Origin of the sequence: Prevotella sp. P4-98 (assembly GCF_002251405.1) — a bacterium.
GTDB lineage: Bacteria > Bacteroidota > Bacteroidia > Bacteroidales > Bacteroidaceae > Prevotella.
This window is the reverse complement of the sequence record NZ_NPJC01000001.1, coordinates 1-115,343: the sequence shown is the minus strand read 5'-3', so window position 1 is coordinate 115,343 and position 115,343 is coordinate 1. Positions and strand designations below refer to the sequence as shown.

At 47.0% G+C, this 115,343-nt stretch carries 105 protein-coding genes, 3 tRNA genes and 2 riboswitches; of the genes, 45 read left to right on the top strand and 63 right to left on the bottom strand.

All coding sequences use genetic code 11. The features are described from left to right. Nucleotides 1–117 precede the first annotated feature (117 nt). Complete coding sequence (locus CIK96_RS00530) at nt 118–4,143, bottom strand: non-ribosomal peptide synthetase (RefSeq protein ID WP_094435294.1); 4,026 nt, start codon at nt 4,141–4,143, stop codon at nt 118–120. A gap of 12 nt (nt 4,144–4,155) precedes the next feature. Next, nucleotides 4,156–4,350, bottom strand: coding sequence for a hypothetical protein (locus CIK96_RS00525; protein WP_144007460.1), 195 nt, complete (start codon nt 4,348–4,350; stop codon nt 4,156–4,158). Between the two features lie 697 nt (nt 4,351–5,047). On the opposite strand from CIK96_RS00525, the gene CIK96_RS00520 reads away from it, so the two are divergent. Continuing rightward, entirely contained in the window at nt 5,048–6,199 is a 1,152-nt protein-coding gene (locus tag CIK96_RS00520) for an IS110 family transposase (RefSeq protein WP_094438981.1), read from the top strand. A 386-nt stretch (nt 6,200–6,585) separates the two neighbouring features. Here CIK96_RS00520 and CIK96_RS00515 read toward each other — a convergent pair whose 3' ends face one another. The 4 genes from CIK96_RS00515 to rpsF all read right to left on the bottom strand — a co-directional run bounded on the left by CIK96_RS00515 (nt 6,586) and on the right by rpsF (nt 8,327). After that, on the bottom strand, nt 6,586–6,873 hold the full coding sequence (locus CIK96_RS00515; protein ID WP_094446698.1) for a hypothetical protein: 288 nt from the start codon (nt 6,871–6,873) through the stop codon (nt 6,586–6,588). Between the two features lie 285 nt (nt 6,874–7,158). Next, nucleotides 7,159–7,692: a 50S ribosomal protein L9 gene (gene rplI / locus CIK96_RS00510; RefSeq protein WP_094390756.1), complete on the bottom strand. Its 534-nt coding sequence runs from the start codon at nt 7,690–7,692 to the stop codon at nt 7,159–7,161. Between the two features lie 20 nt (nt 7,693–7,712). Beyond that, the gene (rpsR, locus tag CIK96_RS00505) at nt 7,713–7,979 is read right to left on the bottom strand and encodes a 30S ribosomal protein S18 (protein WP_094390757.1); all 267 of its coding nucleotides are present in this window, start codon (nt 7,977–7,979) and stop codon (nt 7,713–7,715) included. Between the two features lie 3 nt (nt 7,980–7,982). Then, nucleotides 7,983–8,327 carry a 30S ribosomal protein S6 gene (rpsF, locus tag CIK96_RS00500; protein ID WP_094390758.1) on the bottom strand — a complete coding sequence of 115 codons (345 nt, stop codon included), beginning with the start codon at nt 8,325–8,327 and terminating at the stop codon, nt 7,983–7,985. Between the two features lie 146 nt (nt 8,328–8,473). Here rpsF and CIK96_RS13135 point away from each other — a divergent pair, with 146 nt between their 5' ends. Further along, a complete protein-coding gene (locus CIK96_RS13135) occupies nt 8,474–8,650 on the top strand; it encodes a hypothetical protein (protein ID WP_158214810.1) in 177 nt (58 codons plus the stop codon). Here CIK96_RS13135 and CIK96_RS00495 read toward each other — a convergent pair. From CIK96_RS00495 to CIK96_RS00440, 12 genes are all read right to left on the bottom strand, one after another. Then, complete coding sequence (locus tag CIK96_RS00495; RefSeq protein WP_094438977.1) at nt 8,644–9,333, bottom strand: SGNH/GDSL hydrolase family protein; 690 nt, start codon at nt 9,331–9,333, stop codon at nt 8,644–8,646. The genes CIK96_RS13135 and CIK96_RS00495 overlap by 7 nt on opposite strands. 104 nt (nt 9,334–9,437) lie before the next feature. Then, nucleotides 9,438–9,511: transfer RNA gene (locus tag CIK96_RS00490), tRNA-Asp, on the bottom strand. A gap of 21 nt (nt 9,512–9,532) precedes the next feature. Continuing rightward, a tRNA-Asp gene (locus CIK96_RS00485) sits at nt 9,533–9,609 on the bottom strand. 71 nt (nt 9,610–9,680) lie between these two features. After that, nucleotides 9,681–10,193, bottom strand: coding sequence for a GNAT family N-acetyltransferase (locus CIK96_RS00480; RefSeq protein ID WP_094390760.1), 513 nt, complete (start codon nt 10,191–10,193; stop codon nt 9,681–9,683). Beyond that, a complete protein-coding gene (locus tag CIK96_RS00475; RefSeq protein WP_094438975.1) occupies nt 10,190–11,098 on the bottom strand; it encodes a glycosyltransferase family 2 protein in 909 nt (302 codons plus the stop codon). The genes CIK96_RS00480 and CIK96_RS00475 overlap by 4 nt, the downstream gene beginning before the upstream one ends. Next, nucleotides 11,095–11,529 carry a hypothetical protein gene (locus CIK96_RS00470; protein WP_094438973.1) on the bottom strand — a complete coding sequence of 145 codons (435 nt, stop codon included), beginning with the start codon at nt 11,527–11,529 and terminating at the stop codon, nt 11,095–11,097. The genes CIK96_RS00475 and CIK96_RS00470 overlap by 4 nt, the downstream gene beginning before the upstream one ends. 78 nt (nt 11,530–11,607) lie before the next feature. Then, entirely contained in the window at nt 11,608–12,225 is a 618-nt protein-coding gene (gene recR / locus CIK96_RS00465; protein ID WP_173839784.1) for a recombination mediator RecR, read from the bottom strand. Between the two features lie 27 nt (nt 12,226–12,252). Beyond that, nucleotides 12,253–14,046, bottom strand: coding sequence for an ABC-F family ATP-binding cassette domain-containing protein (locus CIK96_RS00460; protein WP_094438971.1), 1,794 nt, complete (start codon nt 14,044–14,046; stop codon nt 12,253–12,255). A gap of 1 nt (nt 14,047) precedes the next feature. Continuing rightward, a complete protein-coding gene (gene yihA, locus CIK96_RS00455; protein ID WP_094390764.1) occupies nt 14,048–14,650 on the bottom strand; it encodes a ribosome biogenesis GTP-binding protein YihA/YsxC in 603 nt (200 codons plus the stop codon). A 101-nt stretch (nt 14,651–14,751) separates the two neighbouring features. After that, complete coding sequence (locus tag CIK96_RS00450; protein ID WP_094390828.1) at nt 14,752–15,450, bottom strand: response regulator transcription factor; 699 nt, start codon at nt 15,448–15,450, stop codon at nt 14,752–14,754. Nucleotides 15,451–15,497: 47 nt separating this feature from the next. Further along, nucleotides 15,498–17,054, bottom strand: coding sequence for a sensor histidine kinase KdpD (locus CIK96_RS00445; protein ID WP_094390765.1), 1,557 nt, complete (start codon nt 17,052–17,054; stop codon nt 15,498–15,500). Nucleotides 17,055–17,230: 176 nt separating this feature from the next. Then, nucleotides 17,231–19,621 carry a TonB-dependent receptor gene (locus CIK96_RS00440; RefSeq protein WP_094438969.1) on the bottom strand — a complete coding sequence of 797 codons (2,391 nt, stop codon included), beginning with the start codon at nt 19,619–19,621 and terminating at the stop codon, nt 17,231–17,233. A gap of 342 nt (nt 19,622–19,963) precedes the next feature. Here CIK96_RS00440 and CIK96_RS00435 point away from each other — a divergent pair. Beyond that, nucleotides 19,964–20,038, top strand: a tRNA-Arg gene (locus tag CIK96_RS00435). A gap of 480 nt (nt 20,039–20,518) precedes the next feature. On the opposite strand, the gene CIK96_RS00430 is transcribed toward CIK96_RS00435, so the two are convergent. Both CIK96_RS00430 and feoB read right to left on the bottom strand, forming a co-directional pair. Beyond that, nucleotides 20,519–21,238: a DUF5715 family protein gene (locus tag CIK96_RS00430; protein WP_094390767.1), complete on the bottom strand. Its 720-nt coding sequence runs from the start codon at nt 21,236–21,238 to the stop codon at nt 20,519–20,521. Nucleotides 21,239–21,256: 18 nt separating this feature from the next. Next, complete coding sequence (gene feoB / locus CIK96_RS00425) at nt 21,257–23,638, bottom strand: ferrous iron transport protein B (RefSeq protein WP_094438967.1); 2,382 nt, start codon at nt 23,636–23,638, stop codon at nt 21,257–21,259. Between the two features lie 386 nt (nt 23,639–24,024). Between feoB and CIK96_RS00420 the strand changes: the two genes are divergently transcribed. Then, a complete protein-coding gene (locus tag CIK96_RS00420; protein WP_094390769.1) occupies nt 24,025–25,464 on the top strand; it encodes a tagaturonate reductase in 1,440 nt (479 codons plus the stop codon). 103 nt (nt 25,465–25,567) lie between these two features. Here the strand turns inward: CIK96_RS00420 and CIK96_RS00415 are convergent, their stop codons facing one another. From CIK96_RS00415 to CIK96_RS00385, 7 genes are all read right to left on the bottom strand, one after another. Continuing rightward, nucleotides 25,568–26,578, bottom strand: coding sequence for an iron ABC transporter permease (locus CIK96_RS00415; protein ID WP_094390770.1), 1,011 nt, complete (start codon nt 26,576–26,578; stop codon nt 25,568–25,570). Beyond that, nucleotides 26,575–27,711 (bottom strand): ABC transporter substrate-binding protein, encoded by a 1,137-nt coding sequence (locus tag CIK96_RS00410; RefSeq protein WP_094435306.1) that lies wholly within the window; start codon nt 27,709–27,711, stop codon nt 26,575–26,577. The genes CIK96_RS00415 and CIK96_RS00410 overlap by 4 nt, the downstream gene beginning before the upstream one ends. Nucleotides 27,712–27,721: 10 nt before the next feature. Further along, nucleotides 27,722–28,912 (bottom strand): YncE family protein, encoded by a 1,191-nt coding sequence (locus CIK96_RS00405; protein WP_094438965.1) that lies wholly within the window; start codon nt 28,910–28,912, stop codon nt 27,722–27,724. Between the two features lie 39 nt (nt 28,913–28,951). Continuing rightward, nucleotides 28,952–30,970, bottom strand: a complete 2,019-nt coding sequence (locus CIK96_RS00400) for a TonB-dependent receptor (protein ID WP_094438963.1) — start codon at nt 30,968–30,970, stop codon at nt 28,952–28,954. Nucleotides 30,971–31,012: 42 nt separating this feature from the next. Next, a riboswitch (cobalamin riboswitch) is annotated at nt 31,013–31,203 on the bottom strand. A gap of 69 nt (nt 31,204–31,272) precedes the next feature. Then, nucleotides 31,273–32,793: a cobyric acid synthase gene (locus CIK96_RS00395; protein ID WP_094438961.1), complete on the bottom strand. Its 1,521-nt coding sequence runs from the start codon at nt 32,791–32,793 to the stop codon at nt 31,273–31,275. Between the two features lie 57 nt (nt 32,794–32,850). Then, nucleotides 32,851–33,792: an adenosylcobinamide-phosphate synthase CbiB gene (cbiB, locus tag CIK96_RS00390; protein WP_094438959.1), complete on the bottom strand. Its 942-nt coding sequence runs from the start codon at nt 33,790–33,792 to the stop codon at nt 32,851–32,853. A 15-nt stretch (nt 33,793–33,807) separates the two neighbouring features. Then, a complete protein-coding gene (locus CIK96_RS00385; RefSeq protein ID WP_094438957.1) occupies nt 33,808–34,869 on the bottom strand; it encodes a UDP-N-acetyl glucosamine 2-epimerase in 1,062 nt (353 codons plus the stop codon). A gap of 189 nt (nt 34,870–35,058) precedes the next feature. Here CIK96_RS00385 and CIK96_RS00380 point away from each other — a divergent pair, with 189 nt between their 5' ends. From CIK96_RS00380 to CIK96_RS00365, 4 genes are read left to right on the top strand one after another with little or no spacing between them, the layout of a single operon-like run. Next, the gene (locus tag CIK96_RS00380; RefSeq protein WP_094435316.1) at nt 35,059–35,682 is read left to right on the top strand and encodes a flavodoxin family protein; all 624 of its coding nucleotides are present in this window, start codon (nt 35,059–35,061) and stop codon (nt 35,680–35,682) included. 4 nt (nt 35,683–35,686) lie between these two features. Then, entirely contained in the window at nt 35,687–36,589 is a 903-nt protein-coding gene (locus tag CIK96_RS00375) for an AraC family transcriptional regulator (RefSeq protein WP_094438955.1), read from the top strand. 53 nt (nt 36,590–36,642) lie between these two features. Beyond that, a complete protein-coding gene (locus tag CIK96_RS00370) occupies nt 36,643–37,260 on the top strand; it encodes a formate/nitrite transporter family protein (RefSeq protein WP_094438953.1) in 618 nt (205 codons plus the stop codon). Between the two features lie 38 nt (nt 37,261–37,298). Further along, nucleotides 37,299–37,703, top strand: a complete 405-nt coding sequence (locus tag CIK96_RS00365; protein WP_144007459.1) for a hypothetical protein — start codon at nt 37,299–37,301, stop codon at nt 37,701–37,703. 61 nt (nt 37,704–37,764) lie between these two features. Here CIK96_RS00365 and CIK96_RS00360 read toward each other — a convergent pair whose 3' ends face one another. From CIK96_RS00360 to CIK96_RS13130, 11 genes are all read right to left on the bottom strand, one after another. Next, nucleotides 37,765–38,223, bottom strand: a complete 459-nt coding sequence (locus CIK96_RS00360) for a DUF5675 family protein (RefSeq protein WP_094438949.1) — start codon at nt 38,221–38,223, stop codon at nt 37,765–37,767. A 52-nt stretch (nt 38,224–38,275) separates the two neighbouring features. Continuing rightward, entirely contained in the window at nt 38,276–40,744 is a 2,469-nt protein-coding gene (locus CIK96_RS13405; protein ID WP_254046860.1) for a hypothetical protein, read from the bottom strand. After that, on the bottom strand, nt 40,729–41,166 hold the full coding sequence (locus CIK96_RS00350) for a hypothetical protein (protein ID WP_094390781.1): 438 nt from the start codon (nt 41,164–41,166) through the stop codon (nt 40,729–40,731). The genes CIK96_RS13405 and CIK96_RS00350 overlap by 16 nt, the downstream gene beginning before the upstream one ends. A gap of 88 nt (nt 41,167–41,254) precedes the next feature. Further along, nucleotides 41,255–41,536, bottom strand: coding sequence for a DUF3127 domain-containing protein (locus tag CIK96_RS00345; protein ID WP_094390830.1), 282 nt, complete (start codon nt 41,534–41,536; stop codon nt 41,255–41,257). 154 nt (nt 41,537–41,690) lie between these two features. After that, a complete protein-coding gene (locus CIK96_RS00340; RefSeq protein ID WP_094438945.1) occupies nt 41,691–42,221 on the bottom strand; it encodes a hypothetical protein in 531 nt (176 codons plus the stop codon). Between the two features lie 5 nt (nt 42,222–42,226). After that, nucleotides 42,227–42,988 carry a hypothetical protein gene (locus tag CIK96_RS00335; protein WP_144007377.1) on the bottom strand — a complete coding sequence of 254 codons (762 nt, stop codon included), beginning with the start codon at nt 42,986–42,988 and terminating at the stop codon, nt 42,227–42,229. Continuing rightward, entirely contained in the window at nt 42,985–43,974 is a 990-nt protein-coding gene (locus CIK96_RS00330; RefSeq protein WP_094390784.1) for a hypothetical protein, read from the bottom strand. The genes CIK96_RS00335 and CIK96_RS00330 overlap by 4 nt, the downstream gene beginning before the upstream one ends. A gap of 122 nt (nt 43,975–44,096) precedes the next feature. Then, nucleotides 44,097–45,293 (bottom strand): type II restriction endonuclease, encoded by a 1,197-nt coding sequence (locus CIK96_RS00325; RefSeq protein ID WP_094390785.1) that lies wholly within the window; start codon nt 45,291–45,293, stop codon nt 44,097–44,099. Further along, entirely contained in the window at nt 45,277–46,608 is a 1,332-nt protein-coding gene (gene dcm, locus CIK96_RS00320; protein ID WP_094390786.1) for a DNA (cytosine-5-)-methyltransferase, read from the bottom strand. Before dcm ends, CIK96_RS00325 begins: the two co-directional genes overlap by 17 nt. A 40-nt stretch (nt 46,609–46,648) precedes the next feature. Beyond that, entirely contained in the window at nt 46,649–47,026 is a 378-nt protein-coding gene (locus CIK96_RS00315) for a hypothetical protein (RefSeq protein WP_094390787.1), read from the bottom strand. 21 nt (nt 47,027–47,047) lie between these two features. After that, nucleotides 47,048–47,191 (bottom strand): hypothetical protein, encoded by a 144-nt coding sequence (locus tag CIK96_RS13130; RefSeq protein ID WP_158214653.1) that lies wholly within the window; start codon nt 47,189–47,191, stop codon nt 47,048–47,050. 535 nt (nt 47,192–47,726) lie between these two features. On the opposite strand from CIK96_RS13130, the gene CIK96_RS00310 reads away from it, so the two are divergent. From CIK96_RS00310 to CIK96_RS00300, 4 genes are all read left to right on the top strand, one after another. Then, a complete protein-coding gene (locus CIK96_RS00310; protein WP_094438943.1) occupies nt 47,727–48,314 on the top strand; it encodes a hypothetical protein in 588 nt (195 codons plus the stop codon). Between the two features lie 56 nt (nt 48,315–48,370). Next, nucleotides 48,371–48,559 (top strand): hypothetical protein, encoded by a 189-nt coding sequence (locus tag CIK96_RS00305; RefSeq protein ID WP_094390789.1) that lies wholly within the window; start codon nt 48,371–48,373, stop codon nt 48,557–48,559. After that, nucleotides 48,556–48,654 (top strand): smalltalk protein, encoded by a 99-nt coding sequence (locus tag CIK96_RS13125; RefSeq protein ID WP_158214619.1) that lies wholly within the window; start codon nt 48,556–48,558, stop codon nt 48,652–48,654. Before CIK96_RS00305 ends, CIK96_RS13125 begins: the two co-directional genes overlap by 4 nt. 267 nt (nt 48,655–48,921) lie before the next feature. After that, nucleotides 48,922–50,922, top strand: a complete 2,001-nt coding sequence (locus CIK96_RS00300; protein WP_094435324.1) for a glycoside hydrolase family 97 protein — start codon at nt 48,922–48,924, stop codon at nt 50,920–50,922. Nucleotides 50,923–51,016: 94 nt separating this feature from the next. Here the strand turns inward: CIK96_RS00300 and CIK96_RS00295 are convergent, their stop codons facing one another. From CIK96_RS00295 to CIK96_RS00260, 8 genes are read right to left on the bottom strand one after another with little or no spacing between them, the layout of a single operon-like run. Beyond that, nucleotides 51,017–51,289: a TIGR03905 family TSCPD domain-containing protein gene (locus tag CIK96_RS00295; protein WP_094438941.1), complete on the bottom strand. Its 273-nt coding sequence runs from the start codon at nt 51,287–51,289 to the stop codon at nt 51,017–51,019. A 13-nt stretch (nt 51,290–51,302) separates the two neighbouring features. Beyond that, nucleotides 51,303–52,040 (bottom strand): YebC/PmpR family DNA-binding transcriptional regulator, encoded by a 738-nt coding sequence (locus CIK96_RS00290; protein ID WP_094390792.1) that lies wholly within the window; start codon nt 52,038–52,040, stop codon nt 51,303–51,305. A 33-nt stretch (nt 52,041–52,073) separates the two neighbouring features. Next, nucleotides 52,074–54,524, bottom strand: a complete 2,451-nt coding sequence (gene pheT, locus CIK96_RS00285) for a phenylalanine--tRNA ligase subunit beta (protein WP_094438939.1) — start codon at nt 54,522–54,524, stop codon at nt 52,074–52,076. Nucleotides 54,525–54,570: 46 nt separating this feature from the next. Next, nucleotides 54,571–56,139, bottom strand: coding sequence for an NAD(P)/FAD-dependent oxidoreductase (locus CIK96_RS00280; protein WP_094390794.1), 1,569 nt, complete (start codon nt 56,137–56,139; stop codon nt 54,571–54,573). After that, on the bottom strand, nt 56,136–56,528 hold the full coding sequence (locus tag CIK96_RS00275; protein ID WP_173839783.1) for a YkvA family protein: 393 nt from the start codon (nt 56,526–56,528) through the stop codon (nt 56,136–56,138). Before CIK96_RS00275 ends, CIK96_RS00280 begins: the two co-directional genes overlap by 4 nt. A gap of 27 nt (nt 56,529–56,555) precedes the next feature. Continuing rightward, nucleotides 56,556–57,401 (bottom strand): N-acetylmuramoyl-L-alanine amidase-like domain-containing protein, encoded by an 846-nt coding sequence (locus CIK96_RS00270; protein WP_094438935.1) that lies wholly within the window; start codon nt 57,399–57,401, stop codon nt 56,556–56,558. Beyond that, nucleotides 57,401–58,573 carry a DUF4421 domain-containing protein gene (locus tag CIK96_RS00265; protein ID WP_094390797.1) on the bottom strand — a complete coding sequence of 391 codons (1,173 nt, stop codon included), beginning with the start codon at nt 58,571–58,573 and terminating at the stop codon, nt 57,401–57,403. The genes CIK96_RS00270 and CIK96_RS00265 overlap by 1 nt, the downstream gene beginning before the upstream one ends. Nucleotides 58,574–58,580: 7 nt before the next feature. After that, nucleotides 58,581–59,567, bottom strand: coding sequence for a Gfo/Idh/MocA family protein (locus CIK96_RS00260; RefSeq protein ID WP_094390798.1), 987 nt, complete (start codon nt 59,565–59,567; stop codon nt 58,581–58,583). Between the two features lie 121 nt (nt 59,568–59,688). On the opposite strand from CIK96_RS00260, the gene CIK96_RS00255 reads away from it, so the two are divergent. Both CIK96_RS00255 and hisB read left to right on the top strand, forming a co-directional pair. Next, nucleotides 59,689–60,669, top strand: coding sequence for a hypothetical protein (locus tag CIK96_RS00255; protein ID WP_094438933.1), 981 nt, complete (start codon nt 59,689–59,691; stop codon nt 60,667–60,669). Nucleotides 60,670–60,943: 274 nt separating this feature from the next. After that, a complete protein-coding gene (hisB, locus tag CIK96_RS00250) occupies nt 60,944–62,002 on the top strand; it encodes a bifunctional histidinol-phosphatase/imidazoleglycerol-phosphate dehydratase HisB (protein WP_094435338.1) in 1,059 nt (352 codons plus the stop codon). 154 nt (nt 62,003–62,156) lie between these two features. Here the strand turns inward: hisB and CIK96_RS00245 are convergent, their stop codons facing one another. Together CIK96_RS00245 and thrS are read right to left on the bottom strand one after the other, a co-directional pair. Then, nucleotides 62,157–63,065, bottom strand: a complete 909-nt coding sequence (locus CIK96_RS00245) for an alkaline phosphatase (protein ID WP_094439057.1) — start codon at nt 63,063–63,065, stop codon at nt 62,157–62,159. A 283-nt stretch (nt 63,066–63,348) separates the two neighbouring features. Further along, on the bottom strand, nt 63,349–65,292 hold the full coding sequence (gene thrS, locus CIK96_RS00240) for a threonine--tRNA ligase (protein WP_094390801.1): 1,944 nt from the start codon (nt 65,290–65,292) through the stop codon (nt 63,349–63,351). A gap of 164 nt (nt 65,293–65,456) precedes the next feature. Here thrS and ligA point away from each other — a divergent pair, with 164 nt between their 5' ends. Both ligA and CIK96_RS00230 read left to right on the top strand, forming a co-directional pair. Further along, on the top strand, nt 65,457–67,475 hold the full coding sequence (gene ligA, locus CIK96_RS00235; RefSeq protein ID WP_254046235.1) for an NAD-dependent DNA ligase LigA: 2,019 nt from the start codon (nt 65,457–65,459) through the stop codon (nt 67,473–67,475). Nucleotides 67,476–67,509: 34 nt separating this feature from the next. Beyond that, the gene (locus tag CIK96_RS00230; protein WP_094390802.1) at nt 67,510–67,812 is read left to right on the top strand and encodes a DUF4491 family protein; all 303 of its coding nucleotides are present in this window, start codon (nt 67,510–67,512) and stop codon (nt 67,810–67,812) included. A gap of 94 nt (nt 67,813–67,906) precedes the next feature. Here CIK96_RS00230 and CIK96_RS00225 read toward each other — a convergent pair whose 3' ends face one another. The 3 genes from CIK96_RS00225 to CIK96_RS00215 form a co-directional block, all read right to left on the bottom strand. After that, on the bottom strand, nt 67,907–70,333 hold the full coding sequence (locus tag CIK96_RS00225; protein WP_094439055.1) for an ATP-dependent helicase: 2,427 nt from the start codon (nt 70,331–70,333) through the stop codon (nt 67,907–67,909). 137 nt (nt 70,334–70,470) lie between these two features. Continuing rightward, nucleotides 70,471–71,508 carry a UDP-glucose 4-epimerase GalE gene (galE, locus tag CIK96_RS00220; RefSeq protein WP_094438931.1) on the bottom strand — a complete coding sequence of 346 codons (1,038 nt, stop codon included), beginning with the start codon at nt 71,506–71,508 and terminating at the stop codon, nt 70,471–70,473. Nucleotides 71,509–71,586: 78 nt separating this feature from the next. Beyond that, nucleotides 71,587–72,711 carry a transglycosylase SLT domain-containing protein gene (locus CIK96_RS00215; protein ID WP_158214654.1) on the bottom strand — a complete coding sequence of 375 codons (1,125 nt, stop codon included), beginning with the start codon at nt 72,709–72,711 and terminating at the stop codon, nt 71,587–71,589. Nucleotides 72,712–72,810: 99 nt separating this feature from the next. Between CIK96_RS00215 and hisG the strand changes: the two genes are divergently transcribed. The 7 genes from hisG to CIK96_RS00180 all read left to right on the top strand — a co-directional run bounded on the left by hisG (nt 72,811) and on the right by CIK96_RS00180 (nt 81,695). Continuing rightward, a complete protein-coding gene (gene hisG, locus CIK96_RS00210) occupies nt 72,811–73,662 on the top strand; it encodes an ATP phosphoribosyltransferase (protein ID WP_094390806.1) in 852 nt (283 codons plus the stop codon). Between the two features lie 130 nt (nt 73,663–73,792). Then, nucleotides 73,793–75,079, top strand: coding sequence for a histidinol dehydrogenase (hisD, locus tag CIK96_RS00205; protein WP_094390807.1), 1,287 nt, complete (start codon nt 73,793–73,795; stop codon nt 75,077–75,079). Continuing rightward, nucleotides 75,076–76,119 (top strand): histidinol-phosphate transaminase, encoded by a 1,044-nt coding sequence (hisC, locus tag CIK96_RS00200; protein ID WP_094438929.1) that lies wholly within the window; start codon nt 75,076–75,078, stop codon nt 76,117–76,119. Before hisD ends, hisC begins: the two co-directional genes overlap by 4 nt. An 11-nt stretch (nt 76,120–76,130) precedes the next feature. Beyond that, the gene (locus CIK96_RS00195) at nt 76,131–77,318 is read left to right on the top strand and encodes an MFS transporter (RefSeq protein ID WP_371592249.1); all 1,188 of its coding nucleotides are present in this window, start codon (nt 76,131–76,133) and stop codon (nt 77,316–77,318) included. Nucleotides 77,319–77,361: 43 nt separating this feature from the next. Then, a complete protein-coding gene (locus CIK96_RS00190) occupies nt 77,362–78,831 on the top strand; it encodes a Na+/H+ antiporter NhaC family protein (RefSeq protein WP_254047041.1) in 1,470 nt (489 codons plus the stop codon). Beyond that, nucleotides 78,828–79,241, top strand: coding sequence for a secondary thiamine-phosphate synthase enzyme YjbQ (locus CIK96_RS00185; protein WP_094438925.1), 414 nt, complete (start codon nt 78,828–78,830; stop codon nt 79,239–79,241). Before CIK96_RS00190 ends, CIK96_RS00185 begins: the two co-directional genes overlap by 4 nt. 63 nt (nt 79,242–79,304) lie before the next feature. Further along, nucleotides 79,305–81,695 carry a glycoside hydrolase family 2 TIM barrel-domain containing protein gene (locus CIK96_RS00180; protein WP_254047040.1) on the top strand — a complete coding sequence of 797 codons (2,391 nt, stop codon included), beginning with the start codon at nt 79,305–79,307 and terminating at the stop codon, nt 81,693–81,695. A gap of 1,027 nt (nt 81,696–82,722) precedes the next feature. On the opposite strand, the gene CIK96_RS00170 is transcribed toward CIK96_RS00180, so the two are convergent. Continuing rightward, the gene (locus CIK96_RS00170; protein WP_144007210.1) at nt 82,723–83,373 is read right to left on the bottom strand and encodes a vWA domain-containing protein; all 651 of its coding nucleotides are present in this window, start codon (nt 83,371–83,373) and stop codon (nt 82,723–82,725) included. An 856-nt stretch (nt 83,374–84,229) separates the two neighbouring features. Between CIK96_RS00170 and CIK96_RS00165 the strand changes: the two genes are divergently transcribed. Continuing rightward, the gene (locus tag CIK96_RS00165) at nt 84,230–84,619 is read left to right on the top strand and encodes a hypothetical protein (RefSeq protein ID WP_371592272.1); all 390 of its coding nucleotides are present in this window, start codon (nt 84,230–84,232) and stop codon (nt 84,617–84,619) included. Between the two features lie 388 nt (nt 84,620–85,007). Here the strand turns inward: CIK96_RS00165 and CIK96_RS00160 are convergent, their stop codons facing one another. The 9 genes from CIK96_RS00160 to CIK96_RS00120 all read right to left on the bottom strand — a co-directional run bounded on the left by CIK96_RS00160 (nt 85,008) and on the right by CIK96_RS00120 (nt 92,899). Further along, nucleotides 85,008–85,583 (bottom strand): Maf-like protein, encoded by a 576-nt coding sequence (locus tag CIK96_RS00160; RefSeq protein ID WP_094439047.1) that lies wholly within the window; start codon nt 85,581–85,583, stop codon nt 85,008–85,010. Between the two features lie 91 nt (nt 85,584–85,674). Next, nucleotides 85,675–86,193: an HAD family hydrolase gene (locus CIK96_RS00155; RefSeq protein ID WP_094438921.1), complete on the bottom strand. Its 519-nt coding sequence runs from the start codon at nt 86,191–86,193 to the stop codon at nt 85,675–85,677. Beyond that, the gene (locus CIK96_RS00150; RefSeq protein WP_094391047.1) at nt 86,190–86,963 is read right to left on the bottom strand and encodes a Rossmann-like and DUF2520 domain-containing protein; all 774 of its coding nucleotides are present in this window, start codon (nt 86,961–86,963) and stop codon (nt 86,190–86,192) included. The genes CIK96_RS00155 and CIK96_RS00150 overlap by 4 nt, the downstream gene beginning before the upstream one ends. Then, nucleotides 86,963–87,487 (bottom strand): nitroreductase family protein, encoded by a 525-nt coding sequence (locus tag CIK96_RS00145; RefSeq protein WP_094391048.1) that lies wholly within the window; start codon nt 87,485–87,487, stop codon nt 86,963–86,965. Before CIK96_RS00145 ends, CIK96_RS00150 begins: the two co-directional genes overlap by 1 nt. 52 nt (nt 87,488–87,539) lie before the next feature. Beyond that, nucleotides 87,540–88,517 (bottom strand): 6-phosphofructokinase, encoded by a 978-nt coding sequence (gene pfkA, locus CIK96_RS00140; protein ID WP_094391049.1) that lies wholly within the window; start codon nt 88,515–88,517, stop codon nt 87,540–87,542. Nucleotides 88,518–88,552: 35 nt separating this feature from the next. Beyond that, complete coding sequence (locus CIK96_RS00135) at nt 88,553–89,923, bottom strand: SLC13 family permease (RefSeq protein ID WP_094438919.1); 1,371 nt, start codon at nt 89,921–89,923, stop codon at nt 88,553–88,555. 78 nt (nt 89,924–90,001) lie between these two features. Next, nucleotides 90,002–90,760 (bottom strand): nitrilase-related carbon-nitrogen hydrolase, encoded by a 759-nt coding sequence (locus tag CIK96_RS00130; RefSeq protein ID WP_094391051.1) that lies wholly within the window; start codon nt 90,758–90,760, stop codon nt 90,002–90,004. A gap of 15 nt (nt 90,761–90,775) precedes the next feature. Next, the gene (locus CIK96_RS00125) at nt 90,776–91,582 is read right to left on the bottom strand and encodes a DUF4738 domain-containing protein (RefSeq protein ID WP_094438917.1); all 807 of its coding nucleotides are present in this window, start codon (nt 91,580–91,582) and stop codon (nt 90,776–90,778) included. Then, a complete protein-coding gene (locus tag CIK96_RS00120; protein WP_094438915.1) occupies nt 91,583–92,899 on the bottom strand; it encodes a UDP-glucose/GDP-mannose dehydrogenase family protein in 1,317 nt (438 codons plus the stop codon). It abuts the gene before it with no gap. Between the two features lie 163 nt (nt 92,900–93,062). On the opposite strand from CIK96_RS00120, the gene CIK96_RS00115 reads away from it, so the two are divergent. From CIK96_RS00115 to CIK96_RS00020, 20 genes are all read left to right on the top strand, one after another. Then, nucleotides 93,063–94,232 carry an SPOR domain-containing protein gene (locus CIK96_RS00115; protein WP_094438912.1) on the top strand — a complete coding sequence of 390 codons (1,170 nt, stop codon included), beginning with the start codon at nt 93,063–93,065 and terminating at the stop codon, nt 94,230–94,232. Then, complete coding sequence (locus CIK96_RS00110) at nt 94,229–94,774, top strand: FHA domain-containing protein (RefSeq protein ID WP_094438910.1); 546 nt, start codon at nt 94,229–94,231, stop codon at nt 94,772–94,774. Before CIK96_RS00115 ends, CIK96_RS00110 begins: the two co-directional genes overlap by 4 nt. A gap of 422 nt (nt 94,775–95,196) precedes the next feature. Further along, nucleotides 95,197–96,063 carry a formyltetrahydrofolate deformylase gene (gene purU / locus CIK96_RS00105; RefSeq protein ID WP_094391056.1) on the top strand — a complete coding sequence of 289 codons (867 nt, stop codon included), beginning with the start codon at nt 95,197–95,199 and terminating at the stop codon, nt 96,061–96,063. 1 nt (nt 96,064) lies between these two features. Further along, the gene (hisH, locus tag CIK96_RS00100; protein WP_094438907.1) at nt 96,065–96,700 is read left to right on the top strand and encodes an imidazole glycerol phosphate synthase subunit HisH; all 636 of its coding nucleotides are present in this window, start codon (nt 96,065–96,067) and stop codon (nt 96,698–96,700) included. After that, the gene (hisA, locus tag CIK96_RS00095; protein WP_094391058.1) at nt 96,697–97,431 is read left to right on the top strand and encodes a 1-(5-phosphoribosyl)-5-[(5-phosphoribosylamino)methylideneamino]imidazole-4-carboxamide isomerase; all 735 of its coding nucleotides are present in this window, start codon (nt 96,697–96,699) and stop codon (nt 97,429–97,431) included. The genes hisH and hisA overlap by 4 nt, the downstream gene beginning before the upstream one ends. A 33-nt stretch (nt 97,432–97,464) precedes the next feature. Beyond that, on the top strand, nt 97,465–98,223 hold the full coding sequence (hisF, locus tag CIK96_RS00090) for an imidazole glycerol phosphate synthase subunit HisF (RefSeq protein WP_094391059.1): 759 nt from the start codon (nt 97,465–97,467) through the stop codon (nt 98,221–98,223). Further along, entirely contained in the window at nt 98,220–98,867 is a 648-nt protein-coding gene (gene hisIE, locus CIK96_RS00085; RefSeq protein WP_094391060.1) for a bifunctional phosphoribosyl-AMP cyclohydrolase/phosphoribosyl-ATP diphosphatase HisIE, read from the top strand. The genes hisF and hisIE overlap by 4 nt, the downstream gene beginning before the upstream one ends. 21 nt (nt 98,868–98,888) lie before the next feature. Further along, entirely contained in the window at nt 98,889–99,653 is a 765-nt protein-coding gene (locus CIK96_RS00080; RefSeq protein ID WP_094438905.1) for a cell division ATP-binding protein FtsE, read from the top strand. A gap of 42 nt (nt 99,654–99,695) precedes the next feature. After that, nucleotides 99,696–101,015, top strand: coding sequence for an aspartate kinase (locus CIK96_RS00075; RefSeq protein ID WP_094438903.1), 1,320 nt, complete (start codon nt 99,696–99,698; stop codon nt 101,013–101,015). Nucleotides 101,016–101,089: 74 nt separating this feature from the next. Beyond that, entirely contained in the window at nt 101,090–102,250 is a 1,161-nt protein-coding gene (gene lysA / locus CIK96_RS00070; RefSeq protein ID WP_094391063.1) for a diaminopimelate decarboxylase, read from the top strand. 30 nt (nt 102,251–102,280) lie between these two features. After that, on the top strand, nt 102,281–103,510 hold the full coding sequence (locus CIK96_RS00065) for a glycosyltransferase (RefSeq protein WP_094438901.1): 1,230 nt from the start codon (nt 102,281–102,283) through the stop codon (nt 103,508–103,510). 62 nt (nt 103,511–103,572) lie between these two features. Further along, the gene (locus CIK96_RS00060) at nt 103,573–104,676 is read left to right on the top strand and encodes a hypothetical protein (protein WP_094438899.1); all 1,104 of its coding nucleotides are present in this window, start codon (nt 103,573–103,575) and stop codon (nt 104,674–104,676) included. Then, nucleotides 104,673–106,667 carry a fructose-1,6-bisphosphatase gene (locus CIK96_RS00055; protein ID WP_094391066.1) on the top strand — a complete coding sequence of 665 codons (1,995 nt, stop codon included), beginning with the start codon at nt 104,673–104,675 and terminating at the stop codon, nt 106,665–106,667. Before CIK96_RS00060 ends, CIK96_RS00055 begins: the two co-directional genes overlap by 4 nt. An 11-nt stretch (nt 106,668–106,678) precedes the next feature. After that, entirely contained in the window at nt 106,679–107,029 is a 351-nt protein-coding gene (locus CIK96_RS00050; RefSeq protein ID WP_094433969.1) for a 2-amino-4-hydroxy-6-hydroxymethyldihydropteridine diphosphokinase, read from the top strand. Continuing rightward, the gene (locus tag CIK96_RS00045) at nt 107,026–108,255 is read left to right on the top strand and encodes a M64 family metallopeptidase (protein WP_094438897.1); all 1,230 of its coding nucleotides are present in this window, start codon (nt 107,026–107,028) and stop codon (nt 108,253–108,255) included. The genes CIK96_RS00050 and CIK96_RS00045 overlap by 4 nt, the downstream gene beginning before the upstream one ends. Nucleotides 108,256–108,384: 129 nt before the next feature. Then, nucleotides 108,385–108,483: riboswitch (TPP riboswitch) on the top strand. A 94-nt stretch (nt 108,484–108,577) separates the two neighbouring features. Continuing rightward, nucleotides 108,578–109,393, top strand: coding sequence for a bifunctional hydroxymethylpyrimidine kinase/phosphomethylpyrimidine kinase (gene thiD, locus CIK96_RS00040; protein ID WP_094439045.1), 816 nt, complete (start codon nt 108,578–108,580; stop codon nt 109,391–109,393). After that, nucleotides 109,390–110,019 (top strand): thiamine phosphate synthase, encoded by a 630-nt coding sequence (locus tag CIK96_RS00035; protein WP_094438894.1) that lies wholly within the window; start codon nt 109,390–109,392, stop codon nt 110,017–110,019. The genes thiD and CIK96_RS00035 overlap by 4 nt, the downstream gene beginning before the upstream one ends. A 15-nt stretch (nt 110,020–110,034) precedes the next feature. Further along, a complete protein-coding gene (thiC, locus tag CIK96_RS00030) occupies nt 110,035–111,618 on the top strand; it encodes a phosphomethylpyrimidine synthase ThiC (protein ID WP_094391070.1) in 1,584 nt (527 codons plus the stop codon). A 32-nt stretch (nt 111,619–111,650) separates the two neighbouring features. Further along, nucleotides 111,651–112,424 (top strand): sulfide-dependent adenosine diphosphate thiazole synthase, encoded by a 774-nt coding sequence (locus CIK96_RS00025; RefSeq protein WP_094391071.1) that lies wholly within the window; start codon nt 111,651–111,653, stop codon nt 112,422–112,424. Between the two features lie 24 nt (nt 112,425–112,448). Continuing rightward, nucleotides 112,449–113,036: a thiamine phosphate synthase gene (locus tag CIK96_RS00020; protein ID WP_094438892.1), complete on the top strand. Its 588-nt coding sequence runs from the start codon at nt 112,449–112,451 to the stop codon at nt 113,034–113,036. 92 nt (nt 113,037–113,128) lie between these two features. Here CIK96_RS00020 and CIK96_RS00015 read toward each other — a convergent pair whose 3' ends face one another. Continuing rightward, entirely contained in the window at nt 113,129–114,025 is an 897-nt protein-coding gene (locus CIK96_RS00015; protein WP_158214809.1) for a DMT family transporter, read from the bottom strand. Nucleotides 114,026–114,241: 216 nt separating this feature from the next. Between CIK96_RS00015 and CIK96_RS00010 the strand changes: the two genes are divergently transcribed. Then, a complete protein-coding gene (locus CIK96_RS00010) occupies nt 114,242–115,150 on the top strand; it encodes a cation diffusion facilitator family transporter (protein ID WP_094439043.1) in 909 nt (302 codons plus the stop codon). Nucleotides 115,151–115,248: 98 nt separating this feature from the next. On the opposite strand, the gene CIK96_RS00005 is transcribed toward CIK96_RS00010, so the two are convergent. Then, the coding region (locus tag CIK96_RS00005) for an IS3 family transposase (RefSeq protein ID WP_144007458.1) at nt 115,249–115,343 on the bottom strand (95 nt) is incomplete at its 5' end.

Genomic DNA, 115,343 nt, shown 5'->3' with positions numbered 1-115,343 from the left:
GTTTCCGTCATCCTATTTACGCCCTACAAATCCCCTCCTTACCTCGTTTAAGGTATTAAAAGTGGCGGCAGTATCGTACTGAAGACATCAGTATTAAAACTTTTGCGACTATGATTATCAAAACGAGAAACTATTTAATACAATGTCCTGTATTCTGTCGAGAATGTCTTTCCGGTCTCGTACTTCCATATGGTTGCAGTCGAGAAGATGGCAGGGAGAAGCGGGATAATGGGAGTTCCAATTGTCTATGTTCCCCTTCCACGATTTTCTCATCTTTTCGTTTTCTTCTCTGGTCTTTCCCTCGTCATTGGCTTGGTTCTCATGCAGGATGGGCTTGTTGACCATAATGTTCACTACGGTGCCATCGTAGTTTAATTCGGGCATATCGGCATATACCTTGTCGAAGATTTCAAGGCGACGGTCGTTAGACTTCTGAGTGGTATCAAGGTTCAGGAAGTAATAGTTCTTGCGGTCATATACGGCTTCGATGTTCACCACACTGAGATTAATGCCGGGATGACGCTGACTCATAAACTTGGCAAATGCGATGGCTATTTCGGCTCCGATGCAATAACCGGTCAAGAAAAGGACTTGCTTGTCTCTCAATGCCACCATCATAAGGTCTTCGTATGTTTCAAACAAAACTTGGAGGGAGACATCCTTGCCGCCAATGAAGAAATTGTATATCGACTCGATGTTAAAGACCGAGAAGTTCTTCTCGAAACTGGAAATGACAGGCATGTTATAAGGGTATGACTCCACAAAACCGTTGAAATAAATAATCACCGGCTTTCTCTCGTCGGTACCCTCGCCCCAAGAGTATAGGTTCCTGTCGATGTTGTCTGTTAAGTTCTTCACACTCTTGAACTTCAAAACGTCGAAAGTGGTGAAGAAGACATAGGCTTTGGATGCCGACATATGAACAAAATCATCCAATAGAGCCTTGTTCATTCCCGCCTCAAAGAGGTCGGTATCGGCATCAATTCCTTCTGTGCCCATCACCTCCCTGGCTATGGAAAGGAGTTTAAGGCAAGCGTTGTCGTCGGTGTTGTCAAGCATTGTGTCGATAAGCCGTGCCATGCCTTCGAGAGTGGGATTCTCGTAGATGTTGGACGCGTTGACGGAGATACCGAAATGCTTGTGAATTCCATATACGAGTTGAATGACCATTATCGAATCGCCACCCAAAGAGAGGAAACTGTCGTTACTGTCTATAAAATCCTTGTTTAGCAGGTCGCCCCAAATCTTTACAAGACGTCTTTCCGTCAAAGTGGTTGGCGCATTGTAGTTGGCAAGGTCTGTCTCGGAAACTGGCATAGGGAGTTTTTGCCTGTCGATTTTACCGCTCGTGTTGTATGGAAATGCCGTAAGCGGCACAATAGCCGACGGAACCATATAAGAAGGGAGACGGTTGAGGACATGGGCTTTAAGGTCATCAACAGGGAATTTTTCCGCGTCAGGAACGAGGAGATAAGCCACAAGCATTTTGTTTCCGTTGTTTTCCCTTATCATTGCCAAGACATTCTTGATGCCATTGCCAAATTCCGAGATTATCGTCTCCACCTCGCCCAACTCTATTCGGAAGCCGTTCAGCTTCACCTGATGGTCGGTGCGTCCGAGGAACAACAGATGCCCGTTGCGGTCACGCATCACAAGGTCGCCGCTCTTGTAGAGTACGAGATTACGGTGGTTTTTCCTGTCGTCGTCGGATGCAAAGGGATTGGATATGAACTTGGTTTGGTTAAGGTCGGGCCTGTTGATGTATCCGTCAGACAACTTTACTCCACCGATGTATAGCTCTCCCACGGCATAGTCGGGCACCATGTTCTGATGGCTGTCGAGCACATAGGAAGCTACACCTGGCATGCTGGTGCCAATATCGTTGACGGCAGATCGAGGCGTAACGATGTTGTATGTTACATCGACACAGTTTTCCGTAGGTCCATAGGCATTGATAAACAACCTGTCCTTGCTCCAAAATTCTATTACATTATTATTCGTCAAATCGCCTCCTACCACTATAGTCTTCAAGGCTGGCAAATCCGTATGGGGCAAGGTGACAAGAAGCACTGGCGGAATGTTTATGAGCGAAATCTTGTGACGAGTGAGGAAACCAAGCAGCAGGCTCGTGTCCCTTCTCTCTTCCTCCAAGGGCAGATAGAGTGTAGCTCCGATGGCAAGAGATGGAAAGATTTCCACCACGGAGGCGTCGAAAACAATGTTGGCAAACTGCATTACCCTCGACTCTTCGGTCATCTTCTGCAAGGCAATGTTGTTGACAATAGTTTGGCTAAGCATTGAGTGCCTAATTGGAACGCCCTTCGGCTTGCCCGTTGTCCCGGAGGTGTAGATGATGTAGGCGACATCGTCTGGAAGAACCTGGGGCAAAGCCACAGATTCGTCGTCGGCAATGATGTCAGCTGCACTTGGGTCAAGACACGGTAGAGTGCCGAACATATCACGTGTTTCCCTATGGGTGAACACAAGCCGTAGGGAAGCGTCGTTGACGATAAATGCGATGCGGTCCTTCGGATGGTGGATGTCGATGGGCACATAGGTGTTGCCTGATTTCAGTGTGGCGAGTATTGCCACAATCATATCGATGGTCTTGGGCAATGCAATGCCGATATTGGACCGTGCAATGCCCATGGCATGCAGTTTGCGGGCAAGGACATCGCTCCGTTTGTCAAGTTCAGAATAAGTGATTTCTTGTTCCTGATGCACCACTGCAATGTGGTTGGCATGTTCCATCGCCTGTTTTTTGAACATACAGGTGAAGGGATCGTGGTTGGAGGCAAGTTGTAGGTTTGCCTGCTCAATCTCTATGAGTTCTTGCTGTCTTTGAGGGTCGATGAGCCTTATCTGCGACAACAAGACTTTGGGATTGTCCGTCACCTGTCGGAGGATGTATCCGAAGGTGTGGCCCAGCATCTTCACATATTCCAATGATATGGTTTGCTTATAGCGCAAGTCACAAGTCAGTTGTTTGTCGGCGTCGATGACAAGAAGCAGTTCGGCAGACACGTTGGTGTTGACGTGTCGCCAATCCAACACCTCGCAATCTTTGAAATCAACGGTTAACTCATCCAGTTTCAGAGGATAGTTAATGCTGAAATTAAAAGAGTCCCTTATGGCGTTGTGGGTCTTTGGCAGATAGTCGCCATAGATGGCAAAAATATGCTGTTGCTCTGCCATACGATTGGAGTTGGAGTATTCCAGAAGGTCGGTGAAAGACTTGTCGGAAAATTCGCTGAAAGGGTATTTGATGGGGAAATTATTTACAAACACGCCTAAAAGCGGACAACCCTTGGGACGCATGTTCAAGGCGTGGTCCAAGGCTATGGCACTGGTGTTAAGCACCTTAGACAGTGTAAGAGTCCAAACGGCGGAATAGACTCGAAAATGGGTGGTGTTGCATTGCTTGCATAGCCCGCTGACCTTAGAGTCCATCTCCTCTCCAAGGCGGAAACGCCAGGTGTTGGGCGCATCTGTGGTCTTGGTGTTGTCATACACTGTCTGAGGCAGTATCACCTTCACCGGCACATCTTTGATATATTGCTTCCAATATGCGGTGTCGGCGGCATTGTTTGTCTTGAACTGACTGTCGAGCACCTTGTTGAACTGCAAGAGTTGTTCAATTTGGTTTTCAGCGACATACCTGTTGTCCATCAGCTGATTGTAGATGGTTGTCAGGCGGTCGAAGAATGTCCTTATCGACATACCGTCCATAACCAAATGATGGAACGAATGGAGCAGATAGTGGAGTTCTCCCTTCCTTATGCAGCAGAAACGGCAAGGCAGCTCACGACCAAGGTCGAAGGGCACATTGACAAGGTCAGACAGCATCTTTTCAACGTGTTCAGCATCAGTGTCTTTGTCAATGGTGAGGAGCTTGAACGGCAGTTCAAAATTCTCCTGTGGAACGAAATAGGGATTGCCGTTATCGACCTCGACGATGGAAGAAAACGGCGGATATTCAACCATTATCTTCCTGTATGCCTCCTTCAGGACAGGCAACGACAGATTTCCCTTGATGATAAAGGTATGGTTAGGGTCGTTATATTCTGTGGACGGCGATTTCAACAAATCGTCCATCCAGAATTTTTCTTGAATAACATTTAATCTTATCCTTATTCGTGTCATTGTGTAATCTCATTAAAAGACATAAGAAACCTTGGCAAGGAAGTTAAACTTCTGCTGTGGTATTGGCAATATGAAACTCCCGCCTTGGTAATAGTCTTTGTTCAACATGTTGTAGAAATCTACCGATGCCTTAATCTTCGAGTACTGACAGTCGATGCCCGAATTGACAATCACCCTTCCGTCGATTTGATATTCAGGATTCATCACATTATTCTATCCTATGAACACTGTTGGCAGCGAGATAGGTGAATACTGTTTTGAGAGAACCTGGACATTTGCACGCAGGTTCATGCGCCAACCATTTCGCCGTTCACTTCTTCTCGACTAAGACCAGCTTCAATCTGTTTAAGTCTTTACTTCCCATAATTAATCAATTAAATTTTATGGCTAAGTTATTTCCTTTTTTCGAGATAAACGAAGGAAAATCGGAAAAACTCCATTTCTGAGTGTAAGATTTAACTTTTCATGCGCAATTTGCTACTTGGATTTATGATTCATTTACACAATCATCCGCATAACAATTGTAAGGAATGGCTGTATGAAAATTGGGGGTAGAAATCGAAAGGCGGTCAAATTCTTAATAGTGTATGAATATAATACTGAAATATAATAAAGAAGTTTTATATTTAATTTATGGTGGTAGAGGCGAAAGCCATTGGATAAACAAACTTTCATATAACAATGACTTAACTGCGCACGGAGGACTACCACCTTAGCAAATTTACATAAAACCCCCGAATTATAAGCCAGTCGGGATAAAAAACCTAATGTCATTTCCCCGAATCGGGCAGTGTTTGAGAGAAAAAATGTCAAGTCCGCCACAGATTCTTGTCCTATATACGTGCTCTTTCGTCACAATTTTGTATATTTGGGGCCTATTGTTTAATCCTCTAAAGTTAGGCTTATGAGAATAGTATGCGGACTTGACGTGCACAAAGATAGCATATTTCTTTGTATTATGAGCAGCACGGGTGAGATTTTTGAGAAAAAGTATGGTGTTTTAACAAATCAGCTTGAGGAAATGCGTGATTTGATGCTCACGTATCACGTGCAGGAGGTTGGTATGGAAAGCACAAGTGTCTATTGGATTCCTGTATGGCGCATACTGGAACCTCATTTCAAGCTGAAACTTATCAACCCCTATTTCATCAAGCAGCTTCCCGGTCACAAGAGCGACGTGAAAGATGCACAGTGGATAGCCGAGTGCATGATGAAGGAACTGGTGCGCGGCAGTTTCGTTCCCCCTGAGCGCATCCAGCAGCTCCGTCTGTACGACCGTCGCATTTACGACCTTGATGATGAGATCATCCGTAAGCTGGCCAAGCTGGATGCGGCGGTGCAGCGGTGTAATATCCGTCTGAGCAATTATGTGTCAAACACGGATTCCGTAAGTTACAAGAGCGTGATAGACAAGATATGCGAGGGCGTGACATCCCCCGAGGAACTGGTTATGGAAGTGCACGGGCGTATCATAAACCGTCATGGCAGGGAAACCATAATCGCATCGCTCAAAGGGTGCGTCACGGAGGCCGACATAGACATCATGGCCCAGCTCAAGGCTGAAATTGACATGGCAGAGGCGCACAAGCAGAAGTGCATGGACAAGATGCAGGAGATTTGCGAGAAAGAATACTCCGAGCAGCTGAGGAACCTTCAGACCGTTCCGGGGGTGAAGATGAGAGCCGCCACATCATTAATCGCAGAGATTGGCACAGACATGAGCCACTTCGAGACGGCAAACCATCTTTCATCATGGGCGGGACTGAAGCCTCGCAACGACCAGTCAAACAAGACTATCAAGTCACGGCGCATCACGCATGGAAACCGTTACCTGAGACGGACAATCATCCAGTGCGCATGGGGCGCAAGCCGAACCAAGGGCTGCTTCTTCAGCCGTTTCTCCTACCATCAGACACAAGTCAGAAAAAAGAACAAGATGAAAGTGGTGGTGGCCATATCACGCAAAATGCTCGTCTGCGCCTGGCACATCCTTAAAGAAGGAGTCGTCTACAAGGACTTTGACAATATGATTTTGACACCCTGCACTAAAGGGTGACAAGATATACCAGCTGTGCCAAGGCTACTACCTTTGTGGTGGTGACACCCCGTGATTGCAAATTAACCGATGGTACGGCTGGCGATGGAACCCAGTCTGAGTAAAACTCGAAGAGGAAAGTATCTGATTATCACAGACCTGACGAGGGGCTGTGATGAATAGCCATGCCCCACTATTATGAATTCTTGTGGGTTTTATTACCCTTGCGGGGAAATCCCATTAGGTTTTATAGAGGAAGGTACGACAATTACGCTGATAAACGATAAATTTATTTGTTTTTTAGATTATGATGACTGTTGCTGCGAGAATGATGATTGCTATGGCGATAATTGCGGTTGGTAGTCACCTTCTGAAAATGGAAATCAGAAAAAAATCCGTGTGCCGTGCTACTCTACTTCGGTGGCAAACATACGGTCGAGGTCTTGTTGGGTGAAGGGACAGGGTTCTTGACGCAGTTTCGCCAAACGGAACTGCTGGCAGGCGTTGAGGACTGACTGCGCTTCAAAACACTTGAAAAGCATGTCTTTCAGTTCGTCAAGGCGGAGGGCATCTTCCTCGGAGAACCGACCACAGGTCTTGTAACTCATGTGCTGCTCTGGCAGGAGGTCGTGGTAGTAGTACGACCAGACCAGGAATTTCATACACACATCGGGGGTCATGAGAATCTCTTGCATAGCATCGTATTTTATGGAAAGATTAGCATTTTTTGTGAGATAACAATTGTGACGGATTAGAAATCACAATAGAGCCACCAGGCGCAACTGGTATGGCGCGCGGGAGCGTCGTCATCATGATTTTTAGACACGTCGCACGATGCATCAGGGGAGCTGTTTTCACTGTCGCCAACTTCCCCTCCCCCGAATTGCGCACCGAGATGCTGGGCTGTTAGCTGAAAAAAGGGCGCACATACGTATGCGCACCCTCTTATGTTAATAACTTATGTATTGATTTACAGAATATTACTCTTCTGTAGCAGCTGAGGTCTCCTCAACAGCGGGAGCTTCTTCAACAGCGGGAGTAGCCTCTTCAGCCTTTACCTCCTCAACGGGAGCTGCCTCAGAAACAACCTTTACAGGAATCACAACCTCAACCTCCTTGTGGAAGTGGATGGTAGCAACGTAATCACCAACCATCTTAGCATCGCGCATGGTGATGATCTTGCGATCGATGTCGTGACCCTGCTTCTTGAGTTCATCAGCAACGATGTTAGCATTGACAGAACCATAGAGCTGTCCGGTAGCACTCACCTTAGCAGTGATAGTCAACTCAACACCATTGAGAGCTTCAGCTTTCTTCTCTGCCTCAGCCTTGATAGCTGCGAGCTTGTGAGCCTGCTGCTTGAGGTTCTCAGCGAGAATCTTCTTAGCAGAGGGAGAAGCGATAACGCCCTTACCCTGAGGAATCAGATAGTTGCGGCCGTAGCCAGACTTTACATTTACGATATCGTTCTTATAACCCAGACCGATAATATCTTCTTTCAGTATAATTTCCATATTGTCGTCCTCCTCCTTATTTATTTCATCATATCAGTTACGTAAGGAAGCAGTGCAATCTGGCGAGCACGCTTAACAGCCTGAGCCACGCGGCGCTGATACTTCAGTGAGGTACCAGTGATACGACGGGGCAGGATTTTGCCTTGCTCGTTCAGGAACTTCTTCAGGAACTCGGGATCTTTGTAGTCGATGTACTTGATGCCGCTCTTCTTGAAACGGCAATACTTCTTCTTCTTAGTGTCGATAGAAGGAGCTGTCAAATAACGGATTTCTGATTGTTCTGCCATAACTTAAGCCTCCTCTTTTTTACCGGTTTTGTTGCGACGCTTCTCAGCATATTCGATAGCGTGCTTTTCAAGTTTAACTGTCTGGAAACGGATAACTTTCTCGTCACGACGGAAAGCTGTTTCGAGCTTCTTGATCACATTGGGCTCAGCCTTGAACTCTACCAGGTAGTAGAAACCTGTAGATTTCTTCTGAATGGCGTAAGCCATCTTCTTCATACCCCAGGCCTCTTCGTTCACAACCTCTGCGCCGTTGTCGGCAAGGAGTTTGGTGAATTTAGCGACCGTTTCCTTTGTCTGCTCATCAGACAAAACGGGAGTCAAAATGAAAACGGTTTCGTATTGATTCATACTGTTTAAAATAAAAAATTGTGTTACTTTTGCAAAATTGCGGGTACAAAGGTACTGATTTTTTTGTTAATTCTGTCATTTATCGGCAATTATTTTGTATCTTTGCACTAATTTTTAACGAATTACAACACAGAAATGCCTTTTCTATGAATAAAAAAATTGCCTCCATAGGAATTTTGCTGATTCTATCTGGCGTGATAACTCTTGCCACGGCATATTTCCTGCACCATACCACCAATGGTTTGCTGACCACAGGACTACTGCTGATTGTGGGGGGCATCGTCCTTTATGTGGGTGGCATCAAGCATGGCGGACGCTATTGACGGCACACCGCTTTTGCCACCTGCGCAGCAATCTGTTTCATGCCTTTCTGTGAGGGGTGTCCCCATTGTTTGTCGATGCATTCCAATTGGATGTATTTCACCTGATAATGGTCGCAGACGGTCTTCATCGACGTGGTGATCTCGTCGGTCAAGCCATCGTTGATGATGACATAGACCGTGGTGCCGGGATAGCGTTTCAGGATGCCGTCAAGAAGATATGCCATGGCGGGGCGGAACTGATAGAGATCCCGGTTGCTCCAACCGCCGTACTGGTAGTTGCCGATAGGCGATTTCGCCCAACTGTCGTTCGTGCCTCCGAAAACGAAGATGAGGTCTGCGGGCAATAGGTTGTTTAGGCGGGTGACATACGACCGGTCGCTATAGTCTGCCTCATCATAGCCTGTATGACAGATGGTTGCTCCTGAAAACGAATTGTTCTGACTGAGGCGGAAACCGTTGTCGCAGATGAACTGATACCACCAGAGCTGGGTGATATCTTGCACATCGTTGTTTTTTACATCAGACTGTGGGTACCAAACGGCATTGGTATCGGGTTGCACATAGCCTTTGAAGGTGCTGTAGGAATCTCCAAGGATGGCAACGGACGGTTTTGCCTGTGCCATCAGCGACGCTGCGCAACAGAGCATCGCGCCAACGAGTATTATCAGTTGTTTTGTTTTCATTATTATTGTTGTTTATGTCAGCATCTACAATAGCGTTACTGCCCGTTTCGGCAGCCGACAAATAAAAAAGCTCACTGAATATTCTTCAATGAGCTTTGTTTCAGCGGTGCGTACGAGACTCGAACTCGTGACCTCCTGCGTGACAGGCAGGCATTCTAACCAACTGAACTAACGCACCTTTGCTATGCGTTGAAAAGAGTGGCGGTGCGTACGAGACTCGAACTCGTGACCTCCTGCGTGACAGGCAGGCATTCTAACCAACTGAACTAACGCACCAGTCTTTTCTTGTTTAGCGGGTGCAAAGGTAGTGAGAATTTTTGAAACCACCAAACCTTTTTAAAGAAAAGTTATAAAATTCTTTGAAAAAAGCTGGCATCATGGTATTTTTCTCCGTCAAATAGCCAATCTTTGAGGGTCCTGCCTGCTATAAAACAGTATTTACGGAAGATTTGCAAGGCAGCTTCGTTGCGCTGGTCGATGATGACATAGAGCTGATGGAGATGCAGGATATGACGGGCATAATCGAGGACCTGTACCACGGCAGCTTCGGCATATCCCCGGCGCTGGTATTGGCGAAGTACCACCAGTCCGAGTTCGGCACGGAGGTGCTGTGGGTCGAAATTGGCAAGGTCGGCAAGTCCCACTACCTGGTGTTCGCTGTTTTCTATGACCAGCCGCACCTGCCGATCGACATAGATATCATTACTGGCATGAACGATGTAGTCGCGGAGTGAATAGCGGGAATACGGCACATTGGAGGTTCCCATGTCCCACAGGGAACGATCGTTCTCGATGGTATAGAGCACTTCAAGGTCTTCGGGTTCCATGGCACGGAGGGTGATAACGGGTAATTGTTTCATGTGAGTAAGTCTTGAGGGGTGATAATGGTTTTGACGCGTGTTCTGACCAGTCGTGAGGGCAGGATGCCTATCATGGCCAACAATGCACGAATCCAGATGGCGAGTTCCACGAGTTTTCTGATGCAGAAATTGGTCTGTGCATGATGTTTCCGATAATAGATGATCATGGCTTTATAGAACACACGGACGTAACTGACGGTGGTCTTGTCGCTGCATCCTCCCTTATAGTGTACGATCTTACAGGGCAGATAGCAGTTGTGCCACCCTGCATCGAGGAGGCGACAGGAGAGGTCGATATCTTCGCCGTACATGAAGAAATCTTCGTCGAGCAGTCCCACCTGGTCGAGTGCCTTCCGGCGCAACATGGCGAAGGCTCCGCTGATCACATCGATCTCCGCCGGTTCTGACCATGACAGCCAACTCATGTAATAGCGTGCGAAGCGGTGGCTGTTGGGAAAGAGGCGTGCCAGTCCACACATTTTATATAGAGCGACAAGGGCTGTGGGGCGTCCTCGCCGTGATTCCGGTGCGCGTGTTCCGTCGGCATTGAGCATCTGGACTCCTGCTGCTCCCACCTGCGGATGCTGTTCCATGAAATCGACGGTCTGACGGAGTGTATTGGCGCCCACCACGGTATCGGGATTGAGGAGCAGCACATAGGGGCTGTGGCTCAACCGTATGCCGATGTTGTTGGCTTTTGCGAAACCTATATTTCCCCCACTCTCCACCACCTGCACCTGCGGGAAATGGGCCTTGAGGTCTTCGACGGTGCCGTCGGACGACTGGTTATCGACGACGATGATTTCTCCGTCAATACCTTGCATCGCCTGTTCTACGCTACGGATACAGGGTCCGAGATACTGGCGTGCATTATAGCTTACGATGACGACAGAGAGTTTTTTCATTCCGTTTCGCTTTTGCTTGTCTCTGCCTCACAGCGTTTTTGCGAGGGATAGACGAATACCATTGCCAACAGTGAGATGATGGCGAGATAGAAATAGGATGCCTTATCGAAGAGTCCGTAACATACCGCATCGATGGCAAATACCGACTGGAGCAGCAACTGGCGTGTCCATGCCCAACGGGCATACTTCTCGGGCAACTTGCGGCGTACGGACTGGCAATACATGAGTCGTAAGGCAAGGGGTACGAGTGCGATAGTGAGGCATACTGCTACCATATCGACTACATATTCCACGACAGGATTGGAGATCACCTGCAGAGTTGCGCAGCAATCGGTGGTGCGCAGCAGTACGGTGATTAGCAGGGTAAGTGTCAGGATGGTCCAGAAGGTCATCATCAGCCGGTGTTGCAGATAGGATATTGTCTTAGCCATTTCGTTTGTTGTTTATTCGTTTGCTATATGCTACAGAGATTATTACCGTTTCTTATAGATATAAATAATTTGTAGCGGTCATTTGCCCTCAAACGGCGTGCGGTTGACGATAGACCTTCCGAGGGTCACCTCATCGGTATACTCCAGTTCGTTGCCTACAGACACACCCCGTGCGATGATAGAGATGCTGACATCATAGGGAGCGAGTTTGCGGAAGATATAGAAATTGGTGGTGTCACCTTCCATGGTCGGGCTGAGTGCGAGAATTACCTCCCTGACTCTCCCTTCTTCCACCCGCTTGACCAACGAATCGATTTCAAGGTCGGAGGGTCCAATGCCGTCCATGGGCGAGATGACTCCGCCCAACACATGATACAATCCCTGATACTGCTGAGTGTTTTCCACCGCCATGACATCCTGGATGTTCTCCACGACACAGACCGTAGTGGCGTCGCGCCTTGGGTCTGCACAGATTGGGCATCGCTCAGCATCTGAGATGTTGTGACAGGTTTTGCAATAGCAGACATCGTGCTTCAGGCGACTGACGGCCTCCACAAAAGCCTGTACGTCCTGATCTTCTTGTCGCAACAGATGAAGCACGAGGCGAAGTGCTGTCTTACGGCCCACGCCAGGGAGTTTGGAAAACTCCTGCACGGCTCTTTCGAGCAACTGCGACGGATATTGCTGACTGATCATTTCTTTGGTATTATTTTCCCGATTCGTTTATTTCCTCGATTCGTCTTTTATCTCTGAAAGTTCAAGCCACCGCATCGACTTCTCATCGAGTTCGCTTTGAAGCACTGGCAGGCGCTTGCTCTTCTCGGTGAGTTCATCGACAGACAGCGTACCGCTGCATAGGGCATCTTCTATCAGGTGCTGTTCCTCTTCGAGTTGTGCGATTTCCTTTTCGAGTTTCTCAAACTCCAACCGCTCTTTGTAAGTCATTCGCCGCCGGTCATCATGCCGGTAGGACTTGGCAGTCTTTCCCCTCGGTTCCTTGTTATCCTTGACCGTTGCCGCTTCTTCCATGGCGAGCCACTGGCGGTACTGGCTGTAGTTGCCGGGGAAGTCTTTCACCTCGCCCTGTCCCTTGAAAACCAGGAGATGATCGACCACCTTATCCATGAAATAGCGGTCGTGGCTGACGACAATCACGCAACCGGGGAAATCCTGTAGATACTCTTCGAGGATCTGCATGGTCACAATATCGAGATCGTTGGTGGGCTCGTCGAGTACCAGGAAGTTGGGATTCTTCATCAGCACGGTACAGAGGTAGAGTTTGCGTCGCTCGCCACCGCTCAACTTATACACGTAGTTGTGCTGCTGTTCGGGTGTAAACAGGAAATACTGCAAGAGCTGGGACGCTGTCAGGCGCTTTCCGCTACCCAGGTCAACATAATCGGCAATGGCAGTGATGACATCGATGACCTTCATCTGTTCGTCAAACTGCAAGCCTTCCTGCGAGAAATAGCCAAAGCGCACCGTTTCGCCGATGACGATACGTCCTTCGTCAGGTTGCACCTGAGACAGTAGCATTTTGATGAAGGTGGATTTTCCCGTGCCGTTGTTGCCCACAATACCCATCTTCTCGAAGCGTGAGAAGTTATAGTAGAAATCCTTGAGGATGACCACATCGTCAAAGCGCTTGGAGATGTACTGACACTCAAAGATCTTACTGCCGATATATACATTGCTCGCCTTGAGGCGGAGCTGGCGCTCTTCCATGCGCTGCTTAGCCACCTTCTCCAACTCATAGAAAGCCTCTTCGCGGTAGCGTGCCTTATGGCCTCGCGCCTGTGGCATTCTGCGCATCCATTCCAGTTCGGTGCGATAGAGATTGTTGGCACGGGCAATTTCTGCGCGTCTCGCATCAATACGCTCCTGTCGCTTTTCGAGGTAATAGGCGTAGTTGCCACGATAGGTATAGACCGTACGGTCGTCGAGTTCGAGGATGACCGAACAGACGCGGTCCAGGAAGAATCGGTCGTGGGTGACCATGAGCAAGGTGCGGTTGCCACGCGAGAGGTAGCCTTCGAGCCATTCTATCATCTCTAGGTCGAGATGGTTGGTGGGTTCGTCGAGAATCAGCAGATCGGGTTCGGTGAGCAGCACGTTGGCGAGTGCGACACGTTTCTGCTGTCCGCCACTCAACTGCCGCATGGGTTGGTTGAGGTCGCGAATCTTCAACTGCGTCAACACCTGTTTGGCTTTCAACACCTTATCGGAATCGCCCTGGTGGTTGAAGCAGGCATCGAGCACACTCTCGTCAGGGTCGAAACGTGGAGACTGTTCCAGGAATCCAACCCTCAGGTCGCGACGGAAGACGATGTCGCCGCTGTCGCATCCCTCTTTGCCCGCAAGGACAGCGAGAAGTGTGGATTTTCCCGTACCGTTCTTGGCAACAAGTCCCACGCGTTGTCCTTCGGCTATGGAGAAACTGATGTTGTCGAACAGCTGAAGTGCTCCAAACGATTTGGAGAGGTTTTGCACATCAACATACGGAGTGTCCTTCGCCATACTAGCCCTTCAGTTGTTGATTGATACTATCAATATAATCCAGGAGTTCGTCCCTACCCTGCCGACTTTCGGAGGATGTCAGGAACATCGGCGGGAGTTCCTCCCATGTTTCCTGCAACTTCTTCTTATAATTGGCAATATTCTGACTGGCCTTGCCTCCGCTCAACTTATCGGTTTTGGTAAACACGATGGCGAAAGGCACTCCTGACTGTCCGAGCCAATCAATAAACTCCAGGTCTATCGCCTGCGGTTCGTGTCGCGAATCCACCAATACAAAAACATTGACCATCTGCTCCCGTTGCAGAATATATCCTCTGATCATCTGATCGAGTTTTGCCACCTCTTTCTTGGAGCGCTTCGCATAGCCGTAGCCCGGCAGATCGACGAGATACCACTCTTTGTTGATGATGAAATGGTTGATAAGCAAGGTCTTGCCAGGTGTTGCTGAAGTCTTTGCTAACTTGCGTCGGTTGGTCAGCATATTGATCAGGCTCGACTTGCCCACATTGGACCTGCCGATGAAGGCATATTCTGGTTTTGTGTCGTTGGGACACATGCTTACCATTGGTGCGCTCAAACTAAATTCAGCACTTTTTATATCCATGCAATAAAATCTTGTCGGTATGTTATATTACTGAAACCAGCGGATTACACTTCGTAAGGCAACCCGCCAGTCTATACTTGGTTCACAAAGGTAACAGCGGTTTAGTCTTCTTCTGGAGAAATCAACTTATAACCCTTGCCGTGAATGTTGATGATTTCTATCTGCGGATCGTCTTTCAAGTGTTTACGCAACTTGGTGATATAAACGTCCATAGAGCGTGCATTGAAATAGTTGTCGTCAATCCAGATGGTCTTCAATGCGAAATCACGCTGCAGAATCTCGTTGGCATGGCTGCAAAGCAAGCCCAGAAGATCGTTCTCCTTCGTAGTCAGCTTAGACACCTTGTCGCCGATGGTCAAGGTCTGCTTCTGGGTGTCGAACACAAACTTACCGATGCGATAGACCGAGCTCTCCTTGTTTTTCTTGCCACGTACACGGCGCAGGATGGCCTCGATACGTGAAACGAGTTCCTCCATGGAGAAAGGCTTGGTAATATAATCGTCTGCACCGATTTTGAAACCTTGCAGGATGTCCTCTTTGAGGGTCTTTGCAGTAAGGAAGATGATGGGGATCTCTGCGTTGGCACTACGGATTTCCTGTGCCAAAGTAAAACCGTCTTTCTTCGGCATCATGACATCGAGTACACAAATATCGAATTTGGTCTTAAGGAATGCTTTGTAGCCTACCTCTCCATCGGGGCAGAGTTCTGCCTGGTAACCTTTAGCTGCCAGATACTCACGCAAAAGCATTCCGAGGTTTTCATCGTCTTCGCAAAGAAGAATTTTCAGTTTGTCGTCCATAATCATGAATGTTTAGATGTTATTATTCTATTTTTGTTTATTCTTGTTTATTGTTCGTGGAGCACGGGGAGGGAGATGGTAAACTTAGTACCCTTGCCCAGTTCGCTCTCACATTTGATTTCGCCTTGATGCAGGTCGATGACCTTCTTGACATACGCCAGTCCCAAACCGAAGCCTTTCACATCGTGTTTGTTGCCCGTATGCACGCGGTAGAACTTCTCAAAAACTTTTTTGATATTCTCGCGCTTGATGCCCTGTCCGTTGTCGCGTATGGAGAGGTACAGACGGTCGTTATCGTTCCATGTGCGGATGAAGATATTGATCGGCTCTTCGGGTTTGCGGTATTTCACGGCATTATCCATCAGGTTGGTAATGGCATTCTGGAAATGCAGTTCATCCACATAGATGGCTGAATCCACCGCTTCTATCTCGGTAAATATCTTTCCTCCTGTATGTTCCACTCGCAATGAGAAGGTAGAGGCGATATTCTCAACCATCTCGTTGAGGTCGAGTTCTTTCTTCTTGAACACGATGCTCTTCTTGTCGAACATTGACATCTGCAATACTTTTTCTACCAAAAAACGCAAGCGTTTCGACTCATCGGCAATCACCCCACCGAGATGTTTGGTCATGGCTTCTGTCTTGGTCACGGTATTGTCGTTCATCATCTGCGCAGCCAGTGAGATGGAAGCAATAGGTGTCTTCAACTCATGGGTCATATTGTTGATGAAATCGTTTTTGATTTCAGTATAGCGTTTCTGTCGGAAGATCACCACCACGGTAAAGATAAAGGTGATGAGCAATACGATGGTAAAGATGATGGACGGGATCATGAAGCGCACCGATGAAAAGATGTAGCTGTTCATCTCAGGGAAGTGGATTCTCACCAGGCCCATCTTCGACTGCGGGTCGTTGCGGAAGAGCAACTGCGAATAGTTGTACTCTTCTCCCTCGTCAGTATAGTCAGGACAGCGATAGACCTCACGGCCGTCGGTGGTAGAGACGGTGAAATGATAGGGAATATTCACTCCGTTGTTGAGGAGCTCGGCACGGATGTCCTGGTCGAGCATCTTGAAATTCACACGTTCCTTGAGGGATTTGTCGCTGGCGGTATAAAGGATATTATAGACCACCTCGTCCAACAGTGCTTTCTGATAAACATAGCGCTTGCGCACAATCTCCTGCATGGATTTGGCAGCTTCGGAGATGGAACTCTTGTCTTTGCGGATGATCATGCCTTTGGGTACGCTAGCGGGTTTCATCTCAAACGATTTCATCTGGAAGGAAGAATAGACTGTTCCGTCGTCGGTAGCTACCGAGAACTGATGTGAGTGCTTGATGGTTCCGTCCAGTCCATCGACCATCACCGAATCCTGTCGGAATGCCCGGCGCTCGGTCTCGTTGACATCCTTTTCCAAATACCTCAGCGTCTCGTTCATCTCTAAGTTGCGCGAGGCTTGGTAGAGACTTCGGTTGACACTCTCGTCAAACTGCTCCTTCTTCATCTTGATCATCTCTTCTGCATAAGAGAACTGAAGGAAGAGCAGCACCAGGAACGAGAGTCCCATGATAATGGCTATTGCCCAGATTGTGGATTTCTTCATGTCTGCAAAGTTAGCGATATTACAAACATGGGGGTACTTATTCGTTAATTATCTTCGTTAATTTTAACAATATTAACATAAATACCGATTTTTAGTATCACATTTGCAACTAAGCACAATCAGTCCTTAGGTCATCGGTGTGTTTAATCACCTTTTTCCCTAAGGACCGATTGAGATTAAAAGTTCCAACCGAAATCGATTCCGAGTTGGAAGGGGTTACCGCGCTGTGCAAAATACAGCGATTCTCCCGTCGCTTTGCTTTGGAATGCGAAGGTATTGTAATGGGTATTGGTGAGATTGCGAGCCCACAGATTGACATGACAGCATTCCAGTTGCACGCCGATATGAGCCCCCAGCAGCGCATAGACTTGCTGTTGGTAAGTATTCATTTCATCCCAATAGATGCTGCCGAGTCCGTTGAGGTCGGCTCCGAAGATGATGGCCTTAAAATTGTCGTGATGAAGGTCAACACGATAGTCTGCAAGCAATGAGAAGGAATGTTCGGGAACAAAAGGCACGCGTTTGCCGCAATAGTCAACAGCTTCGCCTGTCGCATTATCAATGGTGGTGTAATCTTTGAACGCGGCATGGGTATAGGCATAAGTGGCAGCCCAAGACAAATGGTCGGACAGCGCCTGACCGCGTACTGCCAGTTCGAGTCCACAACTGTAACTGCGTCCTGCATTGACCATTTTTCGTCCATAGCCATAATCGCTGCTAAACACAGAGAGTTGTTGGTTGCGGATCTGCATGTAGTATGCAGCTAAATCAGCCTGAACGGTGTTACCAAAGAGATTGAGGTGGGCACCTGCCTCGTAGTTCCAACTCTCCTCTGGTTTGAAGCGGATGCCTTCGAGCAACGTGGCATATTCCTCATCAGTATGGCTGATATTGACCTCAATATCCTTGCGTGCCTCCATGGCTTGTTGCAAAGCACCGCGCAGATTGTTCTGCACATCGGTCTGAATAATGTCGCTAAAGAGTTGGATATTAAATCCTCCACTACGATAACCTTTTGTCACAGTGGTATATATATTACTTCCGTTAGACCATCGATAGAGCAGTCCGAACTTAGGCAACAGCTGTTGGAACGAGGAATGTTCCTGATTGACAAATGGAGAAACCATCTTGACTTTCGCTGCCGAACCCATGATACTGAAGTCCATGTTGGCCTGTCCGCTCGTATCATAGGAAATACTGTTGCGGCTGTAATTGTATCGCAAACCGACGGTAGCGGTGAGGTGTTCGGCTATTTCAATATTCGACTCATGGAAAATGCCGATATTGGACTGTGGAGTATGGAAAGAACTCGGCACCCACAATCCCATGTTTACACGGACACCTCCTAATCGCTCAATCATGGCGGCAGCAGCCGTTTCGCCCATGCGGTCAGCCAGCGAACGGAAGATCTGTCCGTAAATCATGTTGCCGATTCTACTGCCCATCTGCTGACTGAATGCCTGTCCGAAGGTGTTGGGGGCTGTGGTCTTCAACCATTCATGGGCAAGAAACACACCATTAGTCCAGTGCCAACGGCTCTTATTGGCGCTCTTTATGGTAAACTCCTGACTGAGCGAATTGCTCAACTGACGCTGATCGACCTTGAAGAAGTCGGAAGGCGAATAGTCGGCATCCATCAGCAGACGGTCGCGCAAGAACTGCCAGGAAGTGGTGCTTTGCATGACGAATCCTGCTCCTGAGTATTGGATATGGAGTCCGTTGGTCAACAGATTGCGCTGATAGCAACTTTGCTCGTTCTGACTAGGAGCATCTACGCGGTTGTTGTCCAGATGGAGCACGCCATAAGGGTTGGCGTTCTGGCGAACATACTGGTAGTCACTGATGAAATCAATGTTCCAATGCGCTGACGGACGAAGCATCAGGCGGAAACGACCGCCAGCCTCATCCATCTTATCGGCAGAACGGTCGGTCTGCGTGTTACGATAGAATCCGTTTGTGCCTTGATAGAACCCTGCCAACGAGAAAGCTGCTTTGGAGCTTAACTGTTGGGAGTGTGCCACTTCCACATTACGATAGAAGGCGGTTCCCAATCCCAGTTTCAATGCCGTACCCTGATGGGTAAAAGGTGATTTAGAGTAGATTCTTACCAGTCCGCCTTCTGCATTCATTCCATAGAGCGTACCCTGGGGACCACGCAACACGTCAACGCGGTCGGTCTGGTAAAGATGGGTGTTGAACGCTGTTTTGTTGGACAGAGGGATGTTGTCAACATACACACCCATTGACGGACTGTTGACGCGGGAGCCGATGCCACGCACGTAAATAGAGGATGTAAAACGTGAACCATACGCAGGCATGGCAAGCGAAGGAACAAAAGCAGAGACGTCTCGAATATCTCCCATTCCATGGTCAACAAGTTGGTCGCGACCTATTACCGTTGAAGCCAAAGGCTGCTGGCGCAACCGATAGGTATCTTTGGGCTGCGAAACCACAACGACTTCGTCAAGGTCATAAACGCGCGAAGAGTCGGATGGTATATTCAAAGACTCAGCCTTGCTTACTGCAGGCCATAGCAATAAAATAATAAATAACGATTTGTTTCTCATAACGGCTGCAAAGTTACGTTATTTTCTCTGCCTGTCCTATCCACATTTATATGGAAAATTGCATTTTCCGCTATTCAGAACAACGTTTTTATTTTTTTGACGAATTTTTGTAAATTACGAAAGTCATCGGAAATTTCTGTGTTTTTTTCCACACATTCCGCCATCATCATATAACTTTCCACCTGTCATTTGGTTTCCTTTCCCCCCTATTACAAGCGGTTTCATTAGTAAATTCGGCTCGATAATCGGAGTCAGAATCGCTTTCACTCAGAAAACAAGAAGAAATTATCATTTTTCTTTGGTTTTTCACTTACTTCTTTGTACCTTTGCAGCCGAAAAGTTGGTTCCGTAGCTCAGTTGGATTAGAGCAACGCCCTTCTAAGGCGTGGGTCTAGGGTTCGAATCCCTACGGAATCACTTCATAAAAGAGAATCAGCAATGGTTCTCTTTTTTGTATTTAATAGGTAGTAAAAAACATACAAATACAGTACACCTTCTAAGCTGTCAATAAAATCAAACTAAAATTAGAATCATTAAGACGCCACGTAGGCACGTATTGAACATTTACTCAGACAACAATGCTTATGCCAACCTGTTCAAGACAGACTTTGGTTAAAGGCCATGCTTTTCTGGTTAAACCGGCGTATTACCTCAAGTCGCTTTATGGGGTAAGGGGATTTTGTGTTTAAAAAGTTTCTATTATGCAAGGAATATGTACAATAAAAGAATTTTTGGCGTTTTACAAGCAAAATCACACTAAACCCTATTGGTTGCGGATTTGAGAAAGAATATACGGAAAGACTTTGTCTGCTAATTTAAGGAATATTGTTTTTATATATGTATAACAGATGTTTTTGTGCCAATAGCAATATCATTGTCTTCTTTTTATGATCTGTATTAACGGACTGTCATGTGAAAACAACCCTGTTTCACTTCGTATTTGATGTAACACCGGTCTTGTTCACGTATATCGCGAAGCACTTGTGTTAAGACCCATTTCAAAGTATCGTTGCGAACAGGACGCATCACGGGATGATAACGGTTGTAACAAACATCGAACGTAGTGCCGAAAAGATGGCAGCTGCGCTCGGTGGCATTGCCATTACGGCGACGCAATTTATCAACATCTTCCTCACTACGCAATACGCTGGTTACAATCAGTTGATTGATGGGTATTCCCTTGACATAAAGACTATCATAGAAAGCCTGACCTATGTCTTGCAGCAATACTGCCGCACGAGGCACAAGATAAGGCAGGGAACTCCGGAGATGATCTACATGATAATAAGGACTTGAGGCAATATAAACCAACTCCTTTTTACGTGCTTCCGCATCAGCACGATTGGCAACAGGACGAACACCCAGGCGCTCAGCAGCGGCAAGTTGCACTTGCTGGCTATCGGGAAAGGTCGTCTTGTAAGGAGGCACATAACCAATCTTGTGAGGTTTTTCTCCTATCTCCGCCACGACAGCCGGAACATTCTGAACAGTATCTGTCACGACAGCCTCGTTGGTTTCAGTAGAATCACAACAGCCCAACAAAGGCTCTTTAATCACGGCCAATGCCACTACAACGGCATAGAAGACGGTGACATATTTTCTTTTTGATATTTTCATTTTTATGAGTTACCGTTTCTAAAACAAACTCCCAATTTGATAGACTAACATGCTGACAATCCATGCTATTGCCGTGGTGTAGAAGGCAGAGAAAGCAGCCCAAGACCACGATCCTGTTTCGTTGCGTATGGCAATGACCGTAGCTATACAGGGGAAATACAATAATACAAACAGCAGATAGCTGAAGGCAGCAAGCGGTGTGATGCCATCGGCAAGCATCTGATTGCGCAAGCGGCTATATTTGGCAGTATCGTCGCTGAACGAGTCATCATCGCCAAACGAGTCGTCGCCACTGTAAATAACACCTATTGTAGAAGCCACGATTTCCTTTGCACCCACACCGGCAATGAGGCTGACATCGAGTTTCCAGTTGAAACCTTGCAGCTCGAAAACCGGTTCTACGGCCTTACCTATACTGCCAATATAGGATTGCTCCTTTTGTTGGACAGGTGATAATGATTCATCGTGGGGGAAATAACCTAACGCCCAGACGACGATGGAAGCCACGAGAATGATACCACCCATCTTCTTGAGATACTCTTTACCTTTCTCCCACGTATGTCTGCCAATGGCTTTGGGAGTTGGCCAGCGGTAAGGAGGCAATTCCATCACAAAAGGGGTATCTTCGCCCTTGACAACAAATGACGAGAACACCTTGCTGACTATGATTGCCACAATCACACCAATGACATACAGCATGATCATCACCCATGAACGGTATTGGGCAGCAAAAAACGTTCCTATGATCATAATATAAATAGGTAGGCGCGCCGAGCACGACATGAAAGGCAAGATAAGTATCGTGATAAGACGAGAGCGCCGACTCTCTATGGTGCGCGTAGCCATGATGGCAGGAACATTACAACCAAATCCCATGATAAGAGGGATGAACGATTTACCATGCAGCCCCATCTTATGCATCAACTTATCCATAATAAAAGCTGCACGTGCCATATAGCCGCTATCTTCCATCAGCGAGATGAAAAAATAGAGAATCAATATCTGAGGCAAGAAAACAATAACTGCTCCTACTCCACCAATCACGCCATCAACAAGCATGGAACGCAAGGGACCTTCGGGCATCAGCGCAGAAGCCTGTTCGCCCAACCATGAAACGGCAGACTCTATCCAGTCCATCGGGTACTGGCCCAACGAGAAAGTGGTCTGGAACATCACATATAGAATCAAAAAGAAGATGGGAAAGCCCAGATATTTATTGGAAAGCACATCATCTATAAAATGCGTCATGCGGTAAGTATCTTCCTTGGTGCCTTGCCGAAAGCCCGCTTCTGTCAGAGCGCCATGAATAAAACCATACTTCGCATCCATAATGGCAGTTTCAGAGTCAGTCTTTTTCTCCTCTTTCACACGAAGTTCTGCTGCGTCACGCGCTGCCATAATCTCTTTGGCATTCTCCATCTTCGCCACATAAGCCTCTGCCCGGTCATCATGCTCAAGAAGTTTGATGGCCATATAGCGAGTTGAAAAAAGCGTGCGAACCACCTCGTTGCGCTTCAGGTACTGTTGGATATGGGCAATACCGGACTCTATCTCGTGACCATGGTTAATGTGAATATGGCGAACAGACGCGTTGCAGTCTTCAAATACGCTGATGACCTCACGAAACAGCTCCTGGACTCCCCGACCCGATTTGAATGACGTACAAACAAAAGGCACACCAAAAAGCGTTGACAGCGTTTGAGTGTCTAACGTGTCTCCTCGGCGTTCAAACTCATCATACATATTGAGTGCGCAAACCATTCTGACGTTCATGTCAACAAGTTGAGTGGTCAGATAAAGATTACGCTCGAGATTGGAAGAGTCTATCACGTTGATGACAACATCGGGATGACGTTTCATCAGATGCTCACGCACGTAGAGTTCCTCCGGACTGTAACAGGAGAGCGAATAGGTGCCGGGAAGATCCGTAAGATTAAAGACAAACCCGTCGCACGTCGCACGAGCCTCGCTGGCATCAACCGTCACACCACTGTAATTACCCACATGCCCGTGAGCACCACTGGCGAAATTGAAAAGCGACGTCTTACCACAGTTCGGATTACCTATCAGAGCCACATTGATGGTATTGCCAACATGTGCTGGCAAAGATTGGTCGCAAGTGTCTTGAACTGTATCTGTCATGGTTTCATGATTCACAACGGGTTGCTGATGGGATGGATCAGTATCCACCACAATCATCTCAGCCTCTTGCCTACGCAGACTGATTTCATAGCCCATTACCTTATATTTGACAGGGTCCTGCAATGGTGCATTAAGCAAAACCTCTACATCTTTTCCTCTGACAAATCCCATCTCTACGATGCGTTTTCGGAAGCTGCCATGGCCTTGTACCGTCACTATCGTGGCATGTTGCCCCGTTTTCAGGTCGGATAGTTTCATTTGCTATACTTTAAAAATACGAGTGCAAAATTAGTAAATTATCTGCAAAAAAGGCAAAAACCATACTATAAATCATCAAAAATAGGTATTCCTAAATGAAATGGATTCTAAAGTTTTTACAAGGGAATAGATACCAAATTCATAAATACATGTCGTGGGGATAGTCCACGACAGGAAAAACCTCGAAGTCATCCCGAAGACATCCCGAAGCCGAGAACGAGTCATCAACTCCTATTCTTTTCAACTTATGAATGAGAAACAAGCACATTTTTCTCCGCAAACCTTTACGCAGAAAAATGGGACATAAATAAATATTTTTTTTGCAGTTTCGCAATTAGTTCGTAACTTTGCCCTACATTTAAAAACAATCTATAAAATATTTAGAAATGAAACCATTAAACAAACATTTCGCACCTAAGAGTGTGATGCCTGAAAAGGTGATTCAGTTTGGTGAAGGAAACTTCCTTCGTGCTTTTGTTGATTGGATTATCTGGAACATGGACCAGAAAACCGATTTCAATGGTAGCGTAGTTGTAGTACAGCCTATAGAAAGAGGTATGGCAGACTGGCTTAACGGACAAGACTGTCTTTACCACGTCAATCTTCAGGGTCGTGAAAACGGAAAGCCCGTCAATACGCTTGAGCGAATCGATGTGATCAGTCGCGCTTTGAATCCTTATTCACAGAACGATGCATTCATGGCATTGGCAGACCAGCCTGAGATGCGTTTCGTCATTAGCAACACCACAGAAGCCGGTATTGCTTTTGACCCTGCTTGCAAGTTGGATGATAAACCTGCATCTTCATATCCTGGCAAACTCGTACAGTTGCTTTATCGCCGTTATCAGACTTTCAACGGAGATCCCACTAAAGGACTTATCATCTTCCCTTGTGAATTGATTTTCCTCAACGGACACGTACTGAAGGATTGCATCTATAAATACATCGAACTGTGGCAGTTGGGTGATGCTTTCAAGAAATGGTTTGAAGAAGCTTGTGGCGTTTATGCCACTCTCGTGGATCGTATCGTTCCAGGATTCCCACGCAAGGAAATTGCTGAGATTCAGGAAAAGATTTCTTACCGCGACAACCTTGTTGTACAGGCAGAGACATTCCACCTCTGGGTGATTGAAGCTCCTAAGGAAGTAGCTAATGAGTTCCCCGCAGACAAAGCTGGTCTCCATGTGCTCTTCGTTCCTTCGGAGGAACCTTACCACAAGCGCAAGGTGACATTGCTCAACGGCCCACACACCGTACTCTCTCCTGTGGCATACCTCAGCGGCGTTAATATTGTACGCGATGCTTGCAACCATGAGGTCATCGGTAAATACATCCACAAAGTGCAGTTTGACGAACTGATGCAAACACTCGATTTGCCTATTGAAGAGCTTGAGAAGTTTGCAAGCGATGTTTTGGAGCGTTTCGACAATCCATACGTTGACCATCAGGTGACCAGCATCATGCTCAACTCATTCCCCAAATTCTGTGCACGCGATCTGCCCGGAGTAAAGACCTATCTCGAGCGCAAGGGCGAACTGCCTAAGGGATTGGTATTCGGTTTGGCTGCCATCATCACCTACTACAAAGGTGGCAAGCGTGCTGACGGTGCAGAAATCGTTCCTAACGACGACCAGAAGATTATGGATTTGCTCAAGGATCTGTGGGCAACTGGTGACACCCAGAAGGTTGCAGACGGAGTACTCGGTGCCGAGTTCATCTGGGGAGAAGACCTCAACAAGATCAGCAATCTCAACGGAATGGTTAAACTCTTCCTTGACCTGATTCAAGACAAGGGTATGCTCGAGGCTGTTAAAACTATTCTTTAAGACATAAGGAATTCTCAAAGGAAAAAAGATATGTTTTCATAACTAAAAGGCTACACCTGTTTGGGTGTAGCCTTTTCTTATTCGGAAAATTTTTATAGCACGCTTATCGCCTTGAAAGAATAACGTAGATGACAACAGGTGCTCCTATCAAGGGCGTAATGGCATTAAGAGGTATTATCCCCCCCTCACCAGGTAATACCGTCAATATATTGCAAAGCAAAGCCACAGCACTTCCTGTCAGAATTGTAGCAGGAAGAAGAACCCGATGATTGTCTGTTCCCAACACCAATCTCGCAATATGCGGTACTGCCAAACCGATAAATGCCACAGGACCGCAAAAAGCCGTGATTACAGCAGTAAGGACACCTGTAACCAGCAACAGCCAGTTGCGTACACGTATAATGTTTACGCCAAGGTTTTCAGCATAGCGATCTCCCAAGACCAAGGCATTGAGAGGCTTGACAAGAGCTAAAGAAACAGCCAAGGTTATCAAAGTTATCACACTAAAAGTAGGAAGCATTTTCAGCGAAACACCTCCAAAAGATCCCATTCCCCATACCATATACGATTTCACCCCTTCATCTGTTGCAAAAAAATTGAGCAAGGAAATGGCAGAACCAGCCATATATCCTATCATTATGCCAACAATCAGCAACATCACATGACTTCGCACCAATGTGGAAAAGAAAAAGATCAACGCCATGACACCCATAGCTCCTGCAAATGCAGCAAGAAGAACAGCCATGAAACCGCCAATGCTGACAGTTCCAGCCGAAACGCTTCCACCGAAGAACAACATCACCAAGGCTACACCAAGGCCTGCACCACTATTAACACCAAAAATGCTGGGACCTGCCAACGGATTACGAAACGCCGTTTGCAAGATAAGTCCGCAAACAGCTAAAGAAGCACCACAAAGCATGGCAGTAACAGCCTGAGGGAGGCGCGATTCAATCACGATATACTGCCAACTGGGCTTGACGGACTCTTCTCCAATCAGAATGCGAAATGTTTCGCTCACAGGAATCGAGACAGAACCAATCAATAGGCTCACCACAAAAAACAAGAGCACCATGATGCCAAGCATGATGCATGAAATGTAGCCTTTGTTCATTTTGTATTTTCGAAATAGCGTAAGTGTTTTGATTGGATCAAATTCGGATGAAGTATCTGGATGATGTCAGAAAGCAATAGGTCAGGACGAAATGGAGTTTCTTCATAAAAAGATGTCTTCTCTACATTACATCCATAAACTTCATTCTGACGAAATGCTTTCAGCATCTTATAACCGTCGCGCTCCCCTAAGAGATCTGCCTTCGTATAGGTATGGTCACTACTATAACGGAACAGCCAGACGTCAGCTTCGCCAGCTCGTTCTAAAACATTCTCAAAGGGCAGAGCCAGACTTCCTCCATGGGTATCGTTCTCCCAAGGGTAGTCACCACCCGCATCTTTAACCATCTGCCCAATGGTGCTGCGTCCACCGGGAACATGCCATACAGAACCTGTCATCTTGTCGAAAAGCACAGTACGGCGATGTCCTCCATGACGAGCCTTTGAAGCTTGTTGTTGAAGCATGTGGTAACAGCTATCTACACAAGCGAAAAGGCTGTCTGCCTCCTGTTCACGTCCAAGAAGCAATCCATAGAATCGCATCCATTCTGCACGTGCCAACGGAGAGTTTTCCATATACTCTGCACATTCTACAATAGGAATATTGATTTCCTCAACCTTTCCATAGCCACCGCTGTTTTCAAAAGGAGAAAGCATGATTATATCGGGCTTCACATCCATAATCTTCTCTACCATGGGTTGCATTCCACTACCGCAATCTGCTATTTTACCAGCTTTTACCCCTTGTTGGACAAATGGCAGTTTGATATATTTCAAATCAGCAACAGCCACTATCTTGTCCTGTGCTCCAAGCATACCGAGTAAAGAACAATGAACTGTGGTAAATACGGCAGAATGCTCTACGGGTGTACGGATAATGGTAGCCTGTGCAGGCAGTAATGCTTGATCTGGTAACTGTTCGTCTTTCGGAACCAATACATAGGTATGAAGAGTCTTCCCTGATTTCCAAGGATTACGGATTTGAGCCATCGTATATCCCTCATGACGCACAATAGTCAACAAAGAGGAATATTTTAAATGAAGCGTGTCGCCACCATCCTGCACTTCGGCCATTCGGCCTCCGCAGGATGACAGCAACACGGTCATCATTCCAAACAGGATGAACTGACGCATCTCTGTCTATTTAATATTTGATCACATTAGTGGTAACGTTGAAAGCAAAAGCGCAAGGACCTACACCTGCAGTAGCGCCCCACACATTAGCATTCTTTGAAGCGGATACAAAAACGCCCTGTTGTGAATATTCAACGTTGAACATGAAGATCTTGCTATTTGCCTTATAATCAGTTTTGCCAGTATCAGCATTCTTCACGTTAGAAGCAATGAACACGGTACCGACAACCGGATCAACACCAATACATGCAGGGATAATCTCGTTATTAGTATCTGTGTAGAAAGTAGATGTTCCCTGGCTTAAAAGATTATAGACCTGATAAGTAGTCTTGACTGGTTTGTAAGAAGCGTCGAACTCAGTATAATAACCAAAGATATTGCTACCAATGCAATCCATGTCGTTGGCATCCATCAGACGTGTCACCTCGTTATTTTTGGCAGTAATCTTATATACACCAGACTTCTTATCGCCATAGTTTCCAAAATCAAGTACATACATATCGCCAGCAGCAGTCAAGACAATCTTCTGTGGATTGACAATATTATCATTCTTAATCAGACTTCCAGAACCTGTAGTCAGGTCGATAATAGAAATAGAAGGTTTGGTACATGCTGCATAATCAGAATTGCAGACATACAGTTTTTTATCTGCCACGCTGATGCCCTCTGGGAAAGAACCAGCCTCATAGATACCTTGTCGAGTGAATGTTGTGGTGTCAATTGCAACTACATATCCATTACCTTTAGTTGTAGCGTTCCAATTCTCATCATACGAAGATTCAGACTTGCCGTAGAATGAAATATACACCTTGTCGCCTGAAGCTGTAAGGTGACGAGGTTTGAGACAACCCTCACCAAAAGTCACATTGGTCTTGATCTGTCTGAGAGACTTCAAGGTCTTGGCATCAACCACTTCAAGAGTATTCTCACCAGTTACGGCAATATACATCTTACTACCATAAACCAAAGCATCATTAGGAGTACCACCTAAGGAACGACCATTCTGTGCTTGGAACTGCTTGTTGGCAACCTGATTAGAGGTATAATCGAGGTATGAAACGCTACCATCGATGTTGCCGCTCATGTTTCCACTACATAGAAGAAATGCACCTTTTGTTACAGGAACAATGTATTCATGCTGTTCATTGTCGTTGTCATCACAGGCGGTAAACATAGCTGCTCCCATGAGCAGTACTGCCATACTTAATAAATGTTTTTTCATTTTGAATAAATAATTTAATTATAATTTGTAATTGATTGATATCATCCAACTTCTGCCGGGCATCGGATAATGAGCCACGATACAGTATTGTTTATTAAAGAGATTTTTAATATCTCCACGAATTTCTACATGATGGTTTCCAAAATGGATTTGTTTATATGCTGTCAAGCCAAAATCAACATAGCCTTCTATCATTGTTGAAGGATAATGCTCGTTGTTAGGCCAACGGCTACTCATACCTGTCGCATGCAGTATTAAGTTTATCCAAGGATTCTCATAAGCAACAGAACCACTTGCTGTATGTTGAGGCATATAGGCAATCTGCTTATTGTAGTTGGGCGACTCAGGATTAGTTCGGTTTTGCACCTTTTGCAAACTATAACTTCCAGAGAGCATCAACCCATGAGCTTTATTGAACTGGTGTTCAACCTGCATTGTTGCGTCGATGCCTATACTGCGCACGTTACCGACATTGATACACGTCCAAACAAACATATTATATGGTACTGCTACTATCATGTCTTTCACCTTATTGATATAACTGTCAAACATAAGCGTTGCAGTAGTGTAACGTGAGAGATGAGGTGAGTATGTCACACCTATATTCCACTGGTCAGTTAATTCGGGATTCAATTCGGTACTGCCATAATGATAGTAGTAACTCTCATTAAAGGTGGGAGAACGAAAAATATTTTTGTAACTGGCACGCAGAAAGAGTTCCTCATCTTCAAGCAGTTTGTATGACAACGACAGCGATGGTGAGAGACGACGCATATTTCGTGCAGAATTTATTTGCACATCGGTACGATCTGTCTGTTCGACGTTCTTCTGACGGTTGATAAAAAGCGAATGCAACAGTTTTCCCGTCATGACCCAACGACCAGTTTGATATTTTACAGTAACGGACTGAAGAATACTATGGCGAAACGGATGTCCAATAATGGCGCGCCATGAACTGCCATTCAGATTGTTAAAAGAATAATCTGCAGAATAATCCATTGCCCAATGTTTCGTTGGGACAAACAGCAGGGCAGCAGAAGCATAATATTCCCGTTGCCAATAACTTGCATCGTTAACAGCGCCAGGCATTAGTTTGTCGCGATAGATAGATTCGTACCAATTTACTTTGGCAATGGTTTTCAACGCCCACGTATCTCCCCAACGTTTTTGGTACCCCGCCTGTACAAAGAAGTTGCGGTCATGAAGAGTCTCCCCACTTACGTTAGTATAATAATGGACGATACCAGGCAACTGACGTGAATTGTCATAATAGTAAATCTTACCTGTCAATCGATTTGTTGCATGAGGTTGCCATGAAAAGTTTAACTCGCCATGTCCGCTACTCATGAGACTGTTAGTACGACGATCTTTCGTCACAGTCTTTACATTTCTAATCTCATAAGGATAATCATTCTCGGCATAAATATATTCAGCTACAGCAGACACGGCAAAGGCCTTAGAAAAACTCTGTTCATATCGCAAATAGGGACTAACATATCCGAATGACCCCATCTTCAACTGAGAAGTTAAATGCGGTTTTCTTTCATCAGAAGGTAAAGGCAATGTCTGTATGTTGAGAACTGCTGATGATGCCGCCTGACGTGCAGGAATGAAAATATCATCATTATCACCAATTACCAACGATAACTTGGCGACATTATCAAGCGAATAACGAGAAAGGTCTATTTCGCCGCTCTGGCAATCACTAAGCATAACACCGTCATAACTTACACCGGTATGCTTTGCTCCAAAACCACGCACAGCCACGGTCTTCATGCCTCCTGCACCGCCATAGTCGCGTAGCGTAACGCCCGACATTCGATGAAGTGCGTCTGCCATATCTGTTACTCCCATAGTAAGCATGTCTTTTCGGTCCATCATTTGCAAAGGTGCTGTACTTGTGAGCATTCGCTTGCGCTGACTCTTAGTCACAGTCACTTCTTTCAATTGATGAACACGGCTTGTTATGGTGTCTGTCTGCGCCATTGCGCTTACAGAGACAAGCATTGCAATTATCGACAAATTGAATTTCTTCATATTTATAAATATCTCATCGCCTAGCCCAAGAGTACGATGAAAAATTTTGTTTTTGCTTGGAATTGGTATTCTGACTTGTCAACCTGATCGCGAACGCCTTCCCGGTAACAAACCAGTGACTTTGTTGTTCACGTCGATATAGGGTTGTTTACAGCTGCCGGACAGTCGAGGATTTTCACCTCATTCCCTTCTATTCTCAATGCGTTTGCAAAATTACGAATTTGTAAGCGAAAAACAAAGAAGAATTATGTTTTTCTTTCTTTTGCCACAAATGCGACATCTGCTTTATCTGTCAGTTAAAGCTAATCAGACGTAGTAAGAATGTGATAAATGCGTTCCATGTCAACATGTTGTCTAACATGATCTGCCAACAAATCATATTGTTGGTTTTTATAGGTTTCATAGTCAAAGACAGACTGCTGTTGAGCATCTTTCAGATATGGTGACAATAAAACATCAACAATAGGTGCATTATCAAGTATTCCATGAATGTAGGTGCCCATGCAGCGATCATCAACGAAACATCCATCAGTTGTTTGGTTATTAAATAGATTCATCGACTGAGCATTGTCATCAAGTGTTGTCGTTCCCATGTGAATTTCATAACCGCGAAGCTTGACATTTTCATCTTTTACCAGCGTAGGACATTGGAATGTAACTTGTCGAGTAGTTTTTTCACCACCAATAACTGTCACGACAGGCAAAAGTCCCAACCCTGGCAATCGCTCGATTTCACCCTCGACATGAGTCGGGTCTCGTACTTCCTTTCCCAAGATCTGATAGCCGCCACATATGCCTAGCACCGTAACGCCACGTTTTCGTGCTTCTACAACAGCTTTTGCCATTCCATTCTGACGTAACAGACAAAGATCATCTATCGTAGATTTGGATCCAGGAACGATGATGATATTTGCATCTTCAAGATCAGCAGGATTGTTGGTATAATAAAGATGCAGTCGTGAATCTCGTTCTAATGCATCAAAGTCTGTAAAATTGCTCATGTGGCGCAACAATACTACTGCAACATTTACCTTGCCTTTTACAGCCTGTCTCGACTTAACCTGCAGCGAGACACTATCCTCTTCTTCAATATGAATATCATGAAAATAAGGCAGGATACCGAGAACTGGTATTCCACATAGTTGCTCTATCATTTTCGCGCCTGATTCGAAGAGACTGATGTCTCCACGGAATTTATTGATAATAATACCTTTAATGTGACTTCGTTCTTCAGGTGTCATCAACATAATACTGCCATAAATACTAGCAAAAACGCCACCGCGGTCAATATCTGCAACAAGAATTACATTTGCATGGGCATAAAGAGCCATAGGCATATTGACAATATCTACCTCGCGCAAATTGATTTCTGAAACACTTCCTGCCCCTTCCATCACAATAGGATTGAAACGGGATGCCAAACGATTAAATGCTTCATGAGCAACATTACGAAAGCGATCTCGTCCTTCCTTTCGAAAATAGCTTCCAGCAGACTGATTGCTGTCAGGACGTCCCAACAAGACTACTTGCGATGTATGGTCAGACTGCGGTTTCAGCAAGATGGGATTCATATCGGCCTCACAAGGGATTCCTGCCGCTTCAGCTTGTACAGCCTGAGCGCGTCCTAATTCTAATCCATCGGGAGTGGCATACGAGTTGAGCGACATGTTTTGTGCTTTAAATGGAGCTGGGCGATATCCGTCTTGCCGAAATATTCTACAAAACGCAGCAGCTACAACACTCTTTCCAACATCACTTCCTGTTCCCACAAACATTAGTGGATTAAGTTTTTTCCTATGATTCGATTGTGAACTTATAGCCATTTGATAAATATTATAGTTTACATCTCAAAAACAAAGAAATATCAATTTTTTCTGTACTCAAAACAAAATCGATGCACATACAATTACCATCATAACAATCTCGACTCTTTGGTTAACACCAATGGCAATGATCATATCTTTCGTACTTAGTTGGCGATCACAGTCTCCGATATATGGTTTATAAAAACGTTGACCAAAATAATCATGAGATCCACCAAAACGACAATCAAGAATAGATGCTAATGCAGCTTCTGGATAGCCGCTATTAGGACTTGCATGCATTCTGCCATATTTTGCTACAAAACGTAACCTGCTCCACCAACAATAAAAACTTGAAGTCAATATCATCATCAATGCTGTCAATCGAGCTGGTATGTAGTTGGCTACATCATCAATGCGTGCTGCCCAAGTTCCAAAACGAAGATAGCGTTCATTATGGTAACCTATCATAGAATCGAGAGTATTGACCATTTTATATGCCATCATTCCCGGCACGCCCAGTAGTACCAACCAAAAGAGTGGCGCCACGACACCATCGCTTAGGTTTTCTGACATGGTTTCTAATGCTGCCGAACGTACCTCCTGAGCTGTAAGATTGGCTGTGTCTCGCCCTACTATGCGAGCTATACGCTCACGTCCTTTGTGTAATGAAATATCAAGAGCGTAGAAAACTTGTCTAACTTCACGAATCAGTGTTGTTCCTGCCAAACAGTAAAACACAAGTATGGTTGTCACGGTCATCCATAGATAAACAGACACATCCAACGCTATTTTCAAAAGGTAATCGGTCAAGACAAAAGTCATTATAATAAGCACAACAGCCATTACCGCTCCCTTTGTCCGTTTCCAATGGCCTTTGTTTAATATTGTTTCGCACTTATGTATGATTTTACCAAACAGCACAACAGGATGCGGTAACCACATCGGGTCACCTAATATCTTATCCAACAGCCAAGCTACAAGAATTGGCAAAATGGAAATGGCCAAGATTGAAAGCATTTGCTATTCTTAGTATTACAAGTCAAGAAGCGTCTGTACAATACGCTCTGCCGAACGTCCATCCCAACGGTCAGGCAAATCACCATGTTTCCAATTGCCAGCCATCAGTAATTTCAAGGCATCATGCAATTTTTGGCAATCCTCACCTACTAACACATTAGTACCTACTTTCACCGTTTCAATATGTTCTGTATAACTATTAAGAGTGATACATGGTACATGATTGAATGTGGCTTCTTCTGCCACATTACCAGAATCCGTTATCACACCTTTAGCATGTGCAGCAAGGTAACCAAATTCCAAATATGACAATGTTGGAACAAGGGTTATAGGTAGCGACATTTTATCCACAGCTTCTCTTGCTACTCCACGTAATGGCGCAATAATTTCACATCCAGTGCACACATCGATTATAGTAGCAAGGAGGTGTTGGAGTTTATCTGTATCTGCCAAGAGTACTTTGCGATTAAGAGTCAAGACAATATACTGACCGTCTGACACATTTTCAAGACATTGAGGTCTCATCCATCTGTCATGATTAGCACGCAATGAGTCCATCAGGATATTGCCAACCATGTAAATTTTTTGCATATCAGCACCTTCACGAGTAACAATACTATTATTACTAACACCTGCCGTAAACAACAAATCACTCAATCCATCAATGACCAAGCGATTGATTTCCTTCGGCATATTGATATCAAAGGAACGAGTACCAGCAACAAGATGAGCCAATTTTACACCTCGTTTCTTTGTTACTATGGCAGCTGCCATGGTAGAAGCAAGGTCATCAACGACGATAACAATATCTGTAGAATGATGATTAAGATAATTTTCAAACTCAGCCATCACTCTTCCTGTCAGTTCATTAAGATTTTCACAATCAACACCGAGATAAATATCTGGTTTTGGCATCTGAAGATCATCAAACAATGATGCTTCAAGGGTAGGATCATCTTGACGTCCTGCATATACCAACTGATAGGCAATACCTTCTGTCTTAATGATGGCCCTGACAATTGGAGCGACCTTTACAAAGTTCGGTCTTGCTCCTGTAAAAACACATACGTTCTGCATAAGTTTTTTTTCTATTTCGACTGCGAATTTACTATATTTTGCACTAATTACAAAGAGTTTTTCACTTTTTCTTCTATGTTATTCGCACTTTGAATCAAAAGACGTTGCTCAATTCAGTAGAAATTAGTAAATTTGCCTTCAAAATAAACTTAGTGTACGATTTACAACAAGACTCTTCAACAAATTGTTATGAAAGTTCTACTCATTAATGGAAGTCCACGAAAGGAAGGTAATACTTATACTGCCTTAACGGAGATATCAAAACAACTTAGTATCCACGGAATAGAAAGTACCATCCTATGGATTGGTAAGAAACCTGTTCGCGGTTGCATCGCCTGCAATAAATGCAAAGAGAACGGCAACGGACAATGTGTGTTTTCTGATGACATAACAAACTCCGTCATCGAAAGCATCTCTCATTGCGATGGAGTCATCATAGGCTCTCCCGTCTATTACGGTCAACCATCAGGTCAGTTACTTTGCCTTCAACAGCGTATGCTTTATGCAGGAGGGGCATACTTCATTGGAAAGCCAGCAGCTGCCGTAGCAGTTTGTCGTCGTGGCGGTGCTTCTGCAGTATATCAAACATTACTCATGCCTTTCCAAATGATGAACATGCCGATTGTGACTTCCCAATATTGGAATCTGGCTTATGGAAGAGTCGAGGGCGAAGCCGCACAAGATATTGAAGGTATGCAAACCATGCGTACATTGGCCAACAACATGGCATGGATGTTGAAAAAACTAAACAACAATGATTCTTCAGACCTTCCAGAACGCGAAGCATGGACACCCATGAATTTTATTAGATAATACTATGTCAGAAATAAATCTGAGTCATATTTACCAAACCGTCTGTAATGCACCTGGTGGAAATGGATTTCGAGTAGAGCACATGCCCGAACTCTTTGCCACAAGTGACATTGACGACTGTATGGCACATGTCCACTCATTCTATGAAATTCTATGGTTTCAGGATGGTGAAGGAATACACACGGTGGACTTCGTTGATTACAAGGTTGTTCCAGGCACCATATTTTTTCTGTCTCCTGGACAGATTCACCATTTCGATTGTAAAGACAACTATCGGGGTGTTGCTATAAAAATGTGTACTGATTTGATAAAAGTCTCAAATTCTTCCACCAATATCAGTCGTTTATTCCTTGAATACAACGCGTTTCATACCTACGAAGGAACACCATATTATATTATAGACGAGCCAACATCAAAGTTACTTCAACCGTTAATACACGAAATGGAGTTAGAAGCGGAGAGAAATGGTGAATTGGGTAATATAGACATCTTAAAATCACTACTAACCATCTTTCTTGCAAAAATAGAACGATACGGCAAACATGAGGCAGAACAAACTGTTGATTATCGTAAACCTTCCCACCTACTTTTTATCCGTTTCAGACAGTTACTTGAACAGGAATACAAACAACTGCATACTGTTCAAGAATATGCTAATCGTTTAAATGTGTCCGTCCGTTCACTCAGCAATAGCGTCAACGAGTGTTCTGGAAAATCTCCATTGATTTTCATTAATAACCGCATCATATTGGAGGCCAAACGTCTTGTTCTTTATTCTGATTTGATGATTAAAGAAATTGCTTACATGTTAGGGTATGACGATCCTTCATATTTTGTAAAACACTTCAAGCGCCATACTGGTTATCTACCTTCAGATTTTAGAGAGATGGAACGTTATAAGAAATAAGAGAGTCAGAGTACATGTCATAGATCATTGAATTCAAATTAAATAATATAAATATGAACCTAAAAGAAACATTCAACACACATTTTCCGTTGGCTATTTTGGCTGGCATCTGCATTGCAATTGGTGGAACAGTCAATCTCAAAGTAGGAGGAATAGCTGGTGCAGTACTCTTCGCTTTTGGCTTAACAACCGTAGTGTATTATGGATTGAAATTATACACAGGAACTGCAGGTTTTATACGCCGACATGGCGACTGGTCGATGCTCGTTATAGTACTCATCGGAAACATTATTGGTTGTCTTTTAACAGCCCTTGCCATCAGATATGCTCATCCTGATTGTATTGAAAAAGCAGGAGATATATTGACAGGGCGTATTACCAAAGGTCCATTTGCATGCGGCTTGTTGGCCATCGGCTGTGGTTTTATTATGACGACTGCTGTTCAATTTGCACGACAGGGTAAAATGTTAGCACTCTTACTCGGTGTGCCAGTTTTCATTCTCTGTGGATTCACCCATAGTATCGCCGATGCATTTTATTTTCTTGCCGCCCCCTGGGACATCGTCTGTCAACCTATCGTTGTGTTGATTTATGTCTCTGAGGTTGTTGGCAACTTTATCGGTTGCAATCTCTATCGATGGATGACACCTGAGCAAATAAGGATAAAATAACTATCAAATCAACAAGTGAATAGTAAATAACAAATAAGATGAAAAGAATAAAACACATCGCTGCATACACGATAATTGCTATTGCAATGTTGTCAGCTTGTCAAGAGAACTTAGAGCAACGTTGCCAGCGCGAAGCCCAAGCATATACAGAGAAAAACTGTCCTGCACTTATTGCCAAAGATGTAACAATAGACAGTCTCACATTCGACAAACAATCCCACACATTGTGTTATGCTTACACCTTAGGCGGCGTACTGGATGACTCTGCGATAGTGAACAAGTCTGAACTAAAACAGCAAATGCTGATGGACTTAAGGAATGCCACATCACTAAAAATATATAAAGAGGCTGGCTACAGCTTTCGCTACGTGTATTATTCACGAAAGCATCAAGGACAGAAACTTCTTGACGTGGTATATAAGGCAAAAGACTATCAAAAATAACGCCCAAACAATCCCCAAGGCCATCGGCGGCTTTGGGGATTGTCTTGATGACGGCAGAGGGCTATCTGATGGTAAGCCACACGGCTTCGCCCCTGTCCTTGGCCTCCACAATTCGCTTTTTCAACTTGTAGAGCCACTTGCGGCTATCCAGCACCTTGCCCACCTCGCGGTTCATGCCCACGAGGATGCAGCCCTCGGTGTCCTTGGCTGTGTTGCCAGCGTGGATGCGGATGCCCCTCCACTGCTTCTTGAATGTCTCGTCGCCCAGCAGAATGGGCAGCCATTGCTTGAACTTGGGTGAGAACGAGATAACCACGGCATACCGCCCTTCAGGGATGGCACTCTTGCCCTTGATTTTGTATGCGCCGTTCTTGTAGTCGCGCCATGTCGGCTCTAAGGTATCACAAAAGTACTCGTCGGCTGTGCCTGTCAGGTATTCGTCCGCTACCTGCTTGCGGATGCAGAGCCTACCTATCGTGTAGGTCTTGCGCTTTGCTATACGTGTCAATATTAGTTCCATTTGTCAGACAAGAATTTAACTTTGTTGAATTTCTGTCGCTCCTCGGCAAAACTCAGGCAAGCTTGGCTTTGCTCTCGTCGCTTAGAAATTTGAGTTTACGATAATTGTAAGGTGTAAGGCGTAAGACGTACTTGCGATAGACCCATTGGTAGAGCATGTTGGCAGTGCCATCGATCGGCATGCCCTGCGACTGCCGTATGATTTCTGCATCGTGCTGGGTGAACTCGTCTGGCAGCAGCTCCAGCAGGTTGCGGGCACCTGGGCGCACCACTCGCTCACCCTCCTCGTTAGCCTGCTGAATGGCTGCGCCAAAGAACTCCATCTTGCACCACATATCGTACTTCAAGCTCCAGCGCACGAACTCCTCGATTTCCTTCGCCCACTTGTAGTCGTTCATGATGTAGAGCACGCAAGCCTTCAAGTAGGCTATCACGTTGGCGCGGAAAGACAGGTTCTCATACACTCGTGACTGCGAGAGGCGGGCGAACTCGGCATTCTCCTCGCTCATCTTCTTGGCCAGCTTGAATGCCTGTGGGCAGTCAATCGTGCCAGCGGCTCTTGTCAAGCGGTCGATGAATGGTCTCAACTCTTCATCAAAGGCAGCATCGTATGTGCCATACACGGGCATGTCGGCTCCAATCTCACGCTCAGGGATAGTGCAGAAGTTGATGCGGCTGATTGGGCCATCGGTCAGCACTCGGCTGAAATACTTCTGCCCTTTCTGGATGGTCGTGGCCGCGTTCCAGTTGAAGCGAATCGTGACTTTCTCCGTCACCGACTGCGTGCCTACTCGCGTCTGTCCATATCGGTTGTCTGGGTCGAAAGCCAAGCACATTATCTGGAACTGCTGCTGTCCGCGACCACTGCCGCGCAGGGCATCAAACTGGTCAATCTCGTTCATCTTCGTGTAGAGGAAATGATCGTCGGCTTCGGCCATGCGCATCACAAAGGCAGGGTTGGTCATATCGGGGTCAACCTCCTGAATCACCAGACCTTCAGGACGCTGCCGCTTGTCCTTGTTCGCTCCTTTCGAGTTCACCTCTTTCTTCCATTCGGCTTCACGCTTCAGGTTCTCGGCATCGCGAGCGCGAATGTCCTTCATGATGTGGTTGATAGGCTGCGAGACACAGTCCTTACCAGCACCCGTTCCGGCCATCAGCACGTTCATGAACGTGGCCTCGTGCTTCACATTGTCTATGTAAGGGAAACGGACTTTCCAGAGGTGTGCGCCCAATGCAGGGAAGATAGCGTGAGCCACTGCGGGTTTATAGACATCGGGGGTCTTGCTCAACAATAAGGCAACGACCTTCGGCAACTTCGTGGGCATCTTGGGCGGTGTTGTGGGGTACGCAGGCGGCTCGCCTGCAACCTGTGCACTTGCTGCAACCGAAGCCGGTTGTGTACTCTGCAATGCGCTTCCTGCATCCTTTGCCATCTTTAGCCTCTTCGCCAAGGTCTTGCGCTGAAAAGCACTCAACTTCTGATTCGGGTCATAATACTTCGTGTAGAAGTCCTCAACCAACTGCCGACAGTCGTTCTCGTTCACAAAGTCGGCCATGCGCACTTGCAGCACACCCAGCAATTCTTCCTTCGTCAGTAACTGCGTAGCCCCAACAGACAGGATGCTTTTCAGAGCTAGGTGTCGCTTATTACTGCCCTCCACGAGCACATCGGGTGTCAGTTCCGCCTCTTTCATGCAAGCATCAAACACGAACAGCGTACCAGCATCGGCTGGGTGCGCATCACTTCCGCAAGGTGATCCCTTTAGGGACGTCTCGGATGCGGCCTTGGAGTTGGTATCTGTGGCAGCCGCAACCGAGGCCGACTGCGTACCAACTAACTTTCGTCCGTCAACATCCAGCCCTCTTTGCAGATACGCCTCCCTGCGCTCCTCTAACTCTTCCTTAGAAAGAGCCTCCAGCCAATGCTCAGAGCGATACACCTCTTCGTCGATACCCGTCACATAGATGAACCTTTCGGGTGTAATGCAACTGGGGTCATACAGTTCAGGCATACCCAGTTCTTCGCAGAAGCCACGTTGCGCCTCCTCAATCGTCATGCCCTTTGGAATGCGGATGTAGATATGCCCTTTCTTCCGAGCCGAATACTCGATGCGCAGCACCATGTCCTGCCACTCGCTATCCTCATCCTTGTTCACAGCAAGAGCTTTCTCGAAAGCCTCACGCACCTTCGTAGCATCATCCACATCAACGCAAGTCATAAACGTAAAAGCCTCTGGAATAATCGCGCTCTGCGCCCGATGGTTATCCTTGAACTGAGTGTAGTGCGGACAGATATAAGGCAACTGGTCTTTCTTCTTCTCGTCACCCTGACGAATAGCCTCCACCATCTCCTTCAGCCATCCCTCGGAGAGCAGCTTGTCAAGCTGCTCCGAGGTTTGTGTCTCTGCATAGCCGCGCCCTTTCAGTCGCGGCTGTGCATTTGCTGCTATCACCTTCATCGTGTTATCGTTAAGGTTGTCGCTAAGGTTATCGTTAGCGTTGTTTAGTCGTTGTCCCATACCGTCACCTCCTTTCTGCTGTTAAGGTAAGCCATCACCTCCTCGCTCTCCTGATAGAAGAGGCTCTTCATCAGTGCCAGCCCATAACGGCGTGGAAATCTGAACTCCACCTTCAAACATCCTCGCTGTCCGTGGTTCATCTCTCGTGTCCGCTTCACGTCGGCATGAGCCGTCTGAAACAGCGTCTCGTACTTCGGCCCGTTCATGCCGTCTCGGAATCGCTTCACTCTCGTGCGACCATCCTCGTCCACCTCAATGCCGCCACGGTATCGGACAAGGCCTTTGCCGTCAGCCGTCACGGGAGCCTTCGAGTCCTCCCACGAGCATGGATAGATATTGATGTCGCCGTTGGCCATAAAACTTGTCTGTGTGTCCATCTGGACGTTCTGCAAAATGTTCTGCTTAAAATTCTTCTGTGTCATTGTTGTGAGTTGTTTGCGAGAAGAAGGTCAGATTCTTTGCGCATTTACCCGGGAACATCCTCCTCACTTCAACTCAGGTTAATAATGTTTATCTGTTGACTTTGATTAAGTCCGTCACCACGATGTCTTGAAACATCTGTCCGTTATACTCCCGTGTTGTGAATCGCATCGTGGCTATCACGATGTCGTTCTCATAGAACTGGCACACAGCCAGATTTCCCAAAGCCGCCACAACATACTGGTTCTCGTACTTGCCGCCCACCTCCTGAAGCACCAGGTTGCGCTTGGCCATCTGTCCGTTTTCGGACTTCTCGCTCTTCACCGTGAACTGCTCACCGCACTTCACCACTCTCATAATTTTTGTTTCCATTTGTCTTTTGCTGCCATCCGCTGCCCGAAGCCTCACCATGAGACATCTTCGTCGGATTGACATTGCAAAGATACAGACATAAAAAATCCCGACTCAGAAAAAATCCGAGTCGGGAATTGTTATTGGAATTTTGGAATTGTTATTGGAACTGCCCTCAGCTCTTAATGCCGAGTTTCAGCATCAGGAACTCCGCCACCACATACTGTTGCCTATAGTTATCGCTCTTGTCTTTCTGCGTAACCCAAACCGACGGTGAACAGGTTGCTATGAGCGGAACCTCCTTTGATGCCGCACTCAATGAGTCATAGGTTAGCCGACGTTTATCATCTACACTGCCAAGCTCAAGTTCGGTCATCTTGGTAACAAAGGAGGTCATCTGTGCAGGATAATTGCAGAATTCCTTCAGCACTTTATACACTGCCCACCATTGCTTTTTATTTGAAAACACGAGGCCATCCCCCTCCTTGGCTTTCAGCAATTCCTCAACGGCAGCCTTTATATTCTTGTCCGACTGTGTCTGTGGAGCAGTTTTCGCGACGTTGTTTATCTGAATGCCGATGCCGCCCTGCTCCACGTTGCCAATCTCGTTCTCAACAACTTTCACGCCTACAACATCGCCTTTGAAATTGCTCAGGTCGAAGCCTTCGACAGCAGCCTTTATCAGTTCCTTTACATCTATGTCCATACTTATTACCTATTTTGATATTCCTTGTTTACGCCAATGCCGCCTCTCTCGACGTTCTGTATTTCGCTCTCCACGTGCTTCACAGCCACATACTCTTTTACGTCCAGAAGTGTGGTGGTCTTGATGCCCAGTTTGTCGAACAGCGCTATCAGCTCCTTGTCGTAGGCATGGCCGTGGTCAATGTTGTAGCGAGCCAAAAAGAGCAGTTGCCCCTTGATGGCATCCTTGTCCATCTGGTCGGAATAGTTCACGAAGTCGGCAAACAGCTGCCTGATTTTCTCTGAGCCGCCACCCATTCGTTCTATTTCCTTCAACTCATAGTTCAGCAAGTCCGTTTTCTTCCCCTCCATCCATCTGGCATCCTCCTTGGCGGTCATCTGCTCAACGAGAGGCCAAAGGAGGGCGTTTCCGTCAAGGCGCTCAAAGATGCGGAAGATGATTCCCCTGATGTCGATGCCAACAGTTTGCTTTGCTCGTGCCTGTAGCTGAGCCGTGGCCACAGCCAATATGATGGCTGCATCATTCTCATCCTGAGCTTCATCCTCCAAATCGTCAATCTCCTCATCCAGTCCCTCTGCTGCATCAGGCAGGGCAAACAATGACTCACAGAAATTCTGGGCGGCGAGGAACACCTCTACTGCCGACAACCCAGTTTCCCCGTCACGTTTCATCTGGCGCAAAGCCTCATGGCTCAGGATGTACACTACATCCGTGAGTAGTTGCCGCCGAGCTAGGCTCTGTTGCTGTCTGTCGAGTGTCACTATCATGCTGCCTGTTCCTCCCCTTCGCCTGTTGCCTCGTGCTTCATCGAGTTCATCAGCTCCACAATCTGCTCTTCAGCCCTTAGGCGGTCTTCAGGCTCTATCTTGCTGCCATCCTTGCGCGTCTGATTGAACAGCATCTCCAGATACGCTTCGTTAAACTCATGACTCACAATCTTGTCCGTGTTTTCATCATCACTGTCAATGAAGCAGCGGAATGTGCCGCCATCGTTTGTCACCAGTTCTATAGGCTCGTCCACAGCCTCGGCAAATGTCAGCAGGTTGCGCATGAAAACACTGCTCTTGTCGACATAGAGTGCAGCTTTCTTCTGCTCAGGCATCACCGTGTAGTGCCCCTTGTACTTCGCTTGCTTTTGGGCATACAGCACCTCCAGCAGCGAGCCCATCAGCGTATCATCGTAGTAGTCGCGCTTCTTGTCCTTTAGAGCCTGCACCTTCCTAAGAATCTCGTCACGCTCCATTTCTGGCACTCCGAAGCGCATCTGCTGGGCGTGCTCCTGCTGACGCTCCCATACCTCGAACAGGTCTTTCGGATAGTAGTCGGGCACAACCTCAAAGCCGTAGCAATGCTCCTTGAACAACTGCTGGTCGATGCAGAAGCTCATGATCTTGGCCACCTTGTGCGTATTGCTGAATGCCCGTTTTCGTTTCTGGATGGCCACGGTGCGCAGATTCTCCCGATTGTCGATGATGACAAAGCATGATGGCTCGTCCTTGGCCATCGCTGGTTCAAAGTCGCGCTCCACGGGTATGTCGATATCGTTGGCAAAGCGCATCACCGTGATGTCATGTGCTGTGGTGAGGTGATACACACGGTGCTTATACACCTTGCGGTCAGTACCTTCACCCAGAAAGAACTCGATGCCCTCATCACGCTCGAAGAGCAATCCGAGATGCTTCTGCCGTTCTTCCCATTCATAGCAGCCGGCATCATGCTTGTACTTGATGTAATATTGTGCGAAGCGAGACATATTTTTACATTTGTTTAATCATACCCTCAACATTTCTTTTCTGAATGGGCCAAACAGGTTGGAGCAACCGCCAGTGAACCATTTCGACGGAATATGTATAGTGGATGTTTTGCTGCATGCCGTCAAAACAATATATAGTGTTTGGGCAGGTGTTCCTGCTTTTGTCTGACAAGACTGATGAATCTCTTGAGGTCGCTGATTTCGCTCTGATATTCCTGCGGGAAACTGGCAATGTACTTGTGGGGAACGACGAGCGTCAGGCGAGAGTCATGCATCTCTTTCAGTTGGTTTTTGGAGATTCCTTGCTGGAGCGTGAAGAGATATTTCACATCCACACGGTCGGCCTCGGTCAATACCTGCCGCCATCGGTCTTTGCAGGTGGTCTTTGCGCCAAGCACTATCAAATCGTCAGCTGGGAATTGCATATTGTGATAGCACTCGCCGTTGGGAAACAGGAAGTCAGGTTTCTTGTTGTCTTCTGTGATGGCTTGCTCCTCAAACACAAGCTCGTTATGTGTAAAAATGTCGGCTAAATGGTGTTCGAGCGACTTTCCTGCACGAGATTTCCGGCGGTTCAGTACTTCGTTGGCAGTCTGCACGAAAGCCTCGATACTGCCGAATGGCTTGCTGATAACGTCGGCATAGACCTTTTCTTCCATGCACTTGAAGAGGCGGTATTCTGTGTCCACCCAATTCAGCAGCACTTCGTCAGGTTTGTTGCGAAGAGCGTTTTCAGCGATGCCATAAGCATTGTTGTAACAATCTCTGGCCCCTTGTGCCATCTGTCGGGTTTCTGGAAAGTTGTTGAACTGTGCGACGAAACTCTGCAAAAGTTGAGCTATCTTCTCGTCGGGTTTTACGCTTCCATCGATGTCTATGAGTTGGTTGGTCTCGTCTGGGGCAAGATTGAAATAGGCAAAGAACTCGTCAATGTCCTCATCGGAACTCAGCACATAGCCAGCATAATCCTCTTCGGTGAACTTAGCGATGATGAGCAGGTCGCCCACGTTTTCATCCTGCAAGAATGGGAAGTTGCGACCAAAGCGTGTGATGCGGTATTCGTTGCGTGTTCGCTGCCCATAATACTTCATGCAGCTTTCAGTCGTGAAATCGTCCTGCCACTTTATCTGCACAGTCTTTTCCTTGTTCTCGCCCTTGCGTCCTGGCTCGTCGAAAAGCAAAGCCGATGCGCACTTGGGAATGTAGAAACCTGCCTGATGGCTCCCTGTAGTGCCAGTGTCATTGCCTGTGATGAATCGACACCAGGCGGCTCGCGACTGCCGCACGCTCTGAATCGCTGCGTTAGATATTTCGCTCATATTCGTTGATAGTTCTTATGATTTGTTCTGAAACTGCGGTGATAAGCGGCACGATGACGGAGTTTCCGCACTGGCGGTATGCCTGAACATCGGAAACTTGGTCGAGCCTATAGTTATCGGGATAGCCCATCAGTCGGGCACATTCCCTTGGGGAGAGTTTGCGAGGATTCACGCCCTCGCCTTGCGGAATAAGGATTTCCGAACCGTCCTTGTAATAGCGTGCGCTGAGCGTGCGGCTGATTCCGTTGAGGTCTACGAGGCCGAAACCGAAGCCATTGCCCTTTGCCTTGTGCTTCTCTGCGTATGTCTGGAGGTACAACCAGAGTTTATCGCTCAAAGTGTATTTCGGATCAATGTTCGGGTCAAGTATCTCTTGTATTGCCCTTGTCGCCTCATGCTGTTCAGGGAACGTGAACTGTTCCTCTCCGTGGAAATGATTGCGGTCGAAGCCGACAATCATGATACGCTCGCGATGCTGTGGTACATAGGTCTGACCATCCATCACCTGATAGTGGACGGAGTAGTTCAATTCCTCCAGCGTCTCACGGATTACGCGGAACGTTTTTCCTTTGTCATGCGAGGTGAGGTTCTTGACGTTCTCCAGAAAGAAAGCCTTGGGGCGATGGCGGTTGATGATGTCGGCCACATCGAAGAACAAAGTTCCTTGTGTCTTATCTTTGAAGCCCGTCTCGCGTCCAAGACTCTTTTTCTTCGATACGCCAGCGATAGAGAATGGCTGACACGGGAAGCCCGCGCATAGAATATCGAATTGCTGAGGGATATAATTCTTTGTTGCCTCTTTAGTGATGTCGCCAAACGGCATCTCGCCAAAGTTGGCAAGATAGGTCTTTTGGGCGTACTTGTTCCACTCAGATGAAAACACGCACTTGCCTCCCTGCGCTTGCATCGCCAAGCGGAAGCCTCCCATGCCAGCGAACAAATCTATGAACGTAAAACGCGGCTGTTCTGGGTCAGGAAATGGTACTTGAAAGAAATCTGCAAACAGGTTGTATTCTGCGGGATTTTCTGCCGCCATCCAAGCCAATTCCTCCGTCGGCTCAAAATCGAGGTTTGGTTGCTGGCTCTTCTTACGCTCCAAGAATTCAAGTATTGCGGCCACGACTTCCTCTCGCTGTTCGCGTGCCTCAATGTCGTTGCCCTCGATGCCTCCGTTATGCAGATAGTGGCTCAGCACCGCCATCTGGTTCTCATAGCTCGTCTCGCCATATATCCGTACGTTCATGCCGTTCTGCTCACCCTCTTCTTCAGGGAAGTCGGCCAATCTTATATCTTGTATTTGCTTCTTCTTTGCCATTGTTGGTTGTCGTTTGATTGTAGTTTTTCTGTATTGTTAACTACGATACGTTCCATTCCCAATTGTTCATTTCGGAGCTACCCAATTTGAATCTTTCAAGAAAATTGTTGTACGCCTTGCGGATGCTTTTTCGCATGTATGCTTGCGGTACACTTGACAGAACCTGCGTAAATCCGTCATCAGATACAATTTCAAAGTTGAAGTTGCTCCAATCATAGAACACGGAGTCAGCATTCATCGTTCCCATTGCGCTGACGATGATTTCGTATTGCTTCTTGTATATATCATGCTCTGCTACATGGAAAACGTTGCCGTCATCGTCAACGTCATCGAACGCATCAATGTCAAGCCATTCTTCCAAGTCGAACAGCTCTTTCCTTGTTCCGTACCATTCATCAAGCAGCACTTCTGTATTCATCGTTTATCAATTCTTTCGTTTCTATATTGTCGCCCTGCCGCTCATAGCCGAGTGTGCCTTTGTAGGCCATGCGCGTCCAATGCCGCCGCCCATCGCCAACAGTTCGTCCTCTTTGATGTCTATGCCGTACATATGTTCAGTCAATATGTCTGCAAAGTTACACATTTTTTCTGATACTTATCACACTTTGCCGACATCTTTAGTAATTATTGGCAATTTGCCTCTGACCGTCTTACGCCTTACATCTTACAGTCTTACAATCTTACAATTGATGAAAATGAGAATGAAAAAGAGATAGTAGTATATATATTATATAATATATATACTACTATAACTATAAGCACACGAAAATTTATAATTGTAAGATTGTAAGGTGTAAGAAATCGGTGCACCTTGCCCGCCATCGACGAGAAGTAAAACACGATGGCCGTATATTGCGGATTTATGCCTCGAAAATTACGGCTCGTCAAAAACGGCGTGAATTGGTGCTGAAAATCGCCCCAATTGGAGGACTGAAATTTGGAGCGAAGCGAGAAATGTAGTACCTTTGCCGATGCATTTGAGATGCATCGAGCGAGCTCAGCTCTGCGTTCGCCTTGCACTTCACTTGCAGAGTCAATCATGAGAGACACGAAAGCGGGAGGCAGCCACCCGATGCAGTTGGCCGCAAAGGATTCTAATACCATGAAAACACACAACTATGGCAAAGATTATCTATGAAGTGAAAGAGAACAAGAACACGAAGTCGGCTGCTTACGGCAAGCACTTCGCGCAGGTGAAGAACCTCGAAACGCTGAACACGCGCCGGCTGGCGCAGCACATCTCGGAGCACGGCTCTATCTACACGCCCGACGTGGTGTACGGCGTGCTGGAGAGGTTTCGCGCGTGCCTCGTCGAGATGCTGCTGGAGTCGAAGAAGGTGAAGATTGACGGCCTCGGCACGTTCTACTGCACACTGGAGAACCAACCAGGCGGCGCCGAGAAGAAGGAGGATTTCAACGTCGGGAAGCACCTCAAGGCCCTGCACATCCGCTTCCTGCCCGAGCAGGCCACGGAGCTGAACATCTCCAGCCGCGAGTTCCTGAAGAAAGCCGAGTTCGTCAACATCGACTCGCTCATGAAGGGCACTGAGGATGCTAACGGCAGCAGCACCAGCGGTGGCGGTGGCAACATCAGCGGTGGCGGTGACAGCACCAGCGGTGGCGGTGGCAACATCAGCGGTGGCGGTGACAGCACCAGCGGTGGCGGTGACAGCACCAGCGGCGGCGGTGGCGGACTTGAAGGTTGAACCACAGCGTCCTGCGGAACGTCTGCGGGACGCTTTAACCCCAACACATTTAGCGTATGAAACGAATACTCTCATTGGCCAGTTTCGTCTGTGCCATCCTCTTTGCTGCAGCTGGCATGATGATGCCTCCGCAAGGTGAGATTTCGGGATCGGTACTCATCCTCGTTGCCCAGCTCTTGATACTATGTGCCACCTTTCTCGGCATTAAAGACTATCGTGACATCATTAACAGAAAACTATCATGACTCAAGATTCTAAAAACAAGTGGAGCGTCATCATCAACATTGCTTTGACCACCATCACTGCCGTTCTCTCGGCTCTTGGTTTCACCATCGGATGACTTGCTCCCTCTGGCAAACCCATGAACCGCACAGTGTGGTTCGTGGGTGCTTTTTTTCGGTTCACGGTTAAGGGTTCATGTTTCATGTTTCATGTTTCATGTTTCATGTTTCTGCGTCAAGAGTGAAACGGGAACCTGTCACCCTGTTTTTTTGTCCTCCTGTTTTTTTTTTGAATGATTCTTCCACCTCTTTCTTCAAGATTTTGCTTATCTTTGCAAGCATAAAAACAAGCCTTAAAAATAAATCAAACCTAAAAAGGAAATAATATGAAGCAAAAAATGAGTATCGCTGGTATTTTGTTGCTTGCTGCTTTGGGTATGCAGGCTAACAATTATACGGTGAAGTCGCCAGACGGTAAATTGGTGGTGAATGTTGCTTGTGAGGGAGGCAAGGCTTCCTACACGGTAGATTACAATGGCAAGCAGATGCTGGGAACTTCGGCGCTCGGATTGGTTGCCAATTACGGTGATTTCTCAAAGGATCTCACCATGGGCATCCTGAATGGTGGTGAAGTGAAGCCGCTTTCTTACAAGATGAGCCGCATCAAGAAGAGTGATATCAGGAAGGATGTGGTGGATGCTACCATCGGTTTCCTCAACAGTAAGAAGGATTCCATGACCCTCCATCTTCATGTAAGCAACAACGACATCGCCTACAGGTATGAGATGAGCCGTCCTGAGAAGGATAATCCTAAGTCGGTGATTATATATAATGAGGTGAGCGGATTCAATTTCCCGGAGAAGACCACTACCTTCCTCTGTCCTCAGATTACTCCGATGACCGGTTGGGAGCGCACCAAGCCATCTTATGAGGAGGAATATACTCCTGATGCTCCTATGAACGTGAAGTCACAGTTCGGGGTGGGCTATACTTTCCCATGTCTCTTCAAGGTGGGCAGTGACGGATGGGTATTGGTCAGCGAAACCGGTGTGTCGAGTGCTTATCCTGGCTGCCGTCTTTCAGATTACGAGCCGGGCAAGGGCTATACCATCGCCTTTCCTCAGAAGGGTGAGAACAATGGCATTGGTTCTGAATATGCCGGTATCCCATTGCCGGGCGAGACTCCTTGGCGTACCATCACCGTGGGTTCTTCGCTGGCTCCTGTCGTAGAGACCACTATCCCTTACGATGTGGTGGAGCCTTTGTATGAGGCATCCCAGACTTACAAGCCATCACGCTATACCTGGAGCTGGCTCATCTGGCAGGATGGTTCCATCAACTATGATGACCAGGTGAAAATGGTGGATGTGGCTGCAGCCCAGGGTTACGAGGCTGTTCTGGTAGATAACTGGTGGGACAAGCAGATAGGCAGAAAGCGCATCGAAGAGTTGAGTAAGTATGCACAGAGCAAGAAGGTAAGGCTGATGCTCTGGTACAATTCCAACGGTTTCGAGAATGATGCTCCCCAGACTCCTCGTCAGATCATGAACAATTCCATCGCCCGCAAGAAGGAGATGGCTTGGATGAAGAAGATTGGTGTAGTAGGCATCAAGGTGGATTTCTTCGGTGGCGACAAGCAGGAGACGATGAAGCTTTACGAGGATATCCTCAGCGATGCCAACGATTATGGCTTGGAGGTTATCTTCCATGGCTGCACCATGCCTCGTGGCTGGGAGCGTATGTATCCTAACTATGTTTCGAGTGAGGCTGCCCTGGCTTCAGAGAATGTATTTTTCACGGATTATCATGCCAAGAAGGAGGCTTTCGAGATGACGATGCATCCGTTTGCAAGAAATGCCGTAGCTAGTTTCGACTGGGGTGGCGTGATGATGAACAAGTATTTCTCCAAGGACAACAAGAGCCGTCATCAGCGTTATACCAGCGATGTGTTTGAGATGGCTACTGCCATTACCAACCAAAGCAGCGTGAACTGCATCTGTCTCTATCCTAACAACTTGCAGGATGTGCCACAGTGGGAGTTGGATTGGCTCAAAAATGTACCTACAGCTTGGGAGGATATCAAGTATATTGCCGGTTATCCAACCAAGTATGCGGTAGTGGCCCGCAAGTCGAGTGTAGAGAATGGTTCGGGTGCAGCGCTTACAGCTGGCAGATGGTTTGTGGGTGGTTTGAATGCAACCGACAAGCCTCTTGTCCTGACCTTGGATTTGCCGATGTTTGCGGGTAAGACCGTTACTTATATCACCGACCAACCAAAGAAGAAGGGCGAGAAGTTCTTCACTTCTGTCAAGAAGACTTTGAAGGTTGGCAAGGATGGTAAGGCAAAGGTTGTGATTCAGCCTAATGGCGGTATCATCATCGAATAATCTTCATGTTTTAGGCATCGATTGCCTACGTGAAAACGTTTTTGGGGTTAAACAATGTTCATGCCGAGCATACGAAGTAAAAACGGTTGATGAATTAATCATCAACCGCTTTTTCTTTAAGTATTTCCAAAGCTCTACAAAGTTGGTCAGGACAACTGGTGTTTTTGGTTCCACAACGGATTCCATTAATTTTGTGGATCACATCATCAATATGCTGTCCTTTCACCAGTTGGCCAATTCCTTGAAGATTGCCATTACAACCTCCAAGAAAAAAGACCTGCTGAATAATATTATTTTCATCGCATGTTACATCAATCATTCTAGAACATGTACCATGCGTTTCGTAACAAATATGCTTTGTTGCCATTGAGACCAACTTATTATTCTTCTACGATTTCAGGTTTCATGTTTGTATAAACAGTCTGAACGTCATCGAAGTCCTCAAGCTTTTCAACCATTTTGTCGATAGTCTCACGCTCTTCTGGAGTAACATCTTTGAGGTCGTTAGGAATACGAGTAAACTCAGCGCCTGTTACTTCAAATCCGTTTTCTTCCAAATGCTTCTGAATTGCGCCAAAAGACTGAGGATCACCATAGATGGTGATGCTGTTTTCTTCCTCATCTTCGTCGAATTCATCTTCTACTCCGTAATCAATGAGGTCAAGAATCATCTCATCCATATCCAATCCATCTTTCTTTTTGAAAGTGAACACGGCCTTATGGTCGAAAAGGAAAGAGAGTGATCCTTGAGTACCCAAGTTTCCGTTGAACTTGTTGAATACTGAGCGTACGTCTCCCACAGTACGGGTGGTATTGTCGGTCAGTGTATCTACGAAGATGGCAATTCCATGAGGACCATATCCTTCATAAGTCACTTCCTTATAATCACTCTGATCTTTACCCATGGCGTTTTTGATAGCACGCTCGATGTTATCCTTCGGCATGTTTTCGCGCTTTGCATTGGCAATAATGGCACGCAAAGCAGGGTTCATGTCAGGGTCTGGTCCACCAGCCTTAACGGCAATTGCTATTTGTTTACCAATTTTTGTGAATGTTTTGGCCATGTGGCCCCATCTTTTCAGCTTTGCAGCTTTACGATATTCAAATGCTCTTCCCATTTTATTGTATTTTTTTATTATTATTTCTTTGAATTAACGAAGTTCGGCACCAAGTTTCTGCTTAAGGTTATTGATGAGCTTCTGCATGATAGCATCAATCTGTTTATCTCCCATCGTTTTCTCAGTATCCTGGAGAATGAAATTTACTGCATAGCTTTTCTTACCTTCTGGAAGGTTCTTTCCTTCATAGACGTCAAAGAGTTCCACTTTCTTCAAGAGTTTCTTTTCTGTCTGACGGGCAACCTCCTCAATCTGAGCAAATTCAACCTGTTGATCAATAAGCAATGCAAGATCACGGCTTACTATAGGATATTTTGCAATCTCGGTGTAAAGAACCTTTTGTTTGCGTACAGCTTTCATCAAAGCTGTCCAATTCAGTTCTGCATAATATACAGGTGTGTCGATACCTGCAGCTTTCTGTTCCTTCTTTGACAGAACGCCCATCTCCAACAAAACCTTACCACCACGATTTTCGTATGTCAGTCCAGCACTAAAAATCTCATTTGTTGATTTTTTGCGCACAACCATACCAGACTGTAATCCGATTCGAGTAAGGATGTTTTCAACGTAAGCGCGCAGTTCTGCAAATGAGAAATCTTCGTCAGGATGCGCCCAAGATCCTGTAATTCGTTTACCAGTGAGCCAAATACCGAGGTGATACTGTTCTGTATAGGCTTGCATTGGATTTTCTTCATTTGTCTTATTCGGATCAAAATAATAAACATTTCCAAATTCGAAGAAACGGCAGTTTCCATTTCTTCTATTGGCATTGTGTTCAATACTTTCCAATCCTCCATAAAGCAATGATTGTCGCATGACGTTCAAGTCAGATGAAAGCGGATTCATGATTTTCACCAACGTATCCTGACGTTCACCATAATAAGCGGCTTTTGTCAGCGAATTATTTAGAATTTCATTGAAGCCCATGCCAACAAGTTGTTCGCTGACGAGATTGGCCATTTTGTGTTTATGGTCTTCCTCACCTTTTATAACGAGTGAACTCTTCAACTGTGTTGGAATTTCCACATTATTGTAACCATAGATGCGTAAAATATCTTCAACCACATCACAAGGACGTTGTACATCTACACGATAGGCTGGAACTTTAAGTGTTAAGCCAAGTTCGTTTTCTTCAATGATTTCCATTTCGAGCGAGAGACAGATTGACTTCAATGTAACCACATCGATGTTTTTTCCAATGAGTGAGTTTACATAGTCAAACTTCAGGTCAACCACTGCATCTTTAATAGGTTTTGGATATACATCACAGATTTCCATAGAAACCTTACCACCTGCCAACTGCTTACAAAGCATTGCTGCATATTTCAAAGCCTCTACTGTACCATTCGGATCTACACCACGCTCAAATCTAAATGAAGCATCGGTTGACAGACCGTGGCGACGTGCAGACTTTCTTATCCAGGTAGGATGGAAATAAGCACTCTCAAGAACCACATTACGAGTGGTTTCATACGTACCACTACCCTTTCCACCGAATACACCTGCAATACACATAGGTGATTCTGCATTACAAATGGCGAGGTCACGTTCTGAAAGTTTATGATCTACTCCATCAAGAGTTTGGAATGGAGTCCCCTCTGGCATGGTTTTCACTACAATCTTTCGTCCTGTTACCATATCTGCGTCAAAACAATGCAAAGGTTGACCCAGTGCCATCATCACATAGTTGGTAATATCAACGATGTTATTGATTGGTCTCAGACCGATGGTAGAAAGTTTATTTTTCAGCCAATCAGGGGATTCTTTCACTTCACAGTCTGTAACACTAACACATGCATAACGCTTGCAAGCTTCCTGGTTCTCAATAACCACTTCAATGGGTAAGTCGTGGTTATCTACCTTAAAATCTGCCGTTGAAGGCTTGTGAAGTTGTGTTTTATAACCATTTTGCTTGAGCCAAGCATAAAGGTCGCGAGCCACTCCCCAATGTGAAAGTGCATCAGCACGATTGGCAGTAATATCAACCTCGATGAGCCAATCGCTCTCCAAATGGTAATATTCTGCGGCAGTCATTCCGACCTTTGCATCTTCAGGCAATACGATAATTCCATCATGTGAATTACCAACACCTATCTCGTCTTCTGCACAAATCATACCACAAGATTCTACACCTCGCAGTTTTGATTTCTTAATAACAAACTCCTTATCGCCATCATACAGGACACAGCCCAAATCTGCCACTATGACTTTCTGTCCTTCAGCAACATTTGGCGCTCCACATACGATCTGCGATAGTGACTCACGACCGAGGTCAACAGTTGTCACATGCAGATGATCTGAATTAGGATGCATTTCACAGGTGACTACTTTGCCAACATACAGACCTTTAAGACCACCTTTAATACTCTGAACTTCTTCAAGTGCGTCAACTTCGAGACCAGTAGATGTCAAGGCGTCACACACTTCCTGTGGCGTCAGGTCGAAGTCAACATATTCTTTTAACCATTTATAAGAAATATTCATTGCAATGAATTTATTGTTTCAATTTCCGCGCAAAATTACTAAAAAATCAGCAAACACCCAAATATTTAGCACACATTTCGGCACAACGTTCTCCATCGACGCCTGCTGAAACAATTCCTCCCGCATAGCCTGCGCCCTCACCACAAGGAAAAAGGCCTCTAATGCGAACGTGCATTAAAGTGTCACGGTCGCGTACAATACGTACTGGCGAAGAGGTACGAGTTTCAACGCCTATCATCAATGCTTCGTTGGTTAAAAAGCCATGTGATGACTTTCCAAACTGTAAAAATCCTGCTTTTAACCGATTGCTTACAGCTGGTGGCATCCAAAAGTGAAGTGGTGAAGATATGAGCCCTGGTGCATACGATGACCGCGGTAGGTCGGCACTGAGTCTACCATTTACGAAATCAGCCATACGTTGTGCTGGAGCGGTTTGTTTCCTATTGCCTTGCAACCAACAGTCATACTCCATCTGTTGCTGGAAACGCATCATGCAAAGTGGATCATCTCCTTCAACGTCTTCTGGTCTGATTTCTACTACCATACCGCTATTACTCCATTGTCCACCTCGGTTGCTAGGTGACATTCCGTTAACAACAATCTGTTGCTGATCTGTTGCGGCAGGTATTACGAAACCTCCCGGACACATACAAAACGAATATACACCACGTCCTTCAACCTGCGTCACAAAAGAATATTCTGCGGCAGGAAGATAACGTCCACGTCCCTGTTTAGAATGATACTGAATTTGGTCTATCAGAGCAGAAGGATGCTCCAGGCGCACACCAACAGCAATGCCTTTGGCTTCCAACTCAATATGCGCATCTGCGAGATAACGATAGACATCACGTGCAGAATGTCCTGTTGCGAGAATCACGGGGCCCTTGAAAACTTGCTGTTCTCCTGTGGGTAAATAGACAGCCTCTACACCTACCACCACATCGTCTTTCAACATGAGCCGTGTCATCTTCGTTTGAAAATGCACTTCACCTCCACATTGTAAAATGGTGTGGCGCATATTTTCTATCACACGTGGCAACTTATCGGTACCAATATGAGGATGTGCGTCTGCCAATATAGCGGTTGAAGCACCATGCTGACAGAACACATTGAGTATTTTGGTAGTGTTTCCTCTTTTTTTGCTACGTGTATAGAGTTTTCCATCTGAATAGGCACCTGCCCCACCTTCTCCGTAGCAATAGTTGCTTTCGCCATCAACACGTTGATTTTTGGTTATCAACGAAAGATCACGCTTTCTTTCGCGAACATCCTTACCGCGTTCCAACACGATAGGACGAAGTCCGAGCTCCACAAGGCGTAAAGCGGAAAAAAGTCCGCCAGGCCCCTCGCCCACTACCACAACGGCAGGTTTGTCTGACACATCGCCATAAATTGTCTGTTCGTAGGCCTCGTCTGTGGGCAGTTCGTTGATGTATAATCGCACCTTGAGGTTTACCACCACCCTACGTTGTCTTGCGTCAATACTCCGCCGCAAGACACGTACACTTTTCACCGTACGTCTGTCAAAGCCGTACTCATCTGCCAAAAACGCCACAAGATTCTGTTCGCAGGCAGCCACTTGCGGTATTACTCTAACGTCGTATTCTCGGATCATTCTGACTTACCGAAGAGATCGTTTGCTTCTTCTATTTCGTCCTCGTCAAACCATTTGCTTAAGCGTTGTTTTGCTTTTTCCTGTATTTCAGGTGCCACATCGCCCCATACTTTTTTCAGTACATAGAGCAATACTGCAAGGTCATCGGTCAATCCCACAATGGGAATTGCATCAGGAATAACATCCAAGGGACTAATCATATATCCCAGCGCTCCAATAATCAGCGCTTTATTGGCTGTACTTACTTTGTCGCTTTGTAACGTATAGTACAGGATAAGGGCCGCATAGACCAACTTCGCACCGGCACGTTTAGCGATGCGTGAAATCTTTTCAACGAAGTCTGACTGAGAGAACTTGTTGGCATAACTCATGAAATCAGGTAATTCCATATTTTTCAGTTTTAAATTTGTTTTATACTATTTTATTCTAATAACGCGAATTCCAAGAAATGATGGATGCTTCTTCATATACTGAGCAAGTGTCATAGGTTCGAGCACCACTTTTTTATGTATCATAGACGCATTGAGTAAATGCAATCCATCACTTTTCCATTCTGCAAATCCGACATGTGAAATATCGAGCCCTTTCTTATTGGTTACAATAGCTAAAATATCGCCATCATGTATCGTCTGTCGAAGAATCTTGCTATTTGTAATCTGTTTATTGGGAATATAACTGAAGGTCTGTCCTGTAAGTTTCCGTTCTTGTGCAGCTATCACTTTGACATCCTTAGGATTGTTCTTCAAGGCCACATAGGATAGCGGATGAGCACTCATATAGCCTACACGGACGTTTTGTACCGCAGTAAATGGGGTATTGTTGCTTTGAATTTCCTTAACCCATCCGGCTTTTCCATTAGACAGTATCCAGTCTGTAAAATAATGCAATCTGGACGTATATCCATTGATTTTGTGATGATGGTAACGTAATTTTTCCAACATGCTACAATAAGCATCGAACGAGGTTTGCTTGTTTTTTGCACAGATGGTAAGTGCGGTCACCGTTTCCACAAGGGTGGTACAGTCAAGCTGTCGGGTATTAACCACAAGTCGTTCTGTCGGTTGACCTTCAAGTGTATGAGCCACATAAGGCCGTCCTATCAATTGATGGGCAAAGAATAGCGGCGTCTTGTTCTTATGATTAGAAACCGCCTTTTGCAGCATAGTCACAATTTTTACACTATCCACCTTTTGATAAACACAACGTTGTGCGTGAATTTGCAGCGAAATGCCCATAATGAGCATCAGAATATATTTTTTCATCACTGTTTTCTGTTTTTATATCTTCCACGTTTACCGAAATTATAACCTACATAGGCATTTACTGTACCATATATATTACTTGCGGAAAAACGAGATTTCTTATAGTTGTTCCAATAGACGATAGCACTCAGTCCTGCAAAAAAACGGGTATTATTGAAGACAAGCCCGAATCGTCCTATTCCATCAATATTAACATTGTTTATATCAAATCCATGTGCTGCAGGTTCTTTCATTTCTCCCTTCGTTTTTTTATAGGCAAGAGCCAACGATGTACTGGCGCAGAACAGAAAATTAGGTGCAAAAACCCAATTATAAGCATAGCCCACGGAAGCATTATAGTTGTAGTATTTCACTTTATTGAACATTAGTGCACTATCGAGTTGTTCACCATGCATTCCTTCGTTTTTATCTATAAGATCTTGTAACCGTTCATGGTCAAACGACAGACTATTGTGCGAATATCCTATACCAGCCATCCATGAACCACAACTGATTTTCTGACATGTACTTTGTGCAAAAGCAGCAGGATAAGAGAAACGTTGGTGGTTGAAAATATAATAGAGATTGAAACCTGTAGTTCCAACCTTGAGTCCATCAAATGAGTGGCCTTTCAACAGCTGCTCAGAGCTTTTATCAGATAGTCTCACCCTACTTATTTTGTAATCGCTTCCTGTCTTACGATAAAAAATGTCAAGACCGACCTGAGCAGCATAGATACTAAAATCCCAACCTTGTTTGGCTTTTTCTTGGTTGAATCCAAAGTGCTTTACATCGAAAGTATAACCAAGAAATACCCACCTCCATCCAAAATATGGTCCGATTTTTACGGTCGGATTCGGAGAAAATGTCAAAGACTGCCCATTCTTCTCTGACGTACGTAATTGATAGATGTCGTAACTTTGGGTAGCTTGTAGCATAACTGCCCAGTTATAATGTTGCGGTTCTACATAATTTGTATCAATATAACTGAATCCGCGTATAGTACGCCGCAACCAACTCAATTTGCGCTTGGGAGGTACAGAAACTTCCGTTGGTACTTTTTGTGTATCAGTTTCCGCTTTTACAGGATAGTTAACAGACGGCAGAACTTGAGTAGCATGGCCTTTCATCGTCGTAGCCAATGCCAACACAAGAACAATCAATACCATTCTTAAGTATTCCACCGTCATCATCTTTTTTTTAGAACTTACCAAGAATACGATCGAGCACCCAATTAACTGGAGTTGCCGATATACTTGTACACTCACAAACGCCAATTCCTCTCAAATGTTCTATCACATTCTTAATAATGGGATACTGTACGTATGGGGGATTAGGTACGGTAATGTTTTCCTCGCCTTCGCTGGTATGCAGACGAATTGGCTGATAGACAAATACTGAGAAACTCACCGATCCTTGATCACCAATCAGTTCGATACGATCTTCCTGTGCTGACTCATGAGCTACAAAACACCAGGAGCCACTTCCTGGTACTCCGTTTTCAAATTCGAAGCAGGCACTAACGGAATCTTCAACCTCATAGAGACCACCTCTGTTAGCCTTAATTCCACGAGCCTCAATAATGGTGCCAAACATATATTGCAACAAATCCAACTGATGAGGAGCCAAATCGTAGAAATAGCCACCTCCTGCCACATCGGGCTGCAAGCGCCACGGCATTTTATCTGGTCGGTCATAGTCAAGTGCTCGTGGAGGCACAGCAAAACGCACCTGCACATTGACAAGACGACCAATACGACCACTATCCACAATTTCCTTCACCTTAAGGAAATAAGGCAGATAACGACGATAATATGCTACAAAACAGGGCACTCCTGTTTCTTCACTTACTCGATTGATTCGCGCACAATCGTCATATGAGGCAGCCAATGGCTTCTCCACATAAACGGGTTTTCCTGCACGCATGGCCATAATGGCATAAGTAGCATGACTCGACGGAGGCGTGGCAACATAGACGGCATTGACATCAGGGTCATCTATGAGCTCTTGAGCATCTGTGTACCATTTGGGTATTCCATGGCAAACAGCATAGCTTCGTGCACGTTTTTCGGTACGACTCATAACAGCCACTACAGTAGAACCCTCAACCTCAGAAAAGGCAGGTCCACTTTTTTTCTCAGTTACTTCTCCGCAACCGATAAATCCCCATTTTACGGTCTCTAACATGCGTATAGTTTCTTTAATTTCATGCAAAGTTAGAAAAAATCTCTTAATTCTTTGCAGTCTTCACCTATTTTTTAAATATAATTGACTACCTTTGGCTTCGATTTCTAAAATTAAAGATTAAATGAATAGTAAAGAGCAAATCGACGAGCTGATGAAACCGCGCAGCTACAGAGCAGTTGTTTCTTCTGGATTCCGTTTCTATACAGCACATTTTCGCACTGTATTTAAGTCTTCATGGCTGATGGCATTAGCCTACTCACTTATGGTCGGTCTTACAGGATTGGTTGCTGCGGTACAAATGCCCAAGGTCGTTATGAAACTGATAACTTTAACACAACACGGTGCAGACAGTACTGCACTTATTGACTCACAGAAGAGTTATTTTATCACTGGTGGACTTCTCGTGGTCTTTGTGATTGTATGTATGCTATTACTCGCAGTTACCATAGGATGTGTGTTGACACGTCTTAAAGAGCACAAAGAAAACCATACATTAGTGTTGCCTACAAGTTGGTGGAAGCCCAATTTTCTATTAGCGTGGCGAACCGTTAAAGGCGGTATTTTCACTTCCTTACTAACGATAATACCCATTGCATTATTGGCAGGCGGTACCATCGCATATTCCATAGCCTCACCTCAATCTTTCGCTACTCATTCTACTACCGTGTGTGTGGCAGTAGTTATTCTTTCCCTCTTGATTATTGCCTTCGGACTACCCATTGTTCCTACCCTGATACATTATATATTTAGTGAACGCACTCCTTTCCTACAGGCCTTGCGTGCCAACTACAAAGGGGGACTCCGTTTTTGGGGTGGTCTTTACGCTATCGTAATCATAGATGTTCTATGGGCCATCATCGTTGATCTCATCATCTGCCTTCCTGCCAAAATCCTGTTTATGGCCAACCTCTCGGCACAGACAGGCCAACTTTATGGTGACCCATTGTCCATGCCTGCCTATATGCCAATGCTTACCTTTGTGACATTTACCATCTGTGGATTTTTCCAGTTTTTCGCCACTCTTCCGGCTCTATTCCACAGTTATTATGCTTATGGCGCCATCGTTTCTCGTGAACAAGAGCGTTTTCGGCAAGCCAAATGAGCAGAATTAAAGCTCGCTTTAAATATGCCATGGCGAGAAAACGAAGGATGAAATCCAACGTTTTCGGCAAGCCAAATGAGCAGAATTAAAGCTCGCTTTAAATCTGCCATGGCGAGAAAACGAAGGATGAAATCCAGCGTTTTCGGCAAGCCAAATGAGCAGAAGCAAAGCTCGCTTTAAATCTGCCATGGCGAGAAAAGACGTCATGAATGGAACATCAGAATACAATAAAAATCATACACTTTATATATTTTCACAAACCCCATAAATTAACATGAAAAGAATACTCTTCATAGACCGGGACGGAACCATAATCAAAGAACCCGAGGACGAACAAATTGATGCTTTTGAGAAACTGCAATTCGTAGAGGGCGCCATCGGCAACCTTGCTTTTCTCAGACAACACACGGACTATGAGCTTGTCATGGTGAGCAATCAGGACGGATTAGGAACCGATTCATTTCCTGAAGAAACATTTTGGCCTGTTCATAATTTCATACTTCAAACGCTGAAGGGCGAAGGTGTTGAATTTGATGATATACTCATCGACCGCCATTTTCCAAACGACAATGCGCCCACGCGTAAACCCGCTACTGGTCTGGTGGAGAAATACATGAACAACCCCGACTACGACATGGCTCACAGCTATGTGATTGGCGACCGAGATACTGATAGACAATTTGCAGAAAATATTGGTTGCCAATTTGCTCAAATCGGCAACTGGAATGAGGTTACAGAACGCATCTTTGCTGGTGACCGTACTGCCGAGGTTCGACGCACCACCAAAGAAACTGATATTTACGTTCGTTTGAATATTGATGGTACGGGGCAATGTGACATACATACTGGATTAGGGTTCTTCGACCACATGCTTGAACAGATTGGAAAACACGGTATGATGGACTTGACCATCCACACCAAAGGCGACCTTCACGTCGATGAGCACCACACCATAGAGGACACCGCTTTGGCGCTGGGCGCTTGCCTGCATCAGGCTTTAGGATCCAAACGAGGCATTGAGCGTTATGGTTACGCATTGCCCATGGACGATTGTCAATGCTCAGTATGTTTAGATTTCGGTGGACGCCCATGGTTGGTATGGGATGCAGAATTTCATCGTGAACGCATTGGCGAAATGCCAACAGAGATGTTTCTGCATTTCTTCAAGAGTCTGAGTGATGCGGCTGCCATGAACCTCAACATCCGTGCTGAAGGTCAAAACGAGCACCATAAAATTGAAGGCATCTTCAAGGCCCTTGCACGTGCTTTGCGCATGGCCGTCAAACGCGATATCTTCCATTACCAACTACCCAGCACCAAAGGAATGCTTTAAGGCTCTCTTTAGTTGGCACGCTTGGTGAAAGCTATATGGCTAACTCGTATAAAAAACATAGGTTGCTAACTTATCATGAAAGAGGATACTTAGCAACCTATGTTTTTATAATGAATTATTTTTTCCGTTTCATAGAGTCGCTTCATCAAGAAGATTATCTGCGACCTTTAAAGACACTGGTAATGGGTTGTCCACGCCATGCCTGGGGACGTTTTAGATGGAAAATTTCAGCAATAGTGGCAGCCACGTCAAACTGCATCATCACATCTGTAATTTGATATCCCTCCTTAATACCTTTTCCATAGATAATAAATGGGGTTTCCATTTCTAATAATGTCTTACCGCCATGACCTTTCTCCTTACCACCATGATCGGAGGTTATAATAAATATGGTATTTTCAAAGATACCTGCATCTTTTGTGGCTTGAATGATACGACCCACATAGCGGTCGGCTCTTGCAATTGCATCGTAATAGGCTGGTGTGTCATGACCAGACTCATGACCAGCATGGTCAATACCGTCATAACAGAATGCTGCAAAATTGGGACGCTTTTCCTTGATATAATCTTCCGCAAGTTTAGTCAGTTTGTCAAGGTTATTTAAGTAATCAGCCACTACCTCCACCCTACTTATTGCCAAACTATCCACTAAATATTTAATACCATCCCACTCCATCATGCAAGCTGTTTCCGCCTCAGGATGTTGCTCGTACAAAATATAGTATATAGTAGGGAAGATTCCACGACTATTTACTATTGCCGATGGAATTTCTGGAGTGCGAGATCCCCATTCGGTGTAGCCGTGTTGTTCTGTACATGCACCATTAAACATAGATGCCCAATTGATGGCAGAGCTTGACTCCAACACACTTCTTTTCATTAGTGTGTATGCACCGTGTTCCATCATATTCTTGATATTAGGAATGTCATGTGCCTTAGGTACACTATAGGCTCCCCACCCATCAAGTCCGATAAGAATTACATGTTGTTTTTTAACTGATTTTGCCATTACGCTACCACCGGTTGCCAGTAGGAGCGCAAGAATGAAGAATAATTGTTTCATGTTATTATATTTGTTATACATTAGTACTTTCAAATGCAAAGTTACAGAATATAATTGGTTCATGAAAATATTCTCGGCATAAAAGCAAAAGAAAAAAGGCAAAGATAAAAAATACCGATGTATAAATAGCCAAAGCATACAAAGGACATACTGAAATAGGCTCAACGTCAAAGAGAAGTATGACGATTAGAGATTAAAAATCACACATAAAGAAAAACTGCCAACCTCATCCAATTACGGAAAGGTTGGCAGCCTATCTTATGAATAATCAGTGTATTCTATCTTAGAAGTCCTTGGTCATCTCATCCACTTCGGCATTAATGTGAGCAATGAAGTCTTCGATGGTCATCACCTTCTGCTCGCCACCACCTTGTGGGCGTACTGCAACTGTGCGATCTGCTTGTTCCTTTTCGCCTACAATCACCATGTATGGGATACGCTTCAATTCGTTGTCGCGAATCTTTCTACCGAGCTTTTCGTTGCGCAGGTCAATGGTAGGACGTACACCACCATCTTGCATCATCTTAGCAACTTCCTTGGCATAGTCGTTATATTTCTCTGACAGAGGCAAAATAGCTACCTGATCAGGTGTGAGCCAAAGTGGGAAATGTCCACTTGTATGCTCAATAAGTACGGCGGTGAAACGTTCGAGTGAACCGAATGGTGCACGGTGTACCATGACAGGAGTCTTCTTCTGGTTGTCCTCGTCGGTATATTCCAATTTGAAACGCTTAGGCAGGTTGTAGTCTACCTGAATGGTACCCAACTGCCAACGACGACCAATGGCATCCTTAATCATGAAGTCAAGTTTAGGACCATAGAAAGCAGCCTCGCCATATTCTACCTTGGCATGGAGACCTTTCTCTTCACATGCTTCAACAATGGCTTTCTCTGCCAATGCCCAGTCCTCATCGGTTCCCACATACTTCTCATGGTCGTTAGGGTCACGAAGAGAAATCTGTGCTTCAAAATTGAAGCCGAAAGCCTTCAGCACGATTCCGATAATGTCCATTACGTTGAGGAACTCTTGTTTTACCTGATCAGGACGACAGAAGATATGAGCGTCATCTTGCGTGAACGAACGCACACGAGTCAGTCCATGAAGCTCACCGCTCTGTTCGTAACGATAAACTGTTCCGAATTCAGCAATGCGCAAAGGCAGATCGCGATATGAACGAGGTTTCCATGCAAAAATCTCGCAGTGATGCGGACAGTTCATAGGTTTCAACATGTACTCCTCATCCTCCTCTGGAGTATGGATGGGTTGGAATGAATCCTTGCCATAATGTGCATAGTGCCCTGAGGTAACGTAGAGGTTTTTAGAACCAATATGCGGAGTAATAACTTCCTTATATCCAAAGCGCTTTTGTACTTTACGCAAGTGTTCCTGCAAGAGCAAACGAAGTTCTGTACCCTTGGGAAGCCAGATAGGAAGTCCCTTACCAACATTCTCTGAGAACATGAAGAGTTCCATTTCCTTGCCGATCTTACGATGATCGCGCTTCTTGGCTTCTTCCAGCATAACGAGGTATTCGTCAAGCATCTTCTTCTTGGGGAATGATACACCGTAGAGACGTTGCATCTGGTGACGTGTAGCATCGCCACGCCAGAAAGCTCCAGCAACATTGGTGAGCTTGATAGCCTTGATTTCTCCTGTGTTCATGAGGTGCGGACCACGACAAAGGTCGGTAAATGCTCCCTGTGTATAAGTTGTGATGGTACCGTCTTCAAGATCTTGCTCAATGTGTTCACACTTATAGGTCTGTCCTGCTGCTGCAAACTCCTTGAGGGCATCAGCCTTGGCCACCTCTTTGCGAACCACGGGCTCTTTCTTCGAAGCCAGTTCCTTCATTTTAGCTTCAATCTTTGGGAAATCACTCTCTTTGATGCTTTCGCCGTCTTTCAGCAGCACATCATAGAAGAAACCGTTCTCGACAGCAGGTCCGAAACCAAATTGGATGCCAGGATACAACTCCTGCAAAGCCTCCGCCAACAAGTGTGCAGAAGTGTGCCAAAATGTGTGTTTACCTTGCTCATCGTCCCATTTATAAAGCTCAACCTGAGCATCTTCCATAATGGGGCGGTTCAGTTCCACTGTTTCGCCATTCACTCCGCAAGCCAATACGCTGCGTGCCAAAGCTGGCGAGATGCTTTCGGCAATCTGAAGTCCAGTAACGCCCTGCTCATACGAGCGAACAGAACCGTCTGGGAAAGTAATGTTGATCATATCTACAATATATGTTTAAGTTTAAATCGAGTGCGAAATTACAAAGTTTTCGGCAAACGACCAAATATTCCTTCGTGAACTTCCAATTATTGGTGCGACATTCCCCGTATTCTCGTTTTTTTTTCTTAAATTTGCAGTCTATTTATCTTATTCCAGTGTAGATTATGGACAATACAACAATAGCCCCACAACAGCTCCAACGCATGAAAGAACTGGTTGAGCAACTCAACCGTGCATCAGAAGCCTATTACAACGGACAAGGCGAACTGATGACAGACTTTGAGTGGGATGCTCGTTTCGATGAGCTCCGCCAATTAGAACAGCAGACCGCCACCGTGTTACCTGATTCGCCTACCCATAACGTATCGCATGACGATATGGCGGGAAAGAAAGAGGAACATGAATTTGCTGCACTTTCATTGGCAAAGACCAAGCTCACCACAGATCTTGAGAAATGGGCAGAAGGGCTCCCTATATGGATATCGTGGAAACTTGACGGACTGACACTTGTGGTGACTTACGATGGAGGACGTCTGTCGAAGGTGGTGACACGCGGAAATGGTCACATCGGTACCAATATCACCCATTTGGCTCAAGCCATCAGCGGTATTCCGCAACAAATTAAAGAGTTGGGACACACGGTAATACGTGGAGAAGCGGTTATCAGTTATGCCGATTTCGAACAGTTTGAAATGGAAAGAGGCGAAGGGTTCGCCAATCCTCGCAATTTAGCATCGGGAACCCTAACATTGAAAGATACGGATGAAGTACGCCGACGTCATGTACAATGGATTCCATTTACATTAGTCTATTGTGAACACGAAATCGTGTCGTGGGGCGAACGCATGAACTGGCTTGACAGTATGGGGTTCAATACGGTGGAGCGAACTGCTGTGCAACAGCCAAACACAAAGAATATACAGGAAGTGATCGACGCGTTCACCCTGCGTGTCACCAACCGGACCTGTCCTTTCCCCGTTGACGGACTCGTCGTATGTTACGATGATACCGACTATGCACAAACAGGTTCTGTCACAGGCCATCATGCCACACGCGCTGGTCTGGCCTTCAAATGGCAAGACGAGGCTGCAGAAACAGAACTCAAAGAGATTGAGTGGTCGTGTGCTGCCAATACCATATCCCCTGTGGCTATTTTCCAACCAGTCAACCTTGAAGGCACGACCGTGCAGCGTGCATCACTCTGCAATATTAGTGAGTGTGAACGACTGGGCATTGGTGGTGCCGGCACACGCATAGAGGTCATCAAAGCCAATAAAATCATCCCCAAGGTCATTAAAGTCTGTCAGACTGTGGGCGAGTTGCATATTCCTGCACAATGTCCAGTCTGTCACGCAGCAACGGAAGTGCGTATCAGCGAGACGAGCGGTACTCGAACGCTTCATTGTACCAACGGTCATTGTCCCGCCAAGCAACTTCGCATCTTTGCCCGTTTTGTATCCAAGGAGGGTATGAACATCGATGGAATTTCAGAGCAAACCATCGCAAAATTTATCAATAAAGGATGGATTAGTGAGTTTGCCGATATTTTCACCCTTGGCGACCATATCCGCGAAATAGCGCAGATGGATGGTTTTGGACAGCGGTCGGCATCAAATATTAAGCAAAGTATAGAAAAAGCACGCCAGACCGAGGCCCACCGTCTGCTCTATGCTCTTACCATTCCACTCTGCGGAGCAGATGTTTGCAAGCGACTACTTGCTGCCTACCCTTTGGAGACACTTGTTAACGAAGCGACAAAAGACGAGGGAGATCTCTTTGCCACACAACGCGAGCCACAAGAAGTATTTGCCCATGTGGCAGGTATAGGTCCTGAGAAGTCAGCTTCTTTTGTTCGATGGTTCAGAAACACAGACAATCTGTCTCACTATCAGCGACTCATGCAGCAAATTACGGTCAGCCAAGCTTCTTCCCAGCCTACAGGAAGCCGTTGTGAAGGTCTAACCTTTGTGATTACTGGCGATGTGCACCATTACAAGAACCGTAATGCCCTCAAGGCGTACATCGAGAGCCAGGGCGGTCATGTGGCATCGGCAGTCAGCGGTAGTACAAGTTTCCTCATCAATAATGACGTTCAATCAACATCGGGCAAAAACCGTAAAGCACAACAACTGAATATTCCTATTATATCGGAAGACCAATTCGTTGCCGACTACGGAGAATAACCGACTTTCTTACAATTTAAATCAATAAACAACTATGAATTTTTCAGGATTGATAATAGCCGTCATCACCTTTCTGGTTATCGGCATATTCCACCCTATCGTCATCAAGTGTGAATACTATTTCGGCACACGATGCTGGTGGGCCTTTGCCCTTGCCGGCATCGTCTTTATCGCCGCCAGTCTAATTGTTGCTGACAATATCATCAGCCCCATATTAGGCGTTGTGGGATGCTCTTGCCTCTGGAGTATTCTTGAGATTTTCGAACAAAAAGGACGAGTCGAAAAAGGTTGGTTCCCCATGAACCCCAAACGAAAAGACGAATACAAGAAACGTTAAGTGAACTTTGCATCTGCTCTCGACTTCGAGGCGCCGTGACCATTGGTCGAGACGCCTTCGGGATGGATTCGGGATTGCTTTATCGTCTTATCGTCTATTGAACAATCTTAAACTTGGCAAATTTCAGTAAGAGTTGCTTGGTACCTGTGTTGCGGAATTCTACTGTAGCTTTGGCATTTTCTCCACTACCGTCAATACGTAGAACAGTTCCCACTCCGAAACGTTGATGCTCGATAACGTTACCTTCTTTTAATGCCGTTGTTGCAGATGATACTGAATTAGAAGAAACGACCCTGTTCACGGGTTTGAAACGATTACCGCCCGCATTCTGAAGTTGCTGACGGAAGGAGGGAGACAACGGATCAACACTTGACTCCGGTTGACGAGGAGCCACAATACGGGGTTTGGGGTCTGCCTTAAATTGTGAGGCCACCGGATGAGGATTCTGTTGCCATGAAGAACCGCTTCGTAAAGACTGTCCTGAGAAGGAATTCCCATAAACAGATTTTGTTCTTGAACCAGACAGGCTCTCAGCTCGTCCATAATCCTGACGTCCTGACTCCACCCGAAGGAAACGGGTGTCAATATCCTTTATAAACCGCGAAGGAGTGTCATATTCCAACTTACCATAACGCCAACGGTTCTGAGCACATGTCAATATACAATGACGCTCTGCTCTCGTTATAGCCACATAAAGTAAACGACGTTCCTCTTCCAACTCACGTGTAGAACCGGCACTCATGGGAGATGGAAAGATGTTCTCTTCAAGTCCCACGACAAATACCGTAGGAAATTCCAATCCCTTGGCACTATGTACAGTCATCAGCGCCACGCGGTCGTCTTCATCACCTTGTTCGCTGTCAAGGTCTGTCAACAACGCCACATCCTGCAGATAGTCTGCCAGCGACATTTGTTCGACTAATCCCTCTTCACGATGGTTTTCTACAAAATCCTTCAAACTGCCAAGAAATTCTTCAAGGTTTTCCTGACGTGCCACATCATCTGGATTTTTCGAAGCATAGATTTCCTTACTTATACCACTCTCCATGATAATGGCGTGACCTATCTCATAAGCATCTTCAGCAGCCATTCGAACACGCCACCCTTCTATGAGTTGACAGAAGGCATCCAGGCGCGTCAAAGTTGATTTCCCAACAGGAATGGGATGCAGATGCGGTTGTGAGATGACAGACCATAGACTGACGCCATCATGATTAGCAACATCTATAATCTTGCGAAGAGTCGTATCGCCAATGCCTCTTGCCGGATAGTTGATGATACGACGCAAAGCCTCCTCATCGTCGGGGTTGACAACGACACGATAATAAGCCGTAACATCCTTGATTTCTTTGCGTTGATAGAAACTCAGTCCGCCATAGATGCGATATGGGATATTATCTTTCAGCATTTGTTCCTCAAAGGCACGACTCTGCGAATTGGTACGATAGAGTATTGCAAAATCGCAATAACGTCCGTTTTCCGTCTTTCTGATACGTCGGATATCATTACATACGATAATAGCCTCCTCCTTGTCACTATAGGCTGGTTTAAGTACAAGGTGTTCACCCTCGTCATTCTTACTATAAACCGTTTTAGGAATCTGCCGTTGATTATGTCGGATCAGACTGTTTGCTGCATCAACGATATTTTGGGTTGACCGGTAATTTCGTTCGAGTTTGAAGAGGCGTGTATTGGGGTATTCCTGTTGGAAATTAAGAATATTGTCGATATTAGCACCACGGAATCCATAGATACTCTGGGCATCATCGCCAACCACACAGATACGTCCTGTGGATTTGGTGAGTTGCGAGACAATAGCTTGTTGGACGTAGTTGGTATCTTGATACTCATCCACGAGTACGTACTGAAAACGGTCGATATACTTCTGCAAGACCTCTTCATTAGCATCGAAAAGCATAAAGGTGTTCACCAGTAAATCATCAAAATCCATGGCATTGGACTGTCTGCAACGCTCACAATACCTTTTATATATTGCAGAAATTGACGGTTGACGACGTATTGCATCATCTTTCGCCCATGCACTCATAGCATAAGTGTGTGGTAACACCAGATGGTTTTTCGCCATGGAGATGCGATCGGCAACAGAAGCGGGTTTATAGATCTTATCGTCAAGATCCATTTCCTTGATGATGTTCTTCACCAGCGAACGGGAATCGCTTTGGTCGTATATCGTAAAGGACGACTGATATCCAATGGTTTCCGCTTCAACTCGCAGGATGTGTGAGAAAACGGAATGAAAGGTACCCATGTGAAGACCGCGAGCTCTGTCTGTACCAACCAGATTCGCAATACGTTCCTTCATCTCGCGAGCTGCTTTATTTGTAAATGTCAATGCAAGGATATTCCACGGAGCCAGTCCTTTTCTCAAAAGGTATGCTATTTTATAGGTCAGCACACGCGTTTTGCCCGATCCTGCCCCTGCAATAACCAATTGCGGACCATCACACCATTCTACTGCTGTGCGCTGGCTTTCGTTAAGATTGTCGAGTATATCTTCCATTGTCATTTGTTTTTTTTCAATAGGGTTTTGATAGAATGAGCCCTCGATTCTCATCGGGGGCTCATAACAACACAAACACAAAATAAAAACGCAGTCCCACTATTGAAGACTGGTTAGTCTTAAGTATAATTTAAAAATTATTGTATTCCTTCTTCACGAAGCTTCTGCTGCCAGCGCCACGCACTCATGAGCGTGTCTTCCAGAGAAGTTTCGGCTTTCCATCCCAATACTTTGTTGGCTTTCTCAGGATTAGCCCATACCTTTTCGATATCTCCCTCGCGACGAGGAGCGAAAGTCCAGTTGAGCTTAACGCCTGTAACTTTTTCAAAAGTTTCAACGATTTCCTTGGTAGAGCAGCCATGTCCTGTTCCAATATTGAATACCTCAAGGGCTTCGCTGTCGGTATCAAGCACACGCTCCATGGCTTTCACATGAGCCTTTGCCAAATCCACCACATAGATATAATCGCGGATGCATGTTCCGTCAGGAGTATTGTAATCGTTACCAAACACTTTGAGCTGTTCACGAATACCCATAGCGGTCTGGGTTACATAAGGTATGAGGTTCATAGGCACGCCATTGGGCAGTTCGCCGATAATGGCTGTTGGGTGCGAACCAATCGGATTGAAGTAACGCAACAGGATAGCCTTGATGGGTGCTCCGCTGTGAATATCGTCGCGGATAATCTCCTCGTTGATCTGCTTGGTGTTACCATAAGGACTCTCTGCCGGTTTGATAGGAGCATCCTCTGTAACAGGAAGGTTCTCTGGGGCTGGCTGACCATAAACCGTACAGCTTGACGAGAAAATAATGCCTTTCACATCATGCTTAGGCATGAGTTCCAGCAAATTCACCAAACTAACAATATTGTTACGATAATAAAGTAAAGGCTTCTCAACACTCTCGCCCACAGCCTTCGATGCAGCGAAATGGATAATTCCAGAAATATCGGGATACTTTGAGAACACACGGTCCATCGCAGCAAAATCGCAGCAATCCACTTGCTCGAATGCAGGACGAACTCCCGTAATCTTCTCGATACCGTCCACTACCTTTGCATCGGAGTTGGACAGATTGTCAACTATCACCACTTTATATCCGGCATTCTGCAGTTCTACGGTAGTGTGACTACCGATGAATCCTGTTCCACCTGTTACAAGAATTGTTTGCTTCATTTTCTTATGCTTTAAGAGAATCTTTGCAAAGTTACACATTATTTTCTTATAAAAAAAATATATTTGCGGAAATATGACCTATATCTTATATTTCTTTTTTTTATGATGTGCTTTTTGGGGTACTCCTGTGGTATTCATGTGGGCGGCTGTCTTAATGCCACGATAGCCATTCCACCGGCTGATAATACGACGCACATAGTCTTCGGTTTCTGTTCCACGCATATATCCGTTCTTCACCACTGGGTCATTATAATATTGCGGTTGCGATAAAGCAAGGATATACTGACTCACATCATTCCAGCGATGCGGGTCACGACCGTGCTTGCGGGTGAGTGCCATGGCGTCTCTCACATGATACGACCCGCCATTATAGGCTGCCAGTACAAATTTGATACGTTCCGTCCGATTGGGAATATCTCGGAAATGTCCGTCCAGTTCCTCAATAAACTTCACAGCAGCGGCAATATTCTTGTCTGCATCAAACAAATCGGAATGAGCCAGTCCGAGATGGTTTGCTGTTGACGGCATGATCTGCATCAGACCACAGGCACCTGCCCATGAACGCGCTTGCGAGTCGAATGTTGACTCTTGATAACATTGAGCTGCCAAAAGTCGCCAGTCCCATCTGATACGACGGGCATGTTGCTGGAATTGTGCATCATATTTAGAAATCACGCCTCCTTTCGCATTGAGCATCGGCGCAAATACGCGTCGGCGAACCGAACGAGACGACAGCAGATACTGTTCTTCCTTACGTGTCTCGGCAATCAGCTGAGGACGAAACCATGCTTTTATTTCTTTTTCCAATTGAGGTTTATCGGGACCTATCCGCCACGCCAGCCGATCGTCTCGTCCTGCGAACAGCGCCACATCGGCTTCACCATCCTTGATGCGGCGCACCATCTCTGCCGAATCCCGACAGACCTCGACGCGCAGTCCCACGCCAATCTTTTCCGCAAAGCGTTGACACAGCAGGTATTGAGTTCCAAGATAATGACCATGATAATCATAATAGGTCTCTGGACCCGTCATGGTCAAAACAATCATTTCGCCATTACCCACAATCTGCTCCAAGTCAAAATCTGCCGACAACGAATCTTGCTCCTCTCCCCAAGGTGTGAGTTGAGGTTCATCCTGTTGGTGCTTGCATGCAGCACACAAAAGCAAGAGAGCAAAAACGTGTATATATATTCTCTTTCGCATCAATTTATTAAAATTTCGTTGCAAAAGTAATCAATTTTTTGGAAATATTACCAGAATTGCGTACTTTTGCAAAGGAAATCATCAGAAATAGATTTTTATATGTTGAGAATTGCAGTACAATCCAAAGGTCGTCTGTTTGACGACACGATGAATCTGCTCGCAGAAGCAGATATCAAAGTCAGTTCAGGACGACGCACCCTATTGGTACAATCACAGAATTTCCCCTTAGAAGTGCTCTACTTGCGCGACGACGATATTCCACAGAGCGTTGCAAGTGGTGTTGCTGACATTGGCGTAGTAGGTGAAAACGAATTTGTAGAACGTGGCGAAGATGCTGAAATCATCTCACGCTTGGGATTCTCCAAATGCAGACTTTCACTGGCCATTCCTAAAGACATCAATTATCAGGGGTTGGCATGGTTCAACGGCAAGAAAATTGCCACATCCTATCCTAATATCCTGCAACATTTCATGGAGCAGCACAACATCAACGCCGAAATCCACGTCATCACAGGTTCCGTAGAAATCAGTCCGGGAATCGGTTTGGCTGATGGTATCTTCGACATCGTCAGCAGCGGATCCACATTGGTCAGCAACAACCTGAGTGAGGTGGAAGTGGTCATGCAGAGCGAGGCATTACTCATCGGCAACAAGAATATGAGTCAGGAGAAGCGCGAAATACTCGAACAGATGCTCTTCCGCTTTAAGGCCGTCAAAGACGCAGAAGACAAGAAGTACGTGCGCATGAATGCCCCCAAGGCAAGACTACAGGAAATCATCAGCGTATTGCCAGGACTGAAGAGTCCTACTATCATTCCATTGGCCGACGACGACTGGTGCTCCGTACATACCGTACTCGATCAAAAGCGTTTCTGGGAGATTATCGGCAAACTGAAAGAAATGGGTGCACAAGGCATTCTTGTGACTCCTATTGAAAAAATGATACTTTAAGCGAAAGACAAACGCTTCTTTATCACTTATCCTGTCACTTACAGGTTAACCCCCACAAGAGTAGAGCAAGGTAATTGCTCTACTCTATGCTATTAAAAAAGGAAATAACATAACGGAAGGAATTTAAGCTATGAGAACTTATCGATACCCGCAACAAAACGAATGGAAAGAAATTATCCAGCGTCCACATCTGGACCTCTCCAAGCTCCATGCCACGGTGACTGGGGTGCTCAACGACATCAAAGAGCATGGCGATGAGGCTGTCAAGAAGTACGAGGCGCAGTTTGACCACGTAACACTCCATTCTTTGGCTGTTTCAGCACAGGAGATGGACGAGGCAGAACATCTGTTGGATGATAAACTGAAAGCTGCCATCATTTTGGCACATGAAAACATTCATGCCTTTCATGCAGCACAAAAGTTTGAAGGGAAACCCATTGAAACGCGTCAAGGCGTAAAATGCTGGCAAAAAAGTGTGGCGATCGAAAAAGTCGGATTGTATATTCCTGGGGGTACTGCCCCACTCTTCTCCACAGTTCTCATGCTGGCTACTCCTGCAAAAATTGCAGGATGCAGCGAAATCGTACTCTGCACCCCGCCAAACAGCGAAGGCAAGGTGAATCCTGCCATTCTCTATGCCGCACAGGTGGCTGGCGTCAACAGAATCTTCAAGGCTGGAGGCGTACAGGCCATAGGTGCCATGGCATACGGAACGGAAAGCGTACCGAAAGTCTATAAGATTTTTGGACCGGGAAACCAATACGTCATGGCTGCCAAACAACAGGTTAGTCTCGACGAGGTGGCTATCGACATGCCCGCTGGACCGTCGGAAGTTTGTGTCATTGCCGACCACCAGGCCAATGCAACATTCGTAGCAGCAGACCTGCTGTCTCAGGCAGAACACGGAATCGACTCACAGGTGTTGCTCATCACCACCTCTGAGGAGAAACTCCAGGAGATACAAGAGGAGGTTAATCGCCAACTGCAAGCATTGCCACGCAAGGAAATGGCAGCAAAAGCGTTGGAAAACAGCAACTATGTCTTGGTAAGCGATCTCGATGAGGCCATGAAACTGTCTAATGCCTATGCACCGGAACACCTCATTTTGCAGGTTGAGGACTATGAGGCCTTGGCAGAAAAGGTCATCAATGCAGGAAGTGTCTTCCTCGGAAAATATGCCTGCGAGAGTGCAGGAGACTATGCAAGCGGCACCAACCACACACTCCCCACTCATGGCTATGCAACAGCCTACAGCGGCGTGAATCTCGACAGCTACTGCCGTAAAATCACCTTCCAACACCTTACAGAACAAGGCATCAGGGAAATTGGCCGCGCCGTGGAACTCATGGCAGAAGCCGAACAGCTTGATGCTCACCGTAACGCAATGACAGTTAGAATAAAATCGCTTAAAGCATGAAACAACTTGAACAACTGGTAAGACCAAATATTTGGAAACTCGCACCTTATAGCTCTGCCCGCGACGAATACTCTGGCAAGCAGGCTCACGTCTTTCTCGATGCCAACGAGAATCCGTACAGCATGACCGACAATAACAGATACCCAGACCCACTCCAGCGAGAACTCAAAGTGGCGCTGTCCAAGGTCAAGGGTGTCGCTCCTGAGCATATTTTTCTCGGTAACGGTAGCGACGAAGCTATCGACCTGCCTTACCGCATCTTCTGCGAACCGGGACGCGACAACGTGGTGGCCATCGAACCTACATACGGCATGTACCGCGTGTGCGCAGATATCAATAATGTGGAATATCGCACAGTGACGCTCAACGAGAGTTTTCAGTTTCAGGCCGATCAAATATTGCAGGCTTGCGACGAGCACACCAAACTGATATGGTTCTGTTCGCCCAACAATCCTACAGGAAACTCACTCGACAGAGAGGAGATGCTCCATGTCGTAGAACGCTTCCAGGGTATTGTCATCATCGATGAGGCGTACATCGATTTCTCACGCCAGCAGTCGTTCCGTAGCGAACTGGCAACCCATCCCAACCTCATTGTGCTCAACACCATGAGCAAGGCATGGGCATTGGCAGCAATCCGCTTGGGCATGGCATTTGCCAGCAAGGAAATCATCGATATATTTAATAAGGTGAAATACCCCTATAATATCAACCGGCTGACACAGGCAGAGGCGATGGAAGCCCTTGCCAACCCCTATGACGTGGATAGATGGGTGAAAAGTATTCTCGACGAGAGAGTTCGCATGATGAAAGCATTCCTCGAATTGCCGGTTTGCCAACAGGTATTTCCGTCAGATGCCAACTTCTTTCTGGCTCGCATGACCGATGCACAGTCTATCTATGACTATCTGGTCGATCATGGAATTATTGTACGCAACAGATCACGCATCACACTATGTCATAACTGTCTGCGTGTGACCATCGGACTGAAGAGCGAGAACAACGAACTTATTGCTGCATTACGGCAATACGTACAATAAACCCGATGTCCATGGAAAGACTGTGGAATGCCAATTACGTGAAGGTCATGACAGCCAATTTCTCGCTGTTCTTTGCCTTCTATCTCCTGACACCTCTCCTGCCACTCTATCTCAGCGAAACTTTCGGAGCTACGAAAGACGTGATAGGACTGGTGCTTTCGGGATATACCGTTACGGCATTACTCTTCCGGCCATTCAGCGGTTATTTTGTTGATACGTTTCCTCGAAAGAAGGTGCTCATGGTATGCTTTGCCGCATTCTCCATCTTCTTTGCAGGATATCTGGCTGCAGGAACCTTGTTGATGTTTGCATTGGTCAGAACATTACACGGAGGACCCTTTGGTGCGCTCACGGTTGCCAATTCAACGGTAGCCATCGATGTGCTCCCTTCCTCACGACGTAATGAAGGCGTGGGCTATTATGGCCTGAGCAATAATCTCGCCATGGCCATCGCACCAACATTTGCCATTTATATCTATGCCGAGACCCACAATTTCGAATTGCTGTTTTGGATGGCTTTGATCATAGCGACATTCGGTTGGATGGTGGATGCGACAGTTCGGCTAAAGCCCACTACCGTCACCCAGGCACCTAAGCGCATCTCCCTCGACAGATTCTTTCTGGCACGTGGCTGGATGCTGGGGTTCAACATGATATTCTTCGGATTCTGTTTTGGCGTACTGAGCAACTATCTGGCGATCTACGGCAAACAGGTCTTGGGAATGACTGGAGGAACAGGAACGTGGTTTCTGCTCTGTTCCATCGGTCTGATGATGTCGCGACTACAGGGGAGCAAGGCGCTACGCCAAGGCAAACTCACACAAAATGCGACAGAGGGCATGCTCCTCTCGCTGGCAGGATACACCATCTTCGTCGCCTGTCCTGACATGGTCGGCTATTACGGCTCAGCCATACTCATCGGATTAGGCAACGGACACCTGTGGCCTGCCTTCCAGAATATGATAATCTCCATGGCACACCACAACGAGCGAGGCACGGCAAACTCCACCATACTCATCTCGTGGGACGTAGGCGTCGGCATAGGCATTATCGCTGGCGGAGCCATTGCCGAGCACTTAGGCTACGCTACCGCATTCTGGACCGTATCAGTCACTCATGCGCTGGGAGTATTGCTCTATTTCGTGCGAACCAGAAGATTCTTCCTCTCAGGACGTTTAGATCAGCCATCGGCATCCTGACATCGGACAAACGACATCCATCACCCCTATAATTCTAATAAAATTGGAAAAGAAGAAAAAGGAATTGACGCTCAAGAAACGACCATCGGTCTTTCTGTCTATACTGCCGCTAATTGTATTGGTGGTCATGCTGACCTTCACCATCCGATCGTTTGGCAGCGATTCTCTCGAAGGAGCAAGCCAAATCACACTACTCTCTGTATCGGCGCTTTGCGTACTCATCGGAATGGTATTCCTTCATGTGCCGTGGGCAAGTTTTGAGAAAGCCATCACGAAAAATGTGGCAAGTGTGGCAAGTGCCCTCACCATCCTGCTGTTCATCGGTGCGTTAAGTGGCGCATGGATGGTCAGCGGCGTTGTCCCTATGCTCATCAGCTACGGAATACAGCTTATCCATCCCGATATTTTCCTCGCTTCTGCCTGCGTCATCTGTGCCTTGGTAAGCCTTATGACGGGTAGTTCGTGGACCACCATTGCCACCATCGGAATAGCACTGATGGGCATCGGACGCGCACAGGGATTTAGCGACGGATGGATTGCCGGAGCCATCATCAGCGGCGCCTATTTCGGCGATAAGATTTCGCCCCTTTCCGAAACCACCGTATTGGCGTCTGGAAGCATGGGCGTTCCCTTGTTCCGCCACATCCGATACATGCTGATCACCACCATTCCTTCCTTGACCATTGCGCTGATACTCTTTACCATAGGCGGTATTCTGTGTACCACCAACGACAGTCAGAACATCATGTCGTTTACTGCCGCTTTGGAACAGCGTTTCCATATCACCCCATGGCTTCTGGCAGTCCCTGTACTGACCGGCGTGATGATCGCACGCCGATGGCCGCCATTGATCACGCTGTTTCTCTCCACCTTGACAGCCATCATCTTCGGTCTGATCTTCCAGACCGATGTGTTTCGCGACATCGACCCGTCCCTCTTCAAAGCTGCCATGAAAAGCGTTTACGGCAGTACGTCTGTGGCTGACGACATCCCCGTACTGACTGAACTCGTCTCCACGCGCGGAATGGCTGGCATGATGAACACCATCTGGCTCATCATCTGCGCCATGTGCTTCGGAGGGGCCATGTCGGCAGGTGGCATGGTAGGCGGCATCACACGCCTTTTTGTTCATTTGGTGAAGGGACGCACCACCATGGTAGCATCAACAGCCTGCACCGGAATGATGATGAATCTTGCGGTGGCAGATCAGTATCTGTGTATCCTGCTGACGGGAAATATGTTTAAGGATATCTATGACCGTCAGGGTTACGAGCGCTGCCTGTTGAGTCGCACGACGGAAGATGCCGTTACCGTCACTTCCGTCCTCGTGCCTTGGAACACCTGCGGCATGACGCAGGCCACGGTATTGGGCGTTGCCACGTTCACCTATCTGCCCTATTGTTTCTTCAATATCCTCAGCCCGCTGATGAGCATCTTCATTGCTTCCATCGGCTATAAGATAGTGAGACACAAGCCTGATTTATCCACTGACAACAACAATACGCCATCATGATACAGCAAACCACCTTTTCCCTTGCCCCCAAACGCAGGGGGTGCCATCTGGTGACCAACGAGATACTGGCAAACCTCACCGCACCGTTGCCCGAGACCGGACTCCTTAACCTCTTCGTACAGCACACCTCGTGTGCACTCTCTATCAACGAGAATGCCGATCCTGATGTGAGAACGGACATGGAAGAGATTCTCAATCATGTTGTAAGAGAAAATGAGTCATACTACCAACATGTATTCGAAGGTGCTGACGACATGCCTGCCCATGCCAAATCATCGCTCTTCGGTGTGAGCCTGTCTATTCCCATCACTCACGGCAGACTCAACCTTGGAACATGGCAGGGCATCTATCTCTGTGAATTCCGCAATCATGGCGGATCACGACGTATCGTCGCCACCGTTATATCATAATCTGTAATTCATAACCGCCTAAGCATTATGTCATTTCCTAAATCTATTAAAACAAAGTCTTTAATGCTGATCATGGCAGGCGGACTACTGTTCCAACCGCTTCAAGCCGCCGTACGCGACACCATTTCCCTGTCGCGCAACTGGCAGTTTTACAGAGGCGATGTGGCCCACACCGATGAGTTGAAAAACAAGAGCATGGAAGTGGTTCATCTGCCCCACGATTTCCAGATCTCGCAACCATGGGTTGCTCCGCAACAAGACGAGAAGGTCAACAAAAATGATGCTGCCAACAATACCAAGAGCCGACTCAGCAGCAGAGGATTCAAGGAGATGGCTGTTGGTTGGTACAGGCGTACCGTCACCCCAGACAACAGTTGGAAAAACAGGCGCATCGTGCTCGATGTTGAAGGCATCATGCTCGTGGGCGATGTCTATCTCAACGGACAACGGATAGGAGGCACAGACTACGGCTATCTCGGTTTTGAAACCGACATCACCGACAAGCTGATCTTCGGTCAGGAAAACGAAATACTCGTCAGGGCAGACACCCAGTCTCCCGACAATTCACGATGGTACACCGGTGGCGGCCTCTATCGTGACGTGCGCTTGATCATCAGCAATAAAGACACGCATTTTGCACGCCACCCTTTATTCATCACAACCGTTGACAACCGACAGGTGTGCATTCAAGCGGAGCTGTTCAACAAAAGAAAGGCAGAACCCCTGACCGTCGGAGTAACGATTGTTGACCAGACCGGACAGACCGTTGCCCAACACGAACAACCCCTCCACTACTCGCCACGCTGGCGACAGCGTGAATATCCGTTGGACACGATAACCCTTCAGCATCCACAGCTCTGGTCGTGTGAAAGTCCGTACCTTTACACCGCCATCGTCACGATCTACAACCGTCAGCACCAGCCCCTCGACCAGGTATCGCAGTCCTTCGGCGTGAGAACCATCGCGTTTTCTCCACAATACGGCCTGCGCATCAACGGAAAGAAAGTGCTGCTCAAGGGCTTTGCCAATCACCATACACTCGGCGCATTGGGAGCGGCAGCCTACCCTCGCGCCATTGAAAAGCGGCTGCAACTGATGAAGTCGTTTGGCTACAACCACGTCCGTACTGCCCATAATCCATATAGCGAAGAGTTTCTGAACCTCTGCGACAAATACGGAATCATCGTGGTCAACGAACTGTACGACAAATGGCTGCAACAGTTTGCCGGAGGACGCACGTCCTGGCAGAACCTATGGCAGAACGACATCACAGAATGGGTGCAGCGCGACCGCAACCACCCCTCCGTCGTCATGTGGAGCGTAGGCAACGAACTGCAACAGCGGTCCGACCTCCCCTTCAACGATTGGGGGGTTACCGCCTACCGCCTCATGCGAACCCTGCTGCACCGTTACGACACCACACGTCCCACCACCGTAGCCATGCATCCACGCTATAGGAGTCTCGAAACCGATTCGTTGCCGGCACCGTTGGCTATCGCAACAGACATCGCCTCCTACAACTACAGATACCAGTACTTCCCTGGAGACCGCAAGCGTTATCCCGACCATATCTTCTATCAAAGCGAGGCCAACACCTCGATGATAGGCACCAACTTTTTCGGCATGAACCACGATTGGGTGGTCGGACTGGCATATTGGGGTGCTATCGACTATCTTGGCGAAAGCATGGGGTGGCCCGTCAAGGGATGGAACCAAGGGGTGTTCGACATCTCCTTGCAACCCAAGCCATTGGCATATCTCGTCAAGAGCATGTTTACCACCGAACCCACTGTTCACATCGCCATCCTGGATCATGCGCAGCATAGCGAAGAATGGAACGGCATCAATGTGGCTGTTGACCAATTATCAGATCATTGGAACAGGACAGCAGGCGACACCCTCTCGCTCTACACCTATACCAATGCCGAGGAAGTAGAACTGCTGCTCAACGGAAAGTCATTAGGCAGGAAGCACAACACCCTATTGCCCACACAGCGCAACCGCATCTTCTGGCGAGGTATCGTCTATCAGCGAGGGCGCCTGGAGGCTGTTGCCCGCAACAACGGAAAGATAGTGGCTCGCCACAGGATAGAAACCACAGGAGCGGCGACTGCCTTACAGATAGAAGCCGACAACAGCCAGTGGAAAGCTGACGGGAAAGACCTGCAACATCTGCGCATCACAGCCATTGACCGCCAAGGACGTCGGGTGTGGGATGTCAACGACCCATTGGTGTTTAAGGTAGAAGGTCCGGCAGAGATTGTTGCCACAGACAACGGCGATTTGCAGTCCGATGAAGTTCATGTCGGCAACCGTCGCCACCTCTACCACGGCTCAGCGTTAGTCATTCTGCGTTCCACCGGCGACACCGGCAATGTAAGACTCACCGTTGACAGTAAAGGACGCTATCCTCAAACCATCTGGAAAGGCAGCACATCGCACTCACGAAGATAAAAAAAATTAAGTTTCGCAACTGATGGAATTGATTGAAGTTAAAGAACGTTTTCGTTAAGCCAAATGAGCAGAATAAAGCTCGCTTTAATTCTGTCATGGCGAGAAAACGAAGGATGAAATTCAACGTTTTCGTTAAGCCAAATGAGCAGAATAAAGCTCGCTTTAATTCTGTCATGGCGAGAAAAGGTGCCATAAAATGGAACGTTTTCGTTAAGCCAGATGAGCAGAATAAAGCTCGCTTTAATTCTGCCATGGCGAGAAAAGGTGCCATGAAATGGAACTCTCACTCTGTCTTCGCTACTCCAAAACATCTAGCCTTCAGGCTACCCCAAAAAAAATCCACGGATCACACGGAGGACACGGAAAAAGATTCTCGTTAAAGATTATTCTAAAGATTTTCGTTAAGATGTCGAGCCGTAGGCGATCCAAAATAAAACCCTTCCCAGAGGCGAGGTATTCGAGCGCATTTTCAGTTGAGATTTTTGTTAAAGATTTTGTTTGCTACCTCCCTGAATTACAGATTATTTCTTGTGAAGCAACATCTTAATCAAGATTTCCCCAAAAGATTTCTAGCCTTCAGGCTACCCAAAAAAAATCCACGGATCACACGGAGGACACGGAGAAAGATTTTCGTTAAAGATTTTGTTTTGCGTTACAAGCGTTACAGTTGACAGTTGACAGTTTCCAAAAACGTTTTTGCGTTTCAAATAACAGATAACAGATAACAGTTTCCAAAAATGATTTTTTTTGTGTTACAAGCGTTACAGTTGACAGTTGACAGTTTCCAAAAACGATTTTTTTGTGTTACAAGCGTTACAGTTGACAGTTGACAGTTTTGGAAAACGTTTTTTTTTAAGATGCCACAGAGAAAGGTCAATGTCATAACGGAACGTCGGATATTTGGGGAAGACAACGACCTACCCCGTGACATACGTGACATGAAGAGTGGGGTTCGGGGGATTCTCTGCTCCGTTATAGTAGCGACACTGGATGTATGACCAGTGTCGCTTGTCTTCCTTTATGTATATTATGCTTTGTCTTCGTCAAAGTAACTGCCTATAGGCATTTCACGTTTGCAGTATAGACATTCATTATAACGCTCTCGGCTTCTGCGCTCCTGGGCGAACATTCTTTCTGTTGACTCGGCATCTTCGGTAAATGAAAGGTGGTTGTCAATGGCCATGGAACCTGCCATGCCTTCCACATCGAGGTCTTCTGTACCAATGAGCGTGAATGTCCAGCCTTGCTTCTTCAGCTTCTCAATGAGGTTCTTGACCATCTTGAGATTGTACTCCTCTGAACAGTTTTCCTCGCCGTCGGTGATGATGGTAACAAGAACATTGTCATCGGCTTCTGTCTGTGCGTTGATCTTGGCAATTCCCTTGCCGATAGCATCGTAAAGTGGAGTGGCTGCACATGGCTTGTAGTCCTTCAGAGTCAATGGACATGCTTCTGCTGCATTGATATTGTCATAGTGGAGCTTGAAATGATCGCTGTCAAAGGTGATGAGGGTGATTCGCTGCTCCAGGTCTTTGTGGGCTTTCTGCATCTTCTGACAGGTGGTGATGGTCTCGTTGATACCTGCAAGTGCTTGTCTGCGGATGATATTCATACTGCCTGATTCATCGATGATAACAAGGTTATATACTCTCTTGGTGGTTTTGCTTTCTGTTGTCATAATTGTTGGAATTTAGATGATTAAACATTGATTTATAAGACGTCTTTATACATTAAGAAGAGAATCTGGTGAAAAAAATTAAGCAGAAAACTGTAAAAACTCGATTTTTTTGATTGAAAAAGATTATCTTTGCAGTTAACTACAAAAGTTCAATATGATGGAACATGCTGATAAATACATCATTGACGGATTCCGCTCGTTCGATCCTGCTATAACCAAAGAATACTTCTATGGTTACTGCCGTCGCGCATATAACATATATGATTATAAATACCAACTCCGCAACAAGACGGGACTGGACTTCTACTCACTGGCACATGAGTATTACATCCATCTGCTGAAATTCAAGTTCAAGCCTCTATTGGATAAGCCAAAGGAGATGAAACTCTCCACTTGGATGGCCAAAGGTTTTCACTTTGTAGTACTCGATGCGCTGAAAGCATACAACAAGGAATTTGAACACAAGGCTGAGGAAGCTGCTGACGTGGTACTGGAATATGTTCGCTCTACCGATAAGGAAGAGGGAATGCTCTCTTATGTGGCAGAGGCTGTTGCAGCTCACTACCATGACCGTATCATGCATGACATTGCATTCATGATCTTCCGTGTCGGTTTCAAACAGAAAGAGGTGGCTGCGCAACTGGGAATGACTCCAGCAGCCGTTAATCAACGATACAAGAAAATGATGGAAGAGGTGGTGACTCCTTTCGTTATAGAAAACTATGGATCCGGTCTTTACACAGGCACTGTGGAATTGTGTAAAAGAATGGACAAGGAGACTCCACGCGGCACATCTTGTTATGCTCGCATGTACGAGGAGCTCGGACATTCTATTATGGCAAAAAATCAATCATATATGGACAACAAGCGTATTACTCCTTCTTTTATATCTTCCCTCAAATCAAACGAGATATTTGTTTTCGGTTCAAACCTTCAAGGTATTCACGCAGGTGGTGCAGCACGTATGGCTCACACGAACTTCGGTGCTGTCATGGGTAACGGTGTCGGTATTCAGGGACAGTCGTATGCCATTCCTACCATGCAAGGTGGCGTAGAGACTATCAAACCTTATGTGGATGAGTTTCTGGCATTCGCTTCTCAGCATCCTGAAATGCACTTTCTCGTGACTCCTATAGGTTGCGGCATTGCTGGCTTTGAACCAGAAGACATCGCTCCACTATTCATAGCAGCTAAGAATGTGGAGAATATATCTCTGCCAGAAGAGTTCTGGAGTAAAATAAACTAATTTATTGAAAACAAACATGAAACAAGGGGACTTGCCCCCGTGTTTTCACTTTTGTCCTTACAGGACGTAGTTGATAATATGCCATGATGTCCTCAGGGCGTTGCCCTGGGCTAGGAAAACCATTGGGCCTTCAGCCCGTTGTTGCTTGTTACGTGATTCCGTGTCGTCCGTGTGACATTAAAAATGTCTGTAGTTTCTATGTGATATAAAGAAAAAGGGAAGCGTCTTCACAGATTGCTTCCCCCGAGGAAAATGATAAATATAGATTAAAATTACTAGTTGCGTAATACAAAGGTACAATTTAATTTCGGAATAGCAACACTCTATCAACACCAAAATGCATTTTAAGCACGTTTTTTAACCATTTATGCATATTATAAGTGTGCTATTAACATTTATTAAGCGCCTCATAGATGCGTTGCACCGGTAATCCCATCACATTGAAGTAACTGCCATGAAGGGAAGTCACGCCAATATATCCGATCCACTCTTGAATGCCATAGGCGCCAGCCTTGTCGAAAGGACGATATGTGCGGATGTAATAATCAATCTCGTCGTCTGACAATGTCTTGAAAGTGACATCAGTAGTGACAGAAAACGATTCGCGATGATGACGGGTAACCAGACACACTCCGGTTGTCACTTGATGGGTTTTACCACTCAGCTTGTGCAACATGGTGCGGGCCTCTTCCTCATCGGCTGGTTTGCCGAGCACTTCCTGTCCTACAATAACCACGGTATCGGCTGTAATGACAAGTTCGTCATCATGCAGGGTCGGCAAATAGGCGTCTGCTTTCTTCTGCGAGATAAATCCTGCCACCTGATCTACGGGAAGCGATGGTGGATAACTCTCGTCGATGTCGGGTATTACCCTTACCTCAAAATCCACATCAATGCCTGCAAGTAATTCGCGACGACGAGGAGAATTGCTTGCAAGGATTATCTTGTATTTGCTGTTTAACATCATTTGTCGTAAAAATAAAGGTCCCTTAACTTCTCTCTAACTTCCCTAACTTCCCTTAACTTCCCCACATGCGATAGTTCAGTAAAGGGAATTACCACCCGAAGGCTTTTTCATTCTTCAGCCATTTGCCTTGTGCTTTCAATACTTGCTCCAATACGTCGCGACCGCAGCCGTAGCCTCCATCGTAGTCGCTGACATAAAGACTGGCTGCCTTGACTTCGGGACAGGCGTCGTGCGGACATACAGGACAGCCTGCCAAGCGTAGCACTTCGAGATCGGGTATGTCATCGCCCATGAACATGACCTCTTCGTCGGTCAGTCCGTATTTCTCCTTGAACTGCTGATAGACCTTGATCTTAACGGATGCTCCAAGATGAATGTCTGTCATTCCCAGGCCTTCGTAGCGTTTGCGTACTGACTCGATAAGACAACCTGAGATGATGGCCACACGGAGTCCCATCTTCACCGCCAGTTGAATGGCATAACCGTCTTTGATATTGACGGTACGCAAAGGGGTTCCATCGGCACCAAGTGAGATGGTTTCGGCAGAGAGGACTCCGTCCAAATCGAAGATTACGGCTCGAATCTTTTGTAAATCGTAGTTTATCATTTTGTCAATGCTGTGCGTTGTATGTCTTTGGAAAACTCTTCATAGATAGTTGCCAACCAAGGTGTAGAGGACAACAGATCAAGATGGTGGGTGACCACATTCATGTCGTTGCGAACGGCAGGACCTGTCTGTGCTTCAACAGGAGTGAGCTGATGGACTTTTCGTGCTGTCTCGTCGATCAACGGCAACATGACACGGAAGTCTATGCCGTGACGTTGCAACACCTCTGCCGACAACGCATAACAATGGTTGGCGAAATTGCAGGCAAAGACGGCTGCAACATGCAGGTATTGGCGGTCGGCGCTGGACAACGGATAGGCTTTTGCCTTAATGCTGTCTGCCAAGGCTAAAGCGGTCTGCAAGGTCTGATCATCGCTTCCCTCTACAAACAAGGGAATGACTGAGAAATCGACCAACCGCTCCTTGGAAAACGACTGCATGGGATAGAACACTCCGTAATGGCGGGCATGTGCCAACACGTCAATAGACATGGATCCTGCGGTATGAAAGAAGATTTGTTCTTCCCTACCCTTCACCACTTGTCGGGCTATGTCTTCAAGGGCATTGTCGGAAACCGAAAGGATAAAGGCGTCTGCCCTAACAGGCAGTTTGTCTATCCTGTCGGTAGGACACGCACCAACACGCTGCGCCAGTTCCTGGGCAGACTGCATGGTACGACTATATACTGCCACGATGTCATGGCCCACTTGATGGAGGGCAACGGCAAGATTGGTGGCGAGGCGTCCTGCGCCAATCAATACGATCTGCATCAGAACTTGTTGAGGTGTACGTTCTCCCACTTCAGCCGGTCTTCATTCTGAGGCTTGCGTTCGTCTGCTTTATGACCGACTGCCAAGATGCAGAGGCAATGAAGGTTTTCGGGAATGTCGAGCACACCCTGGATAACCGTATCGGCACTTGTACCGTCGGAAAGTCCTCTGCCTCTCATCTGCACCCAGCATGAACCAAGTCCGAGGGCCTCTGCCTGATACTGCATGGAAATGGCAGCAATAGAACCGTCTTCCACCCAACAGTCGTTCTGCAGGGGATCACCCAGCACAACAATGGCTAATGCAGCACCCTTCAGAAACTGTCCGCCCAAATCTTTGGCGTCGGAAAGTTTTTCCAGGTCGGTCTTGTCGTCAACCACGACAAACTGCCAGGAGCGCTGACCCTTGGAGGTGGGTGACATCAGTCCGGCACGCAATATTGTCTTTACATCGTCTCCGTCGATTTCCTGTTCGGTAAACTTACGGTGGGAACGACGCATCTGTACTAAATCCTTAAATTCCATATGCTGTGTTTATAACTTATTATGATGGGATTGTCAACAAGGTCCGTCCAGATCAGATGCTCAGTTCATCAAGCACCTTGATCAGTCCTTTGTTTAATGGTTTGTCGCTGCGGATGGCTTCGCTGAATGGCACAAAGACCACTTCGTTATTGCGCACGCCAATCATCACATTGCGCTGGCCCTGCATCAGTGCCTTGATGGCTCCTACGCCAGTACGGGAGGCCAGGATGCGGTCGTGGGCGGAGGGACTTCCACCTCGCTGCAAATGTCCCAGAATAGATACTCTCACGTCAAACTCAGGGAATTCCTTCTTCACACGGTCTGCATAGTAGAGCGCACCGCATTTGGGACTCTCGGAAACGATGACGATACATGATTTCTTAGACTTTCGGATGCCGCGCTCCATGAAACGTGCGAGCTGATCGACATCGGTAGATTCCTCAGGAATGATGGCTGCCTCTGCACCACAGGCAATGGCTGAGTTTTGAGCAAGGAAACCAGCGTCACGACCCATGACTTCGATGAAGAAGATGCGTTCGTGGGAGTTAGCAGTATCGCGAATGCGATCGACACACTCCATGATGGTATTCATCGTAGTATCGTAGCCGATGGTTGAGTCAGTACCGTAAAGGTCGTTGTCAATAGTGCCTGGAAGTCCCACTACGGGGAAGTCGTACTCCATAGCAAAATTGCGTGCACCGGTCAACGAACCATTACCGCCGATGACCACAAGGGCATCTATCTCTTCCTTGATACATGTTTCGTATGCCTTCTGCATGCCTTCAGGAGTCATAAACTCCTTGGAACGGGCAGTTTTCAGGATGGTACCGCCTCGCGTGATAATGCCACTCACATCCTCTGTCGTGAATGATTTCACTTCGTCTTTGATCAGTCCGTCGTAACCGCGGTAGATGCCTTTTACACTAAGTCCATTGCAGATACCCGAACGGGTGACGGCGCGAATGGCTGCATTCATACCGGGAGCATCTCCTCCCGATGTAAGTATTCCTATTGTTTTAATCTTAGACATAATAATATGGTATTAATGAGTTATCCTTCTTAATATTATAATAGGTGTATTTCTGCCCACAAGACGGCAAGTCCCAACAACCATCCTACTGCAACTTTCGATGTGAGATGGCGCAGATACCATCCCAAACGAACATGTTCCATCTTCATGAGTGCCACACCGCTGACTGATCCTACACAAAGCAGGCATCCGCCTACAGCCGTTGAGAACACCATAATCATCCAATATGCTCCGTTTACCGCCATCTCCCCACTCTCTGCCAGAGGATAGAGCATGATATGGTTTAAGCCCACGGTAAAGGAGTCTGCCACGGCACTAAGCAGTCCTGCTCCAATGCCAAGCAACCAATTGTTATGGAATGTTTCTGCCAACCAAATGCCTATATCGCCAAGCACTCCCGTTTCAAGCATGACACCCATGCCCATCATGATTCCCATGACAAACAGGATTTGCTGGATGGTGCCATATTGTAAGGCACGGGGGATGCGACGCTGCGCCATCTGATCGGCATTCATCAATCGGCGGTTGAAGGCTTCGTTGACAAGCCAAAGCACGCTCAAGACGCACAAAGCGCCTAAGAAGGGGGAGAGTTTGGTGATATTGTGAAATGTTGGGATGAACCACAATCCGCCGATGCCCACAAAGAGCATGACCAATCGTTGCCAACGGTTCAGACGAGTATCGTCACCACGGTAAGGAGAGGCTATCCACTCGGTATCGAGGCGGTCGGGCAACTCACGATTGATGAGCATAGTAGGAACTATCCAGGCTATCAGGGCAGGCAACAGCATATAGGCTGAGAAATGGCTGGCGGTAACCACGCCATCGCCCCATAGGATAAGTCCGACGGGATCACCTATTACCGTAAAGCATCCGCCACAAGTTGCAGCAAGCACAATGGCAGAACCTACGAGCATCCGTTGGCGTCCGCTCTGCAAAACATTATTCATGATGACAAGCATCATCGTAGTGGTGGTGAGGTTGTCAAGATTGGCAGAGATGATGAAAGTGGCCAGGGTAATGGTCCACAGTAATCGTTTGGAGTTGCGTGTCCGGATCCATTCGGAAATGAAATCGAAGCATCCGTTGTTATTCAACAGTTCGATAATCGACATGGTGGCCAACAAGAACATAACGATTGCCGCAGCCTTGCCTACATACTTCAAGAAGACATTCTCGCAAATGAAATACTTGACTGTTTCACTATTTGGAGTGCGGCCTGATAGGTATTCGAGGTAATCCGCAGGGTGTTGCTGCATGACAAAGTCTGTGCCATAACAAACATAGACCACCCATCCAGCCGTGCCAAGGAACATGGCAATTGCAGCTTTGTTGACACCGGTAAAATGACCAGTGGCAATCAGCAAATATGCCGCAACGAACATGAGTACGATAATCAGTGTCATAGGTTTACGCCTTTTATTTTGTTGCGACTACAAAGGTAGGCTATTTTCAGCAAATGCGCAACGTTTTTGGAGAATATTTCAATCACGGTCATCGAGCACAGGGAATTTTTCACGTCTTCTTAACAGTTCTGACTGGGAGAGTGCTACGCTAACAGCCTCTGCTGTATCGCCAAGAGAAACCATCGTGCGACCGATAGGGTCAATGGCGCAACTCCCACCAATATAATGTGTGACTAAATCGTCACCGACCCTGTTGACTCCTATGAAATAGGATTGATTCTCTATAGCCCGGGCGGCTGTAAGTATCTGCCAAGCCGATTGGCGACCTTGGGGCCAATTAGCCACCAAGAGGATGACATCATACGCCCGATCGTCTGCATAACGTATCCAGCAGGGGAAGCGCAGGTCGTAACAGGTCAGCAGAAGGATTCTCATTCCTTCATACGCGACAATGGTGTGATGCTGTCCGGGAGTATAATGTAGGTTTTCGCCGCCATAAGAGAAAAGATGATGCTTGTCATAATACGCCACACGGTCATGGCGTCCGTCAACAAAATAAAGTCGGTTGCGATATGCCCCTTCATCATCTCGTACGGCAAGACTGCCACAGATGGCACAACGGCGCCGTGCCGCTTCTTCCTTCATCCACTGCAAAGCCACGCTATGCTTTTCATCTGGAACATTCTCCATGGTGTCTGTTACAAATCCGGTACTCCACATTTCCGGCAAGACATATAAATCGCTTCCTGGCTGGGAGTCCATAAGAGCTGTTGCACGCAAGATATTCCCGCGTTCATCCATCCATTTAGAGTCAATCTGTAACAGCGTGACTTTCATCTTTTTAACGCCTTATCAATAATTCATTTGTTTAATAGACATTTTGCCATTCAGCGATACAACGACTTCTGCCTGATAACAACTGGCATCATCTGGAATTCCTATGGTTGCCAAGAAACGGAATCCGTCGGCACCAACCTTATCATATTCCAAATTTCCCAATACCGACTGTTCCAAGACACCTTTGGGCACATATTTTTCAAACATCTGTTTGCGGAAATCCTGTGAATAAACGCGTGCTGAACCCTGGAAGATACTCAGATGGATAATATTGTCGTAATAGACATTCTCCACTTGAAGTCCGTCGTCATTATAACTGTTTTTCGTCACCTTGTATTTGGACGGATTGACTGCCACATAACAATGATAGCGGTTTTTGTCGTACATCACCACGGTATCGGTCTTTGTGATCTGTCTGCTTGTAAGAACCTTGCCGTGGCGCTTTCGCTTAAAGACATTCGCGTCTTCCGGATCGGTACTCTTGACAAGTTTTACCACGTCACCTCCGGTATTCTTGAACCACAATACATGGGGCATTTGCTTGACGATAGGATATTTGATGTCGTTGTCGCCAATAAACAAGGTGTCGTTGATCACACGGAAATAGGCAGGCACACTGGTAGAGTCAGAAAAATAGACGGTATCGCCCTGCATCTTGAAGACCACCATCTCTGATTCCTGATCCATCCAAACGCCTTGCAACAACTGTTTGGCTTGCTTGCTTTCCGCACGCTCTTCTACTTGACCAGCCGATTGTTGTTTACAACCGACAGATAGAAAGACAGACACAACGAGACAAAGAATATATTTCAATTTACACATTCACTTACCAATACAATGATATTCAAATCCATTTTCTTCAAGTTCCTCGCTATCAAAAATATTACGACCGTCGATGACCAGCGGGCGTCGCATGGCCTTACGAATCACTCCCCAGATGGGCAAGCGAAACTCTTTCCATTCGGTCAGCAACAGAAGTGCATCTGCTTCAAGTACAGCGTCATACATATCACGACAATAAGAAATACTATCGCCGATACGACGCTTACACTCTGCCATGGCCACAGGGTCGTAGGCACGAACCGTACATCCTGCCTCAAGCAGCAATCCGATCATGACGAGTGCTGTGGACTCACGCATATCGTCGGTTTCCGGCTTGAACGAAAGTCCCCAAAGGGCTATCGTCTTACCTTCAAGCGACTCTCCGTCGAAAGCACGTTTCAGTTTATCGAAGAGTATGCTCTTCTGACGCTCGTTGACGCGCTCCACCGCCTTGAGCACCTCCATGGAATAGCCGTTTTGATCGGCAGTTTTGATCAGCGCCTTCACATCTTTAGGAAAACAACTTCCACCATAGCCACAACCTGCATAGAGGAACTTGCGGCCAATGCGGGTATCTGCTCCTATTCCTGCACGTACCATATTGACATCCGCACCCACGCGTTCACAAAGGTTGGCAATATCGTTCATAAATGAAATACGCGTGGCAAGCATGGAATTGGCTGCGTATTTAGTCATTTCCGCAGACGGAATATCCATAAAGATGACACGGAAGTTATTGATAAGAAATGGCTTATAGAGTTTTGTAAGCACCTTTTTGGCCTGTTCACTCTCCACACCAACCACTACACGGTCGGGAGACATGAAATCCTTAATAGCATTTCCCTCTTTGAGGAACTCAGGATTAGACGCCACATCGAAAGGAACATCCACTCCACGCTTGGCAAGTTCTTCCTCTATAGCCTTGCGCACCTTACGGGCCGTACCAACAGGAACTGTCGATTTGGTAACCACAACCACATAATGATTCAGATTCTGACCGATGGTGCGTGCAACCTGCAATACATATTTAAGGTCTGCAGAACCATCCTCATCGGGAGGTGTTCCAACAGCCGAAAATACAATCTGCACATCATCAAGTACAGCAGTCAAATCGGTAGTGAACTTCAGACGACCGGCTGCCACATTCTTCTTAACAAGTTCGTCAAGTCCGGGCTCATAAATGGGAATCTCCCCATTCTTAAGTCGCTCGATTTTGCCGGCATCAACGTCCACACACGTCACATTAGCTCCCGTATCGGCAAAACAAGTACCCGATACAAGACCCACGTAACCGGTTCCAACAATTGCTATATTCATATTCCTTAATTAATATTATTATAAAGAGACTGACATAAGCCACCTATCTCTTTTTTTTGTGGTTTTATGTTTGCAAAAGTAACAATTATTCTTTTAATACGGAAATTTTTTTTTGCTTTTATAGCGCTTTTATCTTTATTTTTATTTGTAATTCTCGTAAAAAATGAGTAATTTTGCACACGTGATTGAACTGAAGAGACATTTAGAGATATTGTTGCTTGACAACGATTGCGTCGTGGTCCCCGATTTCGGAGGCTTCGTAGCATATCATGTATCCGCACATTTTGACGAAACAGACAATACGTTTATTCCGCCAATGAGAACTCTTGGCTTCAATCCGCAACTCAAGATGAACGACTCGCTCTTGGCGCAGTCATACGTGGAAGCCTACGACATCAGCTATCCCGAAGCCATACAACGCATCGAGAATGAAGTGGCCGAGTTGCGCGAAACAATCGCTCAACAAGGATCATATATACTCGACGGAATAGGTACGCTGTCAGGCAACGATGAAGGCGGATACCTCTTCACACCCTGTGAAGCAGGAATTTTGACACCAGACCTTTACGGCTTAAACACCTTCAACCTTGCTCCAATAGCAGAAAGCCTCTCTCTTGCCGACACAAACCAAAAGACAGAAGAAACTGCGAAAGCCGACGTTCCTGCTCCAAAGGTACAAGCGCCCGCAACTCAAACAAAGAGCGTTGCAATCCCCCAGCCCACCCTTACTGAGATCTTGGATGAAGACGAAGACGAAGAGCGAACCATCAGTATCAAACTCTCGTGGATTCGCAATACCGTTGCCGTGGCTGCATCTGTCATTCTCTTCCTCATGATGAGTACGCCCATAGCCAACAGCAACTATAGTTCGCAAGCCATCACAGGACTAAAGCAAGACATGGTCTATCAACTGGTCAATAAAGATGCGTCTGACAAGCCGGCTATTACAAAGTCCGTAGTGGAAACGATTCAAGAACCAGCAGCTGACGCCACAAATACGCAAGAGCTCAATAGCGAGCCGGTACGTAAAATAGAAAAAGAGGCTATCAGCGAAAAAAGCGCAGAGAAACCGGCTGTGACCCGTCCAAGCAATACCGCACGCCCCTACTGTTTGGTTCTGGCAAGTCGCGTGAAGAAGGCCAATGCCGAAGAATTTGTAAAGAAGCTCAAAGACCGTGGATTTAAAGACACGGAGATCTATATTCACAACAATGTGGTAAGAGTGACCTATGGACATTTTCGTACTGAAGACGAAGCCTATAGTGAACGTAACAACCTCCGCTTTGAAGATGATTTCACCGAAGCGTGGGTTTATAAAAAGACTAATGTATGAAGCGTATCCGTTGCCCAAAATGTGATGCGTATATCACGTTCGACGAAACAAAATACGAAGCAGGACAATCCCTGGTATTTCAATGTGCCGAATGCGGAAAGCAGTTTGGCATAAGAATCGGCGTTTCAAAACTCCGAGAAACTCAACGTAAGGAGAACGAAATTGCCAATGCACAATTCTCCAATCTGGAAACAGACTGCGGAAGTATTGTTGTGATCGAAAACGTATTCCACTACAAGCAAGAATTACCACTACGCATGGGTGATAATGTCATAGGACGCTATCAAAAAGGAAATCCTATCAACACAGCTTTCGAAACTGTTGACCCAAGCGTGGACCTCAATCATTGTACCATCACGGTAAGTCGCAACAAGCGTGGCGAACTGCAATATACACTCAGCGACAACAACAGCAATACTGGAACATTTGTTGACAATGTAGAGCTTTCACCTCGTGAGCGCAGAAGTATTGAAGACGGAACTCTCTTCACCCTTGGTGCAACAAGCATTATACTGCGCACCCCACAAAAGGAAGAAGAATAATCCCAGTCATATTTCCACATCGCAGAACTTTACAAGCAAATAAGTATAACTTACTTATTGACAAAAACATAATACATATCAGGTAATACAACAGGGTTGTCTGATGTGCATCTTCGTATTCAAAATTTACGTCAAAACATACTTACGATTTACCTTCCACATCCGAACGCCACATCCCGACCCCATCCCGACGGCTTCCCGAAGCCGAGAGCAGAGCTGAAAGTTCACTTTTGAGCTTTGCCGAGGCAAAGAAGACCAGGTCAAAGACCGCCAGCATTTACCCACATAAAGAATGCAAACAGCATTATTATGCAGAAGAAATTGCAGAATAGCCATTTTTCATTCATTACCTTTGGTAATGTAACAAAAAAACAGTATCTTTGCAAGGAATTAAATCAAAGATACAAACACCCTTAAAGAAAATGAAAAAACCAACAGCCATTCTGCTCCTACATTGCCCCGACCAACAGGGCATTATCTCTGAAGTGACCCGTTTTATCACAGACAACCAAGGCAACATCGTATACCTCGATCAGTATGTTGACAAACAAGACGGGATGTTCTTCATGCGAATTGAATGGGAATTAGAAGGCTTCACGATTCCACGCGAAAAAATTTTAGAGTATATCAACACACTCTACGCACAACGCTACCAGATGACCTGCAACCTATATTTTTCTGACAAACGCCCAAGAATGGCCATCTTCGTATCCAAAATGAGCCATTGCCTCTACGACCTGTTGGCACGTTGGAAAGCCGGAGAATGGGAGGTTGACATTCCATGCATCGTATCCAACCACGAAGACCTGCGCTATGTGGCAGAGCAATTCAATATTCCATATTATGTCTGGAGCATCAAGAAAGACCACTCCAACAAAGCCGAGGTAGAGGCTGCTGAAATGGAACTGCTCAAGAAAGAAAAAATCACTTTCATCGTTCTCGCACGATACATGCAGATCATCAGCGACGATATGATTAAGTCCTACCCCAACCATATCATCAACATCCACCACTCATTCCTCCCGGCTTTCGTAGGCGCAAAGCCCTACCACCAAGCATGGGAACGTGGTGTGAAGATCATCGGAGCCACCAGTCATTATGTAACAGCAGAACTCGACGCAGGCCCCATCATCGAACAGGACGTGACACGAATCTCCCACAAAGACACACCAGAAAGCCTCGTGCTGAAAGGTAAAGACTTGGAGAAAATCGTGCTCTCACATGCTGTGTCCAAACATATTCAGCGTAAAATTCTGACATTCAAAAACAAGACAATCATATTCTCATAATATGCAGGTAGCCATCGTAAAATATAATGCAGGCAACATCTTCTCGGTAGTCAACGCACTACGCAGACTGGGTATAGAACCCCTGCTGACCGACTCTGCCGAAGCGCTGCAACAGGCAGACAGGGTGCTCTTCCCTGGACAAGGTGAAGCACGCGGTGCCATGGAATACCTCAAGGCTCGACGCCTCGACGAAGTAATCCGCTCGTTGCGCCAGCCCGTGCTCGGCATCTGCGTCGGCCAACAACTGCTCTGCCGCCACTCAGAAGAAGGCAACGTCGATTGCATAGGAATCTTTGATGCAGAAGTGAAGCGATTCTGCCCACAACATCACGAAGACAAAGTTCCCTGCATGGGATGGAACAAGATTATCAAGCCATCTGCCGACACGACCGGACACGGTACGCCTTGCGCCCTCTTCAAAGGATTACCAACCTTCGGACCAAGCGAAGGAGAGGCTTACGCCTACTTCGTTCATAGCTACTATGTTCCCCTCTGTCAGCAAACGGCTGCCGTGGCAGACTATATCCTCCCCTACTCGGCAGCACTTCAAAAAGACAATTTCTATGCCTGCCAGTTCCACCCGGAAAAGAGTGGAAAGACAGGCGAAACAATCCTCAAAAACTTCTTGGCCCTATGATAGAACTCATCCCTGCCATTGACATCATCGACGGACAATGCGTCCGACTGACCAAAGGTGACTACAACCAGAAGACCGTCTATCACAACCGGCCTGCTGACGTTGCTGCCGAATTTGAAAAACTCGGTTTCAAGCGCCTCCATGTCGTTGATCTCGATGGGGCAAAATCCAAACATATCGTCAACAAGGAGGCACTACAGGATATCACAACAGAGACACAGCTCACCGTAGATTTTGGAGGAGGCATCAAAACCGACGACGATATCGAGAAAGCATTCCGTCATGGAGCAAGCATGGTTACCGTAGGATCCATTGCCGTGACAAATCCAGAACTCTTCATCTCATGGCTGGAGAAATACGGAGCTGAACGCATGATTCTCGGAGCGGATGTACGCAACGGAATGATTAGCATCAACGGATGGAAAGAGGACTCTGCAGAACCGCTGCTTCCCTTCCTCAAACGCTACATCGACGCAGGCGTCAAATACGTACTATGTACAGAGATCTCAAAAGACGGAACACTACAAGGGCCTGCCATTGACCTTTATCGTCAGATCATGGAGACTTACCCCCAACTGCATCTCATCGCAAGCGGAGGAGTATCCTCACTCGACGACATCAAAGCACTCGACGCTGCAGGAATCCCTGCCGTGGTCTTTGGAAAAGCCATCTACGAAGGACGTATCGACATGAAAGAACTCATGGCTTACCATAACGCATCGGCACAATGACAACATAAGAACAACAAGAGAATATTCAATAATATGGGACTTGCCAAACGAATCATACCTTGCCTCGACGTAAAAGACGGACAAACCGTCAAAGGCACCAATTTCGTCAACCTCAGAGCTGCAGGAGATCCTGTGGAACTGGCTAAAGTATATAGCCAGCAAGGAGCCGACGAACTGGTTTTCCTCGACATTACCGCCTCCTACGAAGAGCGCAAGACCTTTACAGAAATGGTCACACGGGTGGCACAGGAAATCAATATCCCCTTCACCGTCGGCGGAGGCATCAACGAACTTGCCGATGTGGAGCGCCTGCTCTATGCCGGCGCAGACAAGGTGAGCGTCAATAGTGCGGCCTTGCGAAATCCGAAACTCATAGAAGATATTGCCAACCGATTCGGTTCTCAAGTCTGTGTATGCGCCATCGACGCTCGCAACGATGAGGACGGATGGCATTGCTACCTCAAAGGCGGAAGAGAACGCACCGAACACAACCTCTTTGAATGGGCACACGAAGCACAAGAGCGCGGAGCAGGAGAAATCCTGTTCACAAGTATGGACCACGACGGAGTAAAAACAGGATTTGCCAACGAAGCCCTGCGCCAACTCACAGACAACCTCTCCATACCCGTCATCGCAAGCGGAGGAGCTGGAGCGATGGAACACTTCCGCGACACTTTCATAGAAGGACATTCAGACGCAGCACTCGCAGCAAGCGTTTTCCACTTCGGCGAAATCGCCATACCGACACTCAAACAGTATTTACACCAACAAGGCATCAAAGTAAGATTATGAAAATAGATTTTGAAAAAATGGACGGCCTCGTGCCTGCCATCATCCAGGACGCAACAACAAAAAACGTGCTCATGCTCGGCTTCATGAATGAAGAGGCCTATAAGAAAACCATCGAAACAGGTCATGTCACATTCTGGAGCAGAAGCCGTCAGACCCTTTGGACAAAAGGTGAGACGTCTGGACATTTCCTCAATCTCGTCAGCATCAAAAACGATTGCGACAACGACACGCTCCTCGTCAGAGTCAATCCCGTTGGACCTACCTGCCACACAGGTACCGACACCTGCTGGGGAGAAGACAACGAAACAAGTCCCATACTCTTCCTCACCGAACTGCAGGATTTTATCGACAAGCGCAAAAAGGAAATGCCTGAGGGATCTTACACTACAAGCCTTTTCAACAAAGGCATCAACAAAATATCACAAAAAGTTGGAGAAGAAGCACTTGAAACAGTAATAGAAGCCACAAACGGTACTGACGAGCACCTGGTCTATGAGGCATCAGACCTGCTCTACCATCTCCTCGTCATGCTTACCGCCAAAGGACTCCGCATCGAGGATGTCGCAGCAGAACTGCAAAAACGCCACGACCCCAACTGGGACAAAAAACGCCGCCAAGAAAAGGCTAAAGGAACTATGAAATAAAACTTTTTAAAGCTTCCATATATGCTGATAGACTATAAAAACGCCACCATCCGCCAAGATGACGGGTCTCTCGTACTCGAACATGTGGATTTCCATGTCAACGAGGGCGAATTCATCTACATCATCGGTCGTGTAGGTTCAGGAAAGAGTACACTACTCAAAACACTCTACTTCGAACTCGACTTGGACGAGGCAGACAATGCCATGGTTTTCAACCACGATATCCGCAAATTGAAACGCAGATACGTACCTGCCTTGCGCCGACAGATGGGAATTATCTTCCAGGATTTCCAACTCCTGAGCGACAGAAACGTTCACGACAATCTGCAGTTTGTGCTCAAAGCTACAGGATGGAAAGATAAGGAAGAAATCGAACAGCGCATCAGCGAAGTCCTTGAAGACGTTGAAATGACAGAAAAAACAGAGCGAATGCCTCACGAACTCTCCGGCGGAGAACAGCAACGCATCGCTATTGCACGCGCCATTCTCAACAAACCCAAGGTTATCATAGCCGATGAACCAACAGGCAATCTTGACCCAGAAACAGCCAACAACATCATACAGCTGCTGAGAAATGTTACACAGACAGGAACGTCCGTCGTAATGACTACCCACAATATTCCTTTGCTGAAGGATTATCCTGGCATCGTCTATCGTTGCTGCGGAAAACATCTCGAACTGGTTACCGACGATTACAACAAGATCATGATGCTCTCCGACGATACTGACAGTTCGCAGGAAATATACAACAGCGGATATGAAGTGCGAGAAGACCTGTCTGTTTGAAGCAAAATACAAAGTAGAACAAAATTAAAATAAACATACACTATGAAAGTAATGAAATTTGGCGGTACTTCGGTAGGTTCACCAAGCCGCATGAAGGAAGTTGTCAACCTGGTTACGAAATCAGGCGAACCCGTTTTCATCGTTCTCTCTGCCATGTCAGGAACAACAAACTCCCTGATAGAAATCTCTGATTATCTCTACAAGAAGAATCCGGAGGGAGCGAACGAAGTGATCAATATGCTTGAAAAGAAATACATGAAGCATATTGAAGAACTCTACACCACCGACGAGATGAAACAAAACACCCGTGAATTCATCGCATCGGAGATGAACTACCTGCGCTCCTTCACCAAAGAGCTCTTCACTTCGTTTGAAGAGAAAAGCATTGTGGCTCAAGGTGAAATGATGTCAACCAACATGGTGGTCAACTACATGAAAGAACAAGGTATCAAGGCTGTACTGCTCAACGCACTCGATTTCATGCGCACCGACAAAAACTCGGAACCTGACCCCACCTACATCCGCGAGAAACTCTCTGCCATCATGGAGAAGAACCCTGACAATCAGGTATATATCACCCAAGGATTCATCTGCCGTAATGCCTATGGCGAGATAGACAACCTCCAACGTGGCGGTTCTGACTATACTGCATCGCTCATCGGAGCAGCTATCAACGCCGAGGAAATCCAGATCTGGACAGATATTGACGGTATGCACAACAACGACCCACGTGTCGTTGAAAAGACCGAACCCGTACACCACCTCCATTTCGAAGAGGCTGCTGAATTGGCATATTTCGGTGCTAAAATCCTGCACCCCACCTGCATCCAACCTGCAAAATATGCCGGAATCCCCGTACGTCTGCTCAACACGATGGATCCTGAGGCTGAAGGTACTACCATTTCCAACCAGACTGAATATGGCAAAATCAAGGCTGTTGCTGCAAAAGACAATATCATCGCCATAAAGATCAAGTCTAGCCGCATGCTCCTCGCAACAGGTTTCCTGCGCAAGGTATTCGAAATCTTTGAGAGCTACCAAACTCCTATCGACATGGTTTGTACGTCAGAAGTGGGAGTTTCCATGTCAATAGACAACTCCGCACACCTTGGAGAAATTGTTGACGAACTCAAGAAATACGGCACAGTAACCGTAGATACCGGCATGTGCATCATCTGTGTGGTAGGTGACCTCGACTGGTCGAACATCGGATTCGAAACCATGACGCTCGACGCCATGAAGAATATCCCTGTTCGCATGGTCAGCTATGGTGGTTCTAATTATAATATCTCATTCCTTATTCGCGAGGAAGATAAGAAACGGGCACTTCAAAGTTTAAGTGATACCTTATTCAATAAGTAAAACCAACGACAAAGGGAGGAGACCTCTCTACTAAGGCTCCTCCCGATTGTCTGAAATGCAAAATAGACAACACAATGACAAAAGGACAATTTCCCACCCATAAATTTCAACAACTCCGCACCCCTTTCTACTACTATGACACAGAACTGTTGCGCAAGACTCTTCAGACCATCTGTCAAGAGACTATGCGACATGAAGGTTTCTGCGTACACTATGCCGTAAAAGCTAATGCAAACCCATACCTGCTCCGCATCATCAGAGAGGCTGGACTGGGAGCCGACTGCGTGAGTGGCGGCGAAATAGAAGCAGCTCTCAAAGCAGGATTCCCTGCCTCTAAAATTGTCTATGCGGGCGTAGGAAAGAGCGACTGGGAGATCAACCTCGGACTCGACAAAGATATTTTCGCTTTCAACGTGGAGAGTATTGCCGAATTAGAGGTTATCAACGAACTGGCTGCCGCCAAGGGAAAGGTGGCTCGCATTGCCCTTCGCATCAATCCTAACGTAGGAGCACACACCCATGCCAATATCACCACCGGACTGGCTGAAAATAAATTCGGTATTGCCATGGACGACATGCTGGCAAGCATCGAAGAAGCTGCCAAACTCAACAACGTGAAATTTGTAGGCCTCCATTTCCACATCGGAAGCCAGATCCTCGACATGGGCGATTTTGAAGCGCTCTGCAACAGAATCAACGAACTGCAGGACCTACTGGAAAAACACCACATCCAGATAGAAAACGTCAACGTGGGCGGAGGTCTCGGCATCGACTACCAACACCCCAACCGAGTCCCCATTCCCAATTTCCAGGATTATTTCAACGTATATGCCAAAAAGTTGCGCTTGCGTCCAGGACAAACCCTACATTTTGAGTTAGGTCGTGCCGTAGTCGCACAATGTGGAACGCTCATCGCGCGTACCTTATATATAAAACAAGGCGCCGTCAAGCAGTTTGCCATCATCGACGCTGGAATGACAGACCTCATCCGCCCTGCCCTCTATCAAGCCTATCATAAGATAGAGAACATTTCGAGCGACGAACCTGCCGACACCTACGATGTGGTAGGACCAATCTGTGAGTCAAGCGACGTATTTGCCAAACAGATAGACCTCAACAAATGCCATCGTGGTGACTTGATTGCCATCCGGTCTGCTGGAGCTTATGGAGAAATCATGGCTTCACAATACAATTGCCGCCAACTGCCGAAAAGCTACATGAGCGAAGATCTATAAACACCATAACACTCTCATCATCAAAGGATTATGACTATCACATTCGACTATTTCTCTATTGCAATATCTGTTTTTCTATTGCTGGTGGCCCTCATCTCTCCTTGGTTCAGCAGCATGGCAAGACGTCCCCGTATCAAAATGGCTGACGACATACAGAATGCCTCGGAGAACGATGTCGATGAAAGCACCTGCAATAGTGATTCTACAGAGACGACGGAGGTTCATACCCCAACAGGGGCAACCTCCGCACTACCGTTTGTTTCCATTGTCCTGGCCGTACACGACAATGCCTGTGAATTGGAAGAAAGACTGCCCCAACTCTTGGAACAACAGTACCGGGGAAAATGGGAGGTCATCATTGTCGATGAATCATCAACGGATGATACACAAGACGTGCTTACGCGTGCAAAAGCTAAATATCCACGGCTCTACACCACTTTCATTCCCGAATCAAGCCATTACATCAGCCGCAGGAAACTCTCGCTTACCATGGCCGTCAAGGCCTCAAAGGGCGATTGGATATTGATAACCGACATAGACTGCAAACCCACAGGCAACCGCTGGTTGGCAACCATGGCGGAACACGCAACCGACGACAAAGACCTGGTCATGGGCTACACCAGTTATGATGCCGACACTCCTGCCTATTGGCGCTATGACCGCCTCAACACGCTGTGTTACCAACTGCATCGCATCAAAAACGGAATTGCCTATCGTAACATCGGCTGCAATCTGATGTTCCGTAAATCAGACTTTATCCAACAAAAGGGATTTCTCCACAACCTGGTTCATCTTCGGGGAGAATACGACTTCATTGTCAACGAGATGGCAACACCAGACCGCACCGCTTTTGTCTATGACTTTCAAGCGCAGCTCTGTCAGCGTTGCCCTGCTGACAAGACGTGGCTTTACGACCATCTCTACTATTTAGAGAGTCGCACGCTGATGAAGCGCGGATTACGACATCGATTGCTCTGCAACACCGACCAATGGATGCTCCATCTGGGATGGCTGCTTCCCATGGCAGCGCTTGCCTATGCCATATCCGCATCAAACCTCGTCGTGACCGTTGCTGCCACCGTAGCCCTTCTGCTGACATTGGTAACGCGACTGACCATCTTCCTCAGCACCTGCAGACAGTTTGACGAACACATCTCCTGGTGGAAGGCACCATGGCTTGAAGTGCGAACCGTCTGGCAAAACGCATGGTTGATGTGGCGGCATCGGCGAGCCGACCGCTTTGATTTTATCAGAAAATAATTTCAGAGAAGCACACACAGCCTATTATCACAATTTCAAACTTCAAATCAAGTTTACGTCTCATGAATATCCTACACTACTTCGACAAGACAGACAGCATGACCGCCCAATATATCGCCATGCTGTCAAGAGTGTCTTCACATGAGACTGCGATGTTCTTCGCCACAGACTGCCAGGAGGCGCTGAAAACACTCCAGATGGCAGACATCAACATCCTCCACATACACGGATGCTGGCGTACATCGACTGCCAGACTTTTTACCAAAGCTCGCACCAAGGCCATTCGCTTGGTCGTCTCTCCCCACGGACAGCTGGAACCTTGGTTTTTCAACCAGCGGTATTGGAAAGAGAAGCTCCCTAAAGCCTTACTGTTCCAACGCCGCATCATCAGTCAGGCATATGCCATCGTTGTGGAGGGAGCCATGGAAGAAGAGTGTCTGCGCAAACTAAACTGGAACAAACGCATCATCATTGTGCGCAACCCCATTATCACCTGTTCCATCACAGCCGAAGAAACACTCCGACAACTGACACAGATCTACCGACGCATCATGGACAGCAATACCATCGAACTGATGCAACCGGAAACCTTGTCAACACTCCGACTGGCCATCAAGGCTGGAATCACCCAAGATATCCGCTGGCTTAATCCGCCAGCATCACACACGCCGCCACACCTTGACGAAGAAGGGTGGCGCCAGATCCGCTGTTATGCACAGCAGGAGCAAATTGAACAGCTGATAGACAGAGGACTTCGTATCCTGCAATGCGATTGCCCTCACTTCGACGAAATGAAGTCGCACCCCTTCTTTCCCGACCACTACAAACCGTCAAAGGGAATAGAAGAAACCATCGGAATGAGTTTCACCAGCGAAAACAAACGACTGATAGAAACCTTCCGACTATTGCATCGTCTCATATCACGTAACAAACTAACTGTCTGTCACCTATGCGAACTCGACAAAGAATTACGCGAACACGACTGCAACGAAGAGAAACTCACAGAGAGTTTAGAAGAACTCCGGCTGCTGAAAAGCGCCAGACGCCTGATGCAGGTCATGGTTGAGGAAACCGGCTTCGACGAAGGATTCATGCCATTCCCCCCACTCAACGACCGCGTCACCCGAAACATAGAACGACAAATCAAAAACCATCTGAAGATATGACGAAAGAATCCGTTACCCTCCGTCGCGACATGCACTATTTGCAACTCCTGTCCAACAGTTTCCCTACTGTTGCGGCAGCATCGACGGAAATCATTAACCTTGAAGCAATACTCAATCTCCCCAAGGGCACAGAACACTTCCTTGCCGACTTACACGGTGAGAGCGAGGCTTTCCAGCATGTTTTGAAAAACGCATCTGGAAATATCAAGCGTAAGGTGGGCGAACTCTTTGCCGGCGACATCCGCGACAAAGAACAGCGAGAACTGTGCACGCTCATCTATTATCCCGAACAGAAAATCGAACTCATCAAAGCCGCTGAATCCGATCTGGAGGACTGGTACCATATCACCATCCATCGGTTGGTGGCTGTCTGCCGCGACGTCAGCAGCAAATACACGCGTTCTAAGGTTAGGAAATCGCTGCCTCCCGATTTCTCTTACATCATTGAAGAACTGCTTCATGAGCGTACCGACGATACCGACAAGGCTGCCTACGTCACCGTGATTGTAGATACGATTATTTCTACAGGACGTGCCGACGACTTCATCATCGCCCTCTGCCACGTCATCCAGCGACTCGCCATCGACCAATTACACATACTGGGCGACATCTTCGACCGAGGCCCCGGTGCTCACATCATCCTCGACACCATGCGCCATTACCATTCCTGGGACATCCAGTGGGGCAACCACGATATTCTATGGATGGGCGCTGCTGCCGGCAACGATGCCTGTATCTGCAATGTGCTGCGCCTTTCGTTGCGCTACGCCAACTTAGCCACTCTCGAAGAGGGCTACGGCATCAACCTCGTACCATTGGCAACCTTTGCCATGGAGACATACGGCGACGATCCCTGCAAAGAGTTCAAACCCAAACTTCTGAAAGGTTCCCACCTCGATGAAAAGACCATGCGCCTCACGGCATTGATGCACAAGGCCATCACCGTCATACAGTTCAAGACAGAAGCTACCATCTTCAAGCGCCGCACAGAATGGGCAATGCAGGACCGTTGCCTGCTCGAAGCGATTGACTATGCTCACGCCACCTGCACCATCGGCGACACCGCTTACCCCATGACTTCCTGCCTCTTCCCCACTATCGTATCAGGTCCCGACTGTCAACCGACATTCGAACTGACTCCCGAAGAGACACAGTTGATGGAGAAGCTCCACCACTCGTTTCAAGTCAGCGAAAAGCTCCACAAGCACGTCAAGATGCTCCTGTCACATGGTTGCATGTACAATATCAGCAACCACAACCTGCTGTTTCACGCCTCCTGTCCGCTCAATGCTGACGGTTCGCTGAAGAGCGTTGCACTCTATCATGGAGAGCATTACAGCGGTATGGAACTGATGACACGCTTGGGCATGCTCATCCGTTCTGCATTCAATAGCGATACAGATCCGGAACTTCGTCAGTACGCCATCGACTATTTCCTCTACCTTTGGTGTGGTAAAGACTCACCCTTGTTTGACAAATCAAAGATGGCTACGTTTGAGCGTTATTTCCTTACCGACCGCGAGACCTATAAAGAGGAGAAAGGCTACTATTTCCAGTTGCGCGACTCCGAAGAAGTCTGCGACCGCATCCTTGATGCATTCGGTGTGGCAGGCCCCAACCGCCACATCATCAACGGCCACGTTCCCGTCCATGCCTCCAAAGGTGAGAACCCCATCAAAGCCAATGGCAAACTGATGGTCATCGATGGAGGATTCTCCGAGGCGTATCATAGCGAGACGGGTATTGCGGGCTACACCTTGGTCTATCACTCACGTGGATTCCAGTTGGTTCAACACGAACCCTTCACAAGTGCTTCCGATGCTATCAGAAAAGGTTCCGACATCAAGTCAACAACCCAGTTGGTCGAACTCTCCACCCATCGCATGCATGTGGCAGATACCGACAAGGGTGACGAACTGCGTGCACAGATTGACGATCTCCGACAGCTGCTCTATGCCTACCGTCATGGTTTTGTGAAAGAAAAGAAATAGTGCCCTACCCTATGGCAACAGTAATCATCTCGCTCGGTTCCAACCATCGGCAGGCCGCCCACATCCAGTGGGCGTCACAATGGCTGCAGACTATGCTGACCGACACCACATGCAGTCGCCTCTTATGGACTGCCGACATCAAAGGCAGCGGCATCATGTATATGAACCGCTTGATCAAAGGCACGACCGACTTGTCTGCCGACTCCCTCAACGCGTTGCTTAAGGCTGCAGAACAGCGTTGCGGCCGACAGGGAAGTCGGGTGTCTGTCGATCTCGACCTCATGCAGTACGACCAACAGCGGCTGCACCTTCGCGACTGGCCTCGTCCTTATATCCAACAACTAATCAATGACATCTTATGAAACGTTACGTCTCATTCCTTGTCCTGCTCATGACCGCCATCAGTCTGCAGGCACAAGATTTCCAACAGTTCTTCAACGACAGCACCCTGCGCCTCGACTACATCTTTGCCGGTGACAAGAAGAGCCAGCATATCTACCTCGACCAACTCCACAAGAGTGCCGGATGGTACGGTCGGCGTCATCATCTCGACCAACTGCCTTTAGAAGGCAACGGCGACATCACCATGAAAGATGCAGCCACAGGAACCGTCATCTACCGCCACTCCTTCTCCACCCTCTTTCAGGAATGGCTCTCTACTGCCGAAGCACGGCAGACCAGTCGGTCATTTGAAAACGTATTCCTCGTTCCCTACCCCCGCCAAGCTGTAGAGATCACCGTCACCCTGCGCGACTATCATGCCCGCACCATGGCATCGATGACCCATCGTGTCAATCCCACCGACATCCTCATCCGTCGCCAGCACCAACAGAGCCATTACACCACGATTCATGCTGCTGCCGACACCGCCCGATGCATCCATGTGGCTTTTGTTGCCGAGGGCTACACCGTCGGACAGATGGATCAGTATCTTGCCGACTGCCGTGCAGCCACCGAGGCGCTGTTTCGCCACGAACCATTCAAGCAACTGCAAGATCGTTTCAATATCATCGCCATCCAATCGTCTTCCCATGATACAGACGTCAGCCAACCCGGTAAGAACATCTGGCTCGACACCGCCCTGGGAAGCCATTTCGACACCTTCTATTCCACACGCTACCTGACCACCCTGCACCTCAAGCGCCTTCACGACCTGTTGGCAGGAACACCCTACGAACATATCATTATCCTGGCGAATACAGCCCACTATGGCGGCGGAGGCATCTACAATTCCTACAACCTCTGTTACACGCGTGGCCAACAGTTCCTTCCTGTGGTGGTTCATGAATTCGGTCACTCCTTTGGCGGTCTTGGCGACGAATATCCCTACGGTGACGACGACCCCATGTATTTTGCCGATACCGAACCCTGGGAACCCAACCTCACCACCCACACCACGCATCCTGCCAAATGGCAGAAACTCATCGATGAAGGACGCGCCTCGCTGGTAGAGGGTGGCGGCTATCTCACCCATGGCGTATGGCGCGGACAGGAAGATTGTCGTATGCGCACCAACGAGCACCCCGACTTCTGTCCCGTCTGCCAAGAAGCCCTCACCCGCCTCATCAAGTTCTATACCGAAAAATAAACCGAAACTGGTTTCCGTCCGACAGCGATCCAACACCCATTGGGTCGCTGTCGGTGTGAATAAATCTTAAATAACAGACCATCATCATCATTATCTGTAATTTTTCACTACCTTTGTATCATACTTACAAGAAGAAATAAGGGGTGCGTCACGATTGTGTTGCTGAGATTATACCCATAGAACCTGATGCAGGTAATGCTGCCGAAGGGATTGCTTCTTTTTTCTCGCCTTGATGGTTCAGGCAGAAATCCAGAAGCTGTTTCTATTCCGTATCGTCTTTGAAAGTACGTCAGCAGATGTACCTCAGAAAAATGAAAACAAAATGAGGTATATTAGCGTACTGACCATAGCAGGATCCGACAGTTGCGGTGGAGCCGGCATCCAGGCAGACCTCAAGACCATGTCGGCCTTGGGCATTTATGCCGCTACCGCCATCACATCCGTCACCGTTCAGAACACCACTGGCGTGCAGGCGGTGCAAGCCATCCGTCCAGACATCGTAGCCGGACAGATCAAGGCGGTTATGGACGACATCGCCCCAAAGGTAATCAAGGTGGGAATGGTCAATAATGCAGAGATCATCCGTGCCATTGCCGACACCCTCTCCCCTTATCCCCATGCCACATTGGTGATCGACCCCGTTATGGTTTCTACGAGCGGGGCGCTACTCATGCAACCCCATGCGGTTGAGGCATTCTGCCAACGCCTCCTCCCCCTATGCACCCTGCTGACTCCCAACATCCCCGAAGCCGAAGTCCTCTCCCACACCTCCATCCGCAGCATAGACGACACAGAACGTGCCGCCCGCCACATTCTGCAACTCGGTTGCAGGGCGGTACTCATCAAGGGCGGACATCTGGAAGGACAGGCCAAGACCGACGTACTCTACCAAGCCGACACCCCTCCGTTGTCATTCTCCCATCCCACCGTTACTACGCGCAACACCCACGGCACGGGTTGCACCCTATCCTCCGCCATTGCCTCATTTATCGCCCGTGGCTCATCCCTTCCCGAAGCGATACAACAGGCCAAGTGCTACCTGTCCTCTGCCATAGAAGCCGGCAAGGATGTCAACATAGGAAGGGGCAACGGCCCAGTAAACCATTTGTTTAACCCAGAAAAGCTAATCATACAATGATACAGTTTATTACACACACCAACGACCGTTACGACTACGTAGAAGGAGCACGCCTCGCCTTGGCAGGCGGATGTCGCTGGATCCAGCTCCGCATGAAAGACGCGCCGAAAGATACGTTCCTGGCGGCAGCCACAGCCATCGGCCAACTCTGCCAGACATATCATGCCACATTCATCCTCGACGACCATGCAGAATGGGTACAGGAGGCAGGTGCCGACGGCGTACATCTCGGCAAGAACGATATGCCCGTGAATGAGGCACGCAAACTCCTGGGCAGCCGATATGTCATCGGCGGCACCGCCAACACCTTCGACGATGTCGAACGACTCTACCGCGATGGAGCCGACTACATCGGCTGCGGTCCGTTCCGCTTCACCACCACCAAACAAAAACTGTCCCCCATCCTCGGTGCAGACGGTTACCGCCGTATTGTCAGTCAGATGAAGCTCCACCACATCACCATCCCTATCGTAGCCATTGGCGGCATCTTGTCCTCCGACATCCCTGACGTCATGGCAACTGGAGTCAGCGGTATTGCCGTAAGCGGCGCCATCCTCAATGCCGACAGTCCTGTGGAAGAGATGCAACGTTTCATCCGTCTTACAGAGAAAGAAATAGCCAAATAACTCAATATAAAAGAAATGGAAACAAAAATCAAGATCAATTATCCATCTTCCGAGAAAGTCTATCTGCAAGGAAAACGCTATCCGGAACTGCGCGTGGGTATGAGAAAGGTAAACCTCACCCCCACCGTCACTTTCAAGGGCGATGTGCGCCATGAAGAAGCCAATGCCCCCGTCTATGTCTATGACACCAGCGGACCGTACAGCGACCCCGATATGGCTATCGACCTGAAACAGGGACTCCCTAAATTGCGTCAACCGTGGATTGACGGTCGCAAGGCGGGAGAGACACAGATGTACTTCGCCAAACAGGGCATCATCACGCAAGAGATGGAGTATGTGGCAATACGCGAGAACATGAACTGCGAGGAATTGGGCATTACCACCCACATCACCCCGGAATTTGTCTGCAAGGAGATTGCTGAGGGACGTGCCGTAATCCCAGCCAACCGCAAGCATCCCGAAAGCGAGCCGATGATTATCGGTACCAATTTCCTGGTGAAGATCAATACCAATATCGGTAATTCCGCCACCACATCGGGCATCGAGGAAGAGGTGGAAAAGGCCGTATGGAGTTGCAAATGGGGCGGCGACACGCTGATGGACCTTTCCACGGGAAAAGACATCCACGAAACGCGCGAATGGATTCTGCGCAACTGCCCTGTTCCCGTAGGTACCGTACCGATGTATCAGGCTTTTGAGAAGGTCAACGGCAAGGCAGAAGACCTGACGTGGGAGATTTTCCGCGATACGCTCATCGAGCAGTGCGAACAGGGTGTGGACTATTTCACCATCCATTGCGGCATCCGTCTGAAGAACATCCATCTTGCCGACACCCGTCTGACGGGTATTGTCAGTCGCGGAGGCAGTATCATCTCCAAATGGTGTAAGGTACACCAGAAAGAGAGTTTCCTCTACGAGCACTTCGATGACATCTGCGACATCTGTGCCCAGTACGATGTAGCCATCTCCCTTGGTGACGGCCTCCGTCCCGGTTCTACCTACGATGCCAACGACGCGGCGCAGTTTGCCGAACTCGACACCATGGGTGAACTCGTAGAGCGTGCTTGGGCCAAACACGTACAGGCATTCATCGAAGGTCCCGGTCATGTTCCCATGCATAAGATCAAGGAGAATATGGAGCGCCAAATCGAGAAATGCCACGGAGCACCCTTCTACACCCTCGGTCCGCTCGTCACCGATATTGCCCCCGCCTACGACCACATCACCTCTGCCATCGGCGCCTCGATGATCGGATGGTACGGCACCGCCATGCTCTGCTACGTCACCCCTAAGGAGCACCTTGCCCTCCCCGACAAAGACGATGTGCGCACTGGTGTTGTAACCTATAAGATTGCCGCCCATGCTGCCGACCTTGCCAAGGGTCATCCCGGTGCCACCGTCCGCGACAATGCGCTGAGCAAGGCACGCTACGACTTCCGTTGGAAAGACCAGTTCAACCTCTCGTTAGATCCCGAACGCGCCCTGGAATACTACAAGGCAAGCAATTCCGTCGATGCCAACTACTGCACCATGTGTGGCCCTAATTTCTGCGCAGCACGCATCAGCCATTCCCTAAAGAGCTGCGAAGAAGAAAAGTAACAAATCTATAACCCAATAAACAACAACAAACAATGATTGAAACACAAGTATCAAAAGGTATCATCAGTACCTATTTCGACAAACTCCAACGTAATCTGAATCTCGACGTAGCCATTGTGGGCGGAGGCCCCTCAGGCATCGTCGCCGCCTATTACCTCGCCAAGGCAGGTCTCCGTGTAGCCCAGTTCGACCGCAAGTTGTCTCCTGGTGGCGGTATGTGGGGAGGCGCAATGATGTTCAACCAGATTGTCATTCAGGAAGAAGCCATGCACATCGTCAAGGACTTCGACATCAACTATCAGGCCTTTGAAGACGGACTCTACACCATCGACTCCGTAGAGAGCACATCTGCCCTGCTCTACCACGCCGTTCATGCCGGTGCCACCATCTTCAACTGCTATTCGGTAGAAGACGTCATCTTCAAAAACAATGTTGTCAGTGGTGTTGTGGTCAACTGGACTCCAGTACTCCGTGAGGGCCTCCATGTTGACCCGCTCAATATCATGGCGAAATGCGTTATCGACGGCACAGGTCACGACAGCGAGATGTGTAAGGTCGTTGCCCGCAAAAACGGCATCAGCCTCGACACAGCCACCGGCGGTGTTATCGGCGAGCGTTCCCTCGACGTAATAGAAGGCGAGCGCATGGTCGTAGAAGGCACCCGTGAGATCTACCCCGGCCTCTACGTCTGCGGCATGGCATCGTCTGCAGTGGCAGGCACTCCTCGCATGGGGCCTATTTTCGGTGGCATGCTGATGTCAGGAAAGCGCGTTGCCGACCAGATCATCGAGAAACTCAAGAAATAACCATCCATCTTCATCCTGCAACCTATGAAATGGATTGTCATCACCTCTCCTGACTTTCTGCCGGGAGAGGTTTCTACCATCGACACCCTCTTCCGCAGCGGTATCGACCTGCTCCATGTGCGCAAGCCCACCGCCTCGGCAGACGCCGTCAGACAGTTTCTTGCCACCGTTCCTACTCAGTGGCTTGATCGCATCGTGCTCCACGACCATTTCCACCTTGTCGAAGAGTTTCCCCTCCACGGCATTCACCTCAACCGTCGCAATCCCCAGTCCCCCGCCGCCTTCCACGGCAGCCTTTCCGCTTCGTGCCACAGTCTTGCAGAGGTAGCAGAGCGCAAGACCCAGTGCGACTACGTATTTCTCAGTCCCATCTTCAACAGCATTTCCAAGACCGGTTACCACGCCGCATTCCAGGAGTCCGTCCTGCGGCAAGCCGCCCATTCTGGCATCATCGACCATCAGGTAGTAGCCTTAGGTGGAGTCACCGCCCGCCATCTCCCATACCTCAAGTCCCACCATTTCGGTGGTGCCGCATTCTTAGGCGACATCTGGCAGCGCACCACTCACCCCTCCTTCACCGCCTATCTGCAACAGATCTCGCAAGAGATCTAATGTCTCACAGATTTTCATGTTGGTACTTCCGAGGTTTTTGTTAAGAAAAAAGTCCGTAATCCGTGTGAGATATTAAAAATCCGTGTAACACATTACTTTCGTATGAGCTTGAGTTTCTGTGGGTTGATAGTCAGAATAGCAACGGCAACGAGAATCAGCATCCCACCGACAACACCAATAAATCCCAAGGGCTCACCCAGTATCACAACACCAACCACCATGGCAGTCAGCGGTTCAAAAGCACCAAGAATAGCCACGATCGTACTGTCGATGAGTTTCAGCGAAACAGTCACGCAGATATTACTTATTGCCGTAGGAATCAAACCTAAGAGCGCCAGGTCAAGCCAGCAACTGCTGTCAGGAACTTCTTCCACCCCACCGTTGGTCATCAGACTATAGGCAATCAGTAGCCACATACCCGTGAAAAACACATAAAAGGTGAGTTTTAGACTCGCGATGTGCTTCACTTTCAATCGAGGCACAAGGATGAGATAGATACCATACGCCAGTCCAGACGCCAATCCCAATAGGAGACCAATCATCGAGAAGGTGCCATCTCCAGAAAACACACCAGTCATCATCATCACACCCAGAGAGGCTAACAAAATACTAGAGGTGAGTTTGATGGAGAACTTATCACCGAGAAATGCCAGTCCGATGAGTGCACACCAGATGGGGTCGGTATAAACCAAAGCCGTTGCAATACCCGACGACAGATACTTGTAACATTCAAGTGTTGCGAGGGCTGTGGTAATATAGAAGATGGCAAGCAACACGATACGCAGCAGTTCTGACAGACTCACACGCATATTCGTCTTACGTAACAGGAGAATGGCAAGCATGGCTGCCGAACCAAACAGAAAACGATATACCAGGATGCTAACATTATCCATTCCTGCAGCAATAACAGGAATTGAAAACAAAGGTATCATTCCAAACGATACACCAGAAATGATACCATTAACCACACCGCGTAACTGACTATTCATATGCTTTGTACAAAAGAGCTGCAAAAGTACATGATTTCTTTTGAAACACAAAATATTCTGCATCAAATTTCCATTAAACCTTCATGACTGATTCAGGCCATACCCTAACCATTGTAAAATACAGCAAAAAGTAATAGGCAGAAGGCTTGGCTGTCTAAGAAAAAAATAGTATTTTTGCAGCCCGTGATTGACGGTCAACCAAACGATAAAAGAAAAATGGCAAGCAAAACAAAAAAAGATTCTCGCGAACGCCGAATCTATCAAGTAACCCTCATGGGCAGCGTGGTCAATATGGTGTTGCTATTGGCAAAATTCGCAGCAGGCATTTTCTGCCATTCCGCAGCCATGATAGCCGATGCCGTACACTCGCTAAGCGATTTCCTTACCGATATCGTAGTGATAGTCATGGTCAGGCTAAGTAGCAAACCTGCCGACAAAGACCACGACTATGGACATGGAAAGTACGAAACCATTGCCTCGTCGATAGTAGGAATGGCGTTGATGCTTGTAGCCATCCTGCTGGCATGGAACGGCATCATGAAGATCATTGACGCCATCCACGGCAAACAGTTAGAAGTCCCAAGAGTGTTAGCATTCTTTGCTGCCATCTTCAGTATTGTTGCCAAAGAAATCGTATTCCGCCTGACGCGCCAAACTGCACGTGCAGTCAAGTCACAAGCCCTTGAAGCCAATGCCTGGCACCATCGTAGCGATGCCCTTTCGTCAATCGGCACAGCCATAGGTATTGGAGGAGCCATCATACTTGGTCAGCAATGGGCAGTCCTCGACCCCATTGCCGCTGTTGTAGTGAGCTTCATGATCTTCTATGCCGCCTTTCGCATTTTGCGTCAGGCATCAGGAGAACTCTTAGAAGAAAGTCTTCCTGAATCCGTAGAACAAAAGATTTGCGACATCGTCTATCGTGATCCGTTGGCAAGCGACATCCACCAACTCTACACGCGTCGTATAGGCAATAATATCGCCATCGAAATGCATCTTCGTTTACCAAGCGACCTCAAGCTCTCCGATGCCCATCAGCATGCCTCCTCCATCGAACGGGCCATCCGAGCTGAGTTTGGTGCCGACACCCACATTATGCTGCATATTGAACCAACAAAAGATTAGTTCTGATCTATAATCTATGATTTATGATTTTCGTTAAAGATTTTTTTTAGATTTTCGTTAAGATTTTGATGTGACCCCAAAAAGTTGGACGGTTTATCTTATTTGTTTTGATGTTGTTTCCTGTATTGTACAGGACTCATGCCGAGCCTAAGCTTAATTCTCTTGTTGTTATAGTACGAGATATATTCCTCCA

Coding starts and splice junctions, on each gene's coding strand:
- galE (WP_094438931.1), bottom strand. CDS start 71,508: ATGAAGCAAACAATTCTTGTAACAGGTGGAACAGGATTCATCGGTAGT.
- CIK96_RS00130 (WP_094391051.1), bottom strand. CDS start 90,760: ATGAAAGTCACGCTGTTACAGATTGACTCTAAATGGATGGATGAACGC.
- hisC (WP_094438929.1), top strand. CDS start 75,076: ATGAAACAACTTGAACAACTGGTAAGACCAAATATTTGGAAACTCGCA.
- CIK96_RS00135 (WP_094438919.1), bottom strand. CDS start 89,923: ATGACACTGATTATCGTACTCATGTTCGTTGCGGCATATTTGCTGATT.
- CIK96_RS00275 (WP_173839783.1), bottom strand. CDS start 56,528: ATGGAATTACCTGATTTCATGAGTTATGCCAACAAGTTCTCTCAGTCA.
- CIK96_RS00335 (WP_144007377.1), bottom strand. CDS start 42,988: ATGATAGTGACACTCGACAGACAGCAACAGAGCCTAGCTCGGCGGCAA.
- CIK96_RS00440 (WP_094438969.1), bottom strand. CDS start 19,621: ATGAGAAACAAATCGTTATTTATTATTTTATTGCTATGGCCTGCAGTA.
- CIK96_RS00330 (WP_094390784.1), bottom strand. CDS start 43,974: ATGTCTCGCTTCGCACAATATTACATCAAGTACAAGCATGATGCCGGC.
- CIK96_RS00530 (WP_094435294.1), bottom strand. CDS start 4,143: ATGACACGAATAAGGATAAGATTAAATGTTATTCAAGAAAAATTCTGG.
- CIK96_RS00155 (WP_094438921.1), bottom strand. CDS start 86,193: ATGATAAACTACGATTTACAAAAGATTCGAGCCGTAATCTTCGATTTG.
- CIK96_RS00300 (WP_094435324.1), top strand. CDS start 48,922: ATGAAGCAAAAAATGAGTATCGCTGGTATTTTGTTGCTTGCTGCTTTG.
- CIK96_RS00170 (WP_144007210.1), bottom strand. CDS start 83,373: ATGACAACAGAAAGCAAAACCACCAAGAGAGTATATAACCTTGTTATC.
- hisD (WP_094390807.1), top strand. CDS start 73,793: ATGAGAACTTATCGATACCCGCAACAAAACGAATGGAAAGAAATTATC.
- CIK96_RS00025 (WP_094391071.1), top strand. CDS start 111,651: ATGATTGAAACACAAGTATCAAAAGGTATCATCAGTACCTATTTCGAC.
- CIK96_RS00315 (WP_094390787.1), bottom strand. CDS start 47,026: ATGAATACAGAAGTGCTGCTTGATGAATGGTACGGAACAAGGAAAGAG.
- CIK96_RS00480 (WP_094390760.1), bottom strand. CDS start 10,193: ATGAAACAATTACCCGTTATCACCCTCCGTGCCATGGAACCCGAAGAC.
- CIK96_RS00020 (WP_094438892.1), top strand. CDS start 112,449: ATGAAATGGATTGTCATCACCTCTCCTGACTTTCTGCCGGGAGAGGTT.
- CIK96_RS00215 (WP_158214654.1), bottom strand. CDS start 72,711: ATGCGAAAGAGAATATATATACACGTTTTTGCTCTCTTGCTTTTGTGT.
- CIK96_RS00075 (WP_094438903.1), top strand. CDS start 99,696: ATGAAAGTAATGAAATTTGGCGGTACTTCGGTAGGTTCACCAAGCCGC.
- CIK96_RS00010 (WP_094439043.1), top strand. CDS start 114,242: ATGGCAAGCAAAACAAAAAAAGATTCTCGCGAACGCCGAATCTATCAA.
- thiD (WP_094439045.1), top strand. CDS start 108,578: ATGAGGTATATTAGCGTACTGACCATAGCAGGATCCGACAGTTGCGGT.
- CIK96_RS00365 (WP_144007459.1), top strand. CDS start 37,299: ATGAAAAGAATAAAACACATCGCTGCATACACGATAATTGCTATTGCA.
- thiC (WP_094391070.1), top strand. CDS start 110,035: ATGGAAACAAAAATCAAGATCAATTATCCATCTTCCGAGAAAGTCTAT.
- hisG (WP_094390806.1), top strand. CDS start 72,811: ATGTTGAGAATTGCAGTACAATCCAAAGGTCGTCTGTTTGACGACACG.
- hisB (WP_094435338.1), top strand. CDS start 60,944: ATGAAAAGAATACTCTTCATAGACCGGGACGGAACCATAATCAAAGAA.
- CIK96_RS00430 (WP_094390767.1), bottom strand. CDS start 21,238: ATGAAAATATCAAAAAGAAAATATGTCACCGTCTTCTATGCCGTTGTA.
- CIK96_RS00340 (WP_094438945.1), bottom strand. CDS start 42,221: ATGGACATAGATGTAAAGGAACTGATAAAGGCTGCTGTCGAAGGCTTC.
- CIK96_RS00230 (WP_094390802.1), top strand. CDS start 67,510: ATGAATTTTTCAGGATTGATAATAGCCGTCATCACCTTTCTGGTTATC.
- ligA (WP_254046235.1), top strand. CDS start 65,457: ATGGACAATACAACAATAGCCCCACAACAGCTCCAACGCATGAAAGAA.
- CIK96_RS00255 (WP_094438933.1), top strand. CDS start 59,689: ATGAATAGTAAAGAGCAAATCGACGAGCTGATGAAACCGCGCAGCTAC.
- CIK96_RS00385 (WP_094438957.1), bottom strand. CDS start 34,869: ATGCAGAACGTATGTGTTTTTACAGGAGCAAGACCGAACTTTGTAAAG.
- dcm (WP_094390786.1), bottom strand. CDS start 46,608: ATGGCAAAGAAGAAGCAAATACAAGATATAAGATTGGCCGACTTCCCT.
- CIK96_RS00185 (WP_094438925.1), top strand. CDS start 78,828: ATGATACAGCAAACCACCTTTTCCCTTGCCCCCAAACGCAGGGGGTGC.
- CIK96_RS00520 (WP_094438981.1), top strand. CDS start 5,048: ATGAGAATAGTATGCGGACTTGACGTGCACAAAGATAGCATATTTCTT.
- CIK96_RS13125 (WP_158214619.1), top strand. CDS start 48,556: ATGACTCAAGATTCTAAAAACAAGTGGAGCGTCATCATCAACATTGCT.
- CIK96_RS00380 (WP_094435316.1), top strand. CDS start 35,059: ATGAAAGTTCTACTCATTAATGGAAGTCCACGAAAGGAAGGTAATACT.
- CIK96_RS00120 (WP_094438915.1), bottom strand. CDS start 92,899: ATGAATATAGCAATTGTTGGAACCGGTTACGTGGGTCTTGTATCGGGT.
- CIK96_RS00360 (WP_094438949.1), bottom strand. CDS start 38,223: ATGGAACTAATATTGACACGTATAGCAAAGCGCAAGACCTACACGATA.
- CIK96_RS00160 (WP_094439047.1), bottom strand. CDS start 85,583: ATGTTAAACAGCAAATACAAGATAATCCTTGCAAGCAATTCTCCTCGT.
- CIK96_RS00265 (WP_094390797.1), bottom strand. CDS start 58,573: ATGATGACGGTGGAATACTTAAGAATGGTATTGATTGTTCTTGTGTTG.
- CIK96_RS00345 (WP_094390830.1), bottom strand. CDS start 41,536: ATGGAAACAAAAATTATGAGAGTGGTGAAGTGCGGTGAGCAGTTCACG.
- thrS (WP_094390801.1), bottom strand. CDS start 65,292: ATGATCAACATTACTTTCCCAGACGGTTCTGTTCGCTCGTATGAGCAG.
- CIK96_RS00420 (WP_094390769.1), top strand. CDS start 24,025: ATGAAACCATTAAACAAACATTTCGCACCTAAGAGTGTGATGCCTGAA.
- CIK96_RS00450 (WP_094390828.1), bottom strand. CDS start 15,450: ATGGACGACAAACTGAAAATTCTTCTTTGCGAAGACGATGAAAACCTC.
- hisIE (WP_094391060.1), top strand. CDS start 98,220: ATGAAAATAGATTTTGAAAAAATGGACGGCCTCGTGCCTGCCATCATC.
- pheT (WP_094438939.1), bottom strand. CDS start 54,524: ATGAATATTTCTTATAAATGGTTAAAAGAATATGTTGACTTCGACCTG.
- purU (WP_094391056.1), top strand. CDS start 95,197: ATGAAAAAACCAACAGCCATTCTGCTCCTACATTGCCCCGACCAACAG.
- CIK96_RS00245 (WP_094439057.1), bottom strand. CDS start 63,065: ATGAAACAATTATTCTTCATTCTTGCGCTCCTACTGGCAACCGGTGGT.
- CIK96_RS00180 (WP_254047040.1), top strand. CDS start 79,305: ATGCTGATCATGGCAGGCGGACTACTGTTCCAACCGCTTCAAGCCGCC.
- CIK96_RS00305 (WP_094390789.1), top strand. CDS start 48,371: ATGAAACGAATACTCTCATTGGCCAGTTTCGTCTGTGCCATCCTCTTT.
- CIK96_RS13405 (WP_254046860.1), bottom strand. CDS start 40,744: ATGGGACAACGACTAAACAACGCTAACGATAACCTTAGCGACAACCTT.
- CIK96_RS00415 (WP_094390770.1), bottom strand. CDS start 26,578: ATGAACAAAGGCTACATTTCATGCATCATGCTTGGCATCATGGTGCTC.
- CIK96_RS00150 (WP_094391047.1), bottom strand. CDS start 86,963: ATGCAGATCGTATTGATTGGCGCAGGACGCCTCGCCACCAATCTTGCC.
- CIK96_RS00370 (WP_094438953.1), top strand. CDS start 36,643: ATGAACCTAAAAGAAACATTCAACACACATTTTCCGTTGGCTATTTTG.
- CIK96_RS00395 (WP_094438961.1), bottom strand. CDS start 32,793: ATGGCTATAAGTTCACAATCGAATCATAGGAAAAAACTTAATCCACTA.
- CIK96_RS00515 (WP_094446698.1), bottom strand. CDS start 6,873: ATGCAAGAGATTCTCATGACCCCCGATGTGTGTATGAAATTCCTGGTC.
- CIK96_RS00470 (WP_094438973.1), bottom strand. CDS start 11,529: ATGGCTAAGACAATATCCTATCTGCAACACCGGCTGATGATGACCTTC.
- CIK96_RS13130 (WP_158214653.1), bottom strand. CDS start 47,191: ATGTGTAACTTTGCAGACATATTGACTGAACATATGTACGGCATAGAC.
- CIK96_RS00050 (WP_094433969.1), top strand. CDS start 106,679: ATGGCAACAGTAATCATCTCGCTCGGTTCCAACCATCGGCAGGCCGCC.
- recR (WP_173839784.1), bottom strand. CDS start 12,225: ATGATCAGTCAGCAATATCCGTCGCAGTTGCTCGAAAGAGCCGTGCAG.
- CIK96_RS00295 (WP_094438941.1), bottom strand. CDS start 51,289: ATGGCAACAAAGCATATTTGTTACGAAACGCATGGTACATGTTCTAGA.
- CIK96_RS00225 (WP_094439055.1), bottom strand. CDS start 70,333: ATGGAAGATATACTCGACAATCTTAACGAAAGCCAGCGCACAGCAGTA.
- CIK96_RS00325 (WP_094390785.1), bottom strand. CDS start 45,293: ATGAGCGAAATATCTAACGCAGCGATTCAGAGCGTGCGGCAGTCGCGA.
- CIK96_RS00015 (WP_158214809.1), bottom strand. CDS start 114,025: ATGAATAGTCAGTTACGCGGTGTGGTTAATGGTATCATTTCTGGTGTA.
- lysA (WP_094391063.1), top strand. CDS start 101,090: ATGACAAAAGGACAATTTCCCACCCATAAATTTCAACAACTCCGCACC.
- CIK96_RS00475 (WP_094438975.1), bottom strand. CDS start 11,098: ATGAAAAAACTCTCTGTCGTCATCGTAAGCTATAATGCACGCCAGTAT.
- CIK96_RS00495 (WP_094438977.1), bottom strand. CDS start 9,333: ATGAAAACAAAACAACTGATAATACTCGTTGGCGCGATGCTCTGTTGC.
- CIK96_RS00460 (WP_094438971.1), bottom strand. CDS start 14,046: ATGGCGAAGGACACTCCGTATGTTGATGTGCAAAACCTCTCCAAATCG.
- cbiB (WP_094438959.1), bottom strand. CDS start 33,792: ATGCTTTCAATCTTGGCCATTTCCATTTTGCCAATTCTTGTAGCTTGG.
- CIK96_RS00445 (WP_094390765.1), bottom strand. CDS start 17,054: ATGAAGAAATCCACAATCTGGGCAATAGCCATTATCATGGGACTCTCG.
- rpsR (WP_094390757.1), bottom strand. CDS start 7,979: ATGGCAGAACAATCAGAAATCCGTTATTTGACAGCTCCTTCTATCGAC.
- CIK96_RS00115 (WP_094438912.1), top strand. CDS start 93,063: ATGAGTAATTTTGCACACGTGATTGAACTGAAGAGACATTTAGAGATA.
- CIK96_RS00145 (WP_094391048.1), bottom strand. CDS start 87,487: ATGGAATTTAAGGATTTAGTACAGATGCGTCGTTCCCACCGTAAGTTT.
- CIK96_RS00045 (WP_094438897.1), top strand. CDS start 107,026: ATGAAACGTTACGTCTCATTCCTTGTCCTGCTCATGACCGCCATCAGT.
- CIK96_RS00195 (WP_371592249.1), top strand. CDS start 76,131: ATGGAAAGACTGTGGAATGCCAATTACGTGAAGGTCATGACAGCCAAT.
- CIK96_RS00350 (WP_094390781.1), bottom strand. CDS start 41,166: ATGACACAGAAGAATTTTAAGCAGAACATTTTGCAGAACGTCCAGATG.
- CIK96_RS00310 (WP_094438943.1), top strand. CDS start 47,727: ATGGCAAAGATTATCTATGAAGTGAAAGAGAACAAGAACACGAAGTCG.
- CIK96_RS00270 (WP_094438935.1), bottom strand. CDS start 57,401: ATGAAAAAATATATTCTGATGCTCATTATGGGCATTTCGCTGCAAATT.
- CIK96_RS00125 (WP_094438917.1), bottom strand. CDS start 91,582: ATGTGTAAATTGAAATATATTCTTTGTCTCGTTGTGTCTGTCTTTCTA.
- hisH (WP_094438907.1), top strand. CDS start 96,065: ATGCAGGTAGCCATCGTAAAATATAATGCAGGCAACATCTTCTCGGTA.
- rplI (WP_094390756.1), bottom strand. CDS start 7,692: ATGGAAATTATACTGAAAGAAGATATTATCGGTCTGGGTTATAAGAAC.
- CIK96_RS00260 (WP_094390798.1), bottom strand. CDS start 59,567: ATGTTAGAGACCGTAAAATGGGGATTTATCGGTTGCGGAGAAGTAACT.
- CIK96_RS00110 (WP_094438910.1), top strand. CDS start 94,229: ATGAAGCGTATCCGTTGCCCAAAATGTGATGCGTATATCACGTTCGAC.
- CIK96_RS00065 (WP_094438901.1), top strand. CDS start 102,281: ATGACTATCACATTCGACTATTTCTCTATTGCAATATCTGTTTTTCTA.
- feoB (WP_094438967.1), bottom strand. CDS start 23,638: ATGAAACTATCCGACCTGAAAACGGGGCAACATGCCACGATAGTGACG.
- CIK96_RS00405 (WP_094438965.1), bottom strand. CDS start 28,912: ATGGCAGTACTGCTCATGGGAGCAGCTATGTTTACCGCCTGTGATGAC.
- hisA (WP_094391058.1), top strand. CDS start 96,697: ATGATAGAACTCATCCCTGCCATTGACATCATCGACGGACAATGCGTC.
- pfkA (WP_094391049.1), bottom strand. CDS start 88,517: ATGTCTAAGATTAAAACAATAGGAATACTTACATCGGGAGGAGATGCT.
- CIK96_RS00055 (WP_094391066.1), top strand. CDS start 104,673: ATGACGAAAGAATCCGTTACCCTCCGTCGCGACATGCACTATTTGCAA.
- CIK96_RS00035 (WP_094438894.1), top strand. CDS start 109,390: ATGATACAGTTTATTACACACACCAACGACCGTTACGACTACGTAGAA.
- CIK96_RS13135 (WP_158214810.1), top strand. CDS start 8,474: ATGAATAAAAAAATTGCCTCCATAGGAATTTTGCTGATTCTATCTGGC.
- CIK96_RS00290 (WP_094390792.1), bottom strand. CDS start 52,040: ATGGGAAGAGCATTTGAATATCGTAAAGCTGCAAAGCTGAAAAGATGG.
- CIK96_RS00080 (WP_094438905.1), top strand. CDS start 98,889: ATGCTGATAGACTATAAAAACGCCACCATCCGCCAAGATGACGGGTCT.
- rpsF (WP_094390758.1), bottom strand. CDS start 8,327: ATGAATCAATACGAAACCGTTTTCATTTTGACTCCCGTTTTGTCTGAT.
- CIK96_RS00400 (WP_094438963.1), bottom strand. CDS start 30,970: ATGAAGAAATTCAATTTGTCGATAATTGCAATGCTTGTCTCTGTAAGC.
- CIK96_RS00410 (WP_094435306.1), bottom strand. CDS start 27,711: ATGCGTCAGTTCATCCTGTTTGGAATGATGACCGTGTTGCTGTCATCC.
- yihA (WP_094390764.1), bottom strand. CDS start 14,650: ATGGATATAAAAAGTGCTGAATTTAGTTTGAGCGCACCAATGGTAAGC.
- CIK96_RS00375 (WP_094438955.1), top strand. CDS start 35,687: ATGTCAGAAATAAATCTGAGTCATATTTACCAAACCGTCTGTAATGCA.
- hisF (WP_094391059.1), top strand. CDS start 97,465: ATGGGACTTGCCAAACGAATCATACCTTGCCTCGACGTAAAAGACGGA.
- CIK96_RS00280 (WP_094390794.1), bottom strand. CDS start 56,139: ATGATCCGAGAATACGACGTTAGAGTAATACCGCAAGTGGCTGCCTGC.
- CIK96_RS00060 (WP_094438899.1), top strand. CDS start 103,573: ATGAATATCCTACACTACTTCGACAAGACAGACAGCATGACCGCCCAA.
- CIK96_RS00165 (WP_371592272.1), top strand. CDS start 84,230: ATGGACAACAAGCGTATTACTCCTTCTTTTATATCTTCCCTCAAATCA.